General features: G+C 64.0%; 96 protein-coding genes and 4 pseudogenes. 59 read left to right on the forward strand and 41 right to left on the reverse strand.

Translation table 11 applies throughout. From position 1 onward, the window contains the following. A partial coding sequence (locus AC0QDI_RS14260; RefSeq protein WP_474669255.1) for an ATP-binding protein occupies positions 1 to 822 on the reverse strand: 822 nt, incomplete at its 3' end. A gap of 347 nt (positions 823 to 1,169) precedes the next feature. Here AC0QDI_RS14260 and AC0QDI_RS14265 point away from each other — a divergent pair. From AC0QDI_RS14265 to AC0QDI_RS14320, 12 genes and pseudogenes are all read left to right on the forward strand, one after another. Further along, on the forward strand, positions 1,170 to 2,198 hold the full coding sequence (locus AC0QDI_RS14265) for an LLM class flavin-dependent oxidoreductase (RefSeq protein WP_474669257.1): 1,029 nt from the start codon (positions 1,170 to 1,172) through the stop codon (positions 2,196 to 2,198). Positions 2,199 to 2,804: 606 nt separating this feature from the next. After that, entirely contained in the window at positions 2,805 to 3,044 is a 240-nt protein-coding gene (locus AC0QDI_RS14270) for a DUF2061 domain-containing protein (RefSeq protein WP_474669259.1), read from the forward strand. Positions 3,045 to 4,031: 987 nt separating this feature from the next. Next, positions 4,032 to 4,757 carry an O-methyltransferase gene (locus tag AC0QDI_RS14275; RefSeq protein WP_474669261.1) on the forward strand — a complete coding sequence of 242 codons (726 nt, stop codon included), beginning with the start codon at positions 4,032 to 4,034 and terminating at the stop codon, positions 4,755 to 4,757. A 190-nt stretch (positions 4,758 to 4,947) separates the two neighbouring features. After that, positions 4,948 to 5,511: a carboxymuconolactone decarboxylase family protein gene (locus tag AC0QDI_RS14280; RefSeq protein ID WP_474669263.1), complete on the forward strand. Its 564-nt coding sequence runs from the start codon at positions 4,948 to 4,950 to the stop codon at positions 5,509 to 5,511. A gap of 292 nt (positions 5,512 to 5,803) precedes the next feature. Continuing rightward, complete coding sequence (locus AC0QDI_RS14285) at positions 5,804 to 5,962, forward strand: hypothetical protein (RefSeq protein ID WP_474669265.1); 159 nt, start codon at positions 5,804 to 5,806, stop codon at positions 5,960 to 5,962. A 65-nt stretch (positions 5,963 to 6,027) separates the two neighbouring features. Beyond that, a complete protein-coding gene (locus AC0QDI_RS14290; RefSeq protein WP_474669267.1) occupies positions 6,028 to 6,420 on the forward strand; it encodes an urease subunit beta in 393 nt (130 codons plus the stop codon). Then, complete coding sequence (gene ureC / locus AC0QDI_RS14295) at positions 6,417 to 8,123, forward strand: urease subunit alpha (RefSeq protein WP_474669269.1); 1,707 nt, start codon at positions 6,417 to 6,419, stop codon at positions 8,121 to 8,123. The genes AC0QDI_RS14290 and ureC overlap by 4 nt, the downstream gene beginning before the upstream one ends. A 107-nt stretch (positions 8,124 to 8,230) precedes the next feature. Further along, positions 8,231 to 8,671: pseudogene (locus AC0QDI_RS14300) on the forward strand (urease subunit gamma). After that, positions 8,671 to 9,291 carry an urease accessory protein UreG gene (ureG, locus tag AC0QDI_RS14305; RefSeq protein WP_474669271.1) on the forward strand — a complete coding sequence of 207 codons (621 nt, stop codon included), beginning with the start codon at positions 8,671 to 8,673 and terminating at the stop codon, positions 9,289 to 9,291. The pseudogene AC0QDI_RS14300 and the gene ureG overlap by 1 nt, the downstream one beginning before the upstream one ends. After that, entirely contained in the window at positions 9,288 to 10,259 is a 972-nt protein-coding gene (locus tag AC0QDI_RS14310) for an urease accessory protein UreD (RefSeq protein WP_474669273.1), read from the forward strand. The genes ureG and AC0QDI_RS14310 overlap by 4 nt, the downstream gene beginning before the upstream one ends. Continuing rightward, positions 10,259 to 10,939, forward strand: a complete 681-nt coding sequence (ureE, locus tag AC0QDI_RS14315) for an urease accessory protein UreE (protein WP_474669275.1) — start codon at positions 10,259 to 10,261, stop codon at positions 10,937 to 10,939. Before AC0QDI_RS14310 ends, ureE begins: the two co-directional genes overlap by 1 nt. Next, on the forward strand, positions 10,929 to 11,708 hold the full coding sequence (locus AC0QDI_RS14320; protein ID WP_474669277.1) for an urease accessory protein UreF: 780 nt from the start codon (positions 10,929 to 10,931) through the stop codon (positions 11,706 to 11,708). Before ureE ends, AC0QDI_RS14320 begins: the two co-directional genes overlap by 11 nt. A 40-nt stretch (positions 11,709 to 11,748) precedes the next feature. On the opposite strand, the gene AC0QDI_RS14325 is transcribed toward AC0QDI_RS14320, so the two are convergent. The 5 genes from AC0QDI_RS14325 to AC0QDI_RS14345 form a co-directional block, all read right to left on the reverse strand. After that, the gene (locus AC0QDI_RS14325) at positions 11,749 to 12,090 is read right to left on the reverse strand and encodes a Zn-ribbon domain-containing OB-fold protein (RefSeq protein WP_474669279.1); all 342 of its coding nucleotides are present in this window, start codon (positions 12,088 to 12,090) and stop codon (positions 11,749 to 11,751) included. After that, positions 12,087 to 13,232 (reverse strand): thiolase C-terminal domain-containing protein, encoded by a 1,146-nt coding sequence (locus tag AC0QDI_RS14330; RefSeq protein ID WP_474669281.1) that lies wholly within the window; start codon positions 13,230 to 13,232, stop codon positions 12,087 to 12,089. The genes AC0QDI_RS14325 and AC0QDI_RS14330 overlap by 4 nt, the downstream gene beginning before the upstream one ends. Before the next feature lie 16 nt (positions 13,233 to 13,248). Beyond that, positions 13,249 to 14,454, reverse strand: coding sequence for a CaiB/BaiF CoA transferase family protein (locus tag AC0QDI_RS14335; RefSeq protein WP_474669283.1), 1,206 nt, complete (start codon positions 14,452 to 14,454; stop codon positions 13,249 to 13,251). Between the two features lie 102 nt (positions 14,455 to 14,556). Then, entirely contained in the window at positions 14,557 to 15,768 is a 1,212-nt protein-coding gene (locus tag AC0QDI_RS14340) for a molybdopterin molybdotransferase MoeA (RefSeq protein WP_474669285.1), read from the reverse strand. Positions 15,769 to 15,952: 184 nt separating this feature from the next. Further along, a complete protein-coding gene (locus tag AC0QDI_RS14345) occupies positions 15,953 to 17,551 on the reverse strand; it encodes a uracil-xanthine permease family protein (protein WP_474669287.1) in 1,599 nt (532 codons plus the stop codon). A gap of 204 nt (positions 17,552 to 17,755) precedes the next feature. Between AC0QDI_RS14345 and AC0QDI_RS14350 the strand changes: the two genes are divergently transcribed. After that, positions 17,756 to 19,138, forward strand: coding sequence for a dihydroorotase (locus AC0QDI_RS14350; protein WP_474669289.1), 1,383 nt, complete (start codon positions 17,756 to 17,758; stop codon positions 19,136 to 19,138). Positions 19,139 to 19,216: 78 nt separating this feature from the next. Here AC0QDI_RS14350 and AC0QDI_RS14355 read toward each other — a convergent pair whose 3' ends face one another. Further along, on the reverse strand, positions 19,217 to 20,452 hold the full coding sequence (locus tag AC0QDI_RS14355; protein ID WP_474669291.1) for a M20 family metallo-hydrolase: 1,236 nt from the start codon (positions 20,450 to 20,452) through the stop codon (positions 19,217 to 19,219). A 163-nt stretch (positions 20,453 to 20,615) separates the two neighbouring features. Here AC0QDI_RS14355 and AC0QDI_RS14360 point away from each other — a divergent pair, with 163 nt between their 5' ends. Further along, entirely contained in the window at positions 20,616 to 20,990 is a 375-nt protein-coding gene (locus AC0QDI_RS14360) for a VOC family protein (protein ID WP_474669293.1), read from the forward strand. A gap of 84 nt (positions 20,991 to 21,074) precedes the next feature. Here AC0QDI_RS14360 and AC0QDI_RS14365 read toward each other — a convergent pair whose 3' ends face one another. Continuing rightward, positions 21,075 to 21,260: a hypothetical protein gene (locus AC0QDI_RS14365; RefSeq protein WP_474669295.1), complete on the reverse strand. Its 186-nt coding sequence runs from the start codon at positions 21,258 to 21,260 to the stop codon at positions 21,075 to 21,077. Between the two features lie 34 nt (positions 21,261 to 21,294). Here AC0QDI_RS14365 and AC0QDI_RS14370 point away from each other — a divergent pair, with 34 nt between their 5' ends. The 4 genes from AC0QDI_RS14370 (at position 21,295) to AC0QDI_RS14385 (ending at position 27,267) form a co-directional block, all read left to right on the forward strand. Next, a complete protein-coding gene (locus AC0QDI_RS14370; protein WP_474669297.1) occupies positions 21,295 to 21,705 on the forward strand; it encodes a hypothetical protein in 411 nt (136 codons plus the stop codon). 330 nt (positions 21,706 to 22,035) lie between these two features. Beyond that, complete coding sequence (locus AC0QDI_RS14375; RefSeq protein ID WP_474669299.1) at positions 22,036 to 23,364, forward strand: aminotransferase family protein; 1,329 nt, start codon at positions 22,036 to 22,038, stop codon at positions 23,362 to 23,364. A gap of 4 nt (positions 23,365 to 23,368) precedes the next feature. Next, positions 23,369 to 25,219: an aldehyde ferredoxin oxidoreductase family protein gene (locus tag AC0QDI_RS14380; protein WP_474669301.1), complete on the forward strand. Its 1,851-nt coding sequence runs from the start codon at positions 23,369 to 23,371 to the stop codon at positions 25,217 to 25,219. Between the two features lie 158 nt (positions 25,220 to 25,377). Continuing rightward, a complete protein-coding gene (locus AC0QDI_RS14385) occupies positions 25,378 to 27,267 on the forward strand; it encodes a CocE/NonD family hydrolase (RefSeq protein ID WP_474669303.1) in 1,890 nt (629 codons plus the stop codon). Positions 27,268 to 27,393: 126 nt separating this feature from the next. On the opposite strand, the gene AC0QDI_RS14390 is transcribed toward AC0QDI_RS14385, so the two are convergent. After that, entirely contained in the window at positions 27,394 to 28,557 is a 1,164-nt protein-coding gene (locus AC0QDI_RS14390) for an MFS transporter (RefSeq protein ID WP_474669305.1), read from the reverse strand. Between the two features lie 169 nt (positions 28,558 to 28,726). On the opposite strand from AC0QDI_RS14390, the gene AC0QDI_RS14395 reads away from it, so the two are divergent. After that, positions 28,727 to 30,088 carry a uracil-xanthine permease family protein gene (locus tag AC0QDI_RS14395; protein WP_474669307.1) on the forward strand — a complete coding sequence of 454 codons (1,362 nt, stop codon included), beginning with the start codon at positions 28,727 to 28,729 and terminating at the stop codon, positions 30,086 to 30,088. Positions 30,089 to 30,163: 75 nt separating this feature from the next. Here AC0QDI_RS14395 and AC0QDI_RS14400 read toward each other — a convergent pair whose 3' ends face one another. Beyond that, positions 30,164 to 31,201 carry an alcohol dehydrogenase catalytic domain-containing protein gene (locus tag AC0QDI_RS14400; protein ID WP_474669309.1) on the reverse strand — a complete coding sequence of 346 codons (1,038 nt, stop codon included), beginning with the start codon at positions 31,199 to 31,201 and terminating at the stop codon, positions 30,164 to 30,166. 109 nt (positions 31,202 to 31,310) lie between these two features. Here AC0QDI_RS14400 and AC0QDI_RS14405 point away from each other — a divergent pair, with 109 nt between their 5' ends. After that, on the forward strand, positions 31,311 to 31,736 hold the full coding sequence (locus AC0QDI_RS14405) for a universal stress protein (RefSeq protein ID WP_474669311.1): 426 nt from the start codon (positions 31,311 to 31,313) through the stop codon (positions 31,734 to 31,736). Between the two features lie 45 nt (positions 31,737 to 31,781). Here AC0QDI_RS14405 and codB read toward each other — a convergent pair whose 3' ends face one another. Next, positions 31,782 to 33,170, reverse strand: a complete 1,389-nt coding sequence (gene codB / locus AC0QDI_RS14410; protein WP_474669313.1) for a cytosine permease — start codon at positions 33,168 to 33,170, stop codon at positions 31,782 to 31,784. Positions 33,171 to 33,321: 151 nt separating this feature from the next. On the opposite strand from codB, the gene AC0QDI_RS14415 reads away from it, so the two are divergent. Then, on the forward strand, positions 33,322 to 34,605 hold the full coding sequence (locus AC0QDI_RS14415) for a cytosine deaminase (RefSeq protein ID WP_474669315.1): 1,284 nt from the start codon (positions 33,322 to 33,324) through the stop codon (positions 34,603 to 34,605). A gap of 133 nt (positions 34,606 to 34,738) precedes the next feature. Here the strand turns inward: AC0QDI_RS14415 and AC0QDI_RS14420 are convergent, their stop codons facing one another. Next, positions 34,739 to 35,497 (reverse strand): cyclase family protein, encoded by a 759-nt coding sequence (locus tag AC0QDI_RS14420; RefSeq protein WP_474669317.1) that lies wholly within the window; start codon positions 35,495 to 35,497, stop codon positions 34,739 to 34,741. Between the two features lie 282 nt (positions 35,498 to 35,779). On the opposite strand from AC0QDI_RS14420, the gene AC0QDI_RS14425 reads away from it, so the two are divergent. Both AC0QDI_RS14425 and AC0QDI_RS14430 read left to right on the forward strand, forming a co-directional pair. After that, entirely contained in the window at positions 35,780 to 36,676 is an 897-nt protein-coding gene (locus AC0QDI_RS14425; RefSeq protein ID WP_474669319.1) for an FAD binding domain-containing protein, read from the forward strand. Next, positions 36,676 to 37,185: a CoxG family protein gene (locus AC0QDI_RS14430; RefSeq protein WP_474669321.1), complete on the forward strand. Its 510-nt coding sequence runs from the start codon at positions 36,676 to 36,678 to the stop codon at positions 37,183 to 37,185. Before AC0QDI_RS14425 ends, AC0QDI_RS14430 begins: the two co-directional genes overlap by 1 nt. A gap of 269 nt (positions 37,186 to 37,454) precedes the next feature. Here the strand turns inward: AC0QDI_RS14430 and AC0QDI_RS14435 are convergent, their stop codons facing one another. Next, the gene (locus AC0QDI_RS14435) at positions 37,455 to 39,962 is read right to left on the reverse strand and encodes a xanthine dehydrogenase family protein molybdopterin-binding subunit (protein ID WP_474669323.1); all 2,508 of its coding nucleotides are present in this window, start codon (positions 39,960 to 39,962) and stop codon (positions 37,455 to 37,457) included. Positions 39,963 to 39,964: 2 nt separating this feature from the next. Then, positions 39,965 to 40,477 carry a (2Fe-2S)-binding protein gene (locus tag AC0QDI_RS14440; RefSeq protein WP_226042066.1) on the reverse strand — a complete coding sequence of 171 codons (513 nt, stop codon included), beginning with the start codon at positions 40,475 to 40,477 and terminating at the stop codon, positions 39,965 to 39,967. A gap of 108 nt (positions 40,478 to 40,585) precedes the next feature. Here AC0QDI_RS14440 and AC0QDI_RS14445 point away from each other — a divergent pair, with 108 nt between their 5' ends. Both AC0QDI_RS14445 and AC0QDI_RS14450 read left to right on the forward strand, forming a co-directional pair. Beyond that, the gene (locus tag AC0QDI_RS14445; RefSeq protein ID WP_474669325.1) at positions 40,586 to 42,016 is read left to right on the forward strand and encodes a dihydroorotase; all 1,431 of its coding nucleotides are present in this window, start codon (positions 40,586 to 40,588) and stop codon (positions 42,014 to 42,016) included. 3 nt (positions 42,017 to 42,019) lie between these two features. Then, positions 42,020 to 42,616, forward strand: a complete 597-nt coding sequence (locus AC0QDI_RS14450) for a nucleotidyltransferase family protein (protein ID WP_474669327.1) — start codon at positions 42,020 to 42,022, stop codon at positions 42,614 to 42,616. Here AC0QDI_RS14450 and AC0QDI_RS14455 read toward each other — a convergent pair. Continuing rightward, positions 42,598 to 43,749 (reverse strand): XdhC family protein, encoded by a 1,152-nt coding sequence (locus tag AC0QDI_RS14455; protein WP_474669329.1) that lies wholly within the window; start codon positions 43,747 to 43,749, stop codon positions 42,598 to 42,600. The genes AC0QDI_RS14450 and AC0QDI_RS14455 overlap by 19 nt on opposite strands. A 258-nt stretch (positions 43,750 to 44,007) precedes the next feature. Here AC0QDI_RS14455 and AC0QDI_RS14460 point away from each other — a divergent pair, with 258 nt between their 5' ends. Then, positions 44,008 to 44,772 carry an IclR family transcriptional regulator gene (locus AC0QDI_RS14460; RefSeq protein WP_474669331.1) on the forward strand — a complete coding sequence of 255 codons (765 nt, stop codon included), beginning with the start codon at positions 44,008 to 44,010 and terminating at the stop codon, positions 44,770 to 44,772. Positions 44,773 to 46,194: 1,422 nt separating this feature from the next. After that, positions 46,195 to 46,962 carry an IclR family transcriptional regulator gene (locus AC0QDI_RS14465; protein ID WP_474669333.1) on the forward strand — a complete coding sequence of 256 codons (768 nt, stop codon included), beginning with the start codon at positions 46,195 to 46,197 and terminating at the stop codon, positions 46,960 to 46,962. A 534-nt stretch (positions 46,963 to 47,496) separates the two neighbouring features. Here AC0QDI_RS14465 and AC0QDI_RS14470 read toward each other — a convergent pair. Continuing rightward, on the reverse strand, positions 47,497 to 48,261 hold the full coding sequence (locus tag AC0QDI_RS14470; RefSeq protein ID WP_474669335.1) for a UbiA family prenyltransferase: 765 nt from the start codon (positions 48,259 to 48,261) through the stop codon (positions 47,497 to 47,499). A 305-nt stretch (positions 48,262 to 48,566) separates the two neighbouring features. Between AC0QDI_RS14470 and AC0QDI_RS14475 the strand changes: the two genes are divergently transcribed. Continuing rightward, on the forward strand, positions 48,567 to 50,114 hold the full coding sequence (locus tag AC0QDI_RS14475) for a class I adenylate-forming enzyme family protein (protein ID WP_474669337.1): 1,548 nt from the start codon (positions 48,567 to 48,569) through the stop codon (positions 50,112 to 50,114). Between the two features lie 30 nt (positions 50,115 to 50,144). Here AC0QDI_RS14475 and AC0QDI_RS14480 read toward each other — a convergent pair whose 3' ends face one another. Then, the gene (locus tag AC0QDI_RS14480) at positions 50,145 to 50,321 is read right to left on the reverse strand and encodes a hypothetical protein (RefSeq protein ID WP_474669339.1); all 177 of its coding nucleotides are present in this window, start codon (positions 50,319 to 50,321) and stop codon (positions 50,145 to 50,147) included. A 38-nt stretch (positions 50,322 to 50,359) separates the two neighbouring features. Between AC0QDI_RS14480 and AC0QDI_RS14485 the strand changes: the two genes are divergently transcribed. Continuing rightward, positions 50,360 to 51,745 (forward strand): CoA-binding protein, encoded by a 1,386-nt coding sequence (locus AC0QDI_RS14485; RefSeq protein WP_474669341.1) that lies wholly within the window; start codon positions 50,360 to 50,362, stop codon positions 51,743 to 51,745. Further along, positions 51,738 to 52,442, forward strand: a complete 705-nt coding sequence (locus AC0QDI_RS14490; RefSeq protein WP_474669343.1) for an acetate--CoA ligase family protein — start codon at positions 51,738 to 51,740, stop codon at positions 52,440 to 52,442. The genes AC0QDI_RS14485 and AC0QDI_RS14490 overlap by 8 nt, the downstream gene beginning before the upstream one ends. 156 nt (positions 52,443 to 52,598) lie before the next feature. On the opposite strand, the gene AC0QDI_RS14495 is transcribed toward AC0QDI_RS14490, so the two are convergent. Beyond that, complete coding sequence (locus tag AC0QDI_RS14495; RefSeq protein ID WP_474669345.1) at positions 52,599 to 53,477, reverse strand: fumarylacetoacetate hydrolase family protein; 879 nt, start codon at positions 53,475 to 53,477, stop codon at positions 52,599 to 52,601. A 143-nt stretch (positions 53,478 to 53,620) separates the two neighbouring features. Here AC0QDI_RS14495 and AC0QDI_RS14500 point away from each other — a divergent pair, with 143 nt between their 5' ends. The 3 genes from AC0QDI_RS14500 to AC0QDI_RS14510 all read left to right on the forward strand — a co-directional run bounded on the left by AC0QDI_RS14500 (position 53,621) and on the right by AC0QDI_RS14510 (position 55,569). Then, complete coding sequence (locus AC0QDI_RS14500) at positions 53,621 to 54,700, forward strand: cupin domain-containing protein (protein WP_474669347.1); 1,080 nt, start codon at positions 53,621 to 53,623, stop codon at positions 54,698 to 54,700. A 105-nt stretch (positions 54,701 to 54,805) separates the two neighbouring features. Further along, positions 54,806 to 54,991 (forward strand): hypothetical protein, encoded by a 186-nt coding sequence (locus AC0QDI_RS14505; RefSeq protein ID WP_474669349.1) that lies wholly within the window; start codon positions 54,806 to 54,808, stop codon positions 54,989 to 54,991. A 257-nt stretch (positions 54,992 to 55,248) separates the two neighbouring features. After that, a complete protein-coding gene (locus AC0QDI_RS14510; RefSeq protein WP_474669351.1) occupies positions 55,249 to 55,569 on the forward strand; it encodes a hypothetical protein in 321 nt (106 codons plus the stop codon). A 133-nt stretch (positions 55,570 to 55,702) separates the two neighbouring features. Here the strand turns inward: AC0QDI_RS14510 and AC0QDI_RS14515 are convergent, their stop codons facing one another. The 5 genes from AC0QDI_RS14515 to AC0QDI_RS14535 form a co-directional block, all read right to left on the reverse strand. Then, positions 55,703 to 56,938, reverse strand: coding sequence for an FAD-dependent monooxygenase (locus AC0QDI_RS14515; RefSeq protein ID WP_474669353.1), 1,236 nt, complete (start codon positions 56,936 to 56,938; stop codon positions 55,703 to 55,705). A 310-nt stretch (positions 56,939 to 57,248) separates the two neighbouring features. Then, entirely contained in the window at positions 57,249 to 57,887 is a 639-nt protein-coding gene (locus tag AC0QDI_RS14520) for a GNAT family N-acetyltransferase (RefSeq protein ID WP_474669355.1), read from the reverse strand. Beyond that, entirely contained in the window at positions 57,884 to 58,222 is a 339-nt protein-coding gene (locus AC0QDI_RS14525; protein WP_474669357.1) for a DUF8160 family protein, read from the reverse strand. Before AC0QDI_RS14525 ends, AC0QDI_RS14520 begins: the two co-directional genes overlap by 4 nt. 158 nt (positions 58,223 to 58,380) lie before the next feature. Next, the gene (locus AC0QDI_RS14530) at positions 58,381 to 60,627 is read right to left on the reverse strand and encodes a glycoside hydrolase family 3 N-terminal domain-containing protein (protein ID WP_474669359.1); all 2,247 of its coding nucleotides are present in this window, start codon (positions 60,625 to 60,627) and stop codon (positions 58,381 to 58,383) included. A 182-nt stretch (positions 60,628 to 60,809) separates the two neighbouring features. Then, positions 60,810 to 62,342 carry an aldehyde dehydrogenase family protein gene (locus tag AC0QDI_RS14535; protein ID WP_474669361.1) on the reverse strand — a complete coding sequence of 511 codons (1,533 nt, stop codon included), beginning with the start codon at positions 62,340 to 62,342 and terminating at the stop codon, positions 60,810 to 60,812. Positions 62,343 to 62,613: 271 nt separating this feature from the next. Here AC0QDI_RS14535 and AC0QDI_RS14540 point away from each other — a divergent pair, with 271 nt between their 5' ends. Next, positions 62,614 to 64,176 carry a GMC family oxidoreductase gene (locus tag AC0QDI_RS14540; RefSeq protein ID WP_474669363.1) on the forward strand — a complete coding sequence of 521 codons (1,563 nt, stop codon included), beginning with the start codon at positions 62,614 to 62,616 and terminating at the stop codon, positions 64,174 to 64,176. Positions 64,177 to 64,387: 211 nt separating this feature from the next. Then, complete coding sequence (locus AC0QDI_RS14545; protein WP_474669365.1) at positions 64,388 to 65,842, forward strand: amidase; 1,455 nt, start codon at positions 64,388 to 64,390, stop codon at positions 65,840 to 65,842. 103 nt (positions 65,843 to 65,945) lie between these two features. On the opposite strand, the gene AC0QDI_RS14550 is transcribed toward AC0QDI_RS14545, so the two are convergent. Then, a complete protein-coding gene (locus AC0QDI_RS14550) occupies positions 65,946 to 67,175 on the reverse strand; it encodes an NAD(P)/FAD-dependent oxidoreductase (RefSeq protein ID WP_474669367.1) in 1,230 nt (409 codons plus the stop codon). A gap of 885 nt (positions 67,176 to 68,060) precedes the next feature. Here AC0QDI_RS14550 and AC0QDI_RS14555 point away from each other — a divergent pair. After that, positions 68,061 to 69,419: an APC family permease gene (locus AC0QDI_RS14555; protein WP_474669369.1), complete on the forward strand. Its 1,359-nt coding sequence runs from the start codon at positions 68,061 to 68,063 to the stop codon at positions 69,417 to 69,419. Positions 69,420 to 69,625: 206 nt separating this feature from the next. Here the strand turns inward: AC0QDI_RS14555 and AC0QDI_RS14560 are convergent, their stop codons facing one another. Together AC0QDI_RS14560 and AC0QDI_RS14565 are read right to left on the reverse strand one after the other, a co-directional pair. Then, on the reverse strand, positions 69,626 to 70,789 hold the full coding sequence (locus tag AC0QDI_RS14560) for an arginase family protein (protein ID WP_474669371.1): 1,164 nt from the start codon (positions 70,787 to 70,789) through the stop codon (positions 69,626 to 69,628). A 171-nt stretch (positions 70,790 to 70,960) separates the two neighbouring features. Continuing rightward, positions 70,961 to 71,146: pseudogene (locus AC0QDI_RS14565) on the reverse strand (aldehyde dehydrogenase family protein); the annotation flags it as partial. Between the two features lie 676 nt (positions 71,147 to 71,822). Here AC0QDI_RS14565 and AC0QDI_RS14570 point away from each other — a divergent pair. The 4 genes from AC0QDI_RS14570 (at position 71,823) to AC0QDI_RS14585 (ending at position 74,792) form a co-directional block, all read left to right on the forward strand. Next, entirely contained in the window at positions 71,823 to 72,941 is a 1,119-nt protein-coding gene (locus AC0QDI_RS14570) for an amidohydrolase family protein (RefSeq protein WP_474669373.1), read from the forward strand. Then, positions 72,938 to 73,321, forward strand: a complete 384-nt coding sequence (locus AC0QDI_RS14575; protein ID WP_474669375.1) for a Rieske (2Fe-2S) protein — start codon at positions 72,938 to 72,940, stop codon at positions 73,319 to 73,321. Before AC0QDI_RS14570 ends, AC0QDI_RS14575 begins: the two co-directional genes overlap by 4 nt. A gap of 143 nt (positions 73,322 to 73,464) precedes the next feature. Then, on the forward strand, positions 73,465 to 73,827 hold the full coding sequence (locus AC0QDI_RS14580) for an MBL fold metallo-hydrolase (protein WP_474669377.1): 363 nt from the start codon (positions 73,465 to 73,467) through the stop codon (positions 73,825 to 73,827). 167 nt (positions 73,828 to 73,994) lie between these two features. Continuing rightward, positions 73,995 to 74,792: an IclR family transcriptional regulator gene (locus tag AC0QDI_RS14585; RefSeq protein ID WP_474669379.1), complete on the forward strand. Its 798-nt coding sequence runs from the start codon at positions 73,995 to 73,997 to the stop codon at positions 74,790 to 74,792. 319 nt (positions 74,793 to 75,111) lie between these two features. Here AC0QDI_RS14585 and AC0QDI_RS14590 read toward each other — a convergent pair whose 3' ends face one another. The 3 genes from AC0QDI_RS14590 to AC0QDI_RS14600 all read right to left on the reverse strand — a co-directional run bounded on the left by AC0QDI_RS14590 (position 75,112) and on the right by AC0QDI_RS14600 (position 79,433). Next, a complete protein-coding gene (locus tag AC0QDI_RS14590; RefSeq protein ID WP_474669381.1) occupies positions 75,112 to 76,614 on the reverse strand; it encodes an aldehyde dehydrogenase family protein in 1,503 nt (500 codons plus the stop codon). Between the two features lie 672 nt (positions 76,615 to 77,286). After that, on the reverse strand, positions 77,287 to 78,747 hold the full coding sequence (locus tag AC0QDI_RS14595) for a YjiH family protein (protein ID WP_474669383.1): 1,461 nt from the start codon (positions 78,745 to 78,747) through the stop codon (positions 77,287 to 77,289). A gap of 293 nt (positions 78,748 to 79,040) precedes the next feature. Then, entirely contained in the window at positions 79,041 to 79,433 is a 393-nt protein-coding gene (locus AC0QDI_RS14600) for a universal stress protein (RefSeq protein ID WP_474669385.1), read from the reverse strand. A gap of 259 nt (positions 79,434 to 79,692) precedes the next feature. Here AC0QDI_RS14600 and AC0QDI_RS14605 point away from each other — a divergent pair, with 259 nt between their 5' ends. Further along, positions 79,693 to 81,150 (forward strand): DUF3179 domain-containing (seleno)protein, encoded by a 1,458-nt coding sequence (locus AC0QDI_RS14605; RefSeq protein ID WP_474669387.1) that lies wholly within the window; start codon positions 79,693 to 79,695, stop codon positions 81,148 to 81,150. 6 nt (positions 81,151 to 81,156) lie between these two features. Here AC0QDI_RS14605 and AC0QDI_RS14610 read toward each other — a convergent pair whose 3' ends face one another. Beyond that, positions 81,157 to 81,555 carry an acyl-CoA thioesterase gene (locus tag AC0QDI_RS14610; protein WP_474669389.1) on the reverse strand — a complete coding sequence of 133 codons (399 nt, stop codon included), beginning with the start codon at positions 81,553 to 81,555 and terminating at the stop codon, positions 81,157 to 81,159. 151 nt (positions 81,556 to 81,706) lie between these two features. Here AC0QDI_RS14610 and AC0QDI_RS14615 point away from each other — a divergent pair, with 151 nt between their 5' ends. Both AC0QDI_RS14615 and AC0QDI_RS14620 read left to right on the forward strand, forming a co-directional pair. Then, positions 81,707 to 81,895 carry a hypothetical protein gene (locus AC0QDI_RS14615; protein WP_474669391.1) on the forward strand — a complete coding sequence of 63 codons (189 nt, stop codon included), beginning with the start codon at positions 81,707 to 81,709 and terminating at the stop codon, positions 81,893 to 81,895. Positions 81,896 to 81,901: 6 nt separating this feature from the next. Further along, entirely contained in the window at positions 81,902 to 85,036 is a 3,135-nt protein-coding gene (locus AC0QDI_RS14620) for an FAD-binding and (Fe-S)-binding domain-containing protein (RefSeq protein ID WP_474669393.1), read from the forward strand. A gap of 45 nt (positions 85,037 to 85,081) precedes the next feature. On the opposite strand, the gene AC0QDI_RS14625 is transcribed toward AC0QDI_RS14620, so the two are convergent. Next, entirely contained in the window at positions 85,082 to 85,504 is a 423-nt protein-coding gene (locus tag AC0QDI_RS14625) for a universal stress protein (protein ID WP_474669395.1), read from the reverse strand. A 581-nt stretch (positions 85,505 to 86,085) separates the two neighbouring features. Here AC0QDI_RS14625 and AC0QDI_RS14630 point away from each other — a divergent pair. The 4 genes from AC0QDI_RS14630 to AC0QDI_RS14645 all read left to right on the forward strand — a co-directional run bounded on the left by AC0QDI_RS14630 (position 86,086) and on the right by AC0QDI_RS14645 (position 89,742). Then, positions 86,086 to 86,595: an LUD domain-containing protein gene (locus AC0QDI_RS14630; RefSeq protein ID WP_474669397.1), complete on the forward strand. Its 510-nt coding sequence runs from the start codon at positions 86,086 to 86,088 to the stop codon at positions 86,593 to 86,595. A 2-nt stretch (positions 86,596 to 86,597) separates the two neighbouring features. After that, positions 86,598 to 88,802, forward strand: a complete 2,205-nt coding sequence (locus AC0QDI_RS14635) for an LUD domain-containing protein (protein ID WP_474669399.1) — start codon at positions 86,598 to 86,600, stop codon at positions 88,800 to 88,802. A 394-nt stretch (positions 88,803 to 89,196) separates the two neighbouring features. Beyond that, positions 89,197 to 89,376 (forward strand): hypothetical protein, encoded by a 180-nt coding sequence (locus tag AC0QDI_RS14640; RefSeq protein WP_474669401.1) that lies wholly within the window; start codon positions 89,197 to 89,199, stop codon positions 89,374 to 89,376. Positions 89,377 to 89,397: 21 nt separating this feature from the next. Further along, positions 89,398 to 89,742, forward strand: coding sequence for a VOC family protein (locus AC0QDI_RS14645; RefSeq protein ID WP_474669403.1), 345 nt, complete (start codon positions 89,398 to 89,400; stop codon positions 89,740 to 89,742). Positions 89,743 to 89,856: 114 nt separating this feature from the next. Here AC0QDI_RS14645 and AC0QDI_RS14650 read toward each other — a convergent pair whose 3' ends face one another. The 3 genes from AC0QDI_RS14650 to AC0QDI_RS14660 are packed head-to-tail and all read right to left on the reverse strand — an operon-like array spanning position 89,857 to position 92,236. After that, on the reverse strand, positions 89,857 to 90,654 hold the full coding sequence (locus AC0QDI_RS14650) for an ABC transporter permease (RefSeq protein ID WP_474669405.1): 798 nt from the start codon (positions 90,652 to 90,654) through the stop codon (positions 89,857 to 89,859). Next, on the reverse strand, positions 90,645 to 91,448 hold the full coding sequence (locus AC0QDI_RS14655) for an ABC transporter permease (protein ID WP_474669407.1): 804 nt from the start codon (positions 91,446 to 91,448) through the stop codon (positions 90,645 to 90,647). The genes AC0QDI_RS14650 and AC0QDI_RS14655 overlap by 10 nt, the downstream gene beginning before the upstream one ends. 2 nt (positions 91,449 to 91,450) lie before the next feature. Next, a complete protein-coding gene (locus AC0QDI_RS14660) occupies positions 91,451 to 92,236 on the reverse strand; it encodes an ABC transporter ATP-binding protein (RefSeq protein ID WP_474669409.1) in 786 nt (261 codons plus the stop codon). 341 nt (positions 92,237 to 92,577) lie between these two features. On the opposite strand from AC0QDI_RS14660, the gene AC0QDI_RS14665 reads away from it, so the two are divergent. Further along, positions 92,578 to 93,591: an ABC transporter substrate-binding protein gene (locus AC0QDI_RS14665; protein ID WP_474669411.1), complete on the forward strand. Its 1,014-nt coding sequence runs from the start codon at positions 92,578 to 92,580 to the stop codon at positions 93,589 to 93,591. Between the two features lie 499 nt (positions 93,592 to 94,090). Here AC0QDI_RS14665 and AC0QDI_RS14670 read toward each other — a convergent pair whose 3' ends face one another. Together AC0QDI_RS14670 and AC0QDI_RS14675 are read right to left on the reverse strand one after the other, a co-directional pair. After that, positions 94,091 to 94,465, reverse strand: a complete 375-nt coding sequence (locus tag AC0QDI_RS14670) for a Rieske (2Fe-2S) protein (RefSeq protein WP_474669413.1) — start codon at positions 94,463 to 94,465, stop codon at positions 94,091 to 94,093. Then, positions 94,462 to 95,550: an amidohydrolase family protein gene (locus AC0QDI_RS14675; protein WP_474669415.1), complete on the reverse strand. Its 1,089-nt coding sequence runs from the start codon at positions 95,548 to 95,550 to the stop codon at positions 94,462 to 94,464. Before AC0QDI_RS14675 ends, AC0QDI_RS14670 begins: the two co-directional genes overlap by 4 nt. A 271-nt stretch (positions 95,551 to 95,821) precedes the next feature. Between AC0QDI_RS14675 and AC0QDI_RS14680 the strand changes: the two genes are divergently transcribed. From AC0QDI_RS14680 to AC0QDI_RS14690, 3 genes are all read left to right on the forward strand, one after another. Further along, positions 95,822 to 96,307: a DUF3237 domain-containing protein gene (locus AC0QDI_RS14680; RefSeq protein ID WP_474669417.1), complete on the forward strand. Its 486-nt coding sequence runs from the start codon at positions 95,822 to 95,824 to the stop codon at positions 96,305 to 96,307. A gap of 221 nt (positions 96,308 to 96,528) precedes the next feature. Further along, positions 96,529 to 97,686 (forward strand): pyruvate dehydrogenase (acetyl-transferring) E1 component subunit alpha, encoded by a 1,158-nt coding sequence (gene pdhA / locus AC0QDI_RS14685; RefSeq protein ID WP_474669419.1) that lies wholly within the window; start codon positions 96,529 to 96,531, stop codon positions 97,684 to 97,686. A 3-nt stretch (positions 97,687 to 97,689) separates the two neighbouring features. Then, complete coding sequence (locus AC0QDI_RS14690; protein ID WP_474669421.1) at positions 97,690 to 98,655, forward strand: alpha-ketoacid dehydrogenase subunit beta; 966 nt, start codon at positions 97,690 to 97,692, stop codon at positions 98,653 to 98,655. 126 nt (positions 98,656 to 98,781) lie between these two features. On the opposite strand, the gene lpdA is transcribed toward AC0QDI_RS14690, so the two are convergent. Next, positions 98,782 to 100,206 carry a dihydrolipoyl dehydrogenase gene (lpdA, locus tag AC0QDI_RS14695; RefSeq protein WP_474669423.1) on the reverse strand — a complete coding sequence of 475 codons (1,425 nt, stop codon included), beginning with the start codon at positions 100,204 to 100,206 and terminating at the stop codon, positions 98,782 to 98,784. Next, positions 100,206 to 101,834 carry a 2-oxo acid dehydrogenase subunit E2 gene (locus tag AC0QDI_RS14700; protein WP_474669425.1) on the reverse strand — a complete coding sequence of 543 codons (1,629 nt, stop codon included), beginning with the start codon at positions 101,832 to 101,834 and terminating at the stop codon, positions 100,206 to 100,208. Before AC0QDI_RS14700 ends, lpdA begins: the two co-directional genes overlap by 1 nt. A 197-nt stretch (positions 101,835 to 102,031) precedes the next feature. Between AC0QDI_RS14700 and AC0QDI_RS14705 the strand changes: the two genes are divergently transcribed. The 3 genes from AC0QDI_RS14705 (at position 102,032) to AC0QDI_RS14715 (ending at position 105,852) form a co-directional block, all read left to right on the forward strand. After that, positions 102,032 to 102,805: an IclR family transcriptional regulator gene (locus tag AC0QDI_RS14705; protein ID WP_474669427.1), complete on the forward strand. Its 774-nt coding sequence runs from the start codon at positions 102,032 to 102,034 to the stop codon at positions 102,803 to 102,805. 1,081 nt (positions 102,806 to 103,886) lie between these two features. Next, positions 103,887 to 104,435 (forward strand): helix-turn-helix domain-containing protein, encoded by a 549-nt coding sequence (locus AC0QDI_RS14710; RefSeq protein WP_474669429.1) that lies wholly within the window; start codon positions 103,887 to 103,889, stop codon positions 104,433 to 104,435. Positions 104,436 to 104,517: 82 nt separating this feature from the next. After that, complete coding sequence (locus tag AC0QDI_RS14715) at positions 104,518 to 105,852, forward strand: CoA-binding protein (protein WP_474669431.1); 1,335 nt, start codon at positions 104,518 to 104,520, stop codon at positions 105,850 to 105,852. A 97-nt stretch (positions 105,853 to 105,949) separates the two neighbouring features. On the opposite strand, the gene AC0QDI_RS14720 is transcribed toward AC0QDI_RS14715, so the two are convergent. Further along, complete coding sequence (locus AC0QDI_RS14720) at positions 105,950 to 107,350, reverse strand: SLC13 family permease (protein WP_474669433.1); 1,401 nt, start codon at positions 107,348 to 107,350, stop codon at positions 105,950 to 105,952. Between the two features lie 938 nt (positions 107,351 to 108,288). Between AC0QDI_RS14720 and rdfA the strand changes: the two genes are divergently transcribed. From rdfA to AC0QDI_RS14735, 3 genes are all read left to right on the forward strand, one after another. Beyond that, a complete protein-coding gene (gene rdfA, locus AC0QDI_RS14725; protein ID WP_474669435.1) occupies positions 108,289 to 108,918 on the forward strand; it encodes a rod-determining factor RdfA in 630 nt (209 codons plus the stop codon). 100 nt (positions 108,919 to 109,018) lie between these two features. Beyond that, entirely contained in the window at positions 109,019 to 110,986 is a 1,968-nt protein-coding gene (locus tag AC0QDI_RS14730) for an archaea-specific SMC-related protein (RefSeq protein ID WP_474669437.1), read from the forward strand. Between the two features lie 660 nt (positions 110,987 to 111,646). After that, positions 111,647 to 112,786, forward strand: coding sequence for a tyrosine-type recombinase/integrase (locus tag AC0QDI_RS14735; protein ID WP_474669439.1), 1,140 nt, complete (start codon positions 111,647 to 111,649; stop codon positions 112,784 to 112,786). A 20-nt stretch (positions 112,787 to 112,806) separates the two neighbouring features. Here the strand turns inward: AC0QDI_RS14735 and AC0QDI_RS14740 are convergent, their stop codons facing one another. Both AC0QDI_RS14740 and AC0QDI_RS14745 read right to left on the reverse strand, forming a co-directional pair. Beyond that, on the reverse strand, positions 112,807 to 113,148 hold the full coding sequence (locus AC0QDI_RS14740) for a hypothetical protein (protein ID WP_474669441.1): 342 nt from the start codon (positions 113,146 to 113,148) through the stop codon (positions 112,807 to 112,809). A 156-nt stretch (positions 113,149 to 113,304) separates the two neighbouring features. Next, a complete protein-coding gene (locus tag AC0QDI_RS14745; protein ID WP_474669443.1) occupies positions 113,305 to 113,817 on the reverse strand; it encodes a phosphatase PAP2 family protein in 513 nt (170 codons plus the stop codon). A 548-nt stretch (positions 113,818 to 114,365) separates the two neighbouring features. Between AC0QDI_RS14745 and AC0QDI_RS14750 the strand changes: the two are divergent. Then, positions 114,366 to 114,951 (forward strand): annotated as a pseudogene (locus tag AC0QDI_RS14750) (IS6 family transposase). Positions 114,952 to 114,977: 26 nt separating this feature from the next. After that, positions 114,978 to 115,232: pseudogene (locus AC0QDI_RS14755) on the forward strand (IS6 family transposase); the annotation flags it as partial. Between the last annotated feature and the right edge of the window lie 111 nt (positions 115,233 to 115,343).

The following is a 115,343-nucleotide window of genomic DNA, read 5'->3' on the forward strand; positions in this document are numbered from 1 at the left end:
GTCGCCCAGCAAGGCGCCGGCGTGGGCACCGGTCGCGTCCTCGAAGGGCGCGACGCGCTGCTCGCCGTTGTTGACGAGCAGGTTCGGCACCATTGCATCCCCACCCTGGCCCATGGTCCGAAAGATCAGCCAGATGACCCCCGCTGCAAGAAAGCCGAGCAGGAGGGGACCGACGATGATGGCGTAGCCGATGATGACTGCGATGATGATCCACATCAGGATCGAGCGCCGCCGGTTGTGCTTGTTCGCTTCCTCCCTGTGAGCGGCGACGATCTGGTCGCCTTTTCCGGCGGGGACGGTCCGTACTTTCGGCTCGTTGTCGTCGTCCGGGTTGGGATAGACTAAGACGTCCTGCAGGTCTTCCTGCGGAAGCAGTTGGCTCATCGCCTTCGCCAGCATCGACTTGCCGGTCCCCGGCGAGCCGATCATCATGACGTGGCGGCGCTGCTTCGCCGCCTTGATAATTATATCCCGTGCCTCGTCCTGACCGATGACCTGATCGACGAGTCGATCGGGGACTTCGATGTCCTCCGTCGAGTCGATCTTCAGACCGCCCAGCAGGTCGTCCTCGGCGATCTCCTCGTCGACCTCGACGCCGGGATCGACCTCGACCGTGCTCCCCAGGTCCTCGACGGTCTCGATGTCGTCTCCCTCCGCCTCGTCGGACGACGGCTCGAACTCGTCCATCGGATCGTCGACGTCGGGACGACGGTCGCCGTCCTCCTCGAGCGGCGACTGCTCTCCCTGACGCTCGGACCGTTCCTCGTCGACGGTGTCCGAAGCGTCTTCGGGAGCGTCATCAACGTCTGTATTGTTACTCATAGAACTCGATTCAGTATCGGAGACGAGGGGATTGCGACAGATATACTTTCTCCATATAGTGGATAGTAGCAGTTGCGTCTGTCGTGGAATCCAACGGTTGTCGCGGCAAAACGGGCCGACGGTGGCGACCCCGTGTTCCGGCTGTGGGAGAGCGGAGAGACGATCACCGAGTCGAGATCGTGCGAACGGGCGAGCGTATCACAGCGCGCGACGGGGGCCAACAGCAAGTATCGGTTGCGGAGGACCTGTAGGGTGACTGGTTTCGCCGTAGAGTAGCGAACACCGGAGTGCGAGCGATACGGGTCTACTAACCGAACCGTTATCCCTCGTAATCACCGAGACCGGATATGGAACTCTCCGCCGTCGACCTGTCTCCAGTTCCCGACGACGGCACCGCGACCGATGCCTACGCGAACACCGTTGAAGCCGCACAACGGGCCGAGAAACTCGGATACTCGCGGTTCTGGGTCGCCGAACACCACGGAATGGCGAACAGGATCGCGGGGACGACGCCCGAAGTACTGCTCGGGCACCTCGCCGCCGAAACCGACTCGATCCGCCTCGGCTCGGGAGCGGTGTTGCTCAACCACTACAGCCCGTTCAAGGTCGCCGAACAGTTCGGCGCGCTGGACGCGCTCGCACCGGGTCGCATCGACGCGGGCCTCGGGCGAGCGAACGGGTCGCCGGCCGCCGACCGCGCCCTCGGGACGGACCGACGCGTGCAAAATCCCGACGACGACCACGCCGAGAAAATCGAGGCCGTCATCGATCACCTCTACGACGACTATCCCGAGGGACACGCCTACAGCGACCTCGAGCTCCCGCGCTCGGGCGAGGACGAACCGGTGCCGTGGGTGCTCGGCTCGAGTCCCTCCAGCGCGGCGATCGCGGGCGAACTCGGCTTGCGGTACTGTTTCGCGGCGTTCATCCGGCCGCAACTCGCCGCGCGTTCGTTCGAGGAGTATCGCGAGCAGTTCCAGCCGTCACGGCTGGCCGACGGCATCGAGGAGCCAGACGGGATGATCGCGGTGAACGCGGTCTGCGCCGAGACCGACGAGGAGGCGGCGCGAGTCCGAGCGGTGGCCGAGGCGTCGTTCAAGCGAATGCAACGCGGAGAGGTCGGCACCACACCGTCCATCGAGGAGGCCATCGACGAGCTCGGCGGCGTCCCCGAGCCGACGCCTGCAAGGCTCGGTTCCGACGAGTGGCCACGCGCCATCTCCGGCGACCCGGACACGCTCGCGGGCCTGTTGGAGCAACTCGCCGATCGCGTCGGCGTCGACGAAGTGATGATCCAACACGTCGTCGCCGACCACGACGACGCGCTCCGCTCGCACGAATTGCTGGCCGATGGCGTCGGCCTCGCGTCTCGCTAACGGGGGCTGCCAGTATCGGAAATCGGTGACTGGGTCGCGACTTTCGGACGGTCTGCTGTCAGTCAGTTCCGGCGCGAGCGCAACCGGCCCGCGATCGCACCGGTAGATCGGTACAGCAACCCGTCTCCGTGGAGCGACTCTCTTCCCGGTGAATTGCTCTCCCGGACACGCTCCCAGCGACTGGCAGCCGCCGGTCTCCCCTCTAAGCGAGCGGGCCGCCTTTTCGCGTCCCGGCCCCGAAGTGGCGTACGACCGATCGGTCACGAGTATCGAAGCCAACGACGCGTCCGAATCGGAGAACAGGCCCGCGGGTGTCGTCGATCGATCCTCGAGGCACGCCGGACGGCGGTCAGAATCCGATTTCCTGCCTTCCGCTGAAGGGGTGTATCACTCCTCTCTGAGGCCGTTTTCGGAGGAATACGCGATCCGCGGACGGAGCGAGCCGAGAGATCGGGCGCTCATCTCGGCACTCACCGGAACGACTCGAGCGACGAGAACGGGGCATCGCTGGAGCGGACTGTTCGATGCGTAACCTATTCTAGTTACTAACCGGCAATTATGTGCCTGATATTGGTTATTTATGGGGGTACTCTCCGAGAACGGAGTATGGGACGGACCGTGGTCTCTCGGTCAGCGATTCATGCCCAGAAACGGGCTATCGTCAAAACGCTCTGTTATCGGCTGTTCATGATGCTGATCACGATACTCGTCGCGTGGTTGATCGTCGATGACGTGAGCGCCGCGATAAATATCGGTCTCATCACTAATTTACTGAAGACGGGGACGTACTACGTCTATGAGCGGACGTGGGACCACATCACGTGGGGGGTGCTGCCTGACTCGTGACCGCCGTCGAGTCCTCGCCCTCCAGGCCGCTTGGCGTCTGGGCCGATGAAAGTACTCGATCCGTTCTCAAATTCGCCCGATCCGAAACCGCGCGAAGCGGTCCATCGGAGGCGGGGACGAGCGGCGTCTCTGTAACCGAGCAATGGCGCCGTTCGGCGTAGACGCATCGCTCTGCAACCACCTTTCGGCGGATACCAAATCCCCGGTTCTACAATAGTGCTAAAACAGAAACTTCCCCTATTCAATAACCCAAATTATGTGTTTGTCAGCGCGTTGGTTTCCATGGGTGTCGTCTCGAGATCGGAGTTCGTGGCAATGGGGTACAGCGGTGAGCCGGGGTGTGGACTCGACGGAGAACGCGGCGATTGCGACGGCATGTTTCCCTTTGGACGCAGTGAGACGAGAGATACGAATGGTGTCTCTCGAGTCGAAGAAGGGCGAATTCGGTGGAATCGATCGATTTCGGGAGTGACGGTAGCGGACAGTCAGTTACGGCGATTGTCGAATCGGATCGCAGTTTTGTCGGCCAAAACGCGATTCGGTAGTCTCCCATCTCTCGGCTGTCGGTCACCTTTCTGCACCCGATTTTGGCTCGTCTACTCACATAGTCCACACCGATCACCTCTGACAGAGAGACACTCTCAAAAAGTGTTACTATGGCCAGATAACGTGGGAAACTCGACGGAACGAGTTGGCGCTCCACAAAACGCAATCGAAGTGGAAATCTAGTAGCCACTGGAAATCAAAGCACATCTGATCGTACGATAGCTGTGCGATCAGCGAGTAACTCGTTTTAGCGGTTACTATTATAGCCGCTGAAACGAGTTATACACCGAACGGATAGTCGTCGCGCGATCGGGCATGCATCGATTTCCAGCGGCTGCTATAGCCGAAGACACCGGTGCTCCCTTCTGGAGCACGATCTCGAACCCGTCGGACGGAGCCTCTCACAGGTATTCTTATACCGAATCCGAGCGAAGGCCCAGTATGGCCGGACCGTTCCTCGGAGAACACGTTCCGGACGACGTTGCGCGATTTTCCGAGCAAATCAGACCGGAATCAGGCGACGTGCTCTCGGAGATGGAAGCGTGCGCCCACCGCGAGGGGTTCCCGATCGTCGGACCGGACGTCGGCGCGTGGCTGTGCCAACTCGCACGGATTACGGACGCGACTCGAGTCTTCGAGTTCGGATCGGGATACGGGTACTCGGCGTGTTGGTTCGCACGAGCGCTTCCCGATGACGGTGAGATCGTCCTCACCGAGGGGGACTCGGAAACCCTCGAGCGGGCACGGAAGTATCTCGAGCGCGTCGGTGCAGCCGATCTCGCGACGTTCGAGGTCGGCGAAGCCGTCGAAACCGCGTCGCGCTACGACGGGGCGTTCGATATCGCGCTGATCGACATCGAGAAATACCAGTACGTGGATGCGTTCGAGGAGATTCGCGAGTCGATCCCGCCGGGCGGCGTGGTCATCGCGGATAACACGATGTCGGCAGGCCGCGACGCCCCGGACGATACCGTGGACTTCGAGGTGCTCCTCGCCGCACTCACCGGCGAGATAGGCGACGTTCAGGGGACCGACCTCCCCGAAGAGACGAAGAAACACACCGCGGGAATTTTCGAGTATCTCACGCACGTCCGCGAGAGTTCGGCGTTCGAATCGACGCTCCTCCCGCTCGGCGATGGAGTGACGGTAACGACGCGTCTCCGGTGAGGGGGCCGATCGTTTCGACGCAGCGAACCGGTCCGGTGCATCCGCTCGTCGAGATGCCGCTCGAAGACGGATCGCGTTCGGCGTCTCGTGCCGAGCGACGTAACGGGTGGTCGGTAGCGCCGTTGCTCGACCGGTCGCCGGCGGACGGCACTCCGGGCGTTTCTTCCCGTTCGGACGAGAACCGTCCAGTATGGCGCGTATAAAGCAGTGGGATCCGGAGGAAATATCGGACGAGGACCTCGAGGAGATCTTCGAGTTCATACGCGAGAAGCAGGGGTCCGTTCCGAACCACTTCAAGATAGAGGCCAACTTCCCGGAGCTGTTCAAACACTTCTTCTACGCACAGCGCGCGCTCTGGGAGGACGGACCGCTATCGATGGAGACGATGGAACGGGTCGCCATCGCTGTCTCGATGGCGAACGACTGCGAGTACTGTACCGGCGCTCATTGTACGATCCTCGGAAACACCGGTGCCGATCGAGACGACATCGTGGCGTTTCAGGAGGGAGTCAAGGGTGACTCGTTGAACGAGTTCGAGCGGGCGATCGTCGACTTCGCGCTTCAGGTCAACGACGACCCGCACGGCGTCACGGGGGATGATATCGAGGCGCTCCGTACCGAACACGGACTCTCCGATAAAGCGCTGCTTCAGATCGTCCAGGGGGTCAACGTCTTTTCGGCCGCCAACCGGGTAAATACCGTCTTCGACACGGAGTACGATCACCCGTGGAAACGGGAGTCGACGGAACGATAACGGGCCGATTCGCGACCGGGCGTCGGTCGTAACCGATCCCGCGACCGATACTCGCTGGCGTTCCGGCGCCCGAGGACACCGTTCTCGAGTCCGCGGTACTCTCTGCGAGTCAGTATCGCTGCCGGCGTAGCGCTACACAATCGGATCGGCTATTTCAACGCCGTGGACGAACAGTGAATTTTTCCCGAGAACGCGTCCCGTTTCCACAGAGAGTGCCAAATTTAGTTTCAGGTGTGGCAAATGTAGCCGCCATCAGGGTATTAACTGTCGTAATCGGCTATGGGGAACGTGTATGCTCGAAGCTCCGTTACACACCGGTGCACAGCACCCCGACCTCCTCTGGATACTCGTCCCGAGTTTCCTCTCGTTCGTGCTGGGACTCGGACTCGGTTCGGTCTCGGATCGACTGCGCGACTGGCTCCGTCCGCAGCGGGACGCCGCGAACAACTGACCGCTACCAATGACGAGTACACGTGTTATCGCGGTCTCCGGTACCGCTCCCGGAGTGATCGACGAATGAGCGAGTTCGTTCCGGGAGCGTTGCTCCCGGCCGACGAGCCGGTGACGATAAACGAGGGACGGCCGACGACGACGGTCACGGTCGAGAACACCGGCGACCGGCCCGCACAGGTCGGCTCCCACTTCCACTTCTTCGAGGCGAACCCGGGACTCGAGTTCGACCGCGAGTCGGCGTACGGGATGCGACTGGATATTCCGGCGGGCACGGCTATTCGGTTCGAGCCCGGCTGCGAACGCGAGGTGGATCTCGTCGATATCGGCGGCGACCGGATCGTTCACGGGATGGGCGGCCTGGTCGGCGGCGAACTCGACGACGAGGACGTGCGGGTTCGAGCGATCGAGCGGGCTCGAGACCGAGGCTACATCGCGGACGAGGAGGAGGGCCGATGAGCCGGGAGCTCCCGCGCAGGGAGTACACGGAACTGTTCGGCGCGACCGAGGGCGACCGGCTTCGGTTGGGCGATACGAACCTGTTCGCGAAGATCGAGACCGACTACGGCGTCCCCGGCGAGGAGGCGGTCTTCGGCGGCGGGAAGACGATGCGCGACGGAATGGGGATGCAATCCGGCACGACGCAGGCCGAGGGGACCCTCGACTGGGTCTTTACGAACGTCGTGATCATCGATCCCGTGCTGGGCGTCTGCAAGGGAGACATCGGCGTCCGGAACGGGACGATCGTCGGCGTCGGAAAGGCGGGCAACCCGGACACGATGGACGGCGTCGACATGGTGATCGGTCAGAGTACCGACACCGTCCCCGCCGACGGGCTGATCGCGACGCCCGGCGCGCTCGACATCCACGTCCACTTCAACAGCCCGCAACTGGTCGACCACGCGCTCGCCTCGGGCGTGACGACGATGCTCGGCGGCGGCTTCGGGGGCGGTGCGACCACCTGTACGCCCGGCCCGCGGAACATCCAGCGGTTCCTGCAGGCGGCCGAGGACTGGCCGGTCAACGTGGGCTTCTACGCGAAGGGGAACAGCAGTCGGCCCGAGGCGTTGGTCGAGCAGATCGAGGCCGGCGCGTGCGGGATGAAGCTCCACGAGGACTGGGGCTCTACGCCCGCGGCGATCGACACCTGTCTCGAGGTAGCCGACGAGGAGGACGTTCAGGTCTGTATCCACACGGACACGCTGAACGAGTCGGGGTTCGTCGAGGACACCTTCGACGCCATCGACGGCCGCGCGATCCACACGTTCCACATCGAGGGCGCCGGCGGCGGCCACGCGCCGGACGTGCTCGAACTGATCGGCCACGAGCACATGCTGCCGTCGTCGACGAACCCGTCGATGCCCTACACCGAGAACACGTTCGACGAGCACCTCGACATGGTGATGGTCTGCCACCACCTCAATCCGGACGTTCCGGAGGACGTCGCCTTCGCCGAGTCGCGCATCCGCGCGGAGACGCTCAGTGCGGAGGACGTTCTCCACGACACCGGCGCCATCTCGATGATGACCACCGACTCGCAGGCGATGGGGCGGATGGCCGAACTGATCAGCCGAACGTGGCAGACCGCCCACAAGATGAAGGCCCAGCGCGGCCCGCTCGAGGCCGACGAGGGCACCGAGGCCGACAACGCGCGGATCGAGCGCTACGTCGCCAAGTACACGATCAACCCGGCGATCACGGCGGGAATCGACGACTACGTCGGCTCGCTCGAGCCCGGAACGCTCGCGGACATCGCGTTGTGGGATCCGGCCTTCTTCGGGATCAAGCCGAAAGTCGTCATCAAGGGCGGCTTCCCCGTCTGGTCCCAGATGGGCGAGGCCAACGGCTCGCTGATGACCTGCGAGCCCGTGATCGGTCGCGAACGCGCCGGCGCACAGGGGCGTGCGAAACACGGCCTCTCGGTGACGTTCGTCAGCGAGGCCGCCTCCGAGAACGAGATCGGCGACGCCTACGACCTGAAAACGCCCGTCCGGCCGGTCGAGGGCACGCGGTCGGTCCGGAAGTCCGATATGCTGCACAACGACCACTGCCCGGACGATATCGAAATCGACGCGCAGACGTTCGAGGTCGAAGTGGACGGCGAACACGTCACCTGCGACCCGGCCGAGGACGTACCGCTCGCACAGCGCTACCTGCTCTGAACCATGGTCCCGAACGAAATTTCACCGACGAATCCGGCGGTACCGACGACGCAACCGCAACCGACGCGACCGGCCTCGAGCCGCGCAACGGTGGTGAGTCGATGGGAATGAACCTCTCACCCAAGGAGATGGAGCGGCTGACGGTGTTCATGGCCGCCGAACTCGCCCGCCGGCGAAAGGACCGCGGCGTGAAGCTCAACCACCCCGAGACGGTCGCGTACATCTCCGACTGGGCCTGCGAGGCCGCCCGCGAGGGCAAGTCCGTCGCGTAGATCCGCTCGGAGGCGACCCAGTTACTCACCCGCGAGGACGTCATGGACGGCGTCCCGGCGATGGTCGACATGATCCAGATCGAACCCGTCTTCCCCGACGGAACCAAGCTGGTGACGGTCCACGATCCGATCCGCGCGGACGGTCCCGACCAGCTAGAGACGGTCGATCCGGACCCCGGCGAGGACGTCGTGACAGATCCCGACGCGCCGGGAGGCGACGACTCGAGCGAAGCGCGTACCGCGGGCGGCGGCCCCGAACCCACGGAGGGCGACTGATGGGGTACCGCGACGTCGCGAAAGTCGGTCTCGGCGGCCCCGTCGGCTCCGGGAAGACGGCGATGGTCCAGCGAATCGTCCCCGAACTCGTCGACCGGGGCTACGAGGTCGGCGTCATCGCCAACGACATCATGACCCAGGAGGACGCCGACGTCTTCCGGGAGTCGTTCGCCGACCTGCTGCCCGCGGACCTCGTCGAGGGGGTCGAAACGGGCGCCTGCCCGCACACGGGCATCCGCGAGGATCCCTCGATGAACCTCGCGGCGATCGACGAGTTCACCGAGCGTCACCCCGATCTGGACGTGGTCCTCGTCGAGAGCGGCGGCGACAATCTCGCCGCGACGTTCAACCCCGAACTGGCCGACTACTTCCTGTTCGTCATCAGCGTCGCGGAGGGCGAGGACATCCCGCGCAAGCGCGGTCCCGGCGTCTTGCAGGCCGACCTGCTGGTGGTCAACAAGATCGACCTCGCACCGCACGTCGACGCCGACCTGCAGGTGATCGAAGACGATACGAACGAGGTGCGGGGCGACGACCCGTTCGTCTTCACCGACTGCAAGGACGGCGAGGGGATCGACGCGGTCCTCGAGCACGTCGAGCGGGAGGTGCTGTTCGCGTGAGCGGGACGCGCTCGGGGACGACCGCGGACGACGGGATCGCCCTTCCGCCGTCCTTCGAGGCCTACGCCGACGAGTCGCTCGCGCAAGCGCCCGCCGGCGGCCCCGGGAAGAACGGCCTGCTCGAGGCGACGTTCGCCCGGCGGGGCGACGGCCCGACCCGGTTGATCCGCGACCGCGTGACGGTTCCCTACCACCTGACGGGAACGCTCGACACCGATCCGGTACCCGGTCTGACGACGCTGGTCGCACAGGAGCCGACCGGCGGCGTGGCACAGGGCGACCGTCACCGAATGCGGATCGACGCTCGAGCGGGGGCGCGAGCGCACGTGACGACTCAGAGCGCGACGAAGGTCCACAGCATGAAGGCGAACTACGCCCACCTGGATACCGCGCTCCGGGCGGCCGAGGGGAGCTACCTCGAGTACGTCCCCGGGCCGACGATCGTCAACGAGGACGCGCGCTGCCTCCAGACGATCGACGTCGAACTGGCGGACGACGCGGTCGTCGTGGTGGCCGATGTCCTCGTTCCGGACGGGCTGAGCGACCACGAGCCGTTCGGCTTCGATCACTATCAGTCGCGCGTCGAAGCCGAGCGCGAGGGGCGATTGGTCTGTGCCGACGCGGTCGACCTGCGGCCGAGCGAGCGCGATCCGCGCGATCCGGCCAGCGTCGGCGAGTACGGCGTCGTCGGCTCGCTGTACGTCTTCGCACCGAGCGGACGCGATGACGACGCCGCGACCGCGCCGGGCGAGAGCGATCTCGAGGCGCTGATCGACGGAATTCACGACGAGATCGCTGACCGGGACGGCGCCGAGGCCGGCGTCTCGCGGCTTCCCCACGACGGAGGCGCCATCGTTCGTCTCCTCGGCCACCGGGAGGCGGACGTGACCGAGGCGCTGCGCGCCGCGTGGGACGCGACGAGACGGCAGCTACTGGGGGTCGGCGTACCCGCCGACAGGCGATACTGATGAAACGAATCGACGGTATCGTCGGCAACGTCCACGCCGACGACGACCTCGCGGCGCTGTACGCCGGCCACGAGTCGGCGGGCTCGCTCGAGCGCGTCGTCATCGACGCGGACGACCGCCGGCGGTCTCGGTTCCGGGCGACGACGGACGCGGGTACCGACGTCGGCGTCGTGGTGGACAAAGCGGCGGTCTCGGCGGGCGACGTGTTGCTGGCCGAGGACGACCGGCTGATCGTCGTCGCGTTCGAACCCCGCGACGCGCTGGTCGTCTCGCTGCCCGACGCGACGGCCGAGCGACTCGAGGCGGCGGTCGAACTCGGCCACCGAATCGGCAACCAGCACTGGGACCTCGCGATCGACGACGGGGCCGTCTACGTCCCGCTCGAGGCCGACCGCCACATCGTCGAGCGGGTCGTCGCCGACGTCGTCCCCGGCTCGGAAATCAGCGAGACGACCGTCGAGGCCGACCTGTTCGTCACCCACCTCGAGGACGCGGACCCCGGCGGCGCACGCGCCGATTACGGCTCGGAGCACGATCGGGATCACGGGCACGAGCACGACCACAGTCACGGCCATGCGAACGATCACGGTCACAGCCACGAACACGACGATACGAACGATCACAGCCACGAACACGACACTACGCACGACCACACCCACGAATCCCACCATGGCCACTGACCCAGGTTCGTTCCTGACGGCGCTCCGGCTCTCGGACTCGTTTCTCCCCGTCGGGGGCTACACGGCCTCTTACGGCCTCGAGCAGTACATCAACGAAGGTCGGGTCGAGACCGGCGACGACCTGCGGGACCTGCTCGCGGCCTACCTCCGTCGCGTGGTCGGTCCCTGCGAAACCGTCGCGCTGGCCAACGCTCACGCGGCGTGCGCGGACGCCGATCTCGAGCGTCTCCTGGCCGTCGACGAGCGACTCCACGCGGTGACCCTGCCCCGTGAGTTCCGCGAGAGTTCGACCAAGGCTGGTGCGAAGCTCTCCGAACTGTTCGGGCCGAACGGAGCGGCGGGCTCGAACGCGGGGACGGGGCGCGGCGACGGAGACGAAGCCGGGGCCTCGTCCGACGCGACGGAAACGGCGACCGACGGTGGCGATTTCGTAGCGACCGTCGCCGACGCGATCGATACCGGCTCGACGCCGGGCCACTACCCGGTCGTCTTCGGGGTCGTCACCGCGTCGCGCGGCCTCTCGCGACTCGATGCCTGTCTCGCACACGCCTACTCGTTCGTGTCGGGGCTGCTCGGGGCGGCCCAGCGGCTCGGCCGGTTCGGGCACACCGAGATCCAGTCCGTGCTCGAGGCGCTAGCGCCGACGATAACCGAGGTCTGCGAGCGCCACGTCGACGACGAGCCGACGGCGATGGCGTCCTTTGCTCCGCTGGCCGAAATCATGGGGATGAATCACGAACGCGCCGGGCGACGGCTGTTCATGAGCTGAACCCGCGGTCGTTCGGGCTGCTGGAATCGGTCGCAGCTGCTCACTCGAGTCCGACGAGCCGGGGTCCGGAGGCGGATCGCTCGCCCTCTCGAAGGACCGCTACCGCGCCGAATTCCACGGTATCGCCGGCAGAGCTGTCGTCTCCGAGCTGGGCGACGATCGTCACGTCGTCGTCGAACCGCACCATCCCGAGCCGGTTCGGCGAGCGAACGCCGGGCGGCGTCGCGTGGACGGTCGTCGCGGTGACGACCTCACCCTGCCGGAGCCGGTAGGTGCCGATCTCCGTCGATCGACACGCCGGGCACCGTTCGCGCGTGTAATACCAGCGGTTCCCGCACGATTCACAGACGAACGCGTGGTCGGTCGGAACGTCTCGAGTCATGGTCTCTGCAGGATCGTACAGACCGCGTTGTTTCCGAATCCGGCGACGTTGAGCGCGAGCCCCGTCCGCGGATTCTCGACGCGTCGCTCCTCGGGGGCGTCGCCGCGTAACTGCCAGACCAGTTCGATTATCTGGGCGACGCCGGTCGCGCCGAGGGGATGGCCGCGGGCCTTGAGTCCGCCGCCGGGGTTGACCGGCAGCCGGCCGTCGAGGTCCGTCTCGCCCTCCGCTGTCGCCCGCCAGGCGTCGCCGGGGTCGTAGAATCCCAGCTCCTCGAGTTCGAGCAACTCGAGGATCGTGAACGCGTCGTGAATACAGGCGACGTCGACGTCGTCTTGCGTTACGTTCGCGTCGGCCAGCGCCCGCCGACCGGCTCGCTCGACGCTCTCGATCGCGAGCGGATTCGGTCGTTCGGCGACCGCGTGGGTGCCGGTCGCGCCGGTGACGCTCGCGACGCGGATCCCGTCCGTCTCCGCGGCCGTCTCGAGGACGATCGCGGCGGCGCCGTCGCTCGTCGGACAGCAGTCGTACAGTCGAAGGGGTTCCGCGACGGGCGGCGAGGTTCGCGCCTCCTCGAGGGTGATCGGTTCCTGGAACTGCGCGTACGGGTTCGCCGCGGCGTTGCGGTGGTTCTTCACGGCCACGTGCGCGAGCGCCGTCGGATCGACGTCGTACGTCCGCAGGTAGTGATCGGCCGCGAGTCCTGCGAACGACGGGAGGGTGACGCCCTGCGCGTACTCCCGGTCGTGGACGAGACGGCTGATGAGCTCCGTCGCCGCGTCCGTCTCGGCGGCCGTCATCGTCTCGACGCCGACGACGAGGGCGCGCGACGACGCGCCCGCCTCGAGCGCGTGGACGGCGCGGAGGACGGCGCTCGCACCGCTCGCGCTGGTGTTCTCGATCCGATCCGCGATCGCTCCCTCCACGCCGAGCGCGCCGCAGAGTGCGTTCTCGAGCCCCGTTCGCCCCTCGAACGCCTCGGCCGCCATGTTGCCGACGTGGACGGACGTCACGTCCGTCGGCTCGACGGCGGCGTCGGAGAGGGCCCGCCACGCCGCCCGCTCGGCCAACTCGAGCGCGGATCCTGAACGCTCGGATTCGAATCGCGTCATTCCGACGCCGGTAACGAACGCGTCGGTCATCTCGATCGCCCTCCCATCACTCCGATCCGAACGCGCCGCGCTCGGTGAGGTCGTCCAGTCGTTCCTCGTCGTAGCCGAGGTCCCGGAAGACGCTCCGGGTGTCCTCGCCCAGTTTCGGGGGCGGCGACTCGAAGCCGCTGCTCGAGCGATCGTACTTCAGCGGGTGCTCGATCACGGGAATCTCGCCGTGTTCCGGGTGCTCCATCGACGTGACAGAGTCGCGGGCCTCCGTCTGTTCGTTGTACAGCGCGTCCTCGACGTCGTGGACCGGACCCGCCGGAAGCCCCGCCTCGTCGACGAGCAGGGTCATCCACTCGTCGGTCGTCAGTTCGCGGAACGTCCGCTCGAGTTCGGTCTCGAGTTCGGCCATGTGTTCGACGCGGTCGGCGTTCGTCTCGAAGCGGTCGTCGTCGGCCAGTTCGGGGCGATCGATCGCCTCGCACAGCCCGTTCCAGAGCTTCTCATTGAGACAGGCGACGTTGAGGTAGCCGTCGGCGGTCTCGAACGTCTGGTAGGGGGCGAGCACCGGATCTTTCGTTCCCATGCGCGAGGGGGACTCGCCCGCGAACACCTTGCCGGCCTGTTTCGTCAGCCACGGAAGCGCGGCGTCGAGCATGCCGAGATCGATGGTCTCGCCCTCGCCCGTTCGTTCGCGCCGGTAGAGCGCGTTCGAGATGCCGAATGCGGCCCACATCCCGGTGATGAGATCGGTCGTCGGGAGGCCGACTTTCACGGGCCGGCCGTCGGGCTCTCCGGTGACGCTCATCATGCCACTCATCCCCTGGATCAGCAGATCGTAGCCGGGCCGTTCGCGCCAAGGGCCCGTCTGTCCGAACGCCGAAATCGCGCAGTAGATGACGTCGTCGTTGTGCGAACGGATCGTCGCTTCGTCGACGTCGAGGCGCTCGGCCGTCCCCGGACGGTAGTTCTGGAGGAAGACGTCGGCCTCGCTCGCGAGGTCGTACAGCGCCTCCCGTCCGGCGTCGCTCTTGAGGTCGAGTTCGACGCTCTTCTTGCCGTAGTTGACCGTCCAGAAGTACGGCGACTCGCCGTCGATGAACGGCGGCCCCGAGTGTCGGTTGTCGTCGCCGACGCCGGGCCGCTCGACTTTGATTACCTCGGCGCCCTGATTAGCGAGCATCAGCGAGCAGAAGCCGCCGGTAACGAACGTGGTCAGATCGACGACTCTCACGCCGTCGAGAATGCGATCACCGGTAGTCATGTGATACCATGACCGATTCGCACAGTCGACAAAAAACTTTGCTATCGGCGGTCTCGGCTCCGACTCATTCGAGGTCGTCCGTCGAGATAACCCGGCCTCACCTCATTCGAGACTGTCCGTCGGAATCACGTCCACTCGCGCTCCGGCGTCGAGGGGTTCGGTCGTGAGCACGAAGCCGTCGGCGGTCGCCGCGCGCGTACTCGAGGAGAGCACGCTGGGATCGAACGTCTCCTCGTACACCGCGAGCGGCGAGTCCACGTGCCCGAGCGGCGTGGCGTCCTCGCCCTCGAGGGTGACCGGAATCGCGTACTCGAACCCCTCGGGACCGAGTCCGACGTCGTGGGTGAACGTTCGCTCGAGCGTCGGCGTCGTTCGATCGCCCGTGAACAGCGGACGTGCGACGAGGGCGGCGCTCACGTACGCCCCGATCGGTTTCCCGGGAATAGCGACGGCAAGGGCGTCGTGGTCGGGCAGCCGAGCGACGGCGATCGGCTTCCCCGGTCGGATCCGAACCCTGTGGAAGACGACGTCGCCGAGGGACTCGAGCGCGTCGATCACGTAGTCCTTCTTGCCCACGCTCGTTCCGCCGGTGGTGACGACCACGTCGGACTCGCTCGCGAGTTCGGCGATCCGCCGTTCGACCCGATCCCCCTCGTCGGGGACCGATCCCCGATACGACGGGGAATGCCCCCAGGACCCCACCAGGTTACAGAGCATCGGCGAATCGAGGTCCGTGTGCCGGCCCTCGTGGATCTCGGTCCCCGTGGCGAGCACGGCGACCGACAGCGGTGCGGTGACGACGACCGACTCCCGGCCGAGGTCCCGAAGCAAGACGGCGTCGAGCGCCGTGAGCCGATCACCGGGCGCGTAGAGTTGCTCGCCAGCCTCGACGTTCGAGCCGCGCTCGTAGACGTAGGTTCCGGCCGCGAGGTCGGGCCTCTGCAGGCGGTCGCCGTCGACGATCGCGTCCTCGCGCTTGACGACGGTATCCGCTCGATCGGGAAGCGGTGCCCCCGTGGCGATCTCGATCGCCCGTCCGGCCTCGAGCGCGGGGGGCTTCGTCTCCGGGAACACCGCTTTCTCGACGATCTCGAGCGGCCCGTCGTCGGCGGCGGCGAACGCGTAGCCGTCCATGGTGGCGCGATCGGTCGTCGGCTGTGCCGTCTCGGCGACGACCGACTCGGCGAGGCGGCGGCCGGCGATCTCGGCGACCGTTCCGGTCGCCGTCGCTCGATCCTCGAGGAACGCCTCGCGAGCGGCGAGAACGCGGTCGACGGCCTCTCGCTGCCAGCACATCTCGTCGTACTCGTCCATGCCCCAGCATCGTCAGTGACCGGAAAAAAGGTTCGGTTGGGACGGTCGCGGCACCGCACCGGTAGCCGAGGCGTTCGGTGCGGTCGAGAGACGGTCCAACGGATCGGCTTCGTCGCGAAACGTGAACCGCTCCACGTCGTCTTCCTCGACCGGCCGAGGTCGTTCGACGATCGACGGTCGGCGATCAGTCCGCGCGATCGACGGGTTTCGATGTGTCGTCCGAGCGAAGGCGATCGAAGACGCTGACGAAGTCGTCTTCGTCCTCCGAGAGCTCGTCCCACGCGTCGAGCCCTCGTTCTTCGGTCGTTCCCTCGATGGTGTTGTCGAGGACGAACGCGATGATGCCACCGATGGCCATCCCCGTTCCGAGGATGACGAACAGCGTCTGCGAGACGAGTTCGGTTCCCAACACCGGGCCGAGAACGGCGATGCCCTCGAGTCCGGCCTGGAAGTCGGTTACGGCCCCGACGTTGCTGATGTAGTTCGGAATCGCGAGCCCCGAGAACAGCGCGAGACCGACGATGAACACGTTCCGGTTCGTGTCGAGGTCGACGTACTTCAGGTTCGAGAGACCGACCGCGGTGATCTGTCCGAACATCGCGAGGAACAGCGCCCCGACGATCGGATTGGGGATGGTCGCGACCAGCTGACCGAAGTAGCCGACGTAGCCGACGACCAACATCACGAGCGCACCGATCTGCACGACGTATCGGGACGCCACGCCGGTGATCCCGATGGCGCCGACGTTCTCCGAGTAGGAGGTCGATCCGTTCCCGGTCCCCATGATGCCGGCGAACAGGTTACCGAGTCCCTCCATGCCGATGCCGTGGTTGATTCGCTTCTTGCTGGGTGCGGCCATTCCCGACAGCCGGGCGACGGCGAAGTAGTCGCCGTAGCTCTCGATCATGGACGCGACGACGCCGGCGAACATTCCGATGATGAACGACGTCGTGAACGTGGGCATCCCCCACTGGAGCGGCGAGACCGGCTGGATCGCGGACGCCGAGGTGACGGCTCCGAAGTCCACGAACCCGGCTGCGCCGGACCCGTAAACGCCGCCAACCGAGAGCAGGGCGGCGATAATCCACGCGAGACCGACGCCGAGCAGGATCGGGAACAGTCGGAACACGGTGTGGTACTTGTCGAGGTACTGCGAGAACGCGATGATGAGCACCAGGGTGAGGCCGAACAGCCACCAATCCTGGGCTCCGCTCGTGATCTGTGGCGTATTGAACAAAGCGAGACCGATCAACGCGATGGTCGGTGCGATAACGACCGGCGAAAGGAACCGTTTCAGCGCGCCCATCACGCCGGTGTAGCCGATTACCACTTCGACGAGCGCTGCGACGATGATCGCGCCCTGTAGCTCCCGCAACATGAGTTCGTACCCGACGCCCTGGGCGCCGAGGGCGCCGATGATCGCGATCGCCGGAGCGATCATCGAGAACGTCCCGCCCTGCACGATCGGGTACCGATTACCGATCGTCGTCTGTGCGAGGGTCGCGACGCCCGAAACGACGAAGAAGGTCCCGATCAGTTGCGCCTGAGCGGACGCGGGCATTGACGCGCCCGCGCCCTGCATCGCTCCGATGAGTACCAGCGGGATCGCGATGGTCGAACCGATCATCGTGAGGTAGTGCTGGAACCCCAACAGTATCGACTCGAGGAGCGGCGGTTTGTCTTCGATGCTGTATTCGACGAAATCCGACTCCTGCGGGGCCGGAATGTTCCCCTCTGCAGCGGCTATGCCGTCGCCGTCGTTCGGTGGATCGTTGTCTGTCATATCGTGACTCCGATAGTGTGATGGGATGTCATCCCTACACCCCTCATAATTCAAAGACAATTACTTAAGTCTGTTGCTAGCTCTTGACAAAGCATGTTCAAAAATACTCGAGTTTATTGCATAGAGTCGGTCAGATTCTGGAGTAATCGCTTCCATATTTGACCGAAATCTATATTTGATTGTTTAATCTAAATACGATCGTATATGGTAGACATACTCATACGAGGAGGAACTGTCGTCACGGCCACGGATACGTTCGAGGCCGACGTCGGAATCACCGGCGAACGAATCGTCGCTGTCGGGGACGGCGACGAGATGAGCGACGCCGAGACGGTCGTGGACGCGACTGACAGACTGGTGCTGCCCGGCGTGGTCGATCCCCACGTCCACATCGACGACATGTTTTCCTTCGACACCTACGAAACCGCCTCGAAGGCGGCGGCCCTGGGCGGAACGACCACGTTCATCGACTTCGCCTGGCAGGCCTGGGTCGGCGAGACGAGCCTGTGGGACGAGGAGGGGTCGCTCCTGGAGGGGATCGAACGCAAACGCGACAAAGCGGAGAATCCGGTCGTCGACTACGGGCTCCACGCCGCGATCACTCGAGAAGACGAGGCGGTCTTCGACGAGTTCGAGGCCGTCGTGGAAGCCGGCGTCCCCACGTTCAAGCTGTTCACCGCCTACGAGTTCGGGTTGACGAACGGGTTCATGGACCGGACGTTCGGCGAACTGGCCGACCACGACGCGGTCGCCGTCTTGCACTCGGAAGACGGTGCCCTCTGTGATTATCTGGCCGAGCGGTTCCAGGCCGAGGGGAAGGGAGACCCCGAATGGTATCCCCGATCGCGGCCGGATTACGCGGAAGCGATGGCCGCCGAGGACGCCGTCAGGATGGCGATGGAGGCTGGGTGTCGGTACTACGGGATCCACACGTCCTGTCGGAAGTCCGCCGAAGTGCTCGCGCAGTTCCGGGAGGAGTTCGGCGAGGAGATGGTTCGGGCGGAGACGTGTACTCACTACACGACGCTGGACGATTCCATCTTCGCAGAGATGGGACACCTCCCGATGATCGCCCCGCCGATTCGGAAACCCGACGACAACGAGGCGATGTTCGAGCACCTCGAGCGCGGGACGCTCGACGTCGTCTCGACGGATCACTGCGGGTACACGGAGGAGAGCAAACAGGTCGAGAACTGGTGGGACAGCAAGTTCGGCGCGAACGCCCTCCAGACGAGCTTGCCGGTGTTCCACGACGAAGCGGTCAACGAGCGCGGCTACTCGTATCCGTTCCTCGTTCGCGCGATGTGTACGAACCCGGCTCGCGTGTTCGGACTCTCCTCGAAGGGAACGCTCGAACCGGGGACCGACGCCGACGTCCTCGTGTTCGATCCCGACGCGTCCGACACCATCGACGCCGAGGACAACGCGAGCGTCGCCGATTTCTCCATCTACGAGGGCCGGGAGGTCACCGGCCGCGTCGAGAAGACCTTCGTCCGGGGCGAACTCGTGGCCGACGACGGCGAAATCGTGGGGGAGCCCGGACACGGCCAGTTCGTCGAACGGGATCTCCCCGACTGGGAGTTCTGATCTGGGCCGGGAACCACTCCGGTATCGGCCGGCGGGCCACTCCGGTATCCGCCTGCGTACCCGGCTCTCTTTTGTCGATTACTCCCCGTTCGCGAGTCGGAGCGCCGCGTTGGCGATCGTGTTCGCCGCCGAGTAGCAGTCGTCCCAGCTCGTGTACTCCGTCTCGTTGTGGCTCTTGCCGTCCTCGCTGACCGCGAACACCATACTGGTATCACAGACGTCGGTGAGGTGGACGGCGTCGTGGCCGGCGCCGCTGAAGATGCGCATGCTGTCGTAGCCGAGTTCGTCGGCCGACGCCTGCACGGCGTCGACGCAGGTGTCGGCGAACTGGACGCCGTCCGACTGGTGGCGCTTCTCCCACTCCCAGTCGAGGCCCTCTCGCTCCGCCGCCGCCTCCGCTTCGGCGAGCACCCGGCGTTTCGCCTCCTCGACGATATCGTCGGACGGATCCCGGAATCCGAACGTGAACGTCACTTCGTCGGGAATGATGTTAATGGAGTTGGGTTGTGCGTCGACGTAGCCGACCGTTCCGACGGTTCGATCGCCCAGCGTGCTCGGGATGCGACGGACCTGCGTGATCACGTCGGCGGCCCCGACGAGCGCGTCGTTGCGGAAGTGCATCGGGGTCGGACCCGAGTGGTCCGCCTCGCCGTAGTACGTGATCGCACCCCAGTAGAATCCGACGACGCCCGTGACGACGCCGACCTCCTTGCCCTCCAGTTCGAGGTACGGCCCTTGCTCGATGTGGAGTTCGAGGTACGCCTCGTACTCTTCCTGGGGCTCGGCCGGAACGTCGCCCCGGTACCCGATCCGTTCGAGTTCGTCGACCAGCCGATTCCCGTTCTCGTCGGTCCGGTCGTACTCCGTCTCGATGTCGTGTGCACCGACCCAGACGCCGCTGCCCTGCATCGCCGGCTGGTAGCGCGACCCCTCCTCGTTCGTCCAGTTGACGATCTCTATCGGGTGTTCGGTCTCGATCCCCTCTTCCTCGAGCGTGCGGAGCATTTCGAGGGGAGCGATCACGCCGAGCGCCCCGTCGTAGATCCCCCCGTACGGCTGGGAATCGAGGTGCGACCCGATCAGGACCGGCGCGGCGTCGGGATCCGCCCCCTCGCGGCGCCCGAACATGTTTCCGAATTCGTCGATCCGGACGTCGAGCCCGAGTTCCTCGAGCTGATCGCGGAACCAGTCCCGGATCTCCCTGTCCTCGTCGGACAGCGCGAGCCGGTGGAGGCCGCCATCTTCCGTACCGCCGATCGCCGCCTGTTCTTTCATCGTCTCGACGAAGCGCTCTCTGTCAATCTGTATCGACATACGTTCACGACTGTCAGGGTACGTATTAACTCTTGTCCTAATCACGGAGAAATACTCGAATACAGCACCTCATTCTCCCAGATAATCGGACACATCGATACAATACCGCGTTTTCGTAGCGGTGGAACCAAAGTATATGTAGACGTGGACCCGTTCGTGGTGTATGCACGCTACACATACTGCCGTCACGGTGAGCGACCTCGAGGCGACGACCGATTTCTACGAGGGGGTGCTCGGACTGGAGTACCAGCGGAAGTTCACGGGTGACGACGGTGTCGTCAACTATTACGTCGGAACCGACGCCGGCGCATCCCTCCAGTTCAAGTTCGACCCGAACGCCGACGTGACCGTCGATCCGTCGGGTATCGATCACCTCGCGTTCTCGGTCGAGGACGTCGACGCGACCTTCGAACGAGTCCGCGAGGAGAGCGGGTGCGACGTCCACCTCGAACCGACGACGTTCGACGCGGCGAACAGGCGAGCGGCGTTCGTCTACGATCCGGACGGCTACGTCGTCGAGTTCGTTCAGCCGATCTGAGACGGTCTGTTGGAACTCATTTCCGGAGCAACCGCAGGACGGTTCGCGGTTGCTCCGGTAGATCGTTAGAACGGACCGTATAATTCACGCAGACTCCTCCTCGCCGTCACACGGCGTCTCTCCCTCGTCGTCACAAGCCGTCGCCACCTCTCCGTCACACAGTACTCCTACCTCCTCGCTCCGCAGGGAGTCGGTATCCGCGTTCGCCCTCGCGGCCGAGTCTGCCCGCTCGAGGGTCCGATCGGGGAGTGCGGCCCGCTGTCCGACCACAACAGTAAGGACGGTGACCGCTCATGCTGTACTCGTGACCACCGATAACGCACTCGACGACGTCGACGCCGCTGCCGCGGAGACGTTCGCGCTTCGACGCGGCGACGCGTTCGCGCTCACGGCGGACCACATCTACGTCGTTCGCGGCGACGGAGAACAGATGCGTATCGCCTTCGAGGACGTCGTAGAGGTCGAGTACAACGCCTTCGATTGGTTTCTCGCCGTGCTCAGCGTCGTACTCATCCTGTTCGGCGGGTACTCGACGACGGAACACGTGCTCGGCGGCGTCGCGTTCGCCGCCGTCGGCGTCGTGAGCCTCTTCCTGACGTACCGCAAGCGCGGCAAACTCTCGTTCAAAGTTACCGGTCGCACGAAACCGCTCACGGTGTTTCCCGAGCGGCCGAACGCCGCCTACGAGGCACTCCGTCCGCGTCTGTCGGAGTGAACCCCCTCCGGCAGGCGGACTCGTCCGGCTCCGGCTGCACTCACGGTTCGCGACGCGGTTTTCGCTCACGGTGCTCGCTCCGACCCGCAGACTGTGCGATCGGTGTGTAATCCGTTTCGGTTAGTACGATACTATCTCCGACCGCTCCCGTCGTAGAGCTGGCCTCGTCTCGGTGCCGATTTCCCGTACTCACCGCTCGGTACGCCCTCCAGATTCGTCGAAACGGCGCCACTATATAACTGTTCGATATACGCCAAATATGTTGGATTCAGGCCGATTTTGAGCGAGACTATGCCAACAGTTTTTAACTTTTGTTTCGTAGGTGATCTCATGGGAGACGAGTTATCACCCCTCAACGAGGTCGAACAGACGGACAAGCGACACGTCTTCGGCACGTGGTCGTTCCAGAGCGAAGTCAGCCCGACGCAAGTCGTCGGCGGTGACGGCGCGAGATTCACGACGGCCGACGGCGAGGAGTACGTCGACCTCTCCGGACAGCTCATGTGCTCCAATCTCGGCCATTCCGCGGACGGCGTCGCGGATGCGATCGCCGAGCAGGCCAGAGAGGGCGCGTACTTCGCGCCCGGCTTCGCGACGGAAGCGCGCGCCCGACTCGGCGAGAAACTGGCCGACGTCACACCGGGAGACCTCACCAAGACGTTCTTCTCGACCAGCGGCACCGAGGCCGTGGAGGCCGCGATCAAAATCGCGCGTTTCTACACTGGAAAGCAGAAGATCATCTCGCGGTATCGCTCCTACCACGGCGCGACCGCCGGTTCGATCAGCGTCACCGGCGACCCGCGGCGGCTGCCGGCCGAACCCGCCGTTCCCGGCGCGATCAAAGCGCCCGACCCGTACGCCTACGGCTCGACGCTCGAGCCGATGGAGAGCCTCGAGTACATCGACGAAATGCTCGAACTCGAGGGCGATACGGTCGCGGCGGTGCTCGTCGAGCCGATCGTCGGCTCGAACGGCATTCTCGTTCCGCCGGACGAGTATCTCCCCGAGCTGAAGCGAATCGCCCACGATCACGGCGCGTTGCTCATCTGTGACGAAGTGATGTCCGGGTTCGGCCGCACCGGCGAGTGGTTCGGCTCCGACGTCTTCGACGTCACCCCCGACATCATGACGATGGCGAAAGGCCTCACCGGCGCGTACGCGCCTCTCGGCGCGACGATCGTCACGCCGGAAATCGCGGACCACTTCGAGGACGAGATGTTCTGTCACGGCCACACGTACGCGGGTCATCCAGTCGCCTGTGCGGCCGGGCTCGCCGCCGTCGAAACCTACGAGGAGGAAAACCTCATCGAGCGCGCGAGCGAGGTCGGTGACGTCCTCGGCGAGCGACTCGCGGAACTCGCCGCGGATCATCCGAGCGTCGGGGAAGCGCGCGGCGTCGGGCTCTTCCGCGGTCTCGAACTCACCAAGTCTGCCGACGAACGCGTGCCGTTCGGGAAGCGATCGGACAAGATTTCGACGGGGACGACGGTCGTGGACGAAGTGGCCGCCCGCGCCCGCGATAACGGCGTCTACGTCGCGAACATGATCAACACGCTCATCATCGCGCCGCCGCTGGTACTGACGGAAACGGACCTCGAGCGGAGTATCGAGGCGTTAGACGCGGCGCTCGAGCACTCCGACGCCGCGATGGAGGGCTAAACGGATGCGCGAGCTCCCGCCGGCGTACGGCGGCGAAATCCTCCACGTCGACCTCGAGAGCGGCGAGAGCGAGCCCGAGGAACTCGCGCCGGAGGACGCGCGCCTGTTCCTCGGCGGCAACGGCCTCGCGGTCAAGCTCGTCGCCGAACACGTCCCCGCGTCGGCCGACGCGTTCGACTCGGAGAACGTCGTCGTCTTCGCGGTCGGCCCGATGAACGCCACGCCGTTCCAGAGCACGAGTCGCGGCGTCGTCGGGTTCGTCAGCCCGATGACCGACGGATTCTTCGACAGCACGTTCGGCGGAACGTTCCCGCGAGCCCAGAAGACGACGGGGTTCGACGCGATCGCGTTACACGGCTCGGCCGACGACCTCTCGTACGTCACCATCACGGCGGACGGCGCGACCGTCGAACCCGCCGCCGACATGGCCGGCTTGGACACGTACGAGACCTGCGAGCGGGTACGCGAACGAGAGGGCGTCGGCTACGACACGCACGTCATCGCCGCCGGCCCGGCCGGCGAGAACCGAGTGCGCTACGCCTGCCTGTTGCACGAGTCGAAACGGCGCGAGGGCGTCGCCGGTCGGGGCGGCAGCGGGGCGGTTCTCGGCTCCAAGAACGTGAAAGCCGTCGCCGTCCGGGAGGGCGACTTCGAGCCAGAACTCGCGGCACCCGATCGGCTCCGGACGCTCGCTACCGGGCGGATGAAACCGCTGATGGAGGGGACCGAGATGCTGCAAGACTACGGGACCGCCGGCCTCGTGAACCCGGTCAACGAGACGGGAAAGCTCGGCCAGCGAAACAACCAAACCGAGCGGACGTCCCGGGGGAACGCGGAGGCGATCAGCGGCGAACTGCTCCGCGAGGAGTTCGTCACCGAGGACACCACGTGCGCCAACTGCGCGGTCGCCTGCGGGAAACACGTCGCGGTCCAGTCGGAGGGGATCACCGAGGCGAAGATTCCGGAGTTCGAGAGCCTGTTCGGGACCGCGACGATGCAGGAGGTGTACGACATCAAGCGCGTGATGAAAGCGAACGACCTGTGCGACCGGCTGGGGATGGACACCATCAGCTGGGGCGTGACCGTCGCGTTCGCGCGGGAGTGCTACGAGGAAGGGCTGCTGCCCGCGGACGCCTCGCCGCACCTCGAGTTCGGCGACGCCGACGGTCTCGTGGAACTCGCCGAAGCGACCGCGCGACGGGACGGGATCGGCGATCGACTCGCGGCGGGCTCGTTCCGATTCGCCGACTCGCTGGACGACTCGGCGGAGCGGTACCTGCACGGGGCGAAGGGGCTGGAGTTCGCGGCCCACTCCCCGCGGGGTCTCAAGGGGATGTCGATCGGCTACGCGACCGCGACTCGAGGCGGGTCACACCACGACACGCGTCCGACGCTCCAGTACCAGGGGGAACACGACGAAACGACGGACGGGACCGCCGAGTTCGCCGCTCGCTCGCAGCACTTCACGGCCGTCGGCGACTCGCTGACCCAGTGTCGCTTCGTCAGCGAGGGCGGATGGGGCGAGCGACTGAACGAGCGCTACAGCGACGCGGTGAACGCCGCGACCGGCTGGGACCTCGATACGGCCGAACTCGAGCGGATCGGCGAACGCATCTACAATCTGGAGCGACTCGTCAACGTTCAGCGCGGGATCGCCAGTCGCGCGGAGGACACGCTCCCCTACCGCGTCATGCACGAGGCGATTCCCGACGGGCCGTCGGCCGGAATGTTCTGTCCGCCGTCGGAGCTCGAGGCGATGCTGGACGAGTACTACGCGTTCCGCGGCTGGGACGACGACGGCGTTCCGACCGACGAGACGCTCGAGCGACTCGAGCTTTCCCCGTTCGCGAACTGAGCGGGCGGAGTGCACCGTCCCCTTTTCCTCGACCGCTCGGACGGTCCGGTGTACTGATACCGAATTTCGCCGACGCAGCCCCTGAGTCGATCGACTAGCGCGACGGCTCGAGACCGGAGGGAATGAACTATTACAGTTCGGCCGTATCGGTAGACGTGATGGCATCTGATCCGGAGTACGCAGTCACTGCTGAACTAGATGTGATGGTCGAGATGCGCGACGGTGTCGAACTGGCGACCGACGTCTACCGCCCGGCCGACCCCGACACGGGAGAACCGATCGACGACCCCAAGCCCGCGCTCCTCGACCGAACACCCTACGGGAAGCGGGGACGCATGGAACGACACGGCGAGTGGTTCGCCGAGCGCGGCTACGTCGTCGCGATTCAGGACTGCCGGGGTCGCTTCGACAGCGGCGGCGAGTACTACATCTTCGTCAACGAGCCCGAGGACGGCTACGACACCGTCGAGTGGCTCGCCGAGCGGCCCTACTGTGACGACCAGGTCGGGACGATCGGGACCTCCTACGGCGCGTGGGTGCAGAACGCGCTCGCCACGCAGGACCCGCCACATCTCGAGGCCATGTTCATCAATCAGGGAGCCGCCAACGGACGGAAGGCGACGTTCCGACACAACGGCGCCTTCGAGCTCCGGTGGCTCTGCTGGGCGTACACCCTCGGCGGCGGGTTCGCCAAGCGGGCGCTCGAGGATTCGAACATTCAGCAGCGACTCGCCAACGTCGACGTTCGAGACGTCCTGGAGAACGGGCCGATCCAGCCGGGGCAGTCGCCGCTGCGGCACATCCCCGACTACGAGGAGTGGACGTTCGACATCATGACGCAGGGGGCCGCGAGCGACGAACTCTGGCAGGAGCCGGGGCTCAACTTCGAGGCGTACTATGGCGAGTCGGCGGACGTTCCCACCGTCTATTCGGGCGCGTGGTACGACTCCTACACGAAGGCGACCTGCGACAACTTCGAGGCCCTCGCCGAGCGCAAGGACAGCGACCACTACCTCCTGATGGGGCCGTGGACCCACGGCTGGAACACCTATCCCCTGCCCTCGTGGAACAAGTCCTACTCCGGCGAACTCGAGTTCGGCGAGCGGGCCCTGCGCGACTACCAGGAGACGCGGCTGCGCTTTTTCGATCACTACCTCAAGGGCGCGGACACCTGGGGCGACCAGCCGACGGTCCAGTACTTCCAGATGGGGACCGGCGACGGCTCGCAGACGCGCGACGGACGGCTCTTCCACAGCGGCGAGTGGCGCTCGGGCGAGGAGTGGCCCCTGCCGGACACCGAGTTCACGACCTACTACATCCACGAGGACGGCCGGCTGTCGACGGAGGAACCGACCGTCCGGGACGCCGCGACGAGTTACGAGTTCGATCCGAGCGATCCGGTCCCCACCCTCGGGGGCAACTGCTCGTCGTACATCACCTACGAACCGCGAGACGAGAACCTCATCGAGTACCCGCTCGCCAATCGAAACCTGCAGGACATCACCGGCCGCGGCGGCTTCGACCAGCGCACCCGCCCCGATACGCTCGGCGCCGAGTCGCCGTACGGTCCCCTCGAGGAGCGCAACGACGTCCTCGTCTACCGGACGCCGCCCCTCGAGGAGGACCTCGAGATCACGGGACCGATCCGCGTGAGCGTCTTCGGCTCGACCGACGCGCCCGACACCGACTTCACGGCGAAACTGATCGACGAGTACCCGCCCAGCGAGGAGTTCCCGAACGGCTTCGCGGTTAACCTCGCCGACTCCATCTGTCGCGGGCGCTACCGGGGCTACCGGGACGAGCCCGACCTGCTCGAGCCCGGCGAGGTCTACGAGTTCGAGATGGAGCCGTACCCGACGGCGAACGTCTTCAAGGCGGGCCACCGCATCCGCCTGGACATCTCCTCGTCGAACTACCCGCGCTTCGACGTGAACCACAACACCGGCGGGCCGCTGTACGGCGACCGCGAGTCCGAAATCGCGACCAACACGGTCCACCACGACGCCGAGTACGCGACGCACGTCGAACTGCCGGTGCAGCCGCGATAACGCGTTCGCGGTCGCGGTTGATCCCCCGTCGGCGTGATCGCCGTCGGACGCGGGACCACGCGCTCACTCGAGGCGCACGCGATCACTTCTCGTCGTCATTCTCGGTATCGGAGCATCGACTTCGGTTCAGCGACCGATCGTCGCCAGCCAGAGGAGCCAGACCGCCGCGACGGTCAGCCCCATCGCCCCGAACCCCGCGGCGTAGCTCTCCGTCGCGGTCAACAGCCGGCCCACGAGCCACGGGTACGCCAGCGCGCCGCCGTTGCCCACGAGTAGCATTCCCGACAGCGTCACGCCGGGGTCGTCTGCCAGCTCGGAGAACGCGAGACTGAACAGCGGTCCGAACGGGATCCCGAAGCCGAACCCGGTCAACACGAGTCCGATCCCGATCCCCGGTTCGGAGCCGGTCGCGATCGCCGCCGCCAGTCCGACGAGGACGAGCGCCAGTCCCAGCAGCGTGCCCGCGACGGTCGCTCGCTCCCCGTAGCCTCGAGAGAGCCAGCCGCCGAGCCCCCGACCGAGCACCGTCGCCAGAGCGAATCCGACGAGCACGGCGATCGCGGGGAGCGCAACCCCCGAAAGGAGCTCCGCGTACCAGGTCGAGGCCACCATGAGAAACCCGAACGTCGCCATGTTCCCGAGCCCGAGCGCGAGGCCGCTCGCGGACGTGAACGGGTCGAGATACGCGCGAATAGGCGTCTTCGCGTTCGCGCTGACGGCCGGCAACCGACTCGCCAACGCGCCTCCCGAGAGGGCGACGATAGCCGCAACGACGGCGGGGAGCGTCGGTCCGAGCGCGGCGACGGCGACGGGACCGACCGCCAGTCCGCAGGCCAGTCCGAGCGTGAACAGCGCGCCGAGCATCCCCTGGGCAGTCGCGGTGTCCGCGCCGGTCGTCCGCAATCCGACGTACTTCATGCCGCCGACGAACGCCGTCCCTTGACCGAGGCCCAGGAGGAGCCGCGAGACGTACGTGGCCTCGAGGGTCACCGCGCCGCCGAGGGCGATTCCGACGCCGGCGACGGCGAATCCGAGCACCGCGACGCGTTCGACGGGGGCCGTCCGCGTCAGTCGATCGGCGGGAACGACGACGAGGAGCTGTCCGAGGAGAAAGAGCGACATGCCGAACCCGGCCGCGTCGGGCGAGACGCCGCGAGCGATGAGCGCGGAGACGTACGCGCCGTAGCCGCCGACGGCGAGTCCGAGACCGAACAGCCCCAGCCCGATCTCGCCGATGGCTGTCCAGGGGACGGTCTGTGACTCGTCACTGAACGACCTTTGCCGTAACACGTGGCCGGCTAAACATCGGATCTACAAAAAGCGTCGTATCACGGCAGTGGCGACGGCTTCGCCGTGGCAACTGGCGGTTGGGTCCTCCCGTTCAGCCACATCGAACCGAATCGCGCCGAGAATCTCCCAAAAATATACATTTCCAGTATTTGTGGTGGTATCCGTTGCAATGGCAGACGCAAACATGCACGGTCAGTCTTCAGACTCGAGTGCTGACAACGATATCGTTCGATACGGAATCGACGACGAACCGCCCCTTTCGGAGGCCATCCCGCTCGGGATTCAACACCTGCTCGCGATGTTCCTCTCGACGGTCGCGCTCCCGCTCGTCATCGCCGGAGCGATCGGACTCGGGCCGAGCGAGACCACCTTCATCGTGCAGATGGCGTTGCTCGTCGCCGGACTCGCCACGATCGTGCAGGTGTATTCGGTCGGACCGGTCGGTTCCCGTCTCCCCATCGTCATGGGAACGAGCGCCATCTTCGTCACGCCCCTGATCGACATCGGGAACTCGTTCGGGATCGCCGCGATCTTCGGTGCCGTCATCGTCGCCGCTCCCGTCGAGATCGTCATCGGTTACTTCTACGACGACCTCCGGTCGTTGTTTCCCCCGCTCGTGACGGGCGTGGTCGTCATGCTCGTCGGGCTGACGCTCGTCCCGACGGCGATCCAGTACTCCGCCGGGGGGCCGGGCGCCGAGTCCTACGGCGACCTCGTGAACCTCGGTGTCGCCGGACTCGTGTTTCTGATCGCGGTCCTGTTCAACCAGTACTTCGATAACTTCCTCTCGGTCGCGAGCGTGCTCGTCGCGGTCCTCGTCGGCTACCTGGTGGCCGCGCCGCTCGGCCTGCTCGATCTCTCCGGCGTCGCCGACGCCGGGTGGGTGGCCGTCCCGATGCCGCTCGAGTTCGGCGTCGAGTTCCACCCGAGCGCGATCGTCATCGCCGCGTTCGCGTACGTCGTCACCGCCATGGAGACGATCGGCGACGTGGAGGGGACTACCGGAACGGTCGGCCGCCGTGCGACTTCGGAGGAGATGCGGGGCGGCCTGTTGGCCGACGGCGTGATGAGCATGATCGCGGGCGTGTTCAACGCCTTCCCGAACACGTCGTTCTCCCAGAACGTCGGGCTGATCGGCTTTACCGGCGTCGCGAGTAAGTTCGTCGTCGCGATCTGCGGGGGCTTCCTCGTCGTGCTCGGCCTGATTCCGAAAGTCGCCGCGATCATCTCGGCGATGCCCGAACCCGTCCTCGGCGGCGCGGCGATCATCCTCTTCGGGATGATCTTTTCGATCGGACTCAGACTCGTCGCCGAGAACGTGGAACTGACGCAGCGGAACCTGACGATCATCGCCGCTTCGATCGTGCTCGGTCTCGGCGTCGAGGTGCAGTCGGACGCGCTCGCGCAGTTCCCCGACGATCTTCAGGTGCTGCTCGGCTCCGGCCTGCTCGTCGGCGGCGTCACCGCACTGATATTGAACGCGATCATCCCCGGTGACGGCGGCCTCGAGTCGGCCGACACCGACGCCTGAGTCGGCTGCTATCCGTTTTTTCGTCGGTGAGAAACCCGCTCGGTCAACCTCGCCTCTGCTCCGCCGTGCCCGCCGTTAGGGTTCGAGAACGACCATCCCGTAACTCTCGCCCGCCCGAATCCGCTCGTGGACGGCGGGGACGTCCCCGAGGCCGACTCGCTCGGTGACGACGGGGTCGATGCGGCCGTCGGCCAGCAATCGCGCGGCCCTGACGACCTCGTCCTTCGTCGCGTACCGCGATCCGCTGATTGCGGCCTCCTTCACGACGAACTCCCGTAGCGGCGGCGCGAACGAGCGCTCGTGATGGGTCGTCAGCGAAATTAGTTGCCCACCCATCGCGAGTGACTCCCAGGCGTCCGCGAGCGTATCCGCGTTCCCGACCGTGTCGACGACGACCGTCGGTCCGTCGCCGTCGGGCGTCGCCTCGCGGAGCCGCGCCGCGACGTCGTCGCCGCGGACGTCGATCGGCTGCACCGCCGGACCGGTGACCGAATCGACGTGTGCGAGCCGGTCGTCCGCGACGTCGGCCGCCAGCACGCGTGCGCCCCTGAGCGCGGCCAACTGCGAGAGGTGGATGCCGACGCGACCGGCCGCACCGATGACGAGCACCGTATCGGCGTCGTCGATCTCGGCCCGACGACAGATGTGCAGCGGCGTGGCGAGTCCGTCCGCGGCGATCGCGCCGTCGACGAAGCTGGCCCCGTTCGGGAGCGGGAGCGCGTTCGAGGCGGGGATCACCGCTCGCTCGGCGTACGCGCCGTCTCGAGTGGCGCCGTACCAGCCCTCGACGTTCGCACACTGATTCGTCGCGCCGCGCCGACACGCGTCGCACTCGCCGCAGGTGAGATAGAAGTACGCCAGCACGCGATCGCCCGGCACGATTCCCGACACGTCGTCGCCGACCTCGTCGACGATGCCCGCGAACTCGTGACCCGGCACCCGCGGCGTGAGCGTCGGATCGTCTTCGAGGCCGCCCTGAATCGAGTTCTCGATCGTTCGAGTGACGCCGCAGGCGCGGACGTCAACGCGAACCTCTCCCGAGCCCGGCTCCGGTTCGGGGACCGTTTCGACCGCCAGCGATCCGCCCCAGTCGTCGAGGATACACGCCTTCATATCACCGATAACGTGTTCGAACCGATAATAGCGTTCCCCTCGCGGCAGTCGTTCCCGAATTCCGGACAGTCGAGGAAGTACTACGTCGCTCGCCACCCAACTACTGACTATGCCCGAACGGATCCTCGTCCCCGTCGACGGCTCGAACAGGTCGGAAGAGGCACTCGAGTACGCGATCGAAACGTTCCCGGACGCATCGATCACGGCCGTCCACGTCATCGAGGCGGGGCACGGCGACATCGGGGCGTTCTCCGGAATGACCGGCGATATTCCCGACGACGGTCCGGAACACGAGCGAGCCGAGGAGATCCTCGAATCCGCTCGTCAGTTCGCGGCGGAGCGCGGAACCGAGATCGGGACCGAACGCGGCCGGGGCCGACCGGATCGACTGATCGTCAAGCGCGCCGAGGACGGCGATTACGATACGATCGTCATTGGTAGCCACGGTCGGAACGGCGTCGCTCGCGTCCTCCTCGGAAGCGTCGCGGAAAAAGTCGTGCGGCGGTCGTCCGTCCCCGTCCTCGTCGTTCGATAGATCGACCGCGGAACCGACGCCGGTATCGGCCCGTTTTTCGGACGGTCAGACTCGGTCGGCGTCCTCGGGAACCCGGTGAGACGGGAGGAGACCGGTCTCCTCGAGGGCGTAGTAGCCGACGACGTGTACGACTGCGGCCGCGATCATCCCGTTGAGCGCCGCCATGCCCGGAACCGGCGCCGGTGTCGTGACGCCCGGGAGCACCGATCCGGCGGTCAGGACCGCGACGAGGCACCCGACGACGTACGCGAGCACGCCCGTCCACCGGACGCTCGTAAACCGAACGTCGTCCATCCGGGGGATCCCGGCGCGCCAGCAGAGCAGGAAATCGGCGATGATGATCGCGCCGAGGGGCGGGACGTACTGGCCGAGGAGTTCGAGCCACGGCAGGAGGAGCCCGTCGGCGCCGGCCAGCGCGAGGAGAATTCCGACCGCACAGCCGACGATGACGAACGGTCGCTTGCGATCGAAGCCGAACGCCTCGGCCCCGGCGACGCTGAACGCGTAGGCGGCGTTGTCGTTCGTCGTCCAGATGTTCAGGATCAACGCGATCAGGCCGACGCTCGCGAGCCCCTGTGCGACCAGGACTTCGTAGAGGTCGCCCGCGGGCGTCACGTCGTAGACGGCACCGCCCACCGCGCCGCTGAGAAAGAGGAAGCTGTTACCCACGAGGAACGCGATCAATCCGGCCCAGAAGGCGACTCGGGAGTTGACGGCGAAGCGCGCCCAGTTCGGCGCCTGCGTGCCCGCGCTGATGAACGTCCCGACGACGATCGTCACCGCGAGACCGAACGTCATCTCGCCCCCGCCGGTCTGGGACAGGAGGCCGTCGATCCCGCCCGCGTCGCCGACGGCGAGCCAGATCGAGAGCAGCCCCACGATCACGAGAAACGGCACCGCCACGTACGAGAGCTTCTCCATCCCGTCGTACCCGAAGTACGCGGTCGACATGTGTAACAGCCCCCAGATGAGCACCAGTGCGCTGACCATCGCCGCGTTCTCGAGGCCGAGATACGTCGCCGTCGGGACCGCGACCATCGGAATCGTCACGCCGAACCAGCCGACCTGCGTGCCGCCCAACAGGAGGTCCGCCCACTTGGCGCCGATCCGACCGAACGAGTATCGTGCCAGCAGAACGGTCGTGAGCCCCGCCTTCGCGGAGATCCCACAGAGGAGCGCGACGTACCCCCCGAGGATGATGTGGCCCACGACCATCGCGGTGAGCATCTCTTCGAACCCCATCGCCGCGCTGACTTCCGCGCCCGCCCACATCGTCCCCGCGAAGAAGACGAGTCCGAGCAGGACCGCCGAGAGGCTGATCAGTCCCTTTCGTTCGCCCTTCGGGACGTGGTCGAGCGGATAGTCGGGATCCGGGAGGTTCTCGTCACCGAAGACGATGCGACGCCAGTCGAATCCACCGTCGGATGTTGCCATGACACATGGTTCTCGATTCCGTGATAATCAATCTTTCTGACAGTGAGGGGATACGACTATCGACTGCCGCCTATTCGTCCAAAGATTAGCCGATACAATGCCAAATCACAACTCGCGGTACTATTATTACCGTGGACTAGAATCGATGCGTATGACCTCGTGGATCATCACCGACGCCACTACCGTCGACGGGTCGTCGATCGACATCGAGATCGAAGACGGGCGCATCACGCGCCTCGAGGCGGCCGGATCGATCGATCCGACGGCCGTTCCGGAGTCCCGGCGCTACGACGCAGACGGGCGGCTCGTGACGCCGTCGCTGACCGAACCGCACATCCACCTGGACGCGACGCTCACCGCGGGTCAGCCCGAGTGGAACGATTCGGGGACCCTCGCGGAGGGGATCCGCATCTGGGGCGACCGGAAGGGGGCTCTCGAGGCCGACGACGTGAAAGCGCGGGCCGAGCGGGCGGTCGAGTGGCTCGCAGCCCACGGCGTCACCCGCGTCAGGACCCACGCCGACACGACGGAGGAGTCGCTGACCGGCGTCAGGGCCCTGCTCGAGCTCCGAGAGGTGGTCTCGGACCTCGTCGATCTGCAGGTCGTCGCGTTCCCACAGGACGGTATTTTCACCGATCCGGCTCACGAGGACCTGCTCCGGGAGGCGCTCGAGCTGGGCGCGGACGTCGTCGGTGGGATTCCGCACAACGAACACACCCGCGAGGACGGCGTCGCCTCGGTCGAACTCGCGATGGACCTCGCCGAGCGGTACGATCGACCCGCCGATCTCCACATCGACGAGACGGACGATCCGGGCTCGCGGTTTACCGAAGTGCTCGCCAGCGAGGCGATCAAGCGCGGCATCGGCGACCGGGTGACGGCGAGCCACGCGACGGCGATGCACTCCTATCCGAACAGTTACGCGGCGAAGGTGACCGCCTTGCTCGCCGAAAGCGGTATCGACGTGGTCACGAACCCGCCGGACAACGCGGTGTTACAGGGACGGTACGACGACTACCCGCGGCGTCGCGGCCACACCAGAATCGACGAACTGCGCGAGGCGGGCGTCACCGTCGGGCTCGGGCACGACTCCGTGATGGATCCGTGGTATCACTACGGCCGCGGCGATCCCCTCGACGCCGCCTTCGTTCTCGTCCACTACGCGCACATGAGCGGCCGCGGCGACGTCGAACCGATCTGGGACATGCTCACGGCGGCGAACGCGAGCGTCTTCGGGGTCGACGACGACGGCCTCTCAGTCGGGGCCGACGGATCGCTCGTCGTCTACGACGCGCCGGACGCGTTCAACGCGCTTCGAACGCGTGCACCGCGAACGCTGGTCCTCAAGGAGGGGCGCGAGATCGCCCGGACGGACCCGGCGAGCACGCACGTCGTTCGCGACGAGGGGACTCGTTCGGTCGATTTCCAGCGATAACCGCGAGTCGATCCCGCTCCGTTTTCGGCATCGTTCCGCCCGCTTCCCGTTCGGTTCCTGTGAGACGCCAAACCGGGGAACGGCTCGCTACCGGACTCGAGGAACGACCAAAAAACGAACTGCAGCGACCGGATTACTTGAACGCGACGACGCGAGAGACGCTGGATTCCCCGCCGCGGAAGCGCCACGGGAAGGTCCCGATCTGGACGCGCTCGTTCAGCAGTTCCTCGGGAACCTGCGCGTTCTCGACGTGGATGATCCCCTCGGGGAAGAGCTCGTTGTGCATGAGCTGGTAGCCCTCGGGCGGGAAGACCTCGTCGAGATCGTCGACGCCGAAGTGGTCGGCCGCTTCCTCGGCGAGTTCGGGTCGAATCTCCTGGATGACCGTGTTCATCGGGTGATCGGCGCTCCCGCAGTCCAGGATGAGGTAGTTGAGGTTCATCTCCTTGCACCAGTCGGCGAACTCCGCGTTCGGACCGGGGTGCTTACAGAAGTAGCGGTGGGGATCCGCCTCCTCGGTGTGCCAGGCGTAGTCCTGGTAGCCCGTGTGGATGAACAGGATGTCGCCTTCTTGGACGTCACAGACGTCCTCGATCATCTCGCTGGTGTAGACGTCGTAGTCGCCGACCTTGTCGGAGATGTCGGCGACGACCGCGTCACCGACGAGCTCGTCGAGGCCGACCTCTTCGATGTCCCGGCCGTGAGCGACGAAGTGTTTCTCGCCGTCGAGGTGCGTCCCGGTGTGGTTCATGAACTCGATCTTCTGCCCGTTCACCTTCTCGGTGTCCAGGCTCTTTTCGTACCAGACCTTGGGATTGTCGTACGTCGGCCACGCTGGCGTGTCAACTGACCACGGCTGCGTCAAATCGTACATCTCGTAGCCATCGAGCATGGATACTACTTTCCGGGCATTTCACTTAAACCTACGTAAACCGGGCAGTCGGATGGCCCGCGGGTAGCCGGCCGCTATCGAACGGATCTCCGGACGCCCGATACGGACTCGGTCAGCCGGTTTCTCCCAACGCGTTGTAACAACCTTTATTAGTGCAGTTGACCAAATCGTTTGGTATCCGTGTGACAGACCCATGATTACCCATACCACCCACACGCATCGGTTCAGTTTCGACTGCCAGCGGGCCGCTATCGGCTCCACGATCACCCGCCTCGAGGGAGTATGAAGCCAGCACCGTTCACCCACCACCGACCGGAGACGGTCGACGAAACCCTCGAGGCGCTCGAGGAACTCGAGGACGCCGAACTCCTCGCGGGGAACCAGTCGCTCGGCATCGTGATGGCGAACCGACTGGCGACGCCCGACCACCTCGTCGATCTCAACGGCGTCGACGAACTGGCGTTCATCGACGCGGACGACGACGCGGTCCGGATCGGGGCGATGACCCGGCACCGAACGATCGAGCGCTCCGAGAGACTCGCCGAGTGCATGCCGATGCTCCCCGAGGCCGCCGGACAGATCGCGGGCCCGTCGGTTCGCAATCAGGGGACGCTGGGCGGAAGCATCGGTGAAGCCGACCCGGCCGGGAACTATCCCGCAGCGCTGGCGGCGCTCGAGGGGACGATTCACCTCCGCTCGCTCGAGGGAACTCGCGACGTCCCCGTCGACGAGTACTTCATCGCCTACATGTTCACGGACCTCCGCGAGGAGGAACTCATCGAGTCCGTCTCGATCCCGACGGAGCCGTTCCCGCCCGAGCGAACCGGGATGACGTTCCTCGAACTCAAACGGGCGGCCCAGACGTTCCCGACCGTCAGCGCGGCGACCTCGATTCGGGTCGACGATCCGACCGCGGACGAACCGGTCGTCGAGGACGCCCGGATCGCCATGGCGAACGCCGCCGACATCCCGCTCCGCGTCGAGGACGCTGAGGCCCACGTCGAAGGCGGTTCCCTCTCGGACGAGGCTCTCGAGGCGGTCGTGGAGACCGTCGCGTCAGCGGTCACCCCCGAATCTGAGATGCACGCCGATCGGGACTACAAGGAGGAAGTGGCCGGCGAGTACGCCAAACGCTCGCTCGAAACATCGTACGAACGCGCAGTAGCGACGGAGACATAATGTTAGAATTCACCGGCGAAAACGAGATGGAACAGTCGAAAGATGAACTCTGGCCGTACTTCACGGACACCGATATCCTCGCGGAGTGCGCGCCCGGCTGCAAGGAGATGACCCTCGTTTCCCCACACGAGATCGAGGCGGTCATGGCCGTCGGCGTCGGGAGCGTCAAGCCCGAATTCGACGTCGACGTCGTCGTCACTCGCGCCGATCGTCCGGACGTCCTCGAGATGAAAGCGGTCGGCCACGCGCCGCGAAACGAGTTCGAGACGGTCGCGAAGATGGAGCTGAAAGAAAACGCCGACGGCGGCACGACCGTCGTCTGGTCGGCGACCGCCGACGTCTCCGGAACGATCGCGAGTCTCGGCGGCCGCGCGCTCAAGAGCGTCACCAAACGGCTGGTGAAGAAGTTCTTCTCGAAGATGCAGGCGAAAGCCGACGAGGGCGTCGAGGCCGAGGCCGAACTCGAGGCCGCGCCCGAAGAAGACGCCACGCTCGAGACGGACGACTAGTCGCCCAGTTTTCGGCCGACCGCGGCCCCCATTTCGGTTCGTGCGATGAATTCTCGCTCGAGTATCGACTCTCGGCGGTCGACTGCCGGTTCGACGACGCGTTCTCGAGTCGTCCGGTCGCCGGGCTGTGGAGAGAAATGACGCTCGCTGCTCGGCTAGCACTGTCGCTGCTCGGCCACTACTGCCGGTTTCGTTCGGATAGCGCGAAGGCGTTCGTGCGGATAGCGTGAACTAACGGCGAACGAACGAGAGGGGAACCGCCGAGTCGGCTACTGCTCGGACTCGCGGAGCTTCTTCCGGATGTGATCCGGGGCGACCGGGATCCGGTTCGCGGGCTCCTCGACCGAGAGCGGATCGAGGGCCGCGTTGATCGACGTCGCGATGCTCGCGGGCGCGTCTATCATTCCGCCTTCGCCGACGCCTTTCGCACCCGTTTCGGTGAACGGCGACGGCGTCTCGGTGTGTTCCATCTCGATCTCCGGGACGTTCTCGATCGACGGCAGCAGGTAATCGAACAGCGTGATCGCCTGGGGCTGGCCGTTTTCCTCGTAGCCGAACTCCTCGAGCAGGGCGGCACCGATCCCCTGTGCGATCCCGCCGTGGGCCTGCCCCTCCACGATCATCGGGTTGAGCATCGTTCCGCAGTCGCGGACGGTGTGGAATTTGAGGATCTCGACGCTGCCGGTCTCGACGTCGACCTCGACGATGGGGGCGTTCGCGCCGAACGCGGCCGTCGGATACACCGGAAGCTTCTCCGTCAGCGCCTCGTCGAACTCCTCGAGGCCCGTCGCGGGATGGTCGTAGTTGTAGCTCACGCGCGTCCGCCGCTCGCTGGCGGCGTTCGTCTCCGCGTCGAGTTTGGCGATCTCGGCCAGCGAGAGCGAGTCGTCGCTGCCGAGCCGATCGACGGTCCCGTCGTGGTAGGTGAGGTCGTCGGTCGAAACGTCCCAGTGGTCGGCCGCGAGTTCCTCGACGTTGGCGAGGAGTCGCTCGGCGACGCCGACCGTCGCGCCCGAGAGCATGACGGCCATGCGGGACGCTGCACTTCCGTACTCGGTCGGCGCGTCGACGCTGTCGAGGTAGCCGACCTCGATGTCGCTCGGCAGGACCTCGAGTTCGTCCGCGAGCAGCTGGGAGACCAGCGTCTGGTGGCCCTGTCCGGAGGAGTCGGTCGCGAGGAACGCGCGAACGGAGCCGTCCTCGCGGATCTCGGCGCGGAGGTGCTCGGGTAACTCTTCGACCTCGTCGCGCGAGCGCGTCGCGAGGTCGTCCTTGTCGGTCCGCTGGCGATCGGTCCAGTCGGAGCCGCTGGCGCCGGGTTCGATGATGACGCTCGGCTGGACGCCGCGGTACTTCCCCTCCTCGCGTTTCGCGGCGACGATATCGGGATCCAGCAGACCGCCGTCGCGCTCGTCCGCGATGATCTCCTCGATCCGGTCGAGCGTCGCGGGATAGTCGCCCGAATCGTAGAGGTTCTTGGAGGGAAGCGTGTACGGCATCTGCTCGGGCCGGATCAGGTTCCGGCGGCGGAACTCCGTCGGATCCATGCCGAGCGTTCGAGCCGCCTCGTCGACGATCATCTCGAGGGCGTAGATGTGGGGGTCGACGCCGAACCCGCGGTAGGCGGTCTGGGACGTCTTGTTGGTCAAGACGAGATCGTACTCGTAGGTGACGTCGTCGATCTCGTAGGAGTTCGTCAGTACCGACAGCGGCTTGAGCACCTGATTGATCGGATAGCGGGGGTACGCGCCGAAGTCGTCGACGAACCAAACGTCGAGTCCGCGCATCGTTCCGTCGTCGTCGACGGCCATCCGCATCTGGTACTCCCGGTCCGAGGAGTGCATGTCCCCGCCCTGGAGGTTCTCGAGCCGGTCTTCCTCGAACTTCACCGGCCGCTCGAGTTGCTGACTCGCCATCGACGTCAGACAGCAGTAGCGGTGGATGCCGATCTTCGTCCCGTAACTGCCGCCGACGTCGGCGGGGACGTTCACCCGCACGTCGTCGGCCTCGTAGCCCAGCGTCTCGTAGATCATGTTGTCGACGAGGGTGTGCAACTGAATGTTACAGTCGATGTCGAAGGAGTCGGACTCCTCGTCGTAAGTGGCGACGGCGCCGGCCGTCTCGAGTGGCACCCCCGAAATGCGTCCCCACGTGTACTCTCCCTCGACGACGTGATCGGCGTCCTCGAACGCCGCGTCGGGGTCGCCGAACTCGAGGCGTTCGTTGTCGACGACGTTCGAGCCGACGGACTCGTGGAGTACGACCTCGTCTTCGCGGGCGGCCATCCCGTCGGCGACCGCGTCCATGGTCTCGTACTCGACGTCCACCAGGTCGGCGATGTCCTCCGCGGCGTATCTGTCGGAAGCGACGACGGCGACGACCGGTTCCCCGACGAACCGGACCTTCTCGTCGGCCAGCGCCCACTCGGGGAGTGCGGCCGGCTCGCCGTCCTCGCCCGTCGCGATACGGCCGACGCCGGTCGGCATCGGGTTGTACTCGGCCTTGATCTCCTCGGCGGTGAGGACGAGTTCGCAGTCCGGGTGGGCCTCGGCCGCTTCGGTGTCTACGGACGTGATTTCGGCGTGGGCGTGCATGCTGCGCACCAGCGCCATGTGCAGACAGTTCTCCGGCGTGATGTCGTGGATGTACTCGGCTTCGCCCGTCAGAATGCGGTGGTCCTCGACTCGCGGGAGCCCCTGCCCCGTGAACGACTCGCGGCTCGAGTCCGATTCGGCGTCGGCATCGGTTTCGGTTTCGGTCGGGTGTGACGTAGACATGGTCAGTCCTCCATCGCGTCGGCGGCCCGTTCGACCGCCTCGTAGATGTTCTGGTAGCCGGTACAGCGACAGATATTGTCCGCCAGCCCCTCCTCGATCTCCTCGCGCGTCGGATCCGGATTCTCCTCGAGGAGCTCCTTGGTCGCCATCACGAAGCCGCTGGTGCAAAAGCCACACTGGAGCGCGTGGGTCTCGTGGAACGCTTCCTGAATGGGATGTAGCGAGTCCGTCTCCTCCTCGGCGAGGCCCTCGACGGTCTCGATCTCGGCGCCGTCGGCCTGAACGGCGTAGGAGAGACAGCTCTTCGTCGTCCGCCCGTCCTGCTGGACGGTACACGCGCCGCAGACGCCGTGTTCACACCCGACGCGGACGCCGTGCAGATCGCACTCGTACCGGAGGAAATCCGAAAGCTTGAGCCGCGGTTCGACTTCCGCAGTCACCGGTTCACCGTTGACGATCACGGTGATCTCTTCGGTCGGTCGCTCGGCAGCACCGTCTGTGCTATCTGTACTCATGGAATATGGTATCTATACCTGCGACCAGGGCATAAACGTTGTGTTGCGATTCGACCACTCCGACGTCGAACGATTACACTCAAGTAGGGTGGGAAGCGTACACACTGTATGGTCGAATCAACCGTAGACCTTCGAGTGGTCAACGCACGAGTTGTCACTCCCGACGGTACTATCAACGGCGGAGTTGCAGCGAACGACGGCGTCATCGTCGGCGTCGGCACCGAATCGAACCTCCCCGAGGCCGATCGAGAGATCGACGCCGAGGGCAACTATCTGATCCCCGGTTTCATCGATCCCCACGTCCACTGGGGGCTCTCCCGGTACGAGTTCGACTACCACGAGGGCCTCGAGCACGACTTCGAGACCGAAACGCGCGGCGCGGTCCACGGGGGCGTGACCTCGGTCGTCAACTTCCTCCTGCAGAAGGAGCCGTACCTGCCCGACATGGACTTCTTCAAACGTGCGGGCGAGGAGAACTCCTACATCGACTTCGCCTACCACGCGATCGTCCACCAGGACCACCACGTCGAGGAGATCGAAGGACTCGCCGACGAAGGGATTCGATCCTACAAGATCTTCTTCAACTGGTACAAGAACGCCTCCCCCGAGCTCGGAATCGACCACTCCGACGCGGGCGGGGTCTACAAGGTACTGGACAAGGTGTCCGACATTCCCGGCGGCGTCGTGATGTTCCACGCCGAGAACGAGGACCTCGCGATCCAGCGCCGCGAGGAACTGCAGGCGGAGGGACGCAACGACCTCGAGGCCTGGTCCGAGTCGGCGCCGAACATCTGCGAAGCGATGCAGATCGAGCAGATCGGCCAGCTGACCGAGTACACCGACTCTCGGGCGTACATCGTCCACATGAGCACGGCCGAGGGCGTCGACATCTGTAAGCGCTACCAGGATCAGGGCGTTAACCTCCACGCGGAGACGCTGCCGGCGTTTCTCTCTCACACCTACGAGCAGGAGGACCTCGGCGTCTGGGGGAAGATCTCGCCGCCGCTTCGCGGCGAGGAGAGCAAGACGCGCCTCTGGGAGGGGATTCGAAACGGCGTCATCGACTACGTCGGCACCGACCACTGTCCGCACAAACTCGAGTTCAAGGAGAAGGACACGGGGAAACACGGCGACATCTGGGACGCGATTCCCGGCGACAACAACGGGATCGAGTACTTCCTGCCCGTGATGATGAGCGAGGGCGTCAACAAGAACCGCGTCAGCATGGAGCGCCTCGTCGAGGTCTGTTCGACCAACAACGCCAAGCGCTGGGGCCTCTACCCGCGCAAGGGCGCGCTCGCCGAAGGCTCCGACGCCGACATGGTCATCGTCGACCTCGAGAAGAGCACCGTCGTCGACGACGACTTCTACCACACGATGGAGCCGGGCTACTCCACGTTCCACGGCGACGAGCTGACCGGCCTTCCGTCGCACACGATCGTCGGCGGCGAGGTCGTCGTCGAAGACGGCGAACTGCTCGCCGAACCCGGCGACCGAAACTACCTGCCCCGCGGTCCCGAAGGCGTCTCACTCGAGTAAGCAATGAGTAACGTCGTTGGCGTGTTGCTGGCTGCCGGCACCGGCTCGCGGTTCGAGGACGGCAACAAGCTACTGGCTCGGTTCGAGCAGGAACCGATCGTCACTCGCGCAGCGCGCACGCTCGCGACGTCACCGCTCGATCACACGATCGGCATCGTCGGCCACGACGCCGACCGCGTCCGTCCCGTCGTGGCGGAGTTCGTCGACGACACGATCGATAACGACGACTACGATCGCGGACAGAGCCGATCGGTTCGACTCGGCGCTCGCGTCGCACGCGACGCCGACGCGGACGCCGTCCTCTTTCTTCCCGGCGACATGCCCTGCGTCGATCCGGCGACCGTTCGAGCGGTCGTCGACGGCTACCGCGACGGCGACGAGGGGATCGTCGCGCCGATCGACGGCGATCGCCGCGGAAATCCGGTGCTCTTCGATGCGCGCCACTTCGACTCCCTGACGTCCGTTTCGGGCGACGTCGGCGGCCGAGCGCTGTTCGAATCGGCCGACGTCCGTCTCGTCCCCGTGGACGATTCCGGGATCGCGGTCGACGTCGATACGGTGGCCGATCTCCGGCGCCTGCGTCACTCCGGCTGCGACTGAACCCGGTCGTGTATCGGTCCCTCCCGATCGCGAAGTCGCCCGCCGTCGCGGCCGTTACTCGCCGCGACGACTTCCCCGACGATGCTCAGCGCGATTTCGACGGTCTCTCCACCGCCGAGATCGAGCCCCACCGGCGTGGCGATGCGTTCCCGGTCGGCCGCTGAGAGGGGGACTCCGTCATCTTCGAGCTCCTCGCGGATCCGCTGAAATCGGTCGCGCGGGCCCATTAACCCGATGAACGGCGCGTCGATCTCGAGCAGCGCCTCGAGGGCGAGCCGGTCGTCGAGGAAGTTGTGTGACATGAGCACGACCGACGTTCGGTCGTCGACCAACTCCGCGAGGTCGGTCGGGTGCCTCGCGACGACTCGATCCGCGTTCGGAAACCGGTCCGGATCGGCCTGCCCGCCTCGCGCGGTCGCGACGGTGACGTGGAGACCAACCGAACGCGCGAGCCGCGAGACCGGGCGGGTATCGGGCTGGCCGCCGAAAATCAGCAACCGGTCGATCGGGTCGATTCCGTCGACGAAGACGTCGACGGACCCGTCCCCCGTGGTAACGGTCACCGTTTCGGATCGACCGGCGGCCGCCAGCTCCCCGGCCCGCTCGGAGACGGCCTCGAGAACGAACGACGGGAGTGACGGGTCGCCGGTTTCGATCGGCGTCCCGTCCGCCGCGATAACCGCGCGTGTCCCCACCGGAACCGGCGCCGTCTCGTCGGTCACCGTGGCGATCGCGGTCGGCTCCCCGCGGTGATACGCCTCGACCGGCGCTCGCCACGACCGGGTCACGGGTTCGACCAGTATGTCGACGATCCCCTCGCACCCGAGACCGAGCCCCCATCCGTCGTCGTCGGACGTCAGGTCGAACGTAACGACCTCCGGCTCGTCCGTTCGGCGGACTTCGCTGGCGACCTCCGCGAGGGGACCCTCGAGACAGCCGGCCGTGATGCCCCCGAACGCCGAGTCCTCGGGACCGAACAGCATCTTCGCACCCGGTCTGCGGTACGCGGAGCCGTCGACGGCGATGACGGTCGCGACTGCCCACGACCGCTCCGACTGAACGGCGTCCTCGAGCAACTCGAAGAGATCGAGCGTCGTTATTCCCCACGGATCTCCGTCCCCTGTCGTACTCATACTCGAACACACTGGCTCGAATAGTATATGTGTTATTCCACACCACGGCCGTTTCACGATACGGGACGGAACTCGAGTGGGGGTTTCGTGGCTCTCTGCTTCGGCCGAATCGTTTCTGAGGTTTCGGTGATAAACTCCACGGAATATTTAGAATTGGAACGTGCCGTATATGGGCAGAATAGTAAACAATTGTCCGAGAAAAGGGGCGCCGTTCTACGATACCGAACAACTATGTGGCTGGGTCCCAATACCTATTCCATGGCAGAGGAAGGCACGACCGGCATACAAGCGATCGACCGGACGTTCGGAATCGTCGAAGCGATGATCGAACTCGAGGGGGCGGGAGTGACGGAACTGGCGAATCACGTCGACCTTCCGAAAAGCACCGTTCACCACCACCTGTTGACGCTAGAGCGAGCGGGGTACGTCGTCCGAGAGAACGGCGAGTATCGAACGGGATTGAAATTCCTCCGGGCCGGCGAACGCACGAGAGGACAGCACGCGCTGTACCAGGTCGCTCACACCGAAGTCGAAAAGCTCGCCGAAAAGACCGACGAAATCTCGGGGTTGATGGTCGAAGAACACGGAGAGGGCGTTTTCATCTACCGGGACAGCGGGGCAGAGGCGGCCCACATCGACACCGGCATCGGAGATCGCGTTCCGCTCCACTGTACGGCGCTCGGAAAGGTCATTCTGGCACATCTCCCCGACGACCGTCGCGACGGTATCATCGACCGTCACGGTCTGGCCCGTATTACCAACAACACGATCACGGACGAGGATGTCCTCCGCGAGCAACTCGAGGAGATCCGCGAACGGAAGATCGCGTTCGACGACGAGGAGCGGTTGAACGGGCTTCGAAGTGTCGCCGCGCCCGTTTTCGGCGCTGCCGGCCAGGTCATCGGGTCGATCAGCGTCGCCGGCCCCACGCATCGCATGCAGGGTGCGTATTTCTACGAGGAGCTCCCGGAGACGGTTCTCGGTGTTGCAAACGTTATAGAGCTCAATATTCAGCATCAGTGACTTCCGTTTCACGATATAGAACAGCACTGCCGGCCGTCCGTTCGATATCGGTTCCCCTTCTACTATTTTCACCCGTCTTACTCCCCCGTTCGCGCCTTCAATTGGATACTGTGATCGAGAAAGCGTATGTTTACAAGTGTATGGTTGTAAAGCCAAATACCCGAGGGCTGCCGTGCATCTCGTCGTTGAACTGGGATGCAAATGGATCGCAGTAACCGAAGTGCGAGACGGGCGAAATAGCACGTTTACTGAACTGATGGGGGGACGACGAGTTCGCTCCACGGAATACGATGCCATCAGAACTACCGTCACCGTCGGAACCGTTCCGTATTACATTCGTATACTTGTAAATGTAGAAAGTCCAACAGTAGCCGTTCCAAGATGACCGTAACTGAAGTAACACGGATCGTCCCGATCTACTCCACAACCGTGATGACGTACGCGTGACTCCTCCCGGCTACTGGCGTCCGCTTCGGCGTTCGTATCTGATCCGCGGCGTTCGTACCGAATTCGGATTGGTCACTGAGATGCCGGGCATCCTGAACTCGATCGTATCGGAGTCGATGGTCGGATAGGGCGACTCGTCGGTCTGTTTGCGATGACAGCGGCCCTCGCGCGCTGCCAAGTATTTCGTATAGCCATATATGGTTTGTAACAGAGGGTCTGGGATGTTCATCGTCTCTACCCGCAGATATCGGGAGAATTGAGCGGAGACTGAATACACTTGATTAGTTGAATAATCAAGTGTGATATGACCAGGGTCCATCCCCTCTCCGAACCGCGATCGGTGGCTTCCAGCGGGTCAGCGGCTCTCGAGGGGGGTCAGCCACGAATTCGAGTCAGAAGTGGTCGTCGAACGGAGGTTCCGCCCCTCGAAAGCGAACGAGGGACGAAAGCGGAACTGAGTGTGGGCTCGAGCCGGAACGGCGCCTCGAACTGTAGTCGATCGCGGTCAGTGAGGCGGGAACGGGAAGACGATTCGTCGGTTCTCGAGAGTACGGACGACTCCGACCGTCCGTTTCCACCCGATCAGTCAATCCGACGCGTTCACCGCGTTGATGAGTGCGTTCTCGAAAACCCACTCAGACACGGGTCCAATAGTACGTCTACCACGTCTATTACACAAGTATGTCTGTAATACCGTAGTTCGGACGCAGTCCGGTCCGACGGGCGCGCCGCTGGTCGGAATCCCGATATCTCCGAGTCAGCTACCCACCGCTGAAGGGGCGGGCTTCTACACTGCTACCGCTGTGACGCGACCTCGAGAGGCGGAGGTGATCGCCGCGGGAGGGCCGTCTACTAGCGATAGGCGGAATCGACCCATGCCGACCGTTCTCACGGTATTTCGCGAGAGCGCATCGGCGTTCGATCTCGCACTGGAGAGGCGGAACGTTTTACATGCAGCTTCGCGATCCAGTATCTATGGACACGGACGAAGACGCGAGCCGGGCGGTCAAATCGAACGAAACGCTGTTCTCTATCGTCGACCTGCTCAAGGAGACCGGAGACGCGGGCGTCACCGAACTCGCCGACGAGCTCGGCCTCGCGAAGAGCACCGTTCACAAACACCTCGTGAGCCTCGAGCGCAACCGCTACGTCGTCAACGAGGACGGTCGATATCGGCTCGGGCTCGAGTTCCTCAACGCCGGCGTCCACGTCCGGAATCAGTACGAGGTCTACCACGCCTCGAAGGAGCGCATCGACAGGCTGGCCGAGGAGACCGACGAGGCGGCGTGGCTCATCGTCCCGGAGAACGGCCTGGGGATGTTCGTCTACGGCGTTCCGCGCAACGAGTCGTTCTCGTTCGACGCGGCCATCGGCACGTGGGTATACCTCCACGCGAACTCAGCCGGCAAGGCGATTCTGGCTCACCTCTCCGACGAAGAGATCGACGCCGTCATCGACCGCCACGGACTTCCGGCCCAGACGGAGAACACGATCACCGACCGGGACGAACTGTTCGACGAACTCGAGCCCGTCCGCGAGCGCGGATACGCGGTGAACTTCCAAGAGGACCTGCGAGGACTGCACGCGATCGCGACGCCGATCATTCGCGACGGGCGCCCGATCGCCGCCGTTACGATCGCCGGCGCAGCGAACAGACTGACGGAGGAACGCATCGAGAGCGATCTGCACGAGTCGCTCCTCGAGGCGGTCGACGACATCGAACTCCGCCTCGTCTACGGATAGCGAGAGGCGCGCCGCCATCCGTCACGAGCGCGGGCCGATTTTCGGTCGGCGTTTCCGACGGTTACGCGTCGGTATCTCGCGATCGACGGCCGACTGAAGGGGTCGGTCGGGATCGCGTGTCCGACGGGCCGCATTCAGGACGAGGCCTATCGGACCGAATTCGTCCAGGCGCTCCGAGGGACAATCGATTCGATCACGATCAAGTACCGGTACGGAACGTAGCGGCACGCGACCGAAACCCGGGTCGCGATTCGAACGTCTCCGAGTATGTGGTTCCGAGGGCAGCTCTCGTCCAGATCTTCGTTCGCCAATAGGAAACGATTTCGTTCCTTGGCGACGGTGAACGACGCCGGTTTCGTTCCGAACTGCGGGATTCGAGGTATCGGATCGCGCCATATCGCCGTTGAACCTCGATCGTGGGCCCTAATTTAAAAAATAATACCATGATTTGAGTCGAGTGGTTCGCTATCAGTGAACGATTGTTACCGTTGGCGGTGCCGGCGACGGCCGCATCGGAACGGGTCGGTGACTCCGTCATCCGTAGCCACTGATTCGAATCGCGAGGAACAACGCGGCTGCGAAGACGTACGTCGAACCGATGAAAAGGGCGACGAGACGCTCCGGATCCGGCGTTCGAACGAGAACGCTAACCGTGACGGCCGCCGGGACGATCCCGGCGACCAGTGCGCTTCGAGGGAGCGGACCGATCAGACTCGAGGCACACAGGACGAGCAGACTGGCGACGACGAGTCCCCATGCGACGCGCTGGGCACGGTGAGGACCGAGTACGACCGGGAAGGTCCGTTTCTCGACGCGGCGGTCGTGGTCGACGTCGATCCGATCGAGCATGACGTTGATCGCTGCGAGGAGGAGGAACAGCACGAGACAGACGGCGCCCACGGCGGCACTGACCGTCCCGGTTTGAGTCGCGTAGCCGCCGGCGGTCGCCAGTGCAATCCCGAGCGGGTAGTCGACGGTCTCAGCGACGGGACGGGTGTCGAGCAGTGGCGCGTGGAAGTAGCCCAGCGCGATCAGCGGCGCGGTCACGGCCACGACGAATCCCCCGGCGAACTGCCAGAGGACTGCCAGACAGCAGCCGAACAGGAGTGCGGCGACACCGATCGCGACGCGAATCTCGCTCGGCTCGAGGGGGTTCGTCTCGTCTTCGCCGCGAACGTAGTAGTCCACGTAACCGTCTTTCAAGTGCGCGACGTAGACGGCGAGACAGACCGCGGCCGCGTGGAGGGCCGCGCTCGAGGCCACGAACTCCGCCGCGAGCAGCGCTCCGAATCCGGACATCGACGCGCCCGGAAGCAGGAATACCGGTTGCACGTGGAGCCATAAGCCGCGGGCCCTGCGTCCGATCCGCGTTCGTTCCGGGGTCGACCGATCGTGCACGAGCGACCGTAACACGCGCCGCTACATCAATGTGATCGCAACGGCTCGAGACCGCCGAGCGACGCCGAGTCGACACAGGGGACCGGTGACCGCTCCCGTGCACGACGACGATCCGGGTGTGAACGGCCGAGTTATACGCCCGTCAAACGACGGGGATTCCATAATCATTAATACCTTCGGTAGTGGTCGTCACACACGTAACCCGCATGAACTTCATCGAGACCTTCCACCGCACCGTCCGACGGCACTCGTCGGATACGGCGATCATCTTCGATGACGGACGGTCGCTGACCTACCGAGAGCTCGACGACCGTACCACCCGTCTCGCGAACGCGCTAAACGAGCGAGCGGGCGACCGTCGAGCGGCGACGCTAGCAGTCAACGGCTCGACGGCCATCGAGATCATGATCGCGAGCCAGAAGCGCGGGATCGGGAACGTTCAGTTGCCGTTCCGCGACGGTCCCGGCGGACTCGCCGCGATGCTCGAGCCCACCGACGCAGAAATCCTCGTCTTCGACGACGCCAACGCCGAGAAGGCCCTCGAGGTCTTAGACCGCACGGACATCGAACGCGGCGTCCACGCCGGCGAGGCGTCGATCGACCGCGAGGACGTCGAGTCGTACGATGTCGTGCTCTCTGACGCGTCGACCGACGACGTCGAGCCGCACCCGGACTACGAACACGGCGTCTTCTACACCAGCGGGACGACGAGCGCGCCGAAAGCGGTGCTGTTCGACCAAGAGAAGCTCTGGCACGGTAGCACGCAGGTGGTCATGGAGATGGGCATCGAGGAGACGGACACGGCACTGGTGACGACGCCGTGGTACCATATGGTGACCTGCGACGCCTGGATCCTGCCCCACCTGCAGGCCGGCGCGACGCTGGTCGTACAGTCTGATTTCGATCCCGACGAGACGCTCCAACTCGCGGCGGACCACGACGCCACGGGGCTGCTGGCCGTCCCGACCCAGCTGTACGCGCTGGCCGACCGCCAGGCGGAGGCCGGCTACGACGTCGATGCACTCTCGTACATCCGGACCGGCGGCTCGATCGTCACGGAGGCACTCGTCGAGAAGGCGTCCGAGCACCTGACCGAGGGCGTCTACAACACGTACGGGCTGACGGAGGGCGGACCGAACCTGACGTTCGCGCATCCGTCCGTCCAGGACGAACACACGGGGACGATCGGCAAGGAGTCGTTCGTGTCGGAGGTCCGCGTCGTCGAAGCGGCCGACCCGGACGAGGATCCGAATCCCGAGGCGACGGTCGATCCCGGCGAGACCGGCGAAGTGATCGTCCGCGGGTCCGGCACCTGCGACGGCTACATGGACCGGCCGGAGGAGACCGAGTGGCTGCTCGTCGACGACGAGTGGATCCGCACGGGCGACGTCGCCGAAGTCGACGAGGACGGCTACCTGTACATCACCGGCCGCGTCGACAACATGTTCGTCTGCGGTGGCGAGAACATCTACCCCGAGGAGGTCGAGGAGGTCGTCGAGACCCACGAGGCCGTCGACGAGGTCGTCGTCGTCGGCGTCGAGGACGAGCGGTGGGGCCACCGAGTGGCCTGCGTCGTCTGTCCCGACGCGAACGGCGTCACGGAGGACGAACTGGACGAGTTCTGCAAGGACCACGACCAGCTACCGAACTTCAAGCGCCCCCGCGAGTACGTGCTGACCGAGGAGAAGTTACCGCGGACCGACACGGGAACCATCCAGCGGGAGACGGTCCAGACCGAGTTCTTCACCGAGTAGCGGGCCCGGTCGGCCCGGACAGTATAGTTATCACATCCCTCGGAATAGTGCGCTACCGATGTACACCGAGATCCTGCCCGGCGTGTACGATATCAACACCGGCGGCCTCGAGCGACTCCTCGAGTTCAGCGCCAAACCGTAGCGGACCGACCGCTCGATGGCGACCCGCGGGAACCGCTCGGTGTGGCGGCCGTTCCCGCTCGCCATGGAAAACGCTTTCACCCCGTTCGAACAATAGCTTCGGTATGTCGGTCACGAACTTGTTCGATCCCAGCGGTATCGCGGTCGTCGGGGCCTCCGATACGCCGGGGAAAATCGGGTACGAAGCGATGAGCAACGCGATCGAATTCGGCGGGCCGGTGTATCCGGTCAACCCGTCGGCCTCGGGGTCCGTCTTCGACCGGGAGTTCGTCTCCTCGGTGACCGAGATCGAGGGCGACGTGGATCTGGCGCTGCTGTGCGTCCCCGCGTCGGTGGTTCCGGACGTCGTCGCCGAGTGCGGCGAGGCGGGCATCGGCGCCGCGATCATCTTCGCCGGCGGCTTCTCGGAAGCGGGGCCGGAGGGCGAGGAGTTACAGGAGCGCCTCGTCGCGGCCGCCGGCGAGGGCGACGTCTCCCTGCTCGGCCCGAACACGAGTGGGTTTCTGGCGCCCTCGAAGGACCTGTACGCGACGTTCGCGACGGACATCGAGAGCATCCCCGCCGGAAACCTGGCGATCGTCGCCCAGAGCGGGGGGCTGGCCTACGCGGTCGCCTTCCAGGCCGAGAACGCCGGCATCGGGATCTCGGCGATGGTCGGCCTTGGGAACCGGGCCAACGTCGGCTTCCGGGAGGCGATCGAGTACTTCGACGGCGACGCGGAGACCGACGCGATCCTCCTCCACGTCGAGGGAACCGATCGGGGACGGGACCTCCTCGAGACCTGCCGCGAGTCCGAGACGCCGGTCGTGGCCTACAACGTTGGCGAGCAGGACGTCGGCGACTTCGCGGAGTCCCACACCGGCGCGCTCACCGGCGAGTACGAACTGTACGAGGCCGGCTTCGCCCAGTACGGGGTCCCGACGGTCCGCTCGTCGCCCGAACTGCTGGACGCCGGCCAGGCGCTGGCCGACTGTCCGGAACCCGACGGACCGAACGTCGGCGTCGTCACCGCACAGGCGGGACCGGGGATCGCGATCACGGACCGGCTGAAGGCCGCGGGGGCGAGGCTGCCGACGCTCACCGAGGAGACCCAGGACGTCGTCGAGGAGATCCTCCCCGGGATCACGTTCTCGGACAACCCCGTCGACACCGCTCGCCCCATGCCCGAGTTCGGCGACGTCGTCGCCGCCGTCGCCCGCGACGACAACGTCGACATCGTGCTGGTCTACGAACTGTACGAGGGCGGGCTGGGCTATCCGACCGACGCCCTCGAGGGTCTCGTCGACGAGGTGGGGAAACCGATCGTCTTCGCCACCGGCGGCCCCCGGGCGATCCTCGACGAGGAGCTACCCGCGCTCGAGGAGCTCGGCATCCCGACCTACCGAGCGCCGGAACGCGCGGCCGACGGCGTCGGCGCGCTCGTGCAGTACGCCCGGCGTAACGCCGATCCGGAACTCGCCGCTGACGAGGGGGTGAGCGCGGATGACTGAGCAGATCGATCCGATCGAAGCGGCGCTCGCGGACGGCCGGACGGCGCTGACCGAGACCGAAGCCAAGGGGCTCCTCGCCGAGCAGGGGCTGACGGTTCCCGACGGCGAGACCGTCCGCTCCCCGGACGCGGCGGTCGAGGCGGCCGACGCGCTGGGCTACCCCGTCGTCGTCAAGGTCGCCGCGCCGTCGGTCCAGCACAAGAGCGAGTGGGCCGGCGGGATCGGCGTCCACGTGAACCTCGAGGACGCGGACGCGGTGCGAACGGCCGCCGCGGAGATTCTCGAGGCCGCGGCGGAACGCGACATCGACGCCGCGGTGCTCGTCGAGGAGGCCGTCGACCTCGAGGCCGGTCTCGAGGTGATCGTCGGCGGCACGCGCGATCCGTCGTTCGGGCCGACCGTCCTCGTCGGGCTCGGCGGCGTGACGGTCGAAGTGTTGCAGGATACGAGCCACCGGCTCGCGCCGATCTCGACGGCCGAGGCGGTCGAAATGACCCGCGACCTCGAGGCGTCGCCGCTGTTCGACGGCTACCGCGGATCGCCGGCAGTTGATCGTGAGGCGGTCGCCGAGGCCATCGTCACCGTCGGCGACCTGCTGGATTCACGCGAGGAGATCACCGAGGTCGAGGTCAATCCGCTGCTGGCGCAGTCGGATCGAGCGGTCGCGCTCGACGCACTGGTGTCGCTGGAGGACTGACGCGGTCCGCACGGCCACACCGCTCTTGTCGGTCTCCTCGCTCTTGTCGGTCTCCTCGCTCTCGTCGGTTGCCTCACTCCCGCAGGTCGCACCGCTCTCGTCGGTCGCTGTAGGCGCCCGCTAAAAATACGCCGCGTCGGAACCGCCTCTCGGTCGTCAGTCGTCCTTCTGACTCTTCTTGACGTCGACGTCCGCGAAGGCGACGTCGCGCTCGGTGACCTCGACGGTCATCTGCCCGACGTCCTCGATCTCGGCGTCGATGGTGTCGCCGCCCTCGATCGCACTGACGCCCTCGGGCGTCCCGGTAGTGATGACATCGCCGGCCTCGATCGTCGCGCCGATCGAGGCGTACTCGACGATGTCGGCGCAGCTGTAGATCATGCCGCCCGTGTTCTGTTGCTGCTTGGTCTCGCCGTTCAGCTGGAGTTCCATCTCGAGGTCGTGGGGGTCCTCGAACTCGTCGGCCGTCGTGACGCAGGGGCCGATGACGGTGAACGTGTCGTAGGACTTCCGGTTCGAGCGGTCCTGGTCACCGCGAACCGAGACGTCGAGCAGGATCGTGTAGCCGAGAACCGCGTCCCAGACGTCGTCGGCGTCGATGTCCTTGATGTCCTCGCCCATGACGAAGCCGAGTTCGATCTCGTGGTCGACGCGTCGGTCGTTGAACGGCAGTTCGATCCCGTCCTCCGGACCGACGACGCTCGAGGGGGCCTTGAGGAAGTAGCCCTTGTCCTCGATGGTGAACCACTCCTCGGTGACGATGTCCTTGTCGGCCAGCGCCTCCTCGACGTGGTTCTCGTAGTTCAGTGGCGCCGCGATCACCTTGCCGGGACGGCGGACCGGCGCCTCGATGGTGACTTCCTCGCGGTCGTAGTCGGCGTCCTCACCCTCGTACTCGCTTGCGTCGAGGTCCTTGCGGGCGTACTCCTTGAGGGGGTCGTTCGTCTCGAGGCCGAGTCTGTCGGTGACGTCGACGATGCCGTCGTCGTCGGTGAGCAGTCCGAGCCGATCGTCGTCGAATCTAACGAGTCGCATGGTAGAGCCACTGCGAGCCGTCCACATAAATCATCCTTTCTCGGCTCGCCCGACGACGGATTCGGCCGGTCGTCGGCTTCGGCCGCTTGTGACGGGCCCGGACCTCCAACACACTTATGGTATTGTTGGGCAAATATACGTATATGGCACAGCAAGATCCAGAGGACCTCCTGGAGCTGAGTTCCGACACGCGGGGCCTGCTCGAGGACAACGACCTCCGCCCGCTCTGGGAAGTGGAAGACGACATGGGGAACCTCCTCGACGACCTGGAAGCGAACATCTGGAAGTGGGAGGACATCCAGGCCGCGATCGACGGCATCGAGGACGACGTCCCGATCGCCGACTTGCCGCCGGGCTTCCAACGGCGGGTCGCAGTCCCGATCAACGCCCAGAACGCGATCTCGAACACGATCTACGTCGGCATCCAGACGGTCTCGCCCGGCGAGACCGCTCCCGCTCACCGGCACGCCGCCAGTGCGCTCCGGTTCACCATCGACGGTCACGAGGACATGAAGACGGTCGTCGCCGGCGAGGAGTTCCCGATGAAGGACAACGACCTCGTCACGACGCCCCAGTGGGAGTGGCACGACCACGTCAACGACTCCGACGAAACGGCCGCGTGGCTCGACGTCCTCGACCTGCCGCTGTTCCTGGACACGCTGAACAACACCCACGTCTTCGAGAACCACGAACTCGAGCGCCAGCCGGTCACGAAGACGCAGGGCTACTGGGACTCCCAGTACGGCCGCGGCCGACCCGAGGACGACGGCTCGGACGGCTCCATCCCCGGCCCGTTCCAGGGCAACAAGGAGCCGACGCCGCCGTACCGCTTCGGGTGGGACGAGATGCTCGAGGCGCTGCGCCAGCGGGCGGACAACGACGATCCGGACCCCCACGACGGGTACAGCCTCGCGTACATCAACCCGGCCACGGGGGAGCCGCCGCTGTTCCCGACCATGTCCTTCCGGGCGCAACTGCTGAACGACGGTCCGACCGACCCCCACTTCCACAACTCCGTCGAGGTCTACTTCGTCATCGAGGGCGAGGGTGCGACCCACGTCGGTGACGAGGCCCTCGAGTGGGGACAGTGGGACATCTTCGTCGTGCCGCCGGACGAACCCCACCACCACGAGCCCGACGACGAGGCGATCCTGCTGGGCATGACCGATCGACCGATCCTCGAGTCGATGAACTTCTACGCCGAGGCGGCGATCGACCAGTAACGCGATCACGGTCCCGTTTTCTCGGTTTTCGAGGTCGTCCGAGCCCGGCCGAGCGGTTCCCGATTGGGTAATACTCTTATAGATCGTAGCCCATAGCATACCCGTATGGCCGAGTTCGACAATCCGTACGTCGACGAGGATCCGTTCGTCCGAGCACACTTCGACTGTCTGGACTGCGGCGGCAAGCTCTGGGAGTACGCGATCCAGGGTCAGATGGTCTGCGAGGACTGTCGCGGCGTCTTCTCGTCCCAGCAGGTGTTCGACGCCAACATCGAACAGCCCGCGGACTGATTCCCCGATCGACGACGAGACGCGACTTCCGATTCCGGTGTCCGAGCCCGGCGTCCCGACTGCGCTCCTTCGATCGCGGGGCGTCAGAGGAACCGCTCGGTCCGCGTCGTCTCGTAGCCGTCGGCGATCGAGTCGATTCGGACGCGGCCGCTGCCGGCGAAGCGATCGCTCGCGGTCTCGCCGATCCAGATCGTTTCAGCGACGCGGACGTGGCGGAAATGGAATGGATTTACGTGACCGCGCTCCAGAATGGACGTATGGTACTCGACACGGATCTCGAAGACGCTGCAGCAAAGCGAGACGACCTCCCGAACGCCGACGACGTGTACGACGGCGAGGAAATTCCGATCACCGACGTGTTCGACGACGCGTTCGTGGCGAAACGGACCGATTTCGAGACCTTCGACGAACTGATCGCCGAGAGTCCCAGCGAGGCCACCTCCGCCGCGGACCTCGAGACGGTCCCCCACGGCGAGTGGGACGAGTTCGTCGCCGAGCGAACCGAGTTCGAGCACGAGCAGGCGTTCGTGATGGCCGGCCGCGACCACTGGGTCGCCAAGCGACTGGACCTGGCCTGAACCGGCGCTCCTTTTCCCGCAACTCGCGCCCGACCAGCCGACTGGCCGTTCGGAGATCGAAAGCAAGACTGCGGTCTCGAGCGGATAGAAAGGCGAAAACCAGTGCGACTTCGATTCGGCCGGCGGCCGGTGCTCAGTAGTTCCCGGTCGAGACGATCGGCGGGGCGCCGTGGGGACCGTACGGCGCGTCGTCGAGCCACTCGCCGGCGGTCTCGAATTTGTCGGACATCGAGGCGGCCACTTCCTTCCGGAGGACCGTCACCGGATCGTCGCCCTGGAGGTACTCGAGGGCCTGCCCGGCCGCGCCGAGGTTGTATTCGGCGGCCTTCTCGCGTCGGGCTGCGTACAGTTCGACCTCGTCTCGCGCGACGGCGTCCGTGCGGGCGCCGAGCGCTACGGCGATGGCCGAGGCGGCCTCGTCGGCGTCGGCGATGCCGGAGTTCATCCCGCGGGCGCCGAAGGGCGCCAGCAGGTGGGCGGCCTCGCCGGCCAGAAGCACGCGGCGGTGGTCGTCGACGAACGTGTCCGCCATCACCTGGAGGAAGTAGTACGAGGAGACCCACTTCAGGCTGTCCTCGTACTCCTCGCCCATGACGTCGCGGACGAACTCCCGCATCTGCTCGTCGCTGCTGAGTTCCTCGGGGTCGTCGTCCTCGATGCACTGGATGTCGAGGCGCCAGCCGCCGGTGAAGGGGACGAGCAGGACGTTGCGCCCGTCGGCTTCGGGCGCGTCGTAGTGGAACATCCGCTCGAGGTCTTCGTGGCCGTTCTCGATCTCCTCGTCCTCGACGTCGGCGATGATGAAGGCGTTCTCGGACTGGTCGCCCTCGAAGTTGGCGCCGATCTCCTTGCGGACGGTCGAGCCGCCGCCGTCGGCGCCGACCAGATACTCGGCCGACCACTCGCGGCCGTCGCTCGTCTCGACGCGGACGCCGTCGGCCGAGGAGTCGACGGTCTCGACTTCGGCTTCCCAGTGGATGTCGACGCCGATCTCCTCGAGCGCGTCGAGCATGTACTGCTCGGTGACGACCTGCGGAACGCTGGTGAAGTGCGGAATGTCGCCCGACCCGCCCGGCGAGTCGTACGTCCGGTTGAACACTTCCTTCCCCTTGTACAGGGTCCGTCGGGTCGGCCAGACGAGGCCCTCCTCGACGAGGTCGGTTCCCAGTCCGGGGTGGACTCGCTCGAGCGTGCGAAGCGTCGAGCCGTGGACGTAGATGGCCCGGCTCCCGGACCGATCCCGGTCTTCGGGTTCGGCCTCGAGAATCGTCGTTTCGACTCCTCGTGCGTGCAAGGCTAGCGCCGCCGTCATGCCGACTGGTCCGGCACCGGCGATCAGTACCGGCGCGTCGGTCGTTTCACCACTCATGGTACGCACTGACGAAGTAGGGTGGCATAGTGTTTGTGGTGTCCACCGCATGCGCCCGTGGAGATTACAAACACCGGTACAAGATGGGAAGGTATTACGATTGTCGGATACCCGTGCAGTATCACGTGTTCCCGCGCGGTTCCGCCCGAAAGCCGGCGCGAATCGCACCGCTTCCGCGACAATGTCAGAAACGGGAGGGTGCGGAACGGCGATGTGCACCCTTTGTTTCACATTAGCGAACGAACTTGACATCCGGGATCGGCTCGGACAGCGCGAGGTAGTAGTATCGGGGAGCGGGTGGCCAGCGGTGTTAGCGGTCCCGGGTGGCCGGCGGTTCCTGAACGGCAGCGATGCGCTCGTCCACCAGCGGCAACCGCATCTCCAAGACCATCTGGTTGGTGGCGGTGACGTCGAACCCGACCTTCTCGTAGACGGCGATCGCGCGGCGTTGCTCCCGGGACACGTTGAGGTTCAGTTCGTCGTAGTTCCGATCGTCGGCGTAGGCGACGACCTGCTCGAGCAGTTCCGTGCCGATGCCGTGGTCTTGAAAGTCGGGATGGACGAATATCACGAACTCCGGGTCGGTGGCGTCGGCCGGGACGACGGCCACGTGGCCGACGACGTCGCATACGAGACAGTTGGATTGCCAGCCACTCGTCGTTTCGCTCTCGAGCCCTACCCGGAGGAGTGAACGACGACCGTCGGTAATGGCCTTCGGACGGCCTGTTGGGTCGCGATCGACGCAGGACTGTGAACCTATACTCGTCCTTCGGCGAGGCGGATCGGCCTCCGGTCCGAGACGACGGAGTTCGGTCGTCGTGACGCGTTCATGGTGTTCGACCGAATCGGTCGTCGAACGCGGCCGAGAAGACCGTACGTATCGCGGTTGAAGCCCTGGTTCCGATCCGTGGACGCGGAGACGGGACGGTATCTCGGGTTGTTCCGTCACTCCGTCTCGTCGCTTTCCTCGACGAGGTGCAGTTGGTCAGAGAGCACGTCTTCGGCGTTCCGTTTCGACAACTCTTCTAGCCCCAGTTCGATCACGTAGGGGTAGAAGTCGCGGAGCTTCTGCATCTCGATGCCGTATTCCCGTCTACACTCGAGTGATAGCTCCTGGTACACCAACTCGAGGTTTTCGCGCAGGTTCGTCGGGAGGTACATGGTCGTCCCATCCCACTCCGTTTTGACGTTTATCTCTGCTAGCGTCACGGTTCGTTCACCGGCTCTGTTCGTCCATGCGTCCGGTTCTCTCTCTGTTGTGCTCCGGTTCGCGTCTTCGCTCACGTTCTCTCTCATTTCTACTCCCTCTTATTCCGTAGTTGACGCACACACTCGTGGTATGACGACACTCCACATACGTCGGTATTACTACCAATACTGCGGATCCGTATAATTATTTTGTTATCTATTCGATAGGTATCTGGATGATTCCGTCCGGTTAGTCATTCGCCAATGAGAAACCGCTTCGAGAGGTCGCCGATATACGCGGTGAACTCGCCGTCTTCGACCGTTTTCGTTCCGTCGGGCTGGGTCACTGCGAGAGTATCCGTGTCAACGGTGAGCCGAACGGTCTTCGTTTCGCGTGGCGGAATTGTGACGCGAGAGAACGCCTTCAATTCGCGTCTGGGAGTGACGGAAGTACTCACGCAGTCCCGGACGAACAGTTGTACGACCTCGGTCCCTGTGCGCGTACTCGTATTGCTGACGTCGACGGCGACCTCGACGTCTCCCTGCCGTTTCGCTTCGTCTGCGTTTATCTCCATCGAGTCGTAGTCGAACGTACTGTAGCTTTCGCCGTGACCGAACGGGAACAATGGATCGTAGGAAGGGGGGTGTTCGTCCGCTCCTATCAACACTGGCTGCGGGAGTTGATCGTGGAGACACGGCAGATCGCCGACGGACTTCGGCATCGATACCGGAAGCCTCCCGGACGGATTGTGTCTTCCGAACAACACGTCTGCGATCGCTCGCCCGCCCTCGGGACCGGGAAGGTACGCCATCACTACTGCATCAGCGTGGGAGACGAGATCGGGGATCGCGAGCGGGCGACCCGAAACGAGGACGAGTACGACCGGAACGTCCGTTTCCGCGACGGCCTCGAGGAGTCGCCGTTGCGCGTCGGGAACGGACAGTCGGGTTCGAGTCGGGAATTCACCGGTCGGACCGGTGATCGATTCCGGACCGAACTCGTAGACGTACCAGTTTTCGCCGAGTACGACGACCGCGGCCTCGGCGGAAGCCGCCCCTTCGCGCACCGCTTCGCTGTCCGTGAACGTATCGATAGACGAGTCCCCTGTATACGTTACCAGCGACGGGTCGTCGACCGTTTCGGCGATTCCGTCGACGACCGTCGTTCCCCGCTTGAGGTCCAGATCTGCGACCGTCCATCCCCCGCACAAGTTATCGACGGTACGAGCGTTCGGTCCCGTGACGAAGATTTCGCTCTCCGCGTCCAGCGGCAGTAGTTCGTCGTCGTTCTGGAGCAGCGTTATCGACTGCCGCGCCGCCTTCGCTGCGATGCGACGGTGCGGTTCGGTTCCGATCGTTTCGGTCGCAGTATCCGGGTCGATGTACGGGTCTTCGAACAGTCCTAACCGGAACTTCGTCTCGAGGATTCGTCGAACGGGTTGGTCGAGCACTGCTTCCGATAACTGATCGTCGGCGAACAACTTCCGGAGCGTATCGACGTATTCCGGTCCGCCCGCGGTGAATACGTCGATTCCCGCGTTCCACGCCGTTCGAACGGCATCGACGGTCGTTTCCGCCGTCTGATGCCCCTCTTCCAACAGATCGGTGCCCCACCAAGTGGACCAGACGACGCCGTCGAAACTGAGGTCGTCGCGGAGCAGTTCCGTGAGGTATCGATGTGATCCGTGGACCGGTTCGCCGTTCACGGAATTGTACGCCGGTGCGATCGCCATGACGTTAGCGTCTATCGCGCGGCGAAACGGGGGGAGAAACGTTCGATACAGCGACTGCGAAGAGATATCGATCGGCGCGAGATGTTCTCCGCGAACGGGCGATCCGAACACGGGAAAGTTCTTCACCGTCGCAGCGACCCGTGCGTGCGGCTCACGAGCGGTATCCTGCAATCCCTCGATTTCCGCGGCCACCAACTGGCCGACCAGGTACGATGACTCTCCGTACGTCTCGTAGATGCGGCCCCACCGTTGATCTCTGGCGACGCCCGCCGACGGCGACCACGTCTGCGTCGCTCCGGTCGCTCGCATTTCCTTCGCAGTGATGCTCGCGACGTCTCGAACGAGGTCGGGGTTCCACGTCGCGGCCAATCCGAGATGGTGCGGGAATATCGTCGTATCGATCACGTTAGCGTGCCCGTGGACCGCGTCGACGGGGATATGAATCGGAATTCCGAGTCGCGTCTCTTCGACGGCAGTCCGCTGAAGCCGATTGCTTATTCGGATCACGATATTCGGGTGGTTGTAAGGGGATATGCCTACCCCGAAGGGAGTCACCGAACCGATAAACCGGCTACGGACGGCAGCTATCGCATCGTCGACCGTCGCGGCGTAATCCTTTCCGGTGAAGCTACCGGAAAAGTTACCGACGTACATTCCGACCGTTTGTCCGATCTTCTCCTCGATCGTCATTCGTTCGATGAGATCCGTCACCCGATCCTCAACGGACGCCGTCGGGTCCTCGTAAACGCGCTCTGCTCCCTCAGACATTGCTACGGATATAGCGACCGAGCCTAATTAAGGTACGTCGTTATCGCTCCGACTCGAGCACTTGTGAGAGGGGCGACGAGTCTACGACCGCGTGGCGATTCTGAGAAACGGTGTCGACGAACGAGCACGTCCACTCGTCGCCACCATCGTCGTACGTCTACTATCCGCTATCGCTACTACACTCAGCCGAGATTGATGTTGATCGCTTTTGTTTGCGTATATTCGTCGATCGCCTCCATCGCGTTCTCGCGGCCCTGACCCGACTGCTTGTACCCTCCGAAGGGTTGTCCGGCCGAGGCGTCGTTGTAGTGGTTGACCCAGACGACACCGGCCTCGAGGCGGCGGGCCGTCCGGAGCGCCTTCGTGATGTCGTTCGTGACGACGCCCGACGCGAGCCCGTAGTCGGTGTCGTTGGCCAGTTCGATCGCTTCGTCCTCGTCGGTCCAGCCGAACGTCTCCACGACTGGACCGAAGATCTCCTCCTGGACCGATCGGTGGTCGTGGTCGATGTCGTCGATGATCGTCGGTTCGTAGAACGACCCCGTCTCGAGTTCGTCGTCCTCCGGCGTTCCCCCGCCGGTGACGATCGACGCGCCGCTCTCTTTGGCCGCCTCCACGTACTTGCTCGTTCGTTCGACCTGTTCCGGCGACACCTTCGGGCCCATATCGGTCTCCTCGAGGAGCGGATCGCCGAGTGTCAGCCCGGAAGCGGCCTCGCCGTAGGCCTCGAGGAACTCGTCTTTGATGTCTTCGTGGACGAAAATCCGCGAGCCGGCCGCGCAGAACTCGCCTTTGTTGAAGAAGATCGCCATCATCGCGGTCTCGACGGCCTCCTCGATGTCCGCGTCAGGGTAGATGATGACCGGACTCTTGCCGCCGAGTTCCAGCGTTGTCTTCGTCACGGTATCGATGGAGTTTCGAACGATCTCCTTGCCGACCTCCGTCGACCCGGTGAACGAGAGTTTGTGGACGTCGGGGTGTTCCGACAGCGGCGCACCCGCGTCGGCCCCGTATCCGGTGACGACGTTCACGACGCCGTCGGGAACGATGTCGTCGACGAGTTCGGCGAATTTCAGGATCGACAGCGGGGTCTCTTCGGACGGTTTCAGTACGATCGTGTTCCCCGCGGCCAGCGCGGGCCCGAGCTTCCAGATCGCGATCGCCAGCGGGAAGTTCCACGGGACGATCCCGCCCACGACGCCGTAGGGCTCGCGGATCGTCAGTACTTGCTTCTCCCGATCGAACATATCGTCGGTCGGAACCGTTTCACCGGTCACCATCCGCGCCGCCGCGGCGTTGTACCGGAGGTGGTCGAGGACGATCTCGATGTCCCCCATAGCCTCGGTGATCGTCTTTCCGGTGTCGAGCACCTCGAGGGTCGCGAGCGTTTCGTGATTCGCTTCCACTACGTCCGCCATTTCCGAGAGGACGCGCTGTCGCTCGCCGGGGGAATAGTCCGACCACTCCGTCTCGAAGGCCGTCCGTGCCGCCTCGACGGCCCGATCGACGTCCGCCGCGTTCCCGGCGGGGACCTCGGCGAGGCCCTCACCGGTCGCGGGGTCGCGCGTTTCGATCGTCTCGCTCGAGTCGCTTTCTACCCACTCGCCACCGATGTAGTGCGTCAGCTGTTCGGGAAGCACGTCTTCGGCGGCGCTCCGATGTCGTTCAACCGTTTCACTACTCGCATCTGCTTGTGAATTAGTATCCATACTCATGGCCCATCCCAACATGGTTATCTTCTATGTATTAAAAGTACTGATGGCCTTCATATCCGGTGTCGTCGGTTGAAGGAATCCCGCTCCCTTCCCGAAATATTAAATAATTGTTCAGTAGGAATCAGGCAGTAGCGGGGAATTAGATTTGACTCCCTCAGAGGACCTGTTCGACGTGATCACGCAGAACGGTGGCCGCCGTTGACGCGACCGCTTTGGTTGTCAAACCGAAACGTTAATCAATCGAATTATTGTACGCTATAGTGTATCACGCATGGTGTCAAATCCAGATCCATACGATTACATCGTCGTTGGTGGTGGGTCGGCGGGCTGTGCGCTCGCCTATCGGCTCTCGGAAAACGAGGAGAACGAGGTCCTGCTACTCGAGGCGGGTCAGCCCGACGAGGAGGAGGCGATCCACGTTCCGCCGAGGTTCCCGGAGTTGATGCGGACGGATTTCGACTGGAATTACACGACCGTCCCACAGGCAGCGATGAACGACCGCGAGATGTTCCATCCGCGTGGACGAACGATGGGTGGCTCGAGTTCCCTCAATGCGATGATCTACATTCGCGGGCACCCGAACGATTACGAGAGATGGGCTGAACGCGGAAACGACGGGTGGGCCTACGATGAGATGCTCGCCTATTTCAAGCGCGGCGAGAATTTCGAGCCGGGTGCAAACGAACACCACGGCGAGGGCGGCCCGCTGAATGTCGCTGAACAGAACGACCCACATCCAGTGTCGGACGCAACTGCCGAGGCCATGGCCGAGATCGGCTACGACCGAAACACCGATTTCAACGGCGGAACGCAGGCCGGGAGTGGGGTCTACCACGTCACCCAGAAAGATGGCCGTCGCTGCAGCAGTGCCGCCGCATACATCAAACCCGCACTGAGTCGACCGAACCTGACCGTCGAAACGAACGCGCAGGTGACACAGGTCCGATTCGACGGGACCGTCGCTGTCGGCGTCACGTACGAGCAGGATGGATCGGTTCACGAAGCGGACGCGAGCGACGAGATCGTCCTCTCGGCCGGCGCGTTCAACTCACCGCAGCTTCTCATGCTATCCGGCGTCGGTCCGGCGGATCAGTTGACCGAACACGGAATCGACGTCGTCGCGGATCTTCCCGGCGTCGGCAAGAACCTCCAGGATCACCTCAAGGTTTGCGTGGTCTACGAGCGGACCGGCGGTCCGCCCGAACCGTCTCCGTCATCGAACGTCATCGAGGCCGGTGGATTCGTCCGGACTGATTCGACCCTCGACCAGCCGGACCTTCAGTTACACAACGCACCGGTGTATATCCTCGAACACGGTCTCGCCGGACCCGAAGACGAGGAGTCGGCGTACTTCACACTGGCGCCGACATTGATCCAGCCTGAGAGTAGCGGTGAAGTTCTCCTCCGGTCGGATGATCCCGCTGATCCACCGGTCATCGATCCGAACTACCTCGCCGACGACCGCGACCTCGAGACGCTCGTCGAGGGAATACGGACTGCCCGGGAGATCGCGCAGGCAGGCGCGCTCGATGAGTTCCGTGGCGACGAGATCTGGCCTGGTACGGACGTCACTACTGACGCGGAGATCGCTGAGTACATTCGCGAGCACGCTACGACGGTCTATCATCCGACCGGAACGTGCAAAATGGGTACTGACGACATGGCGGTCGTTGACGATCAACTCTGCGTTCGTGGGGTCGAGGGGCTTCGAGTTGCCGATGCATCGATCATGCCCGACATCGTCGGCGGGAACACGAACGCGCCGACGATCGCTATCGGAGAGAAGGCATCGGATTTGATTCTGGAAGAAAAACCGGTCATAGCCGACGATTAGGCCCCGAAGCCGCCGTTGTTCGGCCACTTTCTGCGTTTCTCAACCACGAGGTAGTAAGAGCGTGACGACGGATCGTTCAGGTGGCATCGACGACGGTTCAGCGGAGCCCGGATGTGTGCGACCGTGGCGGGGCCTTGGGCCGATACGTAGTCGTCGATGAGCGCCGTGCGGGCCCGGAAAATTAATTATCCATCTCACAGATAGTCATCATATGACAAACACGAGTTTGTCCGCGATAGAACTAGCGTTCGATATTCGACACGGCCGTCTCTCCCCGGTTGACGTAGTCGACGAGACGTTCGAGCGGATTGACCGACGCAACGAGGAGTTCAACGCGTTCGTCCACCAGCGCGAGGACGCTGCGCGTGAGGAGGCCGCCGAAGCGGAGCGCGCCCTCGAAGCCGGCGAACCAACCGGGCCGCTTCACGGGGTGCCCGTCGCGCTCAAAGACCTCGGCTTACACGTGGAGGGGATGCCGCACACGCTCGGCGGGGTGGCGCCGATCGGTGAACTCATGCCCGAACGGACGTCGATCATCGTACAACGGTTACAGGATGCGGGCGCTATCGTCGTCGGCTCGACGAACAGCCCGGAATTCGGATCGTCCGGTGACACCACGAATCCGATGTTCGGCTCGACGGGGAACCCGTTCGACTCCAGCAAAACGGCTGGTGGGTCGTCCGGCGGAAGCGCGTCGGCGGTTGGGACGCAAATGGTCCCGCTTGCGCTCGGTTCGGACGTCGCCGGATCGATCCGGATTCCCGCGAGCGCGTGCGGCGTCTACGGACTGAAACCGACTCCGGGGCTCGTCCCGAGCGCCACCCAGCCGAATCTGTTCCGCGATGCAGCCCCCTTCGTCTCGTACGGCGGCCTGACACGGACAGTGGAGGACACGGCTCTCCTTCTGGATATCGTCGCCGGAGAACATCCCCGCGACCCGCTCAGCGTCTCTGATGGTCGGACCGACTATCTCGACGCAGTCGGGCGACCGATCGACGACCTCTCCATCGCGTTCAGTCGAGATCTCGATGTCTTTGCGGTCGAACCGGCTGTCGTCGACACCGTCGAAGAGATTCTCGCTGCGCTTCGGGGTGCGGGTGCGACCGTCGAGCGAGTCGATATCGACTTCGGGCTCTCGCTCGACGAACTGCTGTACAGTTACAACGCGCTCATCGAGTCCAGTTTGGCATCGAGTTTCGAGAATCTCAAGCAGAGCATGGACATCGATCTGCTGGCCGACCATCGTGAGGAACTGTCACCCCATATCGTCGAGTACGCGGAGAACGGGTACGAGTACAGCGCCGTGGAGTATCATCAGGCGAACGTGCTCCGGTCCCGCGTATACGAAGCGGTTCAGACCGTTCTCGACGAGCACGATCTGTTGATTACGCCGACGCTCGCCGCGCCGCCGTTCGAGAAAGGGGAGCGCGCTCCGGAGACGATCGACGGAACGGCGCCAGCGTCTGACAAGGAAACCTTCCTCACGTGGCCGTTCAACCTCACCGGTCACCCGGCCGCGTCGATCCCTGCGGGATTCTCCGCGGACGGCCTCCCGATCGGCGCTCAGATTATCGGCTCCCGGTTCGCGGAAGATGACATACTGGCAGCCAGCAGTGCGATCGAACGCCGACAACCGTGGGCGGAGGAGTATCCGACGTTGTCCTAAGAAAACCGACGCGAGCGCTCAGTCCCGAGCTCGAGCCGGTGACTGTGAAACGGCCCGAGAAGTACGGTGTGATCGCTATACGCGGCCGGCGGGTTCAGTTCCGTTACGCAGTTTTCCAATCGGCGTCTTCGATTTCGGTCACGTCGAACAGTTCCCACTGAGTCGACTCGAAGTCCGTCGACCGATCGTCGAATCGATCGAGGGAGAACGACTCCAGCGGGAACGGTGCACCGTAACCGGAGATCAGCTCGCGTACTGCGGCGACCCCGACGGGGGACCCCGTGATTCCCAGTCCACTGAATCCGGTCGCGAGCACCAGCCCGTCGGGTGCCTCTTCAGGCGCATCGATGATCGGCAACCAGTCCGGCGTCTGGGCGTCGCCCGTCGGACAGCAGCCGTCGCTCGAGACCGCCGCGTCCGAGAACTCGTCGAGTAACTCCGGCGTTCGGACCGCCAGCTCCCGGTGGACCTCCTCGTCTGGGCCGTGTTTCACCGATCCCTCCTGTTCGACCATCCCTTCGACACCGCTGATGTGGAGTTCGTCGTCGTCGTTGTTCTCCGGCCGCCAGAACGAGTCCGAGACCTCGTCGTACCAGATCGGGTACTCCTCGGCCATGTCCGTCTCGACGCCGCTCTGACTGGTCAAGTTGACCGACCAGTAGCGCTTGGCTCGGATCGGCAGCTGGACGTAGTCGGAGACGAGCTGGCGCGTTCGCCAGCCGGCGGCGGTGACGACCGTCGGCGCGCGAACGACACCGTCGGTCGTTTCGACGCCCGTTACTTCCCCGTCTTCGACGAGGATATTGGTCACTTCGGCACCGGTACGAATCTCTGCTCCACGCTTCTCGGCGTCTTTGGCGAGCGTCGTGGTAAACGTGTAGGGTTCTACCCAGCCCGTTCGTTCGAGAATCACTCCGCCCGCGATCGGACCCTCGTCTTCGTCGACGTTGAAGAGATCCGGGTAGCGATCCTCGAGGTCGGCGGCCGATTGCCACGTCACGTCGTATCCTCGCGGATCCGCCATTTCCTCGACGTATCGTCGACCGGCTTCGGTCCGATCGGACCCGGCGAGACACACCATTTCCCGATCGATGAATTCGAAGTTCCCTAATCCGTCGAGATTTTCGAAGTACTGATAAACGTATTCGCCCGCTTTCGGAAGATCCGGATAGATCAGTTCCGGATTCACGAGTCCCGACGAGTGACTCGTCGCCTCGGCGGCGAGCTGATCTCGCTCGAGGAGAATCACGTCGTGATCAGCCGCCATCTCGCGTGCGATTCCGCTCCCGATACAACCACCGCCGACCACGATGATATCTGCGTCCGCTGTCATTGGTCTCGCTCCCCGTGTCGAAGTGAACTGGTTACTCGCGTCTCTACTGGAGTCGAGGCTAGCATGTATGACATTGGCTATCTACCTCCTCGTAATAGAGAGATCCATCCACAATAAAAAACATTTCGGTGGTAACTTCTGTCGAGTTCGCGATCATGTTCGGAAACGGAGCGACGATAGATTCGGGTGTCCGGGCTCAGTCGTTCCTCGAAGTGAAACCCGACAGGTTGGTCTTCGAATAGGCTCACAGCGTCGCGAAAAGAAATCCCATGAGTATGACACCGAGACCCGCCCGTCCATCCCCAGAGAACGAAGAGAATCGGCAGGACACCCGCGCCATAGAGGACTACCGGCGTGTTGACCGTTCACCCCATTATGTGTCACTTGAACGAACTATCGGTCGTAGTTCAGAAATGCGACGGGTATGACCGATATTACTACTACCCCGCTCTCTTCTCTCGCTGAAGAATACAAAATCTCCTTAAAATTGGGTATATAAATAGAAAATTTGAGTGCTTTTTGAACTTTCTACCCCGATCGTAAACTGGTTTCGGATCAATCTTTGTCTTCAGTATTCCTGGTATTACTCTCTCCAACACAGTGTATTTTTATACGTTCATACGGACGAATTATTACGAATATATGCCTGTAAAACACTTCGAGATAGCGGCGAGCACTCGTATTACTAGTATTACTAGCTACTCGTCCGCTGCTCCGTAGCTGTGCACATACAGAGCGGTGCCTTTTCCGAGATCCATCGGCTCGTGAACGGCCGCTCGACCGTACGATCTCGACTCGGGTGGTAATGCACTGTCAGCGGCTACGTAACGCACTTAAATACCCAAAGTTTTATGGGTTATCGCGAAACGATGTGATATGCTACCAATGGCAAATGGACAAGCAGAGCTCAAAACCGGAGAGATAGGCTACTGGACCGCGGTCGCAATCAGTTTCGGGATGATCACGTCCTCGACGACCCTGTTCGTCGCCGGGCGCGGAGTCAGTCAGGTCGGGTCCGGAATGTTAATCAGCATGGTTATCGCGTTCGGACTGATGAGTTGCGCGGCGCTCGGACTGGCGGAAGTATCGACGATGTTTCCGGTCGCGGGGAGCTTTACGACGTACGTGAAACGGAGCTTCGGCTCGAGCACCGGAGTGGCCACTGGATTCATCTATTGGCTGGGGTTCATGGCGCTCGCGTCGGAAGCGACCATCGTCGGGCAAATCCTGAATTTCGTGTTTCCCGGCGTGCTCTCGTGGCAAGTCTGGGGAACGCTATTGGTGGTCCTCTTCGTCGGCATCAACATCGCCGGTATCGACTTGGTCGGGAAGACCGCCGTCGTCCTCCTCTCTGCGTTAGTCGGCGTGATCGTGATCCTCTCGCTAGTACAGATCGGTGGCTTCGGCCAAACGTCGTTCGAGACGTCCGAGGTATCGTGGACGCCGGGCGGGTGGACGCCGATACTGAGCTTCGTTCCCCTCGCGGTCTGGTTACTCGTTGGATGGGAGGTCCTGGGGCCGCTCGCCGAGGAGGTAGAAGACGCACAGAACGTCCTCCCGAAGGCGATGTTCACCGTTCTCGGACTCGTGTTCCTGGTTCGAATTCCGTTCATCATCGCGATGGACGGATCGCTCGCGTCGGCAACGTTGGCGGAGTCGCCGTTTCCGCAAGTCGTCGCGTTCGAGGCGTTCTTCGGACCCATCGGGAAGTGGACGATGGCCGTTATCAGCTTCGTCGCGACCGGCGCGACGTTCAACGCCGTGTTGGCCGGGACCTCGAGACAGCTCTGGAACCTCGGTCGAGAGGGGTACTTACCGTCCGCAATCGGGCGAATCAACCCGCGGTTCCAGACGCCCGACGTCGCACTGTTGGTCACCGGAGGAATTATCCTGACCCTCCTCTGGCTGGTGTCCGTTCCGACGGTCCTCATCGACGCGACGGTGAACCTGATTATCGTCGTCTACATCATGATCCTCGCCAGCGTCATCGCGCTTCGATACAAATCCCCGAACTACGAGCGGCCGTTCAGCGCCGGCGGACCGGAGTCGATGCCGGCCGTCGCCGTTATCGGAATTATCGGACTGCTAGCCGCGCTCTACTTCTCGGGCGACTCGGTGTTCATGACAACGATTGGAATCGTGGTCTCAGTATCAGTACTGGCCGTCGTACTCACACAATTGAAAGGTAGAAGAGAAGCAGGAACGACTCCGCGAACCAGAGCCGATCCCGAAGCCGAAGACTAGTGGAACGAATCGTCGACGGACGGGCAGCGAAGCGACAGTCGACGTCGAACGTTCCGCGATAGCCGTGTGGCTCGTAGCGGTTCCGACCGGCGTTTCGATTGCGCTCGAGCGCGACGATAGTTTCGTCCGTTTCGCGGGGTCTATAGTGGCGCTGAAAGTCGATACGTATCCGAGTGCGACCGACGTGTGAATAGTTGCCGAGCGGATTACCGCTCGATGTCCGCTTCCAGTTCAGTCACCGGCCAGTCGTCTGCGAGTTCCAGCTGTGCGTTCTGAACCCACTCTCTCACCGCGGCGATGTTCTCGTTGTCGTGTTCTTCGAAGTCGTACGGATCGCTAATCCCGGTTTCCACGCCGAGAAGGCCCTCGAATACACCGACGGTCGCGAACGGAAGGTGACTGACATTATAGCCGCCCTCGAGTACGACGCCGAGCGAACCGTTCGAATGGTCGTCCGCTAATCGTCGCGTCCGTCTCCCCATTTCCTTGAACCCCGGTTTCGTCACCAGGTTCCGTCCGATCGGATCGTATCGGCCGGGGTCGAGCCCGTTACTGACCAGCAGTAGATCCGGTTCGTACTCGGCGATGACGGGTTCGACGATCGCGTCGAACGTATAGGCGTAGCCGACGTTCCCGGTTCCGTGCGGGAGAGGGACGTTCACGTTGTACCCTTCTCCCTCACCGACGCCGTGTTCGGCCGCCCGTCCCGTTTGCGGATGCCACTCGGCCAATCGCCCGTGGTTGTAATGCAGACTGATCGTCAGCACGTCGTCCCGGTCATAGAATATTTCCTGCGTTCCGTTGCCGTGGTGGACGTCCCAATCCAGTATCGCTACCGTCTCGGCGAGACCGGCGTCGATCGCGTGTTCCGCGGCGATCGCGACGTTATTGAAAATACAGAATCCGTCGGCCTCGTCGGACATCGCGTGATGCCCCGGCGGGCGTACGGGAGCGAACGGGACGGTTTCGATATCGGTTTCGACGGCACGTTCGGCCGTTTGAACGGCCGCGCCCGCGGCCATCGGAAGTACGTCGTACGTCTCCTCGTTGCCACCGGTCAGGCCGTCGGTCCCGTCGTGGGGAATTCGACCGCCGGAACCGTCTCGGAAGTGGTCCCGTATCGTTTCGACGTATGATGCGTCGTGGACGGATTCGATCCGTTCCCAACTGGCCGGTTCGACGGTCTCCCACACGGCCCACTCGTTCAGTCCGCCTTCGATACCGCTCTTGACGTTCGCAACGCGCTCCGGTCGCTCGGGCGACGGCGTGGAAACCGCGTGCAGGTCCGTTTGGGGAACGACCCAACCGCCGCCGGGTGCTCGGTGGTCACGGAACGAACTGTCCCAAAATACCGGTAGTTCCGGATTCATACTTAGCCATTGTATAGCACCACTCATATAGCTTCTGTGACTGATATCGATGAAGAGGGATATATCGTAGCATCGTTCGACGAGTGAACAGTGAATCCCGTAGCGCCGAAATGACCGACGGTCATCGAGACCATTCCGCTCACGACACCAATGACGGTCGACCGGTTCGAACTAGACCGGGTACTCGCGCGGTTCGTGCTGCAGCGAGAGCAACTTCTTCTCGGTGACCTCCTCGAGGAAGCCGGTGGTTTCGTAGCTGCCGACGCCGGAGGCGCCGGTGCCGCCCAACGTGACGTGGGTCTCGCCGTTGACCGGTTGATCGTTGATGTGGACCATCCCCGTCTCGAGGCGGTCGCTCGGGCTGTTCGAGCGGACGCGCTCGCCTTTCAGTCGACGAGGAACGGGCGCGGCCTCGGAGGCGGCGTCGACGTCCTCCTCGGCAGCCGCGAGGACTCGCATGACGGTTTCGCGGGTAGAGGGTCTTCGACGTCGATGGTCCCTCCGCTGGCAGCGGTGACCCAGTCGCCGGCGATGTATAGTTCGACCCCCGCTCCGTCGATACTGTAGGTTAAGTGACTCTATTGAGCCATCTGGGTGCATTTTGCGGGGAGCTATTCAATCGTTGAGAGAGCGTGACTGACCGGCACGATGTCGCGCTTTGACTATTTCAAATAGCATTTTGAATTGACCAAATCAAGATGGAGTTCCCCGAAGAACGGGCACAGCGGCCTTCGAACGCTGATACCCCGCTACGGTTCGTATCGCCCCATCGTTTGTATCGTCTCATCGGATTTGATATGCTCAACCACGCTAACAGGTACGGGTCCCGTCCGATTTCGATGTCAGCTGCGTCTCTTAAGCCGACATATTACAGTAGTACTTGTGTAAATATCGGGCGCTATGAGCCACCAATTTCATTTGATAGAATCAAAATATCTGGCGAGGGGCGAGTAGGAAGTATAAAACATTTGTGTTAACGGTTACTTAATCCGAAAAAGAACGATATATACGACGGGACGGGTGTTGTTCGAACATGCTCGAGTCGGACGAGAGTCAACCGAGACAGGAGACGCTAGACCAGTATTACGTCATCGACGGTGACTGCCACTATATGGAGTCGTTCCACGATGTCGCCGAATACATGGAAGAGCCCTGGAAGACGAAGTTCGAGGGTAGCAACTTCGACGAGAAGGGCGCGAAGCAGAACCTCAGTTCGTTCTTCCCCTTCTCGACCGGCGACCGGCAAGCCCACGGGAAGATCGAGCGCGAACACTCCGCGTACCCGGACGACCCCGAGACGCCCGAGCGCATCCGTGAGGGAATGGAATCGATCGGCGTCGACGAGACGCTGCTGATCTCGCATCTGATCCTCGCCGGCGCGGGGACGACCGCCGACGACGACCGCGAAAGCGCGTTCGCGAAGGCCTACGTCGAGTACATGCGGGAAGAGGTTCTCGATCCGGACGACGGCATCCACGGCCTCGCACCGATTCCGTACGGCGACCTCGAGGCGTCGATGGAGATCCTCGACCGCATCGAGGACGACGATGCCTACGTCGGCGCCTGTTTCGTCACCGCCGGCGCGACGCCCCCGCTGGGCAACCGCAAGTACGATCCGCTCTATGAACGCTGCGAGGAGCTGGGCCTTCCCGCTGTCTTCCACACCGGCGGCGCCGGCCTCGACGAGTACGTTCGCGCGGGCTACCAGGAGATGATCGAGACGCACACGCTCGGGTTCCTCGAGTCGAACATGTCCCAGATCGTCAGCCTCGTCTGCCAGGGCGTTCCGGAGAAGTTCCCCGATCTGGACATCGTCTTCATGGAGTCGGGTATCACCTACCTCCCCGGCCTCATCAGCCGCCTCAACGAGGAGTACCTCAAGCGGCCCGAGGAGGCGCCGCTGCTCGAGAAGAAGCCCGGCGAGTACATCACCGACTTCTACTACGGTACCCAGCCCTTGGAGGTCTCCGCCGAAGCCGAGTACCTCGAGAACTGCTTCGACATGGTCGGGACGGACAGCCTGATGTACGCCTCCGACTATCCTCACTGGGACTACGACCGCCCGACGACGGTCACCGACCTCCCCTTCCTCTCCGAGGACGAGAAGAAGCAGATCCTCTCGGAGAACGCCAAGGAGGTGTTCGGCCTGTGAGCGCTGACGGTCTCGTCAGGGTCAAGCCCGCGGACGCGTTCGAGGACGGTGACCGCGAACTCGTCGACGTCAACGGAGCCGAGGTCGGCGTCCTCCGCGTCGACGGCGAGTTCTACGCGGTCCGAAACAAGTGTCTCCACGACTGCGGCCCAGTCGCCGAGGGAACGGTCGGGAAGAAACTCGTCGGCGAGTTCGTCGAATCCGGCAAGCGTGTCGAAAAGGGCTACGCCGACGACGAACCGATCATCTCCTGTTCCTGGCACGGTTGGTCGTACGACCTCGAGACGGGCGAACAGCTCGCCGACGACGACCTTGTCCTGCCGATCTACGACGTGGTCGTCGAGGACGGCGTGGTCTACGTCGACGGATCGCCCTCCTGAGTCTACCGGACGGCGGCCGCTGCGAACAGCGACAGTAGCGGCGACGGAGCTGTGGTCGTCGCCGCTCTTCTCGAGTCGGTCGTCGCCGAGCGGCGGAGGTCCGACGGTATCTGTATCGGATCGCTCCGAATGCCGACGTATCGATGTCCACCGAACTGCTGCCGAGAGTGTACGATATCACGGTCCAGGACGATGGAGACGCCAGGTACCGCGCATTCCCCGGTGACATCGACGTGCCGACGCTCGTCGATACGGGGCTGCCGAACACGGCGGACGCGCTGTTCGCAGCGATCGAGGAGATCGGCCTCGAACCGGTGCGGGCGATCATCACGCACGGCGACGTGGATCATATCGGCGTCCTCGAGGCCGTACGGGAGCGGTACGGCGTCACGACGTACGTCTCCGAGGATACCGACGCCGACGACGCGAACGACACTACACGATTACAGACCCCGAGTCGAGACGGAACACGTGGAAATCGGAACGAGATCGAGTCTCATACTTGACTGATACTAGGATCTACGTTCCAGTTCGAAGACCGTTTCAAAAGCGCCAAACCAACGACCGCAGGAATACGGCCGCAGAGCCGTACAGACTGCCGGAATGAGCTAAACTGGACACAGTATTTGATATTAGCAAAATGTTATTCCGTTCCGAGCGAATACGGTCTCGTATGAGCACGGACGGCGATGGCCGACGGATCAAATCCGCGGACAGAGTGTGCGATATCCTCGAGCGTCTCCGGACGACCGGGAGCGCGACGGTCTCCGAGGTGGCCGAGGCGGTCGACCTGTCTCCGGGAACCGCTCACACCTATCTCGCGACCCTCGAGTCGCGCGGACTCGTCGAACAGGACGAGAACCAGGCGTATCGACTCGGCCTCGAGTTGCTTCCGTACGGGGACCACGTCTGCATCCGGAACGAACTCTATCACGCGGGCAAGACCGAAGTCCGGCGGCTGGCCCACGACAGCGACGCCTGCGCCCACCTCATGACTGAACACGACGGACGACTGCTCATCCTGCAGGAGGCCTTCGGCGAGAACGCGATCGGAGTGGACTTCCACTCCCGCAAACGGGACCAGTCGGAACCGCTCTTACACTGTACCGCCGCGGGCAAAGCGATCCTCGCGCATCTCCCCGACTACCGCGTCGCCGAGATCCTCCGCGACCGGGAGCTCGTCTCCCATACGTCGTCGGCGATCACGGACGAGGCCGAACTGGCGGCCGAGCTCGAAGCCGTTCGGGAGCGAGGGTTCGCACTGAACGATCAGGAACACATGCGAGGGATCCGCGCGGTCGGCGCGCCGGTGCGCTACGACGACGATCGCGTCCTCGGCGCAGTCAGCCTCTCCGGGTCGGCGAGTAACTGGAGCGGCAATCGGATCCGAGAGGCGTTGCCCGAGATGGTCATGCGAACCGCCAACGCTATCGAGGTGAACATCCACTCGGGGCTCGAGGAGACCGACTGATCTGGGATATAAGCGGAGACCACTGCGATATATCCGTGTTGTGCGATCGAGGGGGATCGCAGCGATAATCGGATAGATCGTATATAGCACGGTCGAATCGGTCGTCCGACCCGCTCCATGAACTGGTCCCGGATCGCCCCGGTCGTTCGATTACGGCCGGATAGCACTCTCGGAGAGTCACGGCGTCTGTGGTCACAGAACGAACGACTCCCGGATACTGGCAGTTCCGGACTCGTCGTTAGCGACGGTCGTGGCGACGTTCGCCGAGTGAACAACGACTCCGATGCCGTCGAAAAAACAGGGCGATAGTCGAGCCGGATCAGAACGGGTACTCGCGGTCCTCGTGTTGCAGCGAGATCCACTTCTTCTCGGTGACCTCCTCGAGGAAGTCGGTGGTGTTGTAGCCGCCGATGCCCGAGGCACCCGTGCCGCCGAACGGGACGTGGGCCTCGTCGTTGATCGGTTGATCGTTGACGTGGACCATTCCCGTCTCGAGGCGGTCGGCGATCCGTCGACCGGCGCCGACGTCGCCGGCGTGGACCGACCCCGAGAGGCCGTAGTCGACGGCGTTGTGGAGTTCGACGGCCTCGTCGATATCGGAGAACGGGATGACCGGCGCGATGGGACCGAAGTGCTCGTTACAGGCGGCGGCCATATCGTTGGTGGCGTCCGAGAGCACCGTCGGCGCGACGACCAGCGAGTCATCGACCCCGTCGAGGGCGACGGTCTCGCCGCCGGTCTCCAACGTCGCGCCCTGTTCGAGCGTCTCCTCGACGTACTCGAGCATCTCGTCGCGCTGGGACTCGTCGATGATCGGGCCGACGATCGTGTCGGGGTCGTGGGCGCTCCCGACGGGCAGCGACTCGGCGCGTTCGGTCAATTTCTCGACGTACTCGTCGTAGACGTCCTCGTGGACGAGATGGCGGTTGATCGAGATGCAGACCTGTCCCTGGTGGACGAAGCTCCCGAAGGCTGCGGCATCGACCGCCTGGTCGATGTCCGCTTCGGCGGTGACGATGTGGCCGTTGTTGCCGCCCAGTTCCATCGCCGCTTCGGCGAGGTTCTCGCCCGCAGCGGCGGCGACCCGGCGACCGACCGGCGTCGACCCGGTGAAGGCGACGACGTCGCTTTCGGGGTGACTCGCGACTCGGTCACCGATCTCGGAACCGCGTCCGGTGACGACGTTGAGAACGCCGTCGGGGAAGCCGACCTCCTCGAAGAGCCGAGCGAAGAGGAGTCCGCCGACGATCGGCGTGTTCGTCGCGGGCTTGAGGACGACCGTATTCCCGGCGGCGATGGCAGGCGCGACCGCGCGCATCGAGAGGTTCAGCGGGAAGTTCCACGGTGAGATGACGGTGACAACGCCTTTCGCTTCGCGCTCGACGATGTTCTCCTTGCCCGGGATGTTCGAGTTGGCGTGTTCGCCTTTCATCCGACGGGGGAGGGTCGCGGCCTCGGCGAGCTGGTCCTCGGCGAGGTGAACCGACGTTCCGGCCATGACGGCAGAGCCGCCGGCCTCAGTCGTCAGGAGTTCCATAATCTCCTCGCTTCGGTTCTCGAGGGTTTCGAGGAGTTCCTGCAGAAGTTCCTCGCGACGGGCCGGCGGTGTCGCTTCCCACTCGGACTGGGCCGCAGCAGCGGCCTCGTAGGCTGCGTCGACGTCCTCCTCGACGGCCGCAGGGACCTGCGTGACGATTTCACGCGTCGAAGGATCCTCGACGGCAATGGTCTCGTCGCTGGCGGTAGCGGTCCACGCGCCATCGATGTATAGTTCGCCCCACCCTCCGGTGATACTGTACGGTGATTGACTCTGTTGAGCCATATGGCGACATTTGAGGGGAAGCTAATCAAACTTTGGGAGCCCGACACAGACGAGACCGTATCCGGCGCGCCGCTCGGTTCGGCCTGATTTGAGGCGAACAAACCCGTGCGTAACCGGACTCGTTTCGCCTCGTCCGGCACGGACGGGGTCGACGGCAGGCGGATCAGCGACTGCATTCGTCGACCCGGAGTACGCTCGAGTAACTACGAGACGCGGTAAATCGTCCGAGTTCGGCAACGACCTCGACGAAACTCGGCTGGGAACGAATATACTTATAATTCCGATTCAATAGAACGGTCGATCATATATAACGGTCACAGGTGCCCAGTAGAAATATTTCCGTCTTCTTCGGGAGAGAGCGGTGTATTCGAAACGATCACTCATTGGCCCGCAGTACTAATCGGTATTTGTCCCCCAACCAGTGTTTCGGTACGAATATGCCCTCGTACGACCGCTATTATTGCGTTCGTTCCGGGACAGGAACGTACAGTAATGTATTCCGATCGGGGACCTCAATTGCCATACTGATTACAGACAGCGTCCATTTAGAGATAGATATTCCAAATATCGATACCGACAGAGAGAGCGGTCGCGGCGCTATCTCGGCCGACAGCAGCGGACGGGGGAGGGGGGTCTCGGTGCCGGGAAGCGGGATCGACGGTGATCGCGAGCTTAGATGAGGCCGACGGCAGCGGCACCGTGGGTTAGTGCGGCCGCGATCGGGACGAGCAGCGCGGTCCGGAGGATCAGGAGGACCGTGAGGTCGCGAAACCGCATGGGAACGTCGTCGAACATGTCGACCATCATCGGGATCGACGCGGCGAAGAAGATCGCCTGCGCGCTCGTAACGATCACGACGAACACTTTCGTCGTGAGACTCGCGCCGACGGCGACCGTCGCACCCACGAAGTACTCGCCCGCACCGGCGAGGACCGCGATCGCAGCCGTCTCGGGGTCCGGGATACCGAGGATCGTCATCAGCGGGACGAACGGCGCCGCGAGGATCTCGAAGAAGTCGGTGTACCCCTCGAGCAGGAGGACGGTAGTCGCGATCGTCATCACGGTGCCGAGGATCATCGCGGTGAGTTTCGTTCCGTCAACGAACCCGTCGATCGCCGCTCGCGGGATCGACTCGCCTTCGTCTGCGGTTCTGACTCCCTCGTTGAAGGCGAATCGGAAGTAGTCAGTCACGGTGCCGGTGAACTGCGGTTCGGGATCCGGTTCCGCGATGTACTCTTCGGGGACCGTCGAGAGCGGCGGAACCCGGACGAGGATCGCGGCGACGATGAGCGTCGCGATCATGTATAGCGCGACGACGACCGGGAAGACGTGCAGTATCTCGAGGATGGCGGCGACCGCCCCGACGCTACCGAGGTTCGCGGTCGCGAAGCACGTACAGATCGCGAACACCTCGCGCTTGTTGTAGCCGCCGCGATCGAAGACGTTCCGCGTGAGGTAGTAGCCGATACTGAACGAGCCGAGCCACGACGCCGCGCTGTCGAGGGCCGATCGGCCGGGGAGGTTGAACAGCGGCCGCATGATCGGCTGGGCTAACGTGCCGATGAACTCGAGGCCGCCGAGCTCGGCGAGCAGGTTGACGAAGATGCCCCCGAGCGGGATCACGAGCACAATCGTGATCATGAGGACGTCCCAGGAGACGCCCGCGATCCCGTCGGCGAGCAGCCAGTCGGGGCCGACGCCGAGGAACATCGAGAGCCCGAGGGCGACCGCGATCACGCGGAACGCCCAGAACGGCTTCGACGTCTGCCAGTACTCGGGCTGGACGACGTCCCGCATGCGCTCGTTCAGCGTGACCACGCCCTGGAAGTGAAGCATCGAGATCGTCGTCATAATCCCGCCGGCGAACAGCAGGAGCAGCGCGAACACTTCCACCGCGAGCAGCGACGTCGACTCGACGTACGACATCAGCACGTCGAGCGGAATCGTCGTCTGTCCCTGGTATTGGACCGGGAAGAGGAAGAAGAACGCGCCGGTCGTGAACGCGAAGAGGAACTTGAGCGTCGGTCGCAGTCGCTTCTCGACCAAGTTTACGTCGTCGATCTCCTTCTTATCGGGGGACACTGACTCCCCTGATATGTGATCGTCATCTTCCCAGCTCTGACTACCGAACATAGTTCGGCAAATCGTTCCATGAGTCATAAAAACACCGATCATATGTCGCGATACATACTACTCTAACAATCATAATGGACATACTATTATTCAGCTATCTGTTGGAAGATACTCGAACGCTGCCAATCGGTAGGGGGGACGCAGCGATCACCGGGCCCCCAGCTGCGGTCGTTCGCGACGGTCGCGACGGATGCGATCGGTCGATAGCGTCGGCCGAAGAGACGGGGCGGACTCGCCGCGGTCGGCGAACGCGAGTCCGCAACCGCCCGGTTCCGCTCCGTCCGAGACGGCGATTACTCGGTCGTGCTCAACAGCACCGTCCGGTCGGACCTGAGGATCACGTCCTGCGTGACACTCCCGAACAGCGCCTTCCCGGTCGGTGATCGCTTCCGGCCGGCCAGACTGATCACGTCGGCGTCGAACTCCGCGGCCTGGTCCAGAATGTTCCGGACGGCGTCACCGCTCGACTGAACGATGTCGACGGTAAAGCCCGCCTCTTCGAGTCGCGCGGTCGCTTCCGAGACCGATTTCAGGTTCTCGGCGTCGGCATTCTCGTCGTCGGCCCGGAAGACGTGATAGAGCACGATACGCACCTGCTCCGTCTCCAGCGGGAGTTCGGTTACCGATCTGACCTGTTCCTTCGCCCGTTCGACATCCGTGTCGATGCAGAGTAGGATCGTTTTCATGGTGGTCTGCCCCGTCGCAGTCGGCAGTATGACCGCCGCGCTGTCCGACCGTTCGGGAATCGTCTAGTCTGGCCTTTCCTTCCCACCGTTATATGAGTTTCCGTCACCCACTGCCGTACCACGCTGCCGCGCTGCGGTATTGGTCGCGGTGTCGACGGCCGATTCGGATCCGTGACTCGAGTCCCGCCACCGGGTCGGCCGTCGCGATGACGTTCTCGGTCAGCGTAGTTTTTTGTATTCGACCGTCCCACGGGTGGGTATGGCAACCACTACCGACGAGAGCAGCGACGACCTCGCGACCCTCGTCGCGGACCTCCTGGTTCGCGACGCGGACACCCACGCTGACGCACTCGAGGCCATCGCCGCGACGGGCGACGATCGCGTCGTGCCCCACCTGATCGAGGTGCTGATGATCCACGAGATCGGGAGCAACTGGGCGAAGTTCGGCTTCCCGGAAGTCCTCCGGGACCACAGCCCGCCCCGGTACCTCGAGCTGCCGGAGGCCCGCTGGTCGGGCGTCCGGGAGGCGCTCCGGGCCGTCGCCGAACCCGACTACGACTCGGCGTACGCGTGGGTCGAGTGGGAGACGTGGTACTCACAGCAGGAAATCGAGCCCCTCGAGGGGTTCGACGAGTGGAAACTGCAACTGTACCGCTCGTACCTCCCGCCGGTCGGGCGCCTGCTCGACGCCGAGCCGCGGGCGTTCGACCTGCAGGACGTTCGCTGGGGGAACTGCGATCCCTCCTTCCTCGCCGCGTGTAACGAACCGGACTTCGTTTCCGGCGACGTCGTCACCGTCGACGGCGAGAGCGATGATCTCGAGGAGGGTGACGACGGTGAATACGAACGGTACCTCCAGCCGGACGACACCGTCTTCGGCTTCACCGTCGACGACACTGCCTACGCCGTGCCGCGATGGGTGCTCTTTCCCCACGAACTCGCGAACGTCACGGTCGGGGGGACGCCGCTCTCGCTCACCTACTGTACGCTCTGTAACGCCCCGATCCTCTACGACCGACGCGTCGGCGACCGGACGCTGACCTTCTCGAGTACGGGGATGCTCCTCGAGGGGAACAAGATCATGTTCGACGAGGAGACCGAGAGTCTCTGGAGCCAGCACCGCGGCGTCCCCATCGCGGGCGATTTCCTCGCAAGCGACGCCGATCTGCGACTCGATTTCCGCCCCGTCACGCAGACGACGTGGGCCGAGTGGCGCGAGGCCCACCCCGCGAGCCTCGCGATGGACATCGACACCGGCTACGACTACGACTATCGCTTCTACGAGGACAACATCGGCTTCTTCCGCCACTACTGGAACGACGCGAACGCTGTCCAGCCGGGCCTCGAAACCGGCGACGGCCAGCTTCCGGAGAAGACGGACGTCTACGGCGTGACGATCGACGGCGGATCGACGATCCGGGTCTACCCCGTCGACGAAATCGACGACGACGCCGTGGAGACCGACGAGGTAGACGGCCGATCGGTCGTCGTGCTTCGGGACGCGACGAACGATGTCGCCGTCTACGAGGCGCCCCCGACGCCGGTCGAGCGCGACGGCGACGCGCTCGTCGACGAGGAGGGGACGCGTTGGCAGATCACCCGCGATGCGCTCGTCAACGAGGCCGACGGGTCGGAGCGGCCGCGAGTGTCGGGTCGCCACGGCCTGTTCTTCGCGTTCCGGTCGCAGTACGACGCCGTCGAGGTCGGGCCGAACTGAGCCGACCTAGGCGCTGTTTTCCAGCGCGTCGCGCAGGTCGTCGGGGATCGGGACGCCGCTGTCACCGTCGACGGGGACGCAGACGCGGTACTCGGTCCCGCTGAAGACCGCCTCGCCGTCGTGGGTCGCCCGGTAGTGAAACTGAACGCTCGACTCCCCGAGCTCCGGCGTCAGTTGAATCTCGACCTCGTCGCCGCCGGCGACCTGGCCCTCGAAGTCGAAGTCCATCGAGACCAGCGGCAGTCCGACGCCGTGTCCCTCGGTCAGCTCCCAGAAGGGCCACCCGATTTCCTCCATAAACATGTCCGAGGTCTCGTGGATCGCGTCGATCATCCGCGGATAGTGAGCGATACCGAACGGATCGGTATCCGAGAATCGGACGGTCCAGATGCGTGTGAAACCCATGACAGTCATAGGCGAGTGCGTTGGAGGTGATAAAGGTACTGTCGAACGATGGAACTGATATCCGCCGGTCTCGATGACGGAGCACTCGGACGGGGAGATATTGTCTTACGAGAAAACATTGATGGAAGTGGCACTCGAAGAGCGCACACGAATGACCATCGACACGTGGGTCGGGACGCGCCGGACGGGAGACGCCGGCGGCGCGTCTACGACCGCTATCGGTACCTACGCCGTCTTCGAATCGGCCGTTGCGAGTCCCTCTCGACGGACCGGTTCGGCGGCCGATCGGACCGATGCTTGCACCGAGAACGCCGAGGATCCCCTCGAGACGAGTGCCTGAGAAGCTATGACTGCGAGCCCGAACACCGCTCTCGACGTCGACGACGCACCGACCGCCGACGAGCGCGCCGACTACGACTACGTCTCCGACGACGTCGAGCGACCCGACCTGGTCGGCGCCCTCCGCGAACGGACCGACGGCGACGTCCGGTTCGACACCTACACTCGGCAACTGTACGCGACCGACGCGAGCGCGTACGAAGAGACCCCGATCGGCGTCGTCTTCCCGACATCGACCGAAGACGTCGCGAGCGTCGTCACCTACTGCGCCGACCGCGAAATTCCCGTCCTCCCGCGGGGCGGCGGGACGAGCCTCGCCGGCCAGGCGGTCAACGAGGCCGTCGTCCTCGACTTCAGCCGCCACATGGACGGGATCGTCTCGGTCGACGCCGACGCCCGACGGGCCCGCGTCCAGTCAGGGGTCATCCTCGAGGAACTCAACGCCGAACTGGCACCCCACGGGCTGAAGTTCGCACCGGACCCGGCCGCCGGCAACCGCAGCGTCGTCGGCGGCGCGATCGGCAACAACTCGACGGGCGCCCACTCGCTGAAGTACGGGAAGACCGACGCCTACGTCGAAGAGTGCGAGGTCGTGCTCGCCGACGGCACCGTCGCCACCCTCGGCGAGATCGACGTCGATGAACTCCGCGAGCGGGCCGATCCCGAGGGCGAACTCCTCGAGCGCGTCTCCGCGGAAGTCGTCCGCATCATCGACGAGGAGGCCGACGAGGTCCGCGACCGGTTTCCTAATATGAAACGCAACGTTTCGGGCTACAACCTCGACATGCTCGTCGACGAGGCTGAGACCGGAACCGTCAACCTCGCGCGGCTGCTGGCCGGTAGCGAGGGGACGCTGGCCGTCATTACGGAGGCCGAAGTGTCCCTCGAGCCCGTTCCCGAGACGAAGGCGGTCTCACTGCTGTTCTACGAGAGCGTCCTCGAGGCCGTGACGGACGTCCAGCACGTCCTCGAGCACGACCCCGCGGCGGTCGAACTGATCGACGACGTGCTCATCGAACTGGCCCGCGAAACCGCGGAGTTCGAGGACATCGCGGCGCTCGTTCCCGACGGCTCGCAGGCGGCGCTGCTCGTCGAGTTCTACGCCGATGACGACGACCACGGGCGCGAACGGACGGCGGGACTCCTCGCTGACCGCGTGCCGGGAAACGATAGCGAGGTCGCCCCGCCAGAGGACCGGCCCGACGTCGACGAGATCCACGCCTTCGAGGGGCTCGAGGCCCACGCGGCCGCGTCGCGCGAGAAGTTCTGGAAGCTCCGGAAGGCCGGCCTCCCGATCCTGCTCTCGCGGACGTCCGACGAGAAGCACATCAGCTTCATCGAGGACTGCGCCATCCCGCCGGAACACATCCCCGAGTTCGTCGAGCGGTTCCAGTCGCTGCTCGTGGAGAAGGACCGGGACGCCGACGCAGCCTTCTACGCCCACGCCGGGCCGGGCGTCCTGCACGTTCGCCCACTGGTGAACACGAAGGCGGCCCGCGACCGCGAAGACATGGTCGACATCGCCGACGAAGTGACGGACATGGTCGTCGAGTTCGGCGGCTCGGTCTCGGGCGAACACGGCGACGGCCGCGCCCGCACCCAGTGGAACCGGAAGCTCTACGGCGACGACCTCTGGGAGACGTTCCGCGACCTCAAGACGGCGTTCGACCCCGACTGGCTCCTGAACCCCGGCAACGTCTGTGGCGACCACGACATGACGGAGAAACTCCGGTACGACGACTACGACTACGAGGCCGGGTTCGAGCCGTCGCTGAACTGGGACAACGAGAACGGCATGCAGGGGATGGTCGAACTCTGCCACGGCTGTGGCGGCTGCCGGGGCGAGCAGGAGACCACCGGCGGCGTGATGTGCCCGACCTACCGCGCTGCCGAGGAGGAGATCACGGCTACGCGTGGTCGCGCGAACCTTCTCCGGCAGGCCATGAGCGGCGACCTGCCCGACAACCCCACCGACGACGAGTTCGTCGACGAGGTGCTCGACCTCTGTATCGGCTGCAAGGGCTGTGCGCGGGACTGCCCGAGCGAGGTCGACATGGCGAAGCTCAAGACGGAGGTCATGCACGCCCGCCACCAGGAAGAGGGTGCGAGCCTCCGCGACAAACTGTTCGCCAACTTCGATCGACTGGCGCCGCTCGGCAGCGCGCTGGCGCCCATCTCGAACGCCGTCCAGTCGCTCCCGGGCGCCGGGACCATCGCCGAGAAGACCGTCGGCATCGCGGGCGAGCGGTCGCTGCCCGAGTTCCACCGCGAGACCGTGCAGGATTGGTTCGAGAAGCGAGGCGGCGAAGCCGCCTCGAAAGAGCGAGCGGCGGAGGCGCGAGCAGCCCGCGGTGGATCTCGTGTCCCCGCGAGCGAGGCCGAGCGCAAGGCCGTCTTCTTCGTGGACACCTACACCAACTACAGCCATCCCGCCGTCGGGAAGGCGACGATTCGGGTTCTCGAGGCCGCAGGCGTCCACGTCGACCTCGCGAGGCGGACCGACAGCGGCCGGCCGGCGCTCTCGAAGGGGTTCGTCGATCAGGCCCGCGAGACGATGCGGTCGAACGTCGCCGAACTCCGCCCCCGCGTCGACGACGGCTGGGACGTCGTCCTCGCGGAGCCGTCCGACGCGGTGATGTTCCAGTCCGACGCGCTGGATCTGCTGTCGGGCAACGCCGTCGAGTCGGTCGCCGCGAACAGTTACGGCGTCTGCGAGTACCTCGACACGTTCCGCCTCGGCGAGAACGTCGACTGGGCGGCGTCGGCCGAGTCGGTAGCCTACCACGGCCACTGTCACCAGAAGGCCGTCAAGAAGGACCACCACGCCGTCGGCGTCCTCCGGCGCGCGGGCTACGGAGTCGACCCGCTCGATTCGGGCTGCTGTGGGATGGCCGGCAGCTTCGGCTACGAGGCCGAACACTACTCCCTCAGCCAGTCGATCGGCGACATTCTCGTCGGCCAGATCGAGGACAGCGAGGCGACCGTCGTCACCGCGCCGGGCACCTCCTGTCGAACCCAGCTCGGCGACAAGCGCCTCGAGCCGGTCCCCACCGAGAGCTCGCTCGCCGGGACCGACCTCGACGGCGAGGAGCCACCGACCCCGGTGGAACTGCTGGCCCACGCGCTCCCGCAGTCGCGGTAGCTCGAGGGTCAGGCCACAGATCCCGGAGCCGCCGCTACCGGCCCGCTAGTCGCGCATGATCGTCACGGTCGGCGCCTCGACCTCGAGGAGTACCGACTGCGTGATGCTGCCGAACAGCGCCTTGCCGACCGGCGATCGCTTGCGGCCGCCGAGGACGAGGTATCGGGGCTCGAGTCGCTCGGCCGTGTCGACGATCTCGTCGGCGGGCGAACCGACGCGGCCCTTCGGGACGACGACGTCGCCGTCGGCGCCAGCGTTTACCGCGATTTCGCGGGCCCTGTTGGCCGCGTCGTTCGCCCCGTCGTCGACGTAGTACTCCGGTTGGCCGTCCGCTCGCGATTCGAACCGGTCTCGGGTCATGACGTGGAGCACCACGAGTTCGTCGTCGTAGACGTCGGCCAGGTCGGCCGCCGTCGTCACGACCGCGTCACTGAACTGGTCGTCGTCGATCGCACAGAGGATCACCATTTGGTATCAGTTCACACGCATCCTACTAATGGTTTTGGAGAACTACTAACTGCTGGGCGGTTCCCGCACCTATTCGCCCCGGTAGCGTCTGGACGGTCCCGAGCCACGAGCGGTCGCTCGCCGTTGGAACGTCGCCAGCGTAGCCAGCGAGATATGCCGTGAGCGGATCCGCCGCTATCCACCGTTAGATAGCTCGGGAGATTCGCCGTACGCGGTCGCTACGCACAGTACCATTCGCTGATGAATGCGGACACGCTCGCAGCGTGTCTATTCGTCGATCAGCAGGGAATCATCGCTCTCGATGCCGAAACCAACTCGAGATTCCAATACGACCGACCCGAATCCCTCGAGTTGAGGCGCCTCAATGGAACTGAGATCGGCGGGTGTCGGGAGAGCGTCGAACCGACGTTGTCGATTCGCGGCTCGATTCGCCCATCGATAGAACGGCGAAACGGCCGCACCGGACGTCGTGGTAACCAATACGTATCGGACGAAAACGGTCGAATTCGTTGACGACGACCGGTGCCAGCTAGTGTGATCGATCGGTAGGTATAACACGTGTCGGACCAATTTCTCGGTGAATGGTAGAGGATATCACAGAGCGGTTCGCGTCGTCGATGGCGGCCGCGAGCGTCGAGTCCACGCGCGTCGAGGCGGCGGCGTTCGAGGCGACCCTCGAGGAGGTGGTCGAATCACCGGCCGTCGGTGCGCCACTCGGGATCGAGGGCGTCTCCCTTGAGGACACCGCGGTGACCGTCCCGCCGACGCCGCGACTGCTCATGGAAGCCGAAACCGGTGTCACGAGAGTACACGGCGGAATCGCAGAACACGGAACGTTCGTGATCCAGTCGGACGCAGACGGCACCGAACCGGTGAGTCTGTACCCGCGGACGCACGTCGGCGTCGTTCGCGCGAGCGACCTCCACGAGGACGTCGAGTCGGTCTCGGCGTGGCTCGACGAGGAGTTCGACGCGGGCCGCGACTCCGCGATTCTGGCGACCGGCGCCAGCGCGACTGCGGACATGGGCGAACTCGTCCGCGGCGTTCACGGCCCGCAAACCGTCCACGCCGTCATCATCACGGATCGCTAATCATGTCGGAAAGCACCACTCGAGCGGAGAAGGCCGCGCGCATCAGACACCTCTTCCAGACCGAGGGCGAGGCGGTGTTCGAGAACACGAATCACATCAACAACGGTCGGTACGAGGCCAACGCCAGGTCCGACGACATCGAGGAGTTCCGGTCGGCGGCCCGTCGCATCAAGGAAGACGCCATCGAGCGCCTCCCCGAACTGATCGAGACGGTCCGCGAGAGCGTCGACGCGAACGGCGGATCGGTGTATCTCGCCGACGACGCCGCCGACGCCAACCGCTACATCACCGAGGTCGTCGAGGAGAACGACGCCGAGTCGGTCGTCAAGTCGAAGTCGATGACCAGCGAGGAGATCGACGTCAACGAGGCGCTCGAGGCGAACGATGTCAGCGTCTACGAGACCGATCTCGGGGAGTTCGTCCTACAGGTCGCCGACGAAGCGCCCTCGCACCTCGTCGGCCCCGCGTTCCACAAGTCCACCGAGGAGATCGCCGAACTCTTCAACGCCCACTTCGATCCCGAGACGCCGTTCGAGACAGCGACGGACCTCACGCAGTTCGCGCGCGACTACGTCGGCGAGCAGATCCACGCCGCCGACGTCGGCATGACGGGCGCGAACTTCGTGTTCGCGGAGTCGGGGACCATCGCACTCGTGACCAACGAGGGCAACGCTCGGAAGTGCGCGGTAACGCCTGAGACCCACGTCGCGGTCGCCGGCATCGAGAAGCTCATCCCGAGCGTGCGGGAGTTCCCGCCGTTCGCCGAACTCATCGCGAAGGCCGCCGGCGGCCAGGACATCGCGACCTACCTGTCGCTGCTGTCGCCGCCGGTCGATTCGCCGGTCATCGACTTCGAGAACCCCGACAAACCGCTGTCCGGGGGCGGCCCAGAGGACCGCGAATTCCACCTCGTGCTCATCGACAACGGCCGGACGGCCATGCGCGAGGACGACGAGCTCCGGGAGACGCTGTACTGCATCCGCTGTGGCGCCTGCGCGAACTCGTGTGCGAACTTCCAGCACGTCGGCGGCCACGCCTTCGGCGGCGAGACCTACACCGGCGGCATCGCGACCGGCTGGGAGGCGGGGGTTCACGGGCAGGAGTCCGCCGCGGAGTTCAACGATCTCTGTACGGGCTGCTCACGGTGTGTCAACGCCTGTCCGGTGAAAATCGACATTCCGTGGATCAACACGGCCGTCCGCGACCGCATCAACCGCGGCGCAGACCCCGAGCGGTTCGACTCGCTCGTGGAGGGGCTGACGCCCGACGAGGAGCCGGGGGGACTCGACGTTCAGAAGCGGCTGTTCGGCAACTACGGGACCCTCGCCCGCCTGGGCAGCGCGACGGCGCCGGTCTCGAACTGGCTGGCCGACCTCGGCCCGTCCCGGGCGCTCATGGAGCGCGCGTTCGGCGTCGACCGGCGCCGCGAGTTACCCGCGTTCGAACGGACGACGTTCCGGGACTGGTTCGCCGACCGCGAGCCGCTCCCGACGGCGGGCGACGGCGACCGGTCGGCCGTCATCTACCCGGACGCCTACACGAACTACGTGCTGGTCGACCGCGGAAAGGCCGCCGTCAGAACGCTCGAGGCGCTCGGCGTCGACGTCGCCGTGGCACCCTGTTACGAGAGCGGCCGCGCGCCGCTCTCTCAGGGCATGATCGAGACGGCGCGGACGAACGCGACCCGCGTCGCCGACAGCCTCGAGCCGTCCATCGAGGCGGGGCGGGACGTGGTCGTCATCGAACCCTCGGATCTGGCGGCGTTTCGCCGCGAGTACGAGCGGTTGCTTCCCGTCGACCGTGCCGACCACCTGGCCGAAAACAGCTACGAGATCATGGAGTACGTCTACGGCCTGCTGGAGAACGGCGCGGACGCGGACGTCCTCGAAGGTGGCGCTGACGTCGCCTACCACAGTCACTGCCAGCAGCGGACACTCGGGGCGGACGTGTACACGGAGGAAGTCCTCTCGAAACTCGACTACGACGTTGTGACCTCGGACGTGGAATGTTGCGGGATGGCCGGCTCGTTCGGCTACAAGTCGGAGTACTACGAACTCAGCATGGAGGTCGGCGACACCCTGCGAGAGCAGTTCGAGGGGGAGACCGATCGCACGTTGGTCGCCAGCGGTGCGTCCTGTCACGAACAGCTGGGGTCGCTGTTCCCGCGCGAGTCCGTCCACCCGGTCGAACTCGTCGCACCGCGGTAGTCGGCGCACCCCCAATTCTCGCTCGAGTGATCGGTTTCGACGTTCGTCATGTTTACGATCGGATACCCTGTCTATCGGGTATGAGTCTAGTCGAGGAGATCGAAGGCGCCAGAATCATCGCCGACCGTATCGCGAACGTCCAACCGGACGAGCACGTGCTGATCGTCGGAGACTAGCGGTCGGACGCGGTCACCGAACGACTCGCTGCGGCCGTCCACACGCTCGACGCAGAGGCGTCGGTCGCGCTCATGGCGCCGCGGGGGTACGACGGGAACGAACCCCCCGAGACGGTCGCCGCCGCGATGCGCGAAGCGGACGTGATCGTTCCGTCCAGGGCGATCGCCCACAGCGCGGCGGCCGATCGGGCGCTCGAGGCCGGGCCCGCGTCGTCGCGATGGGGAAACTCTCTCTGGAGAAGCTCCGCGCGGACGGACTGTGGGTCGACTTCGAGGAACTGGCGCCGAACGTGACGGCGATGGGCGACCTGTTCTCGTCGGCCGAGACGGCCCGGTTGACGTCGCCGAACGCGAGCGCCTCCGAGTCCGCCTCGTCTTCGAGGAGTCCGTGTTCGTGACACTCGCGCGCGAACGCGACGGTGACGCTGCTCCATACGGCGATCAACGTGAGCGATATCGACGAAACGGCCGCGTTTTACGAAGACCTCCTGGGCCTCCACCGGACGCGCGAGTTCGACGTCGACGGCGTCCGCAACTACTGCGTGGGCGGCGAGGGGACCGCCGAAATCCAGTTCCGCAAGGTTGCCGAGCGCGAGGAGCCGTCCGGTATCGATCACCTCTCGGTCGCGACCGACGACGTCGACGTGACCGTGGCGGACGCCGTCGAGATGGAACCGGAGACGGTCGAGGACGGCGTTCGGTTGGCGTTCACCACCGACTCCGAGGGGGACACGATCGAACTGATCGAAGAATCGAGCCCCTGATCGTTCCGGGCGATACCCCGCGGCCCCTGCTTTTCGACCACTCGTCTGCGTCGCGTTGCGGTGCTGGTGCGGTGACCGACGGGAGTCGAATCGTTTCGGCGGCCGGGCCCGGCGTTACGTCCAGGCGAGGAGTCGGCCCCGGATTACTCTGAGTATCCGATCGAGGACGAATCCGATGATCATGATCGCGAAGATCGCCGCGTAGGTGATCGTCGAGTCGAATCCTCTGACCCCTTTAATCTCGAGGAAACCGAGCCCGCCGCCGCCGGCGACCATCTCGAAGATGAACGTGATGATCAGCGAGATCGGGAGCCCGATCTGGATCCCCGTCAGAATTCCCGGGGCTGCGACGGGCATGATGACCTTCCAGACGAGACTGCGTTCGGACGTGCCCATCATTCGTGCGGACCAGATGAGGTTCTCGCTCACGTCCTCGGCGCTGTTGCGAGCGTTGACCGCGATCGGCCAGAACGTCCCAAGCGCGACCAGAAGGATCTTCGACATGTCGCCGATGCCGAACCAGAGGATGAACACCGGAATGAGCGCGATGATCGGAACCGGGTAACCGACGGCGATGATCGGGTTGAAGAACCACCCGACGATCCGGGAGCGAGCACACAGGACCCCGATCGGTACGCCGAGGGCGATCGCGATCGCCAGCCCGGCGAAGGCGCGTTTGAGGGTCAGGTAGCTGTGGTGGATCATGTCGCCCGACACCGTCAACTCGTAGAAGGTCGCGAGCACGTCCGACAGCGGCGGCAGGAAGTAGTAGTGGATGTCGAACAGTTCCATCCGGGTGACGGCTTCCCAGAGGATCAGCAGGATAACGAGCGAGTACACCGACTTCCCGACGGAGATCGCCGTCCCGCCGAGCGTTCGATTCGACGCGTCGATTCGATCAGTTACGTCCATACGACCACCTTCTCTTTGAGGATTTCGAAGCTGCGAACGGCCAGGTACGCGGTCGCCGAAATGATGATCACGACGGCGAACATCTCGGGGTAGTTCCCGATCTGCCCGTGTCGGAGTATTTCGAAGCCGACGCCCTCGTTCGAGGCGATGAACTCCGCGCTGACGAGCGCGATGAACGCGAAGGGAATCGCCTGCCGAATGCCGGTCAGTATCTCCGGGATCGTGTCCGGAACCACGACCTTCCAGAGGATCTTCCAGTCGGGCGTCCCCATCATCTGGGCCGACCGAACGAGGTTCTGATTCACGTTCTGGGCCGCGTTGTAGCTGTTCAGCACGATCGGCAGGAGACACGCGAGGAAGACGATCAGGATCGCCGCCTGGGTCCCGACGCCCAGCCAGAGGATCGCGAGCGGTACGAGGGCGGTCTTCGGGATCGGGTAGAGCAGCGTCAGGAAGACGTCGAAGAAGTTTTCGACCGCCTGTGATCGGGCCATCCCGACGCCCAGCACCACGCCGACGGCGATGCTCGCTCCCAGACCGAGGGCGATGCGATACAGCGAAACCTGCAGGTGCTGGAATATTTCACCGCCGACGATCATTTCGACGGTGATGTCAAGGATCTCCGTTATCGGCGGGAGGATCGCGGCCGGGACGACGGTCCCGCTGGCGTACTCCCACAACCCTGCGACGATGACGAGGGGAAGCCACTCGATCACGAACCGAACGATACCCCGGATCCTGTTCGGGATGACGTCGATCGTTCCGAACCCCGGGGTGAGATCTCTGTACGACATTGTTATACCTGCGCTTCCGGTTGGGTTTCCTCGTGGAGCAATCGCCAGACCTTGTTTTTCTGTTCCGCGTATTCGTCGGACGTGATGATCTCTTCGCGAGTCCCGGTTCGATCGATATCGATGTCGAGAACGGCCTTCTTGGTTCCCGGATGCTGGGTCATGATCATCACTTTCTCGGAGAGATACACGGCTTCTTCGACGTCGTGCGTGATGAAAATGATCGTCTTTTCGAGGTCGCGCCAGATATCGAGCATGTGATCCTGCAGCGATTCGCGAAGCGGCTGATCGAGCGCCCCGAAGGGTTCGTCCATCAGGAGGATCTGCGGATCGTATGCTAGCGTCCGCGCGAGCGCTACCCGCTGTTTCATGCCGCCCGAGAGTTCCTTCGGATACTTGTTCTCGAACCCGTCGAGCCCCATCATGTTGATGAATCGCTGCGCGATCTCCTGTCGTTCATCCGAGGGAACGTCCTGTTCTTCGAGTCCGTAGGTGACGTTGTCCATCACCGTCCGCCAGGGGAACAGCGCGTAGTCCTGAAACACGACCCCCCGATCGGTTCCCGGCCCGTGGATCTCGTTCCCGTCGACCGCGATCGTCCCCGACGATGGCTCGAGAAATCCGGCGATGAGATACAGCAGCGTACTCTTCCCACACCCGCTGGGACCGACGACGCTGAGGAACTCCCCTCCTTCCGACTCGAAGGAGAGGTCGTCTATCGCTTTCGTCCGTTCACTCTCCGAATGATAGATCTTCTCGATACCCGAAACTGTGACGCGCCCATCGGACATGTGGTAACATTACGCAAAACGGTATAATAACCTTTGCCATGTGCTCCGTTAACCGGCACAGGGAACTTCGACGGACGTTCGGACGGTACAGGGCTGAGTGAGTGCGTTGGAGGACGATCGATCCGAACGCGGTCGTCGGAATGCGGATGCCGATCCCGAACCGTCGCATCGACTGCAGCCAGTCGCAGCGGCGTACCGTCGAAGTCCGTGGCTGTGCGACCACAGCGGGCAGTCCCGATGTATTGATCCGCGTCGAACGGGGTCGAATATACTTTCAACACCCGTATACCGCCCTGAGATATTCAGATAGGTTTTTACCTTTCGAGTTTCTCCGTAGTCGTATGCCAGATGTTAGCAATAGCAGGCGGAGCTTCATGAAGGCTAGTGTGGCAGCAACTGCCGGATTGACGGCGCTCGCGGGGTGTACAGGTGGGAGTGACGAGGGAACGGTCAGATTGGCCTACACGGTTCCGATCGAGAACCTGGTGTCCCTGATGGGCGTCCCGGAGATTCAAGACGAGATGGAGAACCTCGGCGACGAGTACGAAATCGAGATTTCCCAGAACTCGTCGACGCCGGACACCCTGAACCAGATGGCCTCCGGGGACATCGATCTGGGCCTGCTTTCGACGGTCAGTTTCGCGAACGCGGTCCAGCAGGAGGCCGTCCCCGGCAACATCTCGCTCATCGCGACGGACTTCTGGGACGCACACCCGGACAACTACGGGTTCACGATCTACTCCGCTGCTGATTCGGATATCACCGAACTGGAGGACATCGAGGGAGCCACAGTCGCGGCGAACGCACGCGGGACCGGGACGCACGCGGTTTACGAGAAGGCGTTCCAGGATCTCGGACTCGAGGACGGCGAGGACGTCGAACTCGTCGAGCTGGCGTTCCCGAACATGACGCCGTCGATCAACGACGGGAGCATCGACGCCGGGATGTACCCCGCGCTGTTCGCGCCGCAGGCGCGGAACGAAGGGTTCAACGAGGTGTTCTCGAGCCAAGACGTCTGGGGCAACGAGTATCCCTTCGCGTACATCACGGCCTCGAACGATGTGATGGACGACAAGGACGATGCGATCTCCGCGTGGGGCGAGGACTACGTCAACCTCATCGGCTACCTCGAGGAGAACCGATCCGACGTCATCCCCGCCGCGGCCGAGCACTTCGACCTGTCCGAGGACCTGCTCGACGCGTTCTTCCTGACGGAGAACGACTACTACCGCGACGAACCCGTGACGGACGTCGACCGGATGCAGACCATGATGGACGACCTGACCGACCTCGGGTTCCTCGACGAGAGCTTCACCGTCGAGGACTACATCACCAACGAGTACGTCGAACAGTAGGCCAGACTGGTTCCGTCCTTCGGCGTCCAGGTCGCGAGCGACGAACGCCCTTTCTTTCGGTCACTCGATCACGGTAGTCAGAGAGCGATCCTGAATCCGTCCGCGCTAGACCGGGGGTCGCGGTCTCGAGCACCCGACCGCGGCGCGCCCCGCTCACCGTGTTCCGACTTCGAAATCGCGGAGCGAGAGTACTACCGCGAGCGGACCAGTATCGACGGGAGCGCACGAGCGAATGTTACGGCTCGGTCTCGGACTCGAGTCCGACCATGTCCTCGAGCACCGTGAGGATCGCGGAGGCGTCGAGTTTGCCGCGCCATTTCGCCGCCCATGATGCCGAGACCGATAACCCCGACTGTCGGCGCCGGCTCTGCCTTAGACATGCTATCATATTCTATACTGAGGAGAGATGATATTTTCGTCCCGCGACCCGCGGCGTTCGAGAGCGGTCACGGAGAACCGGTGGCAACAGACGAACGCGCGGCGTTCGACCGTCGGTGACTCACTCGGTGTTGACGTAGACGATGCCGTCCTCGACGACGACGTCGTAGGTCGGCACGATGTAGCTGTCGTCGCCGATGTGTTTCCCGGTCTCGACGTCGAACGACCAGCCGTGCCACGGACAGGAGATGATACACTCGTCGCTGTACTCCTGTTCGACGCGGTTCCCGGGGCCGGGCCACTCGCCGACGAGTCTGGGTTCGACCTGCCCCTTGCAGACGGGCCCGCCGTCGTGTGGACACTGATTGCGGAGCGCGTAGAACTCGTCGTTCGCCTTGATGACGCCGACCTCGGCGCGACCGATGGTGATGATTCTCGCCTCGCCGTCGTCGAAGTCGCTCACCGGTGCGACCTCGACGCGACCCTCGTCGCTCATAGGTCGAACACCCCCGCGGCGTTCCGACCGAGAATGTCTAACCGATCGTCGTCGTCGATCATTGGCAGGTCGGTGATGATGCTCGGACTGTCGAAGTCCCAGTGGGGGTAGTCTGAAGCGTACAGCAGGTTCTCGGTCCCGAGCATGTCGAAACAGAGTTCGAGCAGGTCGGGCCGCGCGGAGACCTCCAGCGGCTGGGTGCCGTAGTAGTAGTCCGCGATGTAGTCACCGGGCTTCTTCTCGAGCAGCGGCGCCTCCTCGGAGCGCTTGAGGTACTCCTCGTTGAGGCGGCTGATGAGGCCGGGCAGGTAGGTGACGCCCGACTCCATGAAGACGATCTCGAGGTCGGGGAACTTCACCGGGACCCCCTGGGCGGTCACGCTGACGATCTGGGACATGTTTGACTCGAGGAACCCGAGCGTGTGCGTCTCGATCATGTCCTGGTAGCCGGCGCGGACGTACTCGTCGAGCCCGGAACCGCCGGTGTGGTAGACGACCGGGAGTCCGAGGTCCTCGCAGCGTTCGTAGATGGGATCGTACTTGCGGTTGCCCAGCGGCGGGGAGGCCCCCGCGGTGACGAAGACGACGCCCTTGATGGTCTCCTCGTCCTCGATCCGGTCGAGGACGTCCATTGAGGCGTCGATGTCGTGGTACGGCATCGGCGCGAGGCCGTAGATCCCCTCGTCGGGATCGAGCACTTCTTCGAGCATGTAGTCGACGTGGCCCTTCACGAAGGACTCGACGCGTCGGTCGTCGGCCTTGACCCCACCCATCGCCAGGATGAGGTGCGAGATCTGGAGCGTCGCGTCGATATCGAGCTGGTCCATCCCCTCGAGGATGTCCTCCTTGTCGTCCCCGCCGTCGGGGTACTCCGAGAACTCCCGGTCGACCTTCCCGTAATTGAACCGATTTCCGGTCGACGCGGGGAAGAACGCGCTCAGGTTCTGTTTGACGCCGGTTCCGCCCCAGCCGCTCTTCTGGAACTTGGTCTTCCAGGGCTCGGGCATGTACGGCGCGGCCTGCTCGAAGGTGTCGGCGTAGTGCCAGTCGCAGTCGACGACCAGATGTTCGCTCGGATCGATCATCGATGGATCACTGCCGTGTGAACGTGCGGCATACCGGGTGAAAGTATCCATTCGCAATAAACCTTTAGTCGTGCTTACTATCCTATGCGAGCTGAAATTTTAGTCGTGTTTACGATCCCATGGGAACGGAGATTCGCATCCGGCTGCGCCGCAGATACTGGCCGGCCGCGTTTTGGCTGTGCCGACGGCCGCAGAGATTCACGCCGGCTCCGGTCCCGAGCGGTCGCGTTTCGACGGTACATATTTCAGATCGTACGTCAGTCGAAGTAGTATGGGTGCAAATAGCGATACGCAGGACGATCCGCTCACGCCGAGCCTCGAGCGCGTGCTCGAACTGGAAATCGACGTCGCGGAGCCGATCAAAATCGGCGAGACAGGCGACGGACAGCGCCGGATCATCCCGATCGAGGGCGGGACGGTCTCGGGTCGGTGCGAGGGCGAGGTGCTCGCCGCCGGCGCAGATTACCAGCTGTTCCGGACGGAGCGGGCGACGGAACTGGTGGCGAAGTATGCGTTCGAGACCGACGGCGGATCGCGCGTCTACGTCGAAAACCGCGGCATTCGCTGGGCCCCGATCGAGGTCAGCGAACGGCTTCGGGACGGCGAGCCCGTCGACCCCGACGACGTCTACTTCCACTCGGTTCCGGAGTTCGAGACCGCCGATCCGGAACTCGAGTGGCTCACGCAGAGTATTTTCGTTGCCGCAGGAACCCGCCAGCCCAACGGCGTGAAGCTGGCCGTGTACCGCATCGGCTGACGAGGCCGACACCGGTCGTCGTTCTCGAGGCGGTCGCCACTGACACCTCGAGCGGCGGTTGGTCGCTGAGGTCGGGCCACTCGCCGACCGACGCGTCAGCGGACCGCGAGGCTGCGTCGGCACGAGCCCCGGTGAGTCGCAGTACCCGAGTACGACTGCCCACGGGATGAGGTGGCTTAGCAAAGATTTATGCCGTTGTTCGAGACATGTTGAGCCGTACTATGGATGATAGTCTCCGATCGGTCTCCCCCGAGTCGGTCGACGTCGGCGTCGACCCGCTCTCGCAGGGGGATCTAGAGATCGAAACGTACCAGGTCGTCCGTCCCGACGGGACGTACGATTCGGACCGGGTACCGGATATCGACGACGAGGCGCTCTGTGATCTCTACCGGTGGATGCTCCTGCAGCGCGTCTACGACAATCGCGCCACGAAACTCCAGCGACGCGGCAAACTGGGAACGGTCGCCTCCGGTCGCGGCCAGGAAGCCAGCATCGTCGGCAGCGGCTACGCGCTGGCCGACGACGACTGGATCTTCCCGTACGGTCGGGAAGCCGCCGCACTCCTGATGCACGGCCTGTCGATGCGCGACCTGCTACTGTACTGGCGCGGCATCGAGGACGCCTCGCGGATGGAGGGAGCCAACGTCTTCGGCCTCGCGATCTCGATCGGCTCGCACATCCCGCTCGCGACCGGCAAGGCGTGGGGGATGCAACTCGAGGGCGAGGACTCGATCGCCTTCGCGAACCTCGGCGACGGGGCGACCTCGACCGGCGCGTTCCACGAGGGGATGAACTTCGCCGGCGTGCTCGGCGCCCCGGCGGTGTTCTTCTGTCAGAACAACCAGTACGCGATCTCCCTGCCGTTCGACGAGCAGACGAACGCGAACACGGTGGCCCAGAAGGCCCTGGCCTACGGCGTCGACGGGATCCGCGTCGACGGCAACGACGTGCTCGCGGTGTACAACGCGATGTCGACGGCGCGGGAACGCGCGCTCGAGGGCAACCCGGTCCTCGTCGAAGCCGTCACCTACCGCCGCGGCGCCCACACGACCAGCGACGATCCGACGCGATACCGCGAAGACGAGGAGGTCGAGGAGTGGAAAAATCGCGACCCGCTCGAGCGCTACCAGGCGTTCCTCGAGCAGACCGGCCGCTGGGACGCCATCGACGAGGACGCGATCCGCGAAGACGTCGAGGAACAGTTCTCGGAGGGGGTCGACGCCGCCGACGCCTTCGAGGAACGCGGCATCGAGGAGATCTTCGCTCACCTCCACGAGGAGATGCCGCCGGAACTGGAACACCAGCTCGAGGAGTTCCGCGAACTGCTGGAGGAGCGACCGGACATGTACGACTACATCGAACGACGGCCCAAGGGGTAATCAATGAACGCGACAATCGTCGAAGCAGTCAACGACGCACTACACGAGGAGATGTCGAACGACGACCGGACGCTGGTCTTCGGCCAGGACGTCGCCGAATCGGGCGGCGTCTTTCGGGCGACCGACGGTCTGAAAGACGAGTTCGGCGGCGAGCGGGTGCTGGACGCGCCGCTGTCGGAGATCGCGATCGTCGGCTCGGCCGTCGGGCTGGCGACCCACGGCTTCCGCCCGATCGCGGAGATCCAGTTCTCCGGCTTCCTGCCGCCGGCGTTCGATCAACTGGTCACCAACGCCAGCCGCATCCGGTGGCGCACCCGCGGGGAACTCTCCGCCCCGATGGTCGTCCGGACGCCCTACGGGGCCGGCGTGCGCGCGCTGGAACACCACTCCGAGAGTCTCGAGGCGGCCTACAGTCACATTCCCGGCCTCAAGGTAGCGATCCCCTCGACCCCTCACGACGCCAAGGGGATGCTGGTGAGCGCCATCCGCGACCCCGATCCGGTCCTGTTCATGGAGCCCAAACACGTCTATCGCTCCCTCCGGGAGGAGATCGACGAGGGTACCTACACCGAACCGCTCGGAACGGCCGCCGTTCGCCGCGAGGGCTCGGACCTCACCGTCATCTCGTGGGGCGCGATGATGCACAACACCCTCGAGGCCGTCGACAATCTGGACGTCGACGCCGAAGTGATCGACCTGCGGACGATCTCCCCCTTCGACAAGGAGACCGTGACGGAGTCGGTCAAGAAGACCGGTCGCTGCGTCGTCGTCCACGAGGCGGCCAAGACGGGCGGCTTCGCCGCCGAACTCGTCGCCTCGATCAACGACGAGGTGCTGATGTACCTCGAGGCGCCGATCGAGCGCGTGACCGGGTTCGACGTGCCAGTCCCGCTGCTGTCGATGGAAGACTTCTACATCCCGCACCCGCCGCGGATCGAAGAAGCGATCAAGGACACCGTCGCGTACTGACGGACCACCGATTTTCGCGGTCGCGATAGCGGGCCGTCCCGTTCGCGCTCGTTGCACACTCGAGCGCGTCGTTCGGCGTTCGGTTCCGATTCGAACGACGACTACCGATTCGGATCCGAGCGCTGGCTACCGATTCAGCGTGTGAATCGCCTGCCCGCGCGCGTTCTCGGCCGCCTCCATGACCGCCTCCGAGAGGGTCGGATGCGCGTGGACCGTGTCGGCGAGGTCCTCGAGGATCGCGCCCATCTCGATCGCGAGGCCGACTTCGGCGATCAGTTCCGACGCCTCGGGGGCGACGATCTGTCCGCCGAGGACGAAGCCGGTTCCCTCGTCGGCGACGAGTCGAACGAACCCGTCCGACTCGCCCATCGTGAGTGCGCGCCCGCTGGCGCGAAGCGGCATCGTGCCGACGACGGGATCGAAGCCGTTCGCGGCGGCTTCGGCCTCCGTCAGCCCGACGGTGCCGACCTCCGGATCGGTGAACACGGCCGCGGGGACGGCCTGGTGATCTAGCGCCGCGGGTTCGCCGGCAGCGACGCCGGCGGCGACCAGCCCCTCGGCGCTCGCCTTGTGAGCCAGCATCGGCTCGCCGGCGACGTCGCCGACCGCGAAGACGTGCTCGAGATCCGTTCTCGCGTAGTCGTCCGTCTCGACGAAGCCGCGCTCGTCGGTCTCGAGGCCCAGCGCCTCGAGTTCGAGGCTCTCGGTCACCGGCTCGCGGCCGACCGCGATCAGGACGCGGTCGGCGCCGTAGACCGACTCGTCGCCGTCCGCGGTCTCCGTGACGACCTCGATCCCGTCGTCGGTCTCGCGCCACTCGCTGGCGCCCTCGCCGAACCGGAACTCGATGCCCAGGTCCTCGGCGCGGTCCCGTACGATTCGGGCGATATCGTCCTCGTAGGTCGGCAGCGCGTCCTCGAGCATCTCGACGACGGTCACGTCGGCACCGGCTTTCGCGAACGCGGTGGAGAGCTCCATGCCGATGTAGCCAGCCCCGACGACGAGCAGGTCGTCCGGCACCGCGTCGGCGGCCAGCGCGTCGCGCGACGACCAGACGGGGTCGTCGTCGAAGTCGAACCCGGGGAGCCGTATCGGGCGGCTCCCCGTCGCGACGATGGCGTGTTCGAACTCGATCGATTCGCTGCCCTGCCCCTCGCCGCCGTGGGCGATACGGACGGTCTCCTCGTCGACGAACGTGGCCGTCCCTTCGACCAGGTTGACGCCATTGGCCTTGCAGAGCTTCTCGACGCCGCCGGTGAGCTGATCAACGACGCCGTCTTTCCACTCGACGAGCGTCCGCATGTCGACGGTCGGATCGGCGTGGACCCCCATCTCCTCGGCGCGGCCCGCCTCGTGGGCGAGGTCCGTCGCGGTGATCAACGCCTTCGACGGAATGCAGCCGTAGTTGAGGCAGGTCCCCCCGTAGGCGTCCCGTTCGACGAGCGTCGTGTCCAGTCCGTGTTGTGCGGCGCGGATCGCGGCCGTGTAGCCGCCGGGTCCGCCGCCGATAATCAGTACGTCAGTCGCAGTCCGCACGTCTCCCATAACCATTATTCGAGTAACAGTAGTTCTGGCGCGTTCAGGTAGCGCTTGACCTCGTTCGTGAACTGTGCCGCTTCGGCGCCGTCGACGAGCCGGTGATCGACCGACATCGAGATCGGCATCGTCGGCCGGGCGACCACGTCCCCGTTCTCGACCCAGGGGCGCTCTTTCATCGAGCCGAGCGCGAGGATCCCCGCCTCGGGGTAGTTGATGATCGGGGAGGCGTACTCGCCGCCGATCGCCCCGATGTTCGTGATCGTGAACGTCCCGCCCTGCATCTCGTCGGGACTGATCCGCCGGTTCCGGGCGCGTTCGGCCTTGTCGTTGATGTCTCGAGCGAGCTCGAGCAGCCCTTTTTCGTCGGCATCGTCGATCACGGGAACCATCAGTCCGGCGTCGGTCGCGACGGCGATGCCGATGTTGTACTCGTCGTGGACGACGATCTCCTCGGCCTCCTCGTCGAGTTCGGCGTTCAGCGACGGCACCGATCGCAGCGCCGCGACGACCGCCTTCACGGCGAAGGGAAGGTAGGTGAGTTTGACGCCGCGCTCCTCGGCGCGCGCTTTGAGCCGGGAGCGCGCGTCGACGAGCTCCGAGACCTCGACCTCGTCGTGGTGGCTCACGTGGGGCGCCGTGAACTTCGAGGTCGCCATCTGTTCGCCGATCGTCCGCCTGACGCCGGTGTACGGGATGCGATCGCCGGCGGTCGGGCCGTCCGATCCGTCGGTTTCGCCCTGCTCCGCGCTTGAGGCCGACGTCCCGTTTCCGGTCGGTTCGGCAGACGGACGGTCGCCCGCCGCGTACGCGCTGACGTCAGCTGGGGTCACGAACGATTCGCCGTCGCGCTGCTCGCTCGCGGGAACGTCGTCGATGTCGACGCCCTCTTCGCGCGCGAGCCGTCGAGTCGCCGGCATCGCCAGCGTCCGGTCGCGGTCCGCACCGTCGCGCGCCTCGAGCGCCCCCGACTGCGCGCGGTCGTCGGCGCTGGCCGTTCCGGTCGCCGCGGACGTACCCGACGCCGCCGCGGATCCGCCCGAAGCGGCCGCCGTTGCGGATTCGTCGGTACCGGTCGTCACGGCCCCGGTGTCGGCGTCTTCGACCCCCGGAATTTCGGCCGACTCCGCCGGCATCGTGGCGGTCGCCTCGCCGGCGGCTTCGCGAACGTCGCGTTCGGTGATTCGGTTCCCGGTACCGTTCCCGCCGAGCGTCGCGATGTCGACGCCCTCTTCGCGCGCGAGTCGGCGGACGCTGGGCGCGGCGAAGACGCGACCCTCCGGGACGGTCGATCCGCGACTCTCGGCCGATTCGGCCGGATCCGCGGACGTCTCCTCGGCGTCCGCTTCGGTCGTCGCGCCCTCGTCCGGGGCGGCGCCGGTATCTGCTTCGTCCCCGTTCGCGTCGTCCACCTCGAACACGACGAGGACGTCGCCGACGGGGACGACCTCCCCTTCCTCTGCGCGCAGTTCCGCGACTTCACCGTCACACGGCGACGGGATCTCCACGAGCGCCTTGTCAGTCTCGACTTCGGCGAGCACCTGGTCTTCTTCGACGGTATCGCCGACGGCGACGTGCCAGGTGACCAGTTCACCCTCGGCGACGCCTTCACCGACGTCTGGTAGTTCGAACTCCGTTCTCATCTGTGGGTATAGGGACATTCACACACAGTAGTATACGCTCTTCGGTCGGCAGATTTCCGCCGCGGCGACCGTCCATTCCCGGACTCACCCGTCGCCCCGCCGTTTGAATTTCGACGGCATTTCGAGAACAAGTAACCGGACACCTGTTCGGAGGCGACGACCAACAGTTAATAGCTCGCGAACCGTCGGTCAGTCGTATGGGTGCAGACAACGATCACATGCGAACGCGGGTCAAGACGGTGCGGACGGCGCTCGACATCGTCGAAGCGCTGAAATCGCTCGACGGCGCCACGACAACTGAGCTCGCCACGCACCTGGACATGCCCAAGAGCAGTGTCTACAACCACCTCCAGACCCTCGGGCACGACGGCTACGTCGTGAAGAACGACCAGACGTACGAACTCGGGTTGCGGTTCCTCGATCTGGGGGCGTTCGCCCGCCAGAAAGAGGGGAAACTGACCGACGTGGCCCAACCCGAACTCGAGTCGGTCGCCGAGGAAACCGGCGAACTGGTCAACCTGCTGGTCGAGGAGAACGGCCGCGGGATCTTTCTGTTGCGCGAGCAGGGGCCCCAGTCGGTGAGCATCGACTCCTACACCGGCCAGTGCGTCCACCTTCACACGACCGCGCTCGGAAAGACGGTGCTGGCTCACCAGTCGACCGAGCGCCGGACGGAGGTCATCGACCGCCACGGCCTGCCGGAGAAGACGGAGAACACGATCACCGACCGGGACGAACTCGAGGACGAACTCGAGGAAATCCGGAACGAGGGCGTCGCGTACGACCTTGAGGAGCGAATCAAGGGACTCCGCTGCGTCGCGATACCGATCTTCCGGAACGATCGCATCTCCGGAGCGATCAGCGTCTCCGGCCCGAACAGCCGCATGGACGACCAGCGTATCCAGACCGAGATCCTCCCGAAACTGCGACACGCGGCGAACATCATCGAACTCAATCAGACGTACTCGTGACGGCAACGCGGGGAACCCGTCGCGAGACCGCCGCCGAACTGGACCAAGGCGCCGGTTCTCTCGTCGCGAACGTACGTTCGTTTCTGCTCATTACCGTTGATCGTCCGACGAATACGCCGAGCGATCGGGTCCGAATCGGTCGTCAGTCGGATTCGCTGTCTCGAGCCCCGTCTAATTACAAGAGTATGGATGTAAACGATGTTGCTGGTGCGGGCAGGTCCGTCCGTTACCGACCGACCGTTCCAGCGGATCGACGTTCCCCGTCGTGATCCTCCGTCAGTTTCGGACGGGTGATCGGCCGAGTGAGTGATCGCCGGAATGATCCGAGTAATTGTTCGCGTTTGACGAACACCTCTTCGTCTCAGCCCCCTATCGCGTCCCCGTTGATGAATTCGACCGACCGATTGGGACGGAATCGAACGTCGTCCGGACGGGTCGTCTCGAGTTCACACGGTTATTACGACAATCTGTCCGTACATAATCTACCGCAGGGCGGTGGTGCCCCGCGTCATCGCCGTCTCTATCTAAGCGATCGATTCTGATCTCCGAAACGATCTGAATTCTTACAGTGACTGATTACGTACCTTATCCGCAGTGGCGGGCTACTGACCGGGTGCGCTATCGTCCGACCGAAAACTGACTGCGGGGCGGCTGATCACTGCCGTACCTCGGCCCGAAATCGAACCGGGGGTAAGTGTTCCGCTATCGCAGGTCTTATCGAACATTATCGAATATCTCCTCGGATCCCGCGGTTGGTCTCGGCAGTTACACCGGACCGCTCGCCCGTTCGATCGCAGTTGACGAGACTGATCGATAGCTTTTGTATCTGGTGAATCATCTAATATACTACTATTATCATGACTATTTGTTTGTCTCTACGATCTTCGAGAGAACCCCGAGAGATGGGCGGGCAAAGCGGATCGCTGTTCGTCCCTTGCGAACAGCCCCCCGTCGGAATCGAACGAAGAGTCAACCACGGCTGAGAGTGTCGATGGGGCGTCCCACCGATCGGACGTCCCGTCGGGTCATCTCGAGGTGTTTTGAATAAACTTTTTATAGAGACTACTCCAGGTTCACGAACATGGACGAAGACGACTCGTTCGACGTTTCACCGCGGGATATCGCCATCCTCAAAGCGAGAGTCGATCATCCCACGTCGTCGACGCGGGAACTCAGCGGAATCCTCGAGGAGGAGTACGGAATCACCCTCTCCCACAACCGCATCAACGAAATTCTGCGGACGATGTCCGAGGAGGAGACCTTTCGGGAGACGATCCTCCCGAACCGGGAGATGTTTCGACACTACCTGTTTCGGATCGGGTTTAACTTCACGAACTTCGAGGAGAACTGGCGAGACTGCTACTTCGCCCTGCAGAACGACCCGCACGTCCTGATGTTCTTCACCGCGGACAGCAGTTACCACTGGCACGTCATCACGCAGTTCCGGACGGACAACCAGATGGAGCGGTGGGTCCACGAGTTCTTCAAATCACACGGCGACCTGATCGGCGGGTTCGACAACACGATGCTTCACAGTGTCCACAAGTTCCAGACCGAGGCCGCGATCTTCGACGACATCCTCGCGGAGACCGAGGAGGGACGACGGTATCTCGAGCATAAACACGAGTGACTGTCACACTTTTCTCGACCGTTTTCACCCGGTGAAGCACGTACTCCGTAATTTATATTACACGGTTCGGCCATGCCACAGTATGGGAGTATCCGACTTCTTCGATCCGGACGGAATCGCCGTCATCGGCGCGTCGAAGACGGCCGGCAAGCTCGGGAACGACGCGATGACCAACATTCGGACCTACGACGGCGAGGTCTATCCGGTCAACCCCTCCAGCGAGGGGAGCGTCTACGGGTACGAGTTCGTCGACTCGGTCCACGACGTCGACGCCGATCTGGCGCTGTGTTGCGTGCCCAGTCCCGTCGTTCCGGAGGTCCTCGAGGAGTGTGGCGAAGCGGGCGTCGGCGCCGCGGTGATCTTCGCCGGCGGCTTCGCGGAAGTCGACGAGGCCGGGTGGGAACGCGAGCGCGAGATCGTCCGCATCGGCGAGGAGTACGACATGACCGTTCTCGGTCCGAACACGGCCGGCTACTGTATTCCGCACTTGGATCTCTACGGCTCGTTCGTCCCCGAGATCCGCGACGTCGAAACGGGGAACGTCGCCCTGCTCGCCCAGAGCGGGGGCGTCGGGATCACCTCGGCGTTCCAGCTGGACCGCGAGGAGTACGGCGTGTCGGCGATGTTCGGCCTCGGTAACCGAGCGAACACCGGATTCGCCGAACTCATTCCGATCCTCGACGACGACCCGCGAACCGACGCGATCGCGCTCCACATCGAGGGGACCGAAGACGTCGACGCGTTCCTCGAGGCCTGCCTCGAGGCGGAGACTCCGATCGTCGCGTACAAGGCCGGCAGCGAGTCGCTGAGCGATTTCGTCGAGTCCCACACCGGCGCACCCATTCAGTCCCGGGAGAGTTACGAGGAGCCCCTCGCCGGCGAGGGCGTCGTCTTCGTTTCGTCTGTGACCGAACTCGTCGACGCCAGCCGCGCGATCGCGGACACGCCGACCCCGTCGGGTCGGAACGTGGGGCTGGTCACCGCGCAGGCCGGGCCGGGAATCATCGTCGCCGACGACCTCGACCGGCGCGGCGCCGGGTTCCCCGATCTGGAAGCCGAGACTCAAGAGCGCGTCGACGACCTCCTCCAGGGGATCACCTACACGGAGAACCCGGTCGACACGGGCCGCCCGCTGCCCGAGTTCGGACGGGTGATCGACGCCGTCGCCCGCGACGACAACGTCGACATCGTCGTCGTCTACGAGATCTACGAGGACTCGCTGGGGTACCCGGTCGAGGAATTGGAGACGCTCGCCGACGAGCTCGAGAAGCCGATCCTCTTCACGGTGGCCGGTCCGGAGAGCTACGAGGAGGAACGGCTCCGGATGGAGGAGGCGGGTATTCCGACCTTCCAGGCACCGGAGCGCGGGGCGAACGCGGTCGCGGCGCTGATCGGCTCGATCGACGACGACGCGTGACCGCGGGGACTCCGTTCTCGACGGTGACGGGAAACGCGGGGCCGTAACGACGGCTCCCGCGATCTAGCGACTGTCAGCGCGAAACGGGCCAAAATCGTCAGTAGAGCAGGGTGAAGACCCCTAGCTGCAGCGGGAGCAGGAGGACGATCGTCGCGACCGAGCAGGCGACCGTGGTGCGGATGACGTCGCCGGTGTCGGCCGTGCCTTCGGCCAGGATCACCACGAGGACCGCCGACTGGTAGGGGAAGAAGTACGAACTCAGCGCCAGCGTCTCCGACATCAACACGGGAGTCAGCGGCAGCCCCGTGGCCTCCGCGTAGGGGATGAGAACCGGCGTGAGGACGCTCGCGACGGCCAGCCCCTCCATCAGGAACGTCAGCAGAAAGGTGATTCCGAAGACGACCGCGAGGACGACCGCGAGTGACGCGTCGGTCGGGATCAGCGCGAGCAGGTAGTCGGCCGCGTCCGCAGTGAACCCGGTGTAGGCCAGTCCGTCGCCGATCGCGAACACGGCGGCGATGAAAAAGAGGATCGAGAAGTCGGTCTCGCCGACGGTCTCGAAGTCGGTGACGCCGATCCGGGGGAGGAATACGAGCACAACGACGGCGACCGCGCCGACGACCGGATGGAATCCGTGGACGAAGTCGGTCGCCCAGATCGCCGCACCGACGAGGAGGGCGGCCAGCATGCGCCGTTCGGTCCGCGACGCGTCGCCGGCCGTCTCCGCCGGGACATCGACGTTCGCGGACGGGTCCGGACGGAAGAGGTAGTAGACGACGGCACAGACGAGTAACACGCGCGTCAGTCCCATAACCGGGTACATGTGGGACAGCCACTCCGTCCAGGAGACGGGATGATCCGCGATCGAATCCGCGAACCCGGTGAGCATGATGTTCGGGAGATCGGCGGTGAGAATGCCCGCGGAGCCGTAGAAGGTGGCGAACGCCGGGCCGAGAAAGAGGCCGACGCGCGCCGACCGATCGTCGAAGAGTTCGCCGGTCTCCGTGAGGAACGGTGCGATGATGAGGATCCGGACGAGCGACGAGGGAATGAGGAACGCCAACGCGTGTGCGCCGACGGAGAGCGCGAGCAGGAGCCGCCGATACGTTCGTATCGGCTGCGTCCCGGCCGATTCGGAGACCGTTCGAGCGGTGATACGGGTCCCGGCCCAGTTCGCGAGACCGCTCCGGCGCGTCGCCTCCCCCATTAACAGTCCAAAGCCGATGAGCCACGTCGCCGGCTTCTGGAAGCCGGTCAGGGCCAACTCGGTCGAGAACCCTACGGCGATGAGCCCGATTCCGATCAGTCCCGTGAACGAAGGCGGAATCGGCGTCAGGATCCACAGCGAAATACAGAAGACCGTGATCGAGAGCATTCGCGCGACGTCGCCGCCACTCCCGCCCGAGAAACCGAGCCAGACCGCCGCGGCGATCGCTATGGCAATGGCGAACGCTATTCGCGGGGTTCTGAGCGTCTCGAGTGCCGACCGTCCGTCCATCGTTTCGTTCGGACGGTCACGGAGTTCGAGGTTAAATCTATCGAGATTCCCACAGCCGTCTCCGATCCACGGTGGTAGCGGGGTCGCAGCGATCCGGCGGTCGGGTGCCGTCCCTGCCTCGAGTGTCGCGCCCGTCTCTGCCCCCGGTCGCGACGGGACCGGTCCGTCCCGTATGCGAAGGATGTCGAAGCTGACCGCCGCGATCGCGCTCTATCGGTACTACACCGGCGTGTGGCGCGGCGTCAGCTGCTCGATCCGCGAGCGGTCCAGCGGAACTACGGACTCCGGCGACCGCGAAATTGCGTACGCTGTCAAGAAACGTTAGGTCTAATAGTAGACGAATCCAGCAATTCAAGCATCTCTCACGGCTGTCGACCGATCGACGGATCGGTGAAACTAAAGCCGATACACGGCCCACTGAGCCGTCCCGTTCGGGCCGAATAGAACACCGAATCGTGAGTCGTCGTCCCGAACGAATCGTCCGCTCAAACAGTGACGTGATTTAGTCCATAACAGCTTCGTTCGCTAACAGAGAATGAAGAACGGGAGTGTCGGTAGCGAACGAGGGAGAACGCGAGGCGGAACCGTCTCGTCGACGCAGGCTATCGGCACACGGGAGACGACGGCGGGAGAAAGCCGATCGACGGACGCGTATTCTCGATTTCAGCAATAGGATGAACAGTTTTAATAGGTGCCTATTGTCGGGTGGAACGGCGAGTGAATAGCCGGGCCTCGCAGACGCCGCTTCACTTCTCAGTTCGCCGGATCTCGGTCGGAGAGCCGGGTTACGAGATGCCATAGTTTTGTAGTGGTTCGGCGCAGAATACTCCGGGTGCGCCGAGCAACGTCCGGGACGGGCGCGATAGAATTACGAATGTACATGTGTAAACTTGTCCGAGATCCAAACATTTTTTACGACGAACCGCCTAATGGAGGCGATGACCGACCAGCAATTGAGGAGCGCGGAGACGTGCGGGTGCAAACTCGGCCGGATCGCGGACCAGTACGATCTCGTCGGGCTCGACAACGACCTCGTCGCGGACTGGACAGGCCAGAACGGGGACCGACACAGCACGCGACAGCTCGCGACGCAGGTGAACCAGCACGTGCTCGAGGCGGCGCTCGAGGAAGCGAGCGTCCCTGTCAAGGACGGCGAGGTCGAGAACACCTATCGGCTACTGACCGATGACGACGTCAGTAGCGGGGTTCGCGTGCAGACCCGAAACGAACTGGAGCGCGACGGGGTGTCGATCGACCGCGTCGAGTCGGACTTCGTCTCCCACCAGACGGTCTACAATCACCTGACCGACTGCCTCAAGGCCTCACTCGAGACGCCGAGCGACGAGGAGCGACTGGAGCGCAGCAGCGAGAAGCTCGGCGCGCTCCAGAACCGGATCGAAGCGGTCACGACGGACACGGTCGGCCAGCTCGAACGCAACGAGATCGTTGACATCGGCGACTTCGACGTGACCGTCTCCGTCACCGTGACCTGCAACGACTGCCTGCAAGAGTACACCATCAGGGAGCTACTCAACGAGCAGGCCTGCGGGTGCGCCGACGCCCGCTGATGGGGGCCGACCGGAACGGACTCAGATCTAGGCGAAACAGCAGGATCAACCATGATAATTAAGCGAAAATACTTATACGGACGAGTACGAGATGAAAAGTATGGAGAACGAACTGACAGAACAGAGACCAGAGGTTCCGCAGCAGGCGACGCTCACCGTCGATAACGTCGGCGGGATCGACGAGACGGAAGTGACGTTGCGAGAGGGCGTGACGGTCCTCGCCGGACGGAACGCGACGAATCGGACGTCGCTGCTGCAGGGACTCATGGCGGCGCTGGGAAGCGATCGCATCAGCCTCAAGGCCGACGCAGACGAGGGGCACGCAGCGCTCGAGTTCGGCGACGAGACCTATCGGCGAACGCTCGAGCGGCGCAACGGAGCGGTCGTCACCGACGGCGACCCGTACCTCGAGGACCCCGAGGTCGCGGACCTGTTCGCGTTCCTGCTCGAGACCAACGAGGCGCGACAGGCCGTCGCTCGCGGCGACGACCTCCGGGAACTGATCATGCGGCCGGTCGACACCAAGGAGATCCAGAGCGAGATCGAACGGCTCGAAACGCGGAAGCGGGAGATCGACGAGCAACTGGAGGAACTGGACGAGTTCGAGACGCGGCTGCCCGACCTTGAGGCGAAGCGAAAGCGCGTCACCGACGAGATCGAGGAGCTGGAGGACGAGCTCGAAGCGGCCCGCGAGGAACTCGAGAATTCCAACGTCGACGTCGAAGAGCGCCGGGAGGAACAGTCCGAACTCGAGGAGAAGCTCGAGGAGGTCCGCGAGACGCGCTCGGAACTCGAGCGCGTCCGCGACCGCATCGAGACCGAACGCGAGAGCATCGACGCCCTCGAGGACGAGCGAGAGGAGGTTCAAGAGCGCCTCGAGTCGCACTCGACGGGCGACGACGCCGATGTCGGTCGAATCGAGGCCGAAATCGAGACCTTACAAGAGGAGAAGGCCGAGCTCTCCGACGAGATCTCGCAGCTCCAGAGCACGATCCAGTTCAACAAGCAGCTGCTCGACGAGGAGGAGTCAATCCTGCCGGAGACCGACCGGAGCGAGGGCGAGACTGGCGGCAGCGCCACGGATCAGTTGCTCGCCGACGAGGAGACGGTCACCTGCTGGACCTGCGGCTCGTCGGTCGCCCGCGAGCAAATCGAAACGACGATCGACCAGCTCCAGACCGTGCGTCAGGAGCGCCTCGAGACGCGATCGGAGCTCGGTTCCGAACTCGAGGAGCGCCGCGAAACGCTCTCGGAGATCAACGAGAACCGGACCGAGTACCGGCAGGCCCAGCGGCGGCTCGACTCGATCGACGACGAGATCGAGCGCCGACGCGACCGCGTCGACGACCTCACGGACGAGCGCGAGGAGCTCACCGGCGAGATCGACGACCTCGAGGCCGAGGTCGATGACCTCGAGACGGCCGACCAGAACGATGTGCTCGACCGGCACAAGGAGGTCAACCGGCTCGAGTTCGAACTCGAACGCAAGGAGCGCGAGCGCGACGAGATCGAGGACGAGATCGCGTCGATCGAAACGCGACTCGACGAGCGAGAGGGCCTCGAGGCGCGCCGCGATGACATCACCGACGAACTGACCGACCTCCGGACGCGGATCGATCAGATCGAGGCGACCGCCGTCGAGAGCTTCAACGAGCACATGGAGAACCTCCTCGAGATCCTTGAGTACGACAACCTCGACCGAATCTGGATCGACCGGACCACGCGAGAAGTCCGCGAGGGCCGCCGGAAGGTCACGAAGTCGTCGTTCGACCTCAAGATCGTCCGGAGCACCGCCTCCGGCGCGGCCTACGAGGACACGATTACCCACCTGAGCGAGAGCGAACGCGAGGTGACCGGGCTCGTGTTCGCGCTGGCGGGCTACCTCGTCCACGACGTCTACGAGACGGTCCCGATTATGCTGCTGGACTCCCTCGAGGCGATCGACTCCGAGCGGATCGCGACGCTGATCGGCTACTTCGAGTCCCACGTTCCCTACCTCGTCGCGGCGCTGCTCCACGAGGACGCGCAGGCCGTCGACGGGGACCACGCCCGAGTCACGGAGATCTGAACGGGTCGACGTCGGGGCTCGTTCGTCGCCGTTCGCTTCCGTGACGTCCCGCCGGTATCCCGCGTTCGCTCGACCGCCGCGGTCCGGGCGCTCGGTTCCGACGCTGTACCGGGATCCGTAGTGAGGGTCATCGAAGGGGGCGAATACCGATCGTCTCGAACCGAGAAGACAAATCTAGAATGCGTTTATTATAGTAGCAGTATCACACTCGTAGTCACACCGAGACGAAAGGGCATGTCTCCGACTATGATAGATGTGACAAGCCGGTACGGATAGGTTTTCACCGAAATAATCCGATCGCGCCGACGGTCGAATACGTCCCTCAAGGAGCGTGATACCGTTCGGACCGCAGCGCATCGAGTTCGAATTCCGGCATTCACTAAACAGGGCGAAACGCACCAAGGACCAATTATATCGATTTTCATATATTTATCGCCGTCCGTTCGCTCTCGATCGGGGCCGGATATCGATGCGTAGAAACCGTATTAGAGTTTCTTCCGTGATCTCGCGAGTTGCCGATCGCGGTATCCGACTCACGAGGGCGGGCGCCCGTTGGGTCCACCGCCGGATAATCAAGTGTAATTTTATGAGTGTGCGGTTACTCTACCGATCACGAACGATGGATGGCCACGGGAACCCGACGCTCGTCGGTGATCGCGCGTGACCGCCGAGACGACGCGGGTCGACGAACCGCTCGAGGACTTCCTTCGCTCGAAGTCGAAGGGGGCCACTGAGAGCGGGAACTACCGGCGGAATCTCGAGCGCTGCGTCGAGGACTTTCTCGAGTGGCTCGAAGTGGATTCCTACTCTGGCGGGACGTTCGACGAACTGGACGAGCGAACCTTCCGGCGATACGCGCGCGAACTCACGAGTCGAGACCTCGCTCCGGGGACGGTTCGAACGTACTACGCGCACGTCAGCGCCTACGTCGGCTGGTGCGTTCGCGAAGGGCTTCTCGAGGCGAACTACGCTCAGCGAAACGTCGCGAAGGAGCCGCTCCCCGAAAACGATGGGCGGCGGTCGGGGGATCAACAGGCCTGGACCGACGAACACCGATCACAGATCACGCGGTACGTTGACAAACGCGCACACGATGGTGCTGACGAGAAGGGGCTCGACGCCATTCAGGAGTTTCGGGACCGAGCGCTCGTCTACGTCCTCTGTTACTCCGGGGTTCGTGGCGGAGAGATCGTAGCGGATCCGAAGGACGACCGGCGCAACGGCCTCAGGTGGGGAGACGTCTCCCTCGAGGATCGAACGATGACCGTCCTCGCGAAAAAACAGAACTGGTCCGATCGATCGCTGACGAAACAAGTGATAAATCCTATGTCGCGATATCAAGAACTGCTCGATCCCGCTGGGGAGGACTGGCCGGTATTTCCGACGTTCCACCTTCCGACGCTCTACGAGACGCTTCGAACGGGGCTCCGTGACGAACGCGGTTGGTCCTCGAGCGATATTGAGGAGTTCGTCGACGAGCTCACGGGCCAACCGGCCGTTTTCGAGGCGCTTCGTGAATACGAATTGGCGCCGTCCTCGATCAATACCGACGGCGCTCGCCGTATCATGCGACGGCTGTGCGAGGAAGCCGGGCTCGATCTCGACGATAAACACGGCTATCTCGCACTGCACGGTGGCCGTCGCGGTGCTGGTGAAGTGATGGTTCGACAGCGCGGCTTCACTTCTGCCGCTCGCCTTCTCGATAATAGTGAGGAAGTAGTTCGGAAGTCCTACTCACATATCGAGGCAAAAGAAATGGCGAAAGACGCTGGCGATGCGTTCGCCGAACACGATACGTAAGTCTCCATGTCAGGAAACATTCACTCTGGTGAAGACTTTCCAACGGGACTGCATTGGACGTCGATACGCGACGCACGGGCGACGCGTCCGAGTGTAACCGGACGGGCAACTGTTCCATCCTCGAGACTCGGCTCGAACGCGAGAGCATCATCAGCGTCGACTGAGAGTGACTCTCCCGTATCAAGTTCGAGCACACGAACCTTCGTTCCGTCCTCGGCGGCGGAGAGATATCCGGTTCCCTCGGCCGCCGTATCCGGTGTTTCCTCAACACTCACGGCCTCAATGACAAAGCCGGTATCCCACCCTCCGCGGATGACTTGCCCGTAAAGACCGATTTTGACCGTCGATGAGTCGCCCGACAACTGTTCCGTGACTCACAACGAGTGCATCATCGCTCGAGTTGAATCGCGTGGCCTGTGAGTGATTCGGTCTTGGGAGGCAACCGCGTTATACTCCACTTGAGAACGGATAGCTGTTTGAAGTCTCGATATATGTCCGGGAGGGGACAGTCAAAGCGGTCAGTCGTCAGTAACGGTAACCGGTTCCGGCTGCGGCCCGACGCGCTCGAGATGGGCACGGATTGCCGGCGTGGCGAGGTAGCAGCCGTACGCTACGGCGAGGCCGAAGGCGAGATCCGTGAGCCAGTGGACGCCGAGATATATCGTGGAGGCGAGGACCGTCCCGGTGATCGCCCAACTGAGCCGTTTGTAGCCACGGGGTGCGTAGAGGGCTGCAGTTCCGGCGAGGCCAGCGTGCAGGCTCGGGAATGCCTTCTGGAGAGTGTCGACATTCGTCATGAACGTCTGAACCGGGCCGGTGGATTCGTAGAGTACCGGCTCGACGCCTTGCAAGTAGTATCCGGTGACGCCGACGGGTACGAAGTAGAAGAATGGCATGGACACGAGGAGGACAGCCGTGTACGTGGTGACGTAATCGAGTGCCCGGGTACGACCGTGGCGATATTTCAAACTAATGTACGTAGCGAGAAGCAGTGTGGGGTACACGAGAAGATAGACGATGACGAACAGCACGGTTAGGATGAGGGTTGGATCGGGCTGGAGTACTGCGACGGCATTCCCCTCAAGAGCCTACATGAGATCTGTGCGGAGCGGGTACGGTGACCGTTCGGACGCCATGCCGACGATACTCGAAACGACGAGTACCGCCGCAATGTAACAGATATCGCGGAGGTCAAGTGGAGGACGCATCAATCCGAGTATTGAAAACCATTTTTCAAATAGCTATTGATTATGAACACTGTCTCGTTTTGCATCACCTCGACTGATGTCTGTCCGTCGAGAGTCCGATGCGGTCTCCAACGGGTATAGTATTGCACGAACTGTTCAATCCACTCGCGGGTGCTGTCAGAAAGCCGATGTTACCGGTCCCAAACCGCTCCGTGAGCGGGCTCAACGCCTACTTCAGCGGAAATCGTTGCAGTCTTTCGAAGCGGACAACCGGTTTCGTGGAGGCGGACGGCGAGGCGCTGTTTCGTTACTCGTGAAAAGTGAGGCGGCGCGGTTTTATGGTTTCTATGCCGAAAACCGACCGCCTCAGCGGAGGTAGCGACTGAACCGGTTTGAGTATTGTAGAGCGAGAGCGGACACCGCGCCAGCTGATAGAACTTAGGATTCGATTCCATCGTGCTGAAATGTATTTTTCAAATACAGTTCGAGGAGTGGGGGAATACGGTGCCGATCGATCACGGAAAGCCGTTCTCGAGTAGGAACAGAAAGCCGATCGCAGCCAGCAACTGACGCGAATTCGGATCACGTTTCGATCGACAAAACCGAAATTCGGACCGATAATCGACAGGATTGGCGGCACGCTGCAGTCGATCCTGCAACGAACAGAGTTCCCCATGGCCGGCTGCTTTCACCGGTTACGACTCCACCGACTGAACGTTCGTCCGAGAATGATCCGAGAAACATGACAGCGAAGACACTGTGGTACTCGTCGATAGGGCACGGCATCTCCAGACAGCACGCCGATGTGGGATTCCGATTTCGATATGAAACACGGAGAAACCGGAACAGTATCTAACATATAGTTAGAGATATAATACGACACACCTATTCGGTTCAAATCATTTTAGTCACGCCATCCCATCAACCGCAGAATCGTGGCTCCAAGTCCTCGCCGCCCGGCACATTGCCACAAACTAAACGCGGCCCAAAATCAACGGGAGTGATCTTGGCTAGACGCTGCAATAGACATCGAGTGACAGTTGCTTCTCGATGTCACACTATTCGGTCGATACGGTACTAATCCAGCGGCTGCATTTGCTGCAAAAACGCCACGAGAAACACGATCTCGCCGAGACCGAGTTTCTCGTCGGTTACGCGTCAGAAAGTGGCTTGAACGGGTTGTACACTACGAGAATACGCAACGGCCGCATCGCTCACTCGACGGACAGACGCCAGCGGCGGTGCGAAGCCAGACGTGAAATTTACAATATTTTACATATGGCGTTCGAGGCGACCGCCGTTCGAGACGGCTGCCGGAGTTCAACCGTGCTTCGAGACATCACACGTCGAGACGGATCGAGACGTGGTCG

The sequence above is a fragment of the Natrinema sp. LJW11 genome, from assembly GCF_056135975.1.

Bases quoted from the DNA above. Each gene is read 5' to 3' on its own strand.
- AC0QDI_RS14445 (WP_474669325.1), top strand. From the start codon at position 40,586: ATGGTCGAATCAACCGTAGACCTTCGAGTGGTCAACGCACGAGTTGTC.
- AC0QDI_RS14495 (WP_474669345.1), bottom strand. From the start codon at position 53,477: ATGCGACTCGTTAGATTCGACGACGATCGGCTCGGACTGCTCACCGAC.
- AC0QDI_RS14485 (WP_474669341.1), top strand. From the start codon at position 50,360: ATGTCGGTCACGAACTTGTTCGATCCCAGCGGTATCGCGGTCGTCGGG.
- AC0QDI_RS14610 (WP_474669389.1), bottom strand. From the start codon at position 81,555: ATGGGTTTCACACGCATCTGGACCGTCCGATTCTCGGATACCGATCCG.
- ureC (WP_474669269.1), top strand. From the start codon at position 6,417: ATGAGCCGGGAGCTCCCGCGCAGGGAGTACACGGAACTGTTCGGCGCG.
- AC0QDI_RS14500 (WP_474669347.1), top strand. From the start codon at position 53,621: ATGGCACAGCAAGATCCAGAGGACCTCCTGGAGCTGAGTTCCGACACG.
- AC0QDI_RS14730 (WP_474669437.1), top strand. From the start codon at position 109,019: ATGGAGAACGAACTGACAGAACAGAGACCAGAGGTTCCGCAGCAGGCG.
- AC0QDI_RS14455 (WP_474669329.1), bottom strand. From the start codon at position 43,749: ATGAGTACGACAGGGGACGGAGATCCGTGGGGAATAACGACGCTCGAT.
- AC0QDI_RS14340 (WP_474669285.1), bottom strand. From the start codon at position 15,768: ATGGACGAGTACGACGAGATGTGCTGGCAGCGAGAGGCCGTCGACCGC.
- AC0QDI_RS14435 (WP_474669323.1), bottom strand. From the start codon at position 39,962: ATGTCTACGTCACACCCGACCGAAACCGAAACCGATGCCGACGCCGAA.
- AC0QDI_RS14710 (WP_474669429.1), top strand. From the start codon at position 103,887: ATGGACGAAGACGACTCGTTCGACGTTTCACCGCGGGATATCGCCATC.
- AC0QDI_RS14675 (WP_474669415.1), bottom strand. From the start codon at position 95,550: ATGATCGATCCGAGCGAACATCTGGTCGTCGACTGCGACTGGCACTAC.
- AC0QDI_RS14355 (WP_474669291.1), bottom strand. From the start codon at position 20,452: ATGTCGATACAGATTGACAGAGAGCGCTTCGTCGAGACGATGAAAGAA.
- AC0QDI_RS14665 (WP_474669411.1), top strand. From the start codon at position 92,578: ATGCCAGATGTTAGCAATAGCAGGCGGAGCTTCATGAAGGCTAGTGTG.
- AC0QDI_RS14530 (WP_474669359.1), bottom strand. From the start codon at position 60,627: ATGTCTGAGGGAGCAGAGCGCGTTTACGAGGACCCGACGGCGTCCGTT.
- AC0QDI_RS14465 (WP_474669333.1), top strand. From the start codon at position 46,195: ATGGACACGGACGAAGACGCGAGCCGGGCGGTCAAATCGAACGAAACG.
- AC0QDI_RS14475 (WP_474669337.1), top strand. From the start codon at position 48,567: ATGAACTTCATCGAGACCTTCCACCGCACCGTCCGACGGCACTCGTCG.
- AC0QDI_RS14375 (WP_474669299.1), top strand. From the start codon at position 22,036: ATGGGAGACGAGTTATCACCCCTCAACGAGGTCGAACAGACGGACAAG.
- AC0QDI_RS14660 (WP_474669409.1), bottom strand. From the start codon at position 92,236: ATGTCCGATGGGCGCGTCACAGTTTCGGGTATCGAGAAGATCTATCAT.
- AC0QDI_RS14320 (WP_474669277.1), top strand. From the start codon at position 10,929: ATGGCCACTGACCCAGGTTCGTTCCTGACGGCGCTCCGGCTCTCGGAC.
- AC0QDI_RS14560 (WP_474669371.1), bottom strand. From the start codon at position 70,789: ATGAATCCGGAACTACCGGTATTTTGGGACAGTTCGTTCCGTGACCAC.
- AC0QDI_RS14380 (WP_474669301.1), top strand. From the start codon at position 23,369: ATGCGCGAGCTCCCGCCGGCGTACGGCGGCGAAATCCTCCACGTCGAC.
- ureE (WP_474669275.1), top strand. From the start codon at position 10,259: ATGAAACGAATCGACGGTATCGTCGGCAACGTCCACGCCGACGACGAC.
- AC0QDI_RS14460 (WP_474669331.1), top strand. From the start codon at position 44,008: ATGGCAGAGGAAGGCACGACCGGCATACAAGCGATCGACCGGACGTTC.
- AC0QDI_RS14470 (WP_474669335.1), bottom strand. From the start codon at position 48,261: ATGTCCGGATTCGGAGCGCTGCTCGCGGCGGAGTTCGTGGCCTCGAGC.
- AC0QDI_RS14720 (WP_474669433.1), bottom strand. From the start codon at position 107,350: ATGGACGGACGGTCGGCACTCGAGACGCTCAGAACCCCGCGAATAGCG.
- AC0QDI_RS14680 (WP_474669417.1), top strand. From the start codon at position 95,822: ATGGGTGCAAATAGCGATACGCAGGACGATCCGCTCACGCCGAGCCTC.
- codB (WP_474669313.1), bottom strand. From the start codon at position 33,170: ATGGCAACATCCGACGGTGGATTCGACTGGCGTCGCATCGTCTTCGGT.
- AC0QDI_RS14715 (WP_474669431.1), top strand. From the start codon at position 104,518: ATGGGAGTATCCGACTTCTTCGATCCGGACGGAATCGCCGTCATCGGC.
- AC0QDI_RS14345 (WP_474669287.1), bottom strand. From the start codon at position 17,551: ATGACAGACAACGATCCACCGAACGACGGCGACGGCATAGCCGCTGCA.
- rdfA (WP_474669435.1), top strand. From the start codon at position 108,289: ATGACCGACCAGCAATTGAGGAGCGCGGAGACGTGCGGGTGCAAACTC.
- AC0QDI_RS14440 (WP_226042066.1), bottom strand. From the start codon at position 40,477: ATGAGTACAGATAGCACAGACGGTGCTGCCGAGCGACCGACCGAAGAG.
- AC0QDI_RS14545 (WP_474669365.1), top strand. From the start codon at position 64,388: ATGACAAACACGAGTTTGTCCGCGATAGAACTAGCGTTCGATATTCGA.
- AC0QDI_RS14405 (WP_474669311.1), top strand. From the start codon at position 31,311: ATGCCCGAACGGATCCTCGTCCCCGTCGACGGCTCGAACAGGTCGGAA.
- AC0QDI_RS14535 (WP_474669361.1), bottom strand. From the start codon at position 62,342: ATGAGTATGGATACTAATTCACAAGCAGATGCGAGTAGTGAAACGGTT.
- AC0QDI_RS14325 (WP_474669279.1), bottom strand. From the start codon at position 12,090: ATGACTCGAGACGTTCCGACCGACCACGCGTTCGTCTGTGAATCGTGC.
- AC0QDI_RS14540 (WP_474669363.1), top strand. From the start codon at position 62,614: ATGGTGTCAAATCCAGATCCATACGATTACATCGTCGTTGGTGGTGGG.
- AC0QDI_RS14350 (WP_474669289.1), top strand. From the start codon at position 17,756: ATGGTAGACATACTCATACGAGGAGGAACTGTCGTCACGGCCACGGAT.
- AC0QDI_RS14655 (WP_474669407.1), bottom strand. From the start codon at position 91,448: ATGTCGTACAGAGATCTCACCCCGGGGTTCGGAACGATCGACGTCATC.
- AC0QDI_RS14490 (WP_474669343.1), top strand. From the start codon at position 51,738: ATGACTGAGCAGATCGATCCGATCGAAGCGGCGCTCGCGGACGGCCGG.
- AC0QDI_RS14400 (WP_474669309.1), bottom strand. From the start codon at position 31,201: ATGAAGGCGTGTATCCTCGACGACTGGGGCGGATCGCTGGCGGTCGAA.
- AC0QDI_RS14625 (WP_474669395.1), bottom strand. From the start codon at position 85,504: ATGGTGATCCTCTGTGCGATCGACGACGACCAGTTCAGTGACGCGGTC.
- AC0QDI_RS14600 (WP_474669385.1), bottom strand. From the start codon at position 79,433: ATGAAAACGATCCTACTCTGCATCGACACGGATGTCGAACGGGCGAAG.
- AC0QDI_RS14630 (WP_474669397.1), top strand. From the start codon at position 86,086: ATGGTAGAGGATATCACAGAGCGGTTCGCGTCGTCGATGGCGGCCGCG.
- AC0QDI_RS14585 (WP_474669379.1), top strand. From the start codon at position 73,995: ATGAGCACGGACGGCGATGGCCGACGGATCAAATCCGCGGACAGAGTG.
- AC0QDI_RS14270 (WP_474669259.1), top strand. From the start codon at position 2,805: ATGGGACGGACCGTGGTCTCTCGGTCAGCGATTCATGCCCAGAAACGG.
- AC0QDI_RS14590 (WP_474669381.1), bottom strand. From the start codon at position 76,614: ATGGCTCAACAGAGTCAATCACCGTACAGTATCACCGGAGGGTGGGGC.
- AC0QDI_RS14635 (WP_474669399.1), top strand. From the start codon at position 86,598: ATGTCGGAAAGCACCACTCGAGCGGAGAAGGCCGCGCGCATCAGACAC.
- AC0QDI_RS14705 (WP_474669427.1), top strand. From the start codon at position 102,032: ATGGGTGCAGACAACGATCACATGCGAACGCGGGTCAAGACGGTGCGG.
- AC0QDI_RS14595 (WP_474669383.1), bottom strand. From the start codon at position 78,747: ATGTTCGGTAGTCAGAGCTGGGAAGATGACGATCACATATCAGGGGAG.
- AC0QDI_RS14290 (WP_474669267.1), top strand. From the start codon at position 6,028: ATGAGCGAGTTCGTTCCGGGAGCGTTGCTCCCGGCCGACGAGCCGGTG.
- AC0QDI_RS14555 (WP_474669369.1), top strand. From the start codon at position 68,061: ATGGCAAATGGACAAGCAGAGCTCAAAACCGGAGAGATAGGCTACTGG.
- AC0QDI_RS14280 (WP_474669263.1), top strand. From the start codon at position 4,948: ATGGCGCGTATAAAGCAGTGGGATCCGGAGGAAATATCGGACGAGGAC.
- AC0QDI_RS14550 (WP_474669367.1), bottom strand. From the start codon at position 67,175: ATGACAGCGGACGCAGATATCATCGTGGTCGGCGGTGGTTGTATCGGG.
- AC0QDI_RS14605 (WP_474669387.1), top strand. From the start codon at position 79,693: ATGGCAACCACTACCGACGAGAGCAGCGACGACCTCGCGACCCTCGTC.
- AC0QDI_RS14505 (WP_474669349.1), top strand. From the start codon at position 54,806: ATGGCCGAGTTCGACAATCCGTACGTCGACGAGGATCCGTTCGTCCGA.
- AC0QDI_RS14265 (WP_474669257.1), top strand. From the start codon at position 1,170: ATGGAACTCTCCGCCGTCGACCTGTCTCCAGTTCCCGACGACGGCACC.
- AC0QDI_RS14415 (WP_474669315.1), top strand. From the start codon at position 33,322: ATGACCTCGTGGATCATCACCGACGCCACTACCGTCGACGGGTCGTCG.
- AC0QDI_RS14385 (WP_474669303.1), top strand. From the start codon at position 25,378: ATGGCATCTGATCCGGAGTACGCAGTCACTGCTGAACTAGATGTGATG.
- AC0QDI_RS14285 (WP_474669265.1), top strand. From the start codon at position 5,804: ATGCTCGAAGCTCCGTTACACACCGGTGCACAGCACCCCGACCTCCTC.
- AC0QDI_RS14570 (WP_474669373.1), top strand. From the start codon at position 71,823: ATGCTCGAGTCGGACGAGAGTCAACCGAGACAGGAGACGCTAGACCAG.
- AC0QDI_RS14640 (WP_474669401.1), top strand. From the start codon at position 89,197: ATGGGGAAACTCTCTCTGGAGAAGCTCCGCGCGGACGGACTGTGGGTC.
- AC0QDI_RS14670 (WP_474669413.1), bottom strand. From the start codon at position 94,465: ATGAGCGACGAGGGTCGCGTCGAGGTCGCACCGGTGAGCGACTTCGAC.
- AC0QDI_RS14510 (WP_474669351.1), top strand. From the start codon at position 55,249: ATGGTACTCGACACGGATCTCGAAGACGCTGCAGCAAAGCGAGACGAC.
- AC0QDI_RS14335 (WP_474669283.1), bottom strand. From the start codon at position 14,454: ATGACTACCGGTGATCGCATTCTCGACGGCGTGAGAGTCGTCGATCTG.
- AC0QDI_RS14395 (WP_474669307.1), top strand. From the start codon at position 28,727: ATGGCAGACGCAAACATGCACGGTCAGTCTTCAGACTCGAGTGCTGAC.
- AC0QDI_RS14615 (WP_474669391.1), top strand. From the start codon at position 81,707: ATGACCATCGACACGTGGGTCGGGACGCGCCGGACGGGAGACGCCGGC.
- AC0QDI_RS14425 (WP_474669319.1), top strand. From the start codon at position 35,780: ATGAAGCCAGCACCGTTCACCCACCACCGACCGGAGACGGTCGACGAA.
- AC0QDI_RS14480 (WP_474669339.1), bottom strand. From the start codon at position 50,321: ATGGCGAGCGGGAACGGCCGCCACACCGAGCGGTTCCCGCGGGTCGCC.
- AC0QDI_RS14690 (WP_474669421.1), top strand. From the start codon at position 97,690: ATGAACGCGACAATCGTCGAAGCAGTCAACGACGCACTACACGAGGAG.
- AC0QDI_RS14580 (WP_474669377.1), top strand. From the start codon at position 73,465: ATGTCCACCGAACTGCTGCCGAGAGTGTACGATATCACGGTCCAGGAC.
- AC0QDI_RS14450 (WP_474669327.1), top strand. From the start codon at position 42,020: ATGAGTAACGTCGTTGGCGTGTTGCTGGCTGCCGGCACCGGCTCGCGG.
- AC0QDI_RS14275 (WP_474669261.1), top strand. From the start codon at position 4,032: ATGGCCGGACCGTTCCTCGGAGAACACGTTCCGGACGACGTTGCGCGA.
- AC0QDI_RS14420 (WP_474669317.1), bottom strand. From the start codon at position 35,497: ATGCTCGATGGCTACGAGATGTACGATTTGACGCAGCCGTGGTCAGTT.
- AC0QDI_RS14360 (WP_474669293.1), top strand. From the start codon at position 20,616: ATGCACGCTACACATACTGCCGTCACGGTGAGCGACCTCGAGGCGACG.
- AC0QDI_RS14700 (WP_474669425.1), bottom strand. From the start codon at position 101,834: ATGAGAACGGAGTTCGAACTACCAGACGTCGGTGAAGGCGTCGCCGAG.
- AC0QDI_RS14430 (WP_474669321.1), top strand. From the start codon at position 36,676: ATGTTAGAATTCACCGGCGAAAACGAGATGGAACAGTCGAAAGATGAA.
- AC0QDI_RS14650 (WP_474669405.1), bottom strand. From the start codon at position 90,654: ATGGACGTAACTGATCGAATCGACGCGTCGAATCGAACGCTCGGCGGG.
- AC0QDI_RS14330 (WP_474669281.1), bottom strand. From the start codon at position 13,232: ATGACCGACGCGTTCGTTACCGGCGTCGGAATGACGCGATTCGAATCC.
- AC0QDI_RS14515 (WP_474669353.1), bottom strand. From the start codon at position 56,938: ATGAGTGGTGAAACGACCGACGCGCCGGTACTGATCGCCGGTGCCGGA.
- ureG (WP_474669271.1), top strand. From the start codon at position 8,671: ATGGGGTACCGCGACGTCGCGAAAGTCGGTCTCGGCGGCCCCGTCGGC.
- lpdA (WP_474669423.1), bottom strand. From the start codon at position 100,206: ATGGTTATGGGAGACGTGCGGACTGCGACTGACGTACTGATTATCGGC.
- pdhA (WP_474669419.1), top strand. From the start codon at position 96,529: ATGGATGATAGTCTCCGATCGGTCTCCCCCGAGTCGGTCGACGTCGGC.
- AC0QDI_RS14620 (WP_474669393.1), top strand. From the start codon at position 81,902: ATGACTGCGAGCCCGAACACCGCTCTCGACGTCGACGACGCACCGACC.